Origin of the sequence: Paenibacillus sp. A3M_27_13, from assembly GCF_024213315.1 — a bacterium.
Lineage (GTDB): Bacteria > Bacillota > Bacilli > Paenibacillales > Paenibacillaceae > Paenibacillus > Paenibacillus polymyxa_B.
Window position 1 is genome coordinate 230,383 of sequence record NZ_JANAVE010000004.1, and the last position, 115,343, is coordinate 345,725.

The following is a 115,343-nucleotide window of genomic DNA, read 5'->3' on the forward strand; positions in this document are numbered from 1 at the left end:
CCGCCGAGCTGGAACATCTGATCCACCTCATCAATAACAATGGCTGTAATATTGTGCATTTTCAACTTTTTCGAAGCGATGAGTTCCCGTACACGTCCTGGTGTGCCCACGACAAGCTGTGGATGATCCTTGAGCTTTTCGATTTGACGTTTGATAGCCGCCCCACCAATCAGACCGAGTACACGGATTCCGCGATGCTCTCCGTAGCGCTGACCCTCACGTACAATTTGCATGGCCAGTTCCTGGCTTGGAGCTAGTATCAGCTTTTGTGTAGCCTTTTTCTGTGGATCAATCGCTTGCAACAGCGGCAACAAATAAGCCAGTGTCTTGCCTGTGCCAGTTTGTGAACGCGCCAAAACATGCTTTCCCTTCATTATTTCCGGTATAGCCTCTGCCTGAACTGGCGAAGGCTGTGTAATTTCATGCTCAGTCAGTTTGTCCAACAGATCTTGTTCAACGCCGAGCGATTCAAAATTCAATGTCATGAAAAGGTCCAACCCCTATACGTAAATTCGTTACTCTCCATTATATGCGAAAATAGCCCTGTTACCAAATCACAAAAATAAAAGATGTCCCTCACCATAGCTAATGGCTTACGGGACATCTTTTATTTCTTATTCATCACGCCATGACCCAGCCTATCGGTTAGTCTGGGAGCTAACTGATACAGCTTGAGAAAAGGAGATACCCACCGTGGCAGATTAACCTCCTCTTTGCCAAGCTCCATCGCTCTTACGATATGCCGTGCTACCTTATCAGGTTGTAGCATAAACCAGCTTACATTTCGAACATATCCTCCTGAAGGATCTGCCAGCTCAAAAAACGGTGTGTCGATCGGCCCCGGGTTAACCGTCGTTACAGTCACTCCACTCCCGCGCAGCTCTTGCCTGAGCGCATTGCTGAAACCAAGCAACGCATGCTTCGTCGCCGTGTAAGAGGACGATTTGGCTGTCCCGATTTTCCCGGCCATCGATGCTACATTGACAATCTGTCCATGGCCCCGCTCTGTCATTTGCGGCAGAAACGCCTTGATGCAGCGAACAACACCCATGTAGTTCACGTCCATCATTTGTTCAAACTCCGTCAGGTCGGTTTCATTAAAATACTCAAACTTTCCGTAGCCCGCATTGTTAAGCAATATATCGACCCGTCCGTACTGTTCCAATACTCGTGCAGCAACAGCCTCTACCTGCTCCTGGCGGGTGACGTCCAGTTGGATAAGCTCATGCCTACCGCTGATTCCCGCAGATACTTGCTTCAGTCGCTCCTGCGAGCGTGCTGTTAAAATAGGAATCGCGCCCTTTTCGCTTAACAACTGAGCGCAAAGGGCGCCAATTCCACTAGATGCACCTGTAATCACAACTATCTTGTCCTGTAGTATACTCACGGTCATCCCTCCACATTAAGGAAACTTGCTCCTTTAATATTAAGAGATCATCACCTGAATATCCAGCTCGCCGATTCCTTCCACCGTGAGCGGAATATAAAGGGCACGCTGAGGCACAAAAGTGGTCAAGTTTTCTGATTTCATGACCTGCGGAGGCGTAATATCCACGACAATTCCCTGATTGGACAAAATCGTACTGGCATTACCACTAATCATATTGCCCAATTCTGAAATTGCGCTTTTTCCCATCTCATCAATTTCAGTCAACACAAATCCGCCCATCATCGCTGATACCATACGTAGCGCCACCTGTTCATTCAGGCCGAACACAATATTTCCGCTAAGCTGTCCGGTCATCCCGATCATAATCCAGATGTGGTCGTCCACCAGCTCGACATTTTTCACACCAAGATTTCCGGGTGAAGGAGATACTTGGATCAATTGTTCAATGACCCGTCGCGCCGACTCCAAAAAAGGATTTATCACTTCTGCCTTCACGATCAAAGCGCCCCTTTACGATGGGCTTTTAGACATACAACAAAAGTCCCATTTAAATTAGAATTTTTTAATTAAATATTACTGTAAAACGCATCGATCCTCAACAAAATGCTCTCTCTATCACTTATCGACAGCTGCCCGGTAATTTTTTATAGCTAAACCACAAAAAATGTGAATAATGTCCTATATCTTTGCTTCTTACCGATTTTAGACTGATTATTTTTGAAGGATATCAGGACTTTAGTCTTTATTTCCCAATATACCACACTTTAAGGTGCTCTGCTTCGATTCATTGCCCTTCCTGCTCGAATAACCTATAATTTAATGAAATAAAGCATAACGACGGTTTTACATATGAACCTATGGATTGGCTAAAAATATTCATTCTATACAGCTGCGACAAGATTAAGAAAAGAGAGGAGGAACTTCATGAACATCAGTCAACTTGAAACACTTATCATGATTTCCAAAACAATGAGCTTCCGCAAAGCCGGAGAACTTCTCAATTTGACGCAGCCGGCGGTGTCCGCCCAAATTAAAAGTCTAGAGGATGAGTTCAAAACCATTCTGATTGACCGCAACCAGCCCGTCACCCTGACCGACCGGGGAGCTGTTTTTTTGGAACACGCCGAGCGCATATTGGAGGTTGTTGAGGAATTAAGACAAAAATTGTACGATCTAAACGAAACACCGCAGGGTCACATTGCGCTGGGTACCACAACATCCATCGCTATTCAAATTTTACCGCGCGTGCTTTCCTACTTTCAGGATCAGTTCCCTCTCATCAAAACCTCCATTCAATCCATGGCTTCCTCAATGATTTATCAGCAGGTGGAGAACGGACTTATTGATGTTGGCATCGGCTATCTGATCGAACGTAATCCCAATTTAAGCACTTCGGTTCTGTATTACGATTCCTTCGAGCTAGTCGTGTCTCCTACTCATCCGCTGGCCTCACAACCACATGCTACCATTGAAGCCCTTCGGGAAATTCCGCTTATTCTGCTCTCTCCCGATACGGTGGGACGAAAATTCGTGGACGATGTATTTAAAAAGCACCAAATCGTACCTCATGTCGTGATCGAGTTGTCCAGCAGTGAGGAAGTCAAACGGATGGTCGAAATTAATCTCGGTGCTGCCATTATTTCCAGACTGTCGGTCACTTCGGAACTGCGTGCAGGCACATTAAAAATGATCCATATTCCCGAGCTGGAAGTTAGTCATCCGGTAGGAGTGATTTATAAATCCGGCCGATATCTAAACTCAGCCATGCAGCAATTTTTAAGTGATCTGAAGGGGATGCCGGAGACGAATTTTACCAGTTCTGAATAACGTAATTCGCTATGAACAACATACGCAATATAAACTTGGTTACGAAAGGAAGACAGGCTATGAAATTTGATCTGCACACCCATCATTTCCGCTGCGGTCATGCAGACGGCAACATTCGGGATTATATTGAAGCAGGTATTCAATCTGGCTTACAAGCTATTGGCATTTCGGATCATTCCCCCTTTCTATGTAGCGAACAGGATCAGGCTTTTCCTAAAATTTATATGGCTAAGTCACAGCTTGCTGAATACGTAGAAGAGGTACAACAGCTCAAAAAGGAATACGAAGGCCGTATTGACGTGCTCCTCGGATTGGAAACAGATTATTTTCCTGATTTCGCTGAATTATATCGTTCCACTCTGGCTCCTTATCCATTTGATTACCTTATTGGGTCGATTCACAATGTCGAAGGGGACAGCATCTTTAACCGTAACCGTTGGAACAAATTAAGCGACGCTCGTAAAATTGAGGTCAAACAAGCCTACTATGCGCTCATTCAGGAATCTGCGCGAAGTGGCATGTTTCAGATTTTGGGTCATATTGACGCAATGAAGGGGAACTTCCCTGCTTTTTCAGACATTCCTGCCGATACAGCCATTGATGAAACCTTGCGGGTAATTGCGGAATCCAATGTGGCGATTGAAATTAACACTTCGGGTAAAACCAAGCTGAGTGGCGGATGGTACCCGTCTGCTTCTATTTTAGAAAGAGCGCACCATTTTGGTGTGGAGGTCACTTTTGGTTCGGATGCCCATAAGCCTTCGCGGGTAGGCGATGATTGGGAAGAAGTAAAGGCAATGCTGAAGGATATCGGCTTCCGGGAATGGGTCTATTTTAAAGAAAAACGTAAAATTCCTGTGGCGCTTTAAAATTTAAGGTGGGAATTGCCGCTCCGCAAATCATTTGATCTTACGAACGCTGCTGCAATGGGATTGTTGGGGATTGTAATTTATAAGGTGATAATCCCATTGCAAAGGCGAATGCTTAGCAAGATTATGACATCTATGTGTGAGGAGAATTACATATGCACTTGGAAGATCCTATGGACAAGATCAAAAAGCTAAAGCATGACATCACGCGGTTTATGCTAATCTATAAATTTGCGCTCGACGAAATGGAAACCAAGATTGAAATATTAAAGCAGGAATTTCAAGCATTGCACGATTACAGCCCTATTGAGCATACCAAATCACGCCTTAAATCTCCTGAGAGCATCATGAACAAAATGCTTCGTAAAAATAGCGAGTTATCCCTGGATGCTGTCAAAAATCATATTAAGGATATCGCCGGCTTACGTATTACTTGCTCTTTTATTTCTGACATTTATGATGTCAGTAACATGCTTCAGAGACAAAGTGACTTGAAGGTGCTGGAAATTAAGGATTACATCAAGAACCCCAAGCCGAACGGTTACCAGAGCCTGCATTTGCTGGTTCAAGTTCCTGTATTCATGTCGGATTGTGAAGAGCTAGTCTGCGTAGAGGTGCAAATTCGAACCATTGCGATGGATTTCTGGGCCAGCCTGGAGCATAAAATCTTTTATAAGTACAACCAGTCTGTGCCCGAAAGTCTGACACGTGAATTAAAGAACGCAGCAGATTCCGCTAATGCGCTAGATCTCCAAATGGAGCGTCTACATCGTGAGATCAAGGAAATTAAAGACGCTAGAGGTGAAGAGGACTCCATAGAGGAGCTTCGGAAGATTATGATTAATAATCAGCAAATTACGGTGCCAGCCAATTTCTTGAAGCTTCTAGGAGAGTAAGATTAGGCGGTGCTCCACCGCTATGCGAATGATTTGATCTTATGATCAACGGATTGCATGCTTGTTCAAAAATGAAAGAATAGAATCATTGATTAAGATCGGCTTCTCTCTAAGCATGTGCGGTCGATGACTACAACCCAGAGCAATTAGATAACGTGAGTCTTGGACCCATAAGCATAATTCCAGAAGCTGCTCTTCGGTGGCAAAATCATCATGTTCACCCGCGATAAATAATGCAGGGCACGTAATGCTGCTTAGCTCGTTACGTGCCAATTGCGGATATTGGCGCCAATCCTGTGCGCTCTGTCGCATAAACTCTTGCCAATTCCCCTGATGTGCCTCCTCATGCCGTTCCATCATTTGATGGATCATTTCATAACGTTCGTTTTTTGATGAGCCACTCCGGTTCAAATTCATCTGCCCCCACAGGACATGCGACTCCACTACAGCCTATGATCCTCCTCTTTTTACTTAATTGTTAGATGAACTATGTAAATAAACTAAGTATATGATAGATTACAAAATGGCTCCGCACTAAGAGCACTTCATCAAAGTATGTTAAGCTCTTTTCATTCGCTCTGTACCCTTTACAGTCATTATTTCGTCTACCTTAATATCTGAGGATTTTGCAAAAAAAACAATAAGCGACTGGAATCGAATTTTGCAAAATCCTGATCTATGAAAACCATTCCGAAGGAGTGATAAAGTATGAGAAAGGTACTTGTATTGGGAGGAACGCGCTTTTTTGGCAAGAGACTGGTGGAACGTCTGCTGGAGAGTTCCGAGAACTCCGTTACCATCCTCACACGAGGCCAAACAAGCGATTCGTTTGGTGACCGCGTTCAGCGGATCTGTGCAGACCGTACCGACCCGCAGGCACTCGCAGAGGCGGTAGGTGAGCAAGTGTGGGATGTTATTTATGATAATATTTGCTTTTCTCCAGATGAAGCCAGCGAAGCCTGCCGCATTTTTGATGCTAAAGCCAAGAGGTATATTGTGACCTCCAGCCTATCCGTCTATGATTCGAGCCCGGAAGTGCTGACAGAGAGCATCTTTGATCCTCAAACTTACCCGGTTCGCAAGGGCGGGAAAGACGATTTTACATATCAGGAGGCTAAACGGCAGGCAGAAGCAGTTTTTATGCAACAAGCTACATTCCCTGTAGTCGCTGTTCGTTTTCCGATTGTATTGGGAACAGATGATTATACGAAAAGGCTTCATTTTCATATCGAACATGTTCGTGAAGGAAGAGAAATCGGAGTACCTAATTCCGCAGCACAAATCTCATTTATTCGTTCCGATGAAGCCGCAGATTTTCTGCTTTGGCTCGGTCACACTTATTTAACAGGTCCTGTAAATGCTTGTTCCGACGGTACAGTGAGAATTGGAGAGATCATTTCGATCATTGAGCAGGCAACGGGAAAACAAGCTGTGGTGAAAGAAAAAACAGCAGACGAGCACATGTCTCCATTCGGTATTACACAATCGTGGTACATGGATACGTCCAAAGCCCAGTCAGAGGGGTACTCATTTCTCTCCCTAAATGAATGGCTTCCAGAGCTGATAACCAGCCTGAACCGTTCCTAAAATCATAAAAAAAGAGGACCCGAAGCTTCGGGTCCCAGCAATATATATAATTCAAAGGGGGTCATATCTATGTTGTACCCACTCTATGTTAAAGTAACTTTGCAGTTATGTTTCATCTTTGTAACAAAATGAAATGCAAATGAGTCCAGCCAAGGCAAGAACTCCACTCACTGCCACAGAAATAGAGAATGCTCTGATATAATCTGACAGATTAGCTTCTGAAAGCGGGTGATGGAGCAAGGAAGAGAACAAGATACCGATCAGAGCGACTCCCAACGAATTAGCCAAGTACATAAAGGTCGTAAACAAGCCTGAGCCCGTTCCTGCCTCTTCAGTCGATACAGCCCCAAGGACGACATGGGCCAGTGGCGTTGTGGCCATCCCAAGACCCAGACCATATACACCTAGTATCGTGATATTTCGAATATGACATAAATGGATTGCATCTAGATGTAACGATCCAATGAGCAGAAAGCTACAAATCCCCATGATTAGCATACCTGATTTCAACACCTTGCTCCCCCACTTCTTTACTAGCCTGGACGACCATAATGAGGTGAGGAAAAAGCCAACACCAAGCGGCAAAAAGACCATGCTTGTGGATCGAACACTGTATTTCAAACCGGATTGTACATAATAATTTAAAATAAAGAAGAACGAAAACATACTAAGATAGATGACAATTACCGTCAATATCCCTGCGCCGAATGAACTCTTTCTAAATATAGATAGACGAATAAAAGGCGAGCCTTCCCTCTTTTCTTTTCCCATTTGCGTAACTATAAAAGCAACCAAAACCAGAATGGACAACAGCAGACACCCCCATGTCCATAAAGCCCAGCCCTGCTTTTGCCCGGTTGTCAACGGATAGACAAGCAGCAATAAACCAAGAAGCAACAGAAAAGCCCCACTCCAATCCATATTCGGCACGGATCTGCCATAGGATTCCGTAATAATAGGACAAAAGAGTAACACTAACAGCCCAAAGGGGACATTAAAAAAGAAAATGATGCGCCAGCCCAGGCCGAAAAGGTTCCAGTCTACCAAAAATCCACCCAGAATTAAACCAAGTGTAAATCCAACCCCAATGATAGCTCCGTAAATTGCAAATACCAGTCCCTTCTCTTTGGGAAGAAAGCTGCTTTGCATGATAGATAGAACCTGGGGTTGAATCATGGCAGCTGATATCCCTTGAAGCACACGAATCATAATGATTAACGTAGGCTGCGATACGATCCCCCCTAACAGAGCCATCAATGTAAACCCCAACACCCCGATACATAACATGCGTCTTCTACCATACATATCTCCAAGTTTGCCGCCCAATATCAAGGCCACAGCCAATCCCAGAGAATATCCCGTAAATATGAGCTGTGCCTCTGAAAAACTGGCATGCAGGTCCGCCTGCATCATCGGAAGGGCAACCTGCATCATATAGTTGTTCAGTGAAATTAATAAAGTAGGAAGTAAAATCAGAGCTAATGCGTACCAGCGACGCGAATCTACCTGCTGTACTGCTTGAGGATTAGTCATGGCTATGGCAAAACGATCTTTCATTGTAGTTCCTCCAACCTATAATGGGCATCTTTAATCTTTTCATTTCTCATCTCAACTGATAACCATTATCATCTATAAAGCAAGGGGGTCTCTACCTGCAAAGGTATTTTCTATCCCTATAGAAGGAGCACCAATAAAAAATCCTCCAAACATGATGGACATGCTTGAAGGATTGTTTCATTAAAATTTATTCGTAAATGTATCTGGATTACGTATTTTTTTGATATATTCGCTAGGATTACAACCATAATACTTTCGAAAGGTTGTCGTAAAATTACTGGCGTTGCTGTACCCGATTGAAAATGCCGTCTCTCCAATGTTTAATTGTTCAACTTCCAAGTACCAGAGAGCTTTTTCCATTCTTTGCTTACGCACCATTTCAAAAATAGTCATTCCGAATAAATGGGGGAATCCTTTCTTTAGCTTGAATTCATTAAGCCCAACCTTTCGGGCCAACGCTTGAATCGACAGGGGGTGCTCAAAATGAAGAATGACGAATTCACGAGCCTTATGGAGCTTTGAAATATCTTCACGACTTATAAAATGGCTTGTCCCCCTTGTTACATGTCCATCCATCTCCCCAAATAATGCTATAAACTCCATTGCCTTACTTTCCATGTATAACCGTTTCATCGTCCCATTGTAGTTACAATGTATCATGTCATAAACACACCTGTGCATGGCGGGCGTATCCGCGTAGGCGTCAATATTTCCTTTGTAACGTTGTAACCATGTTTCTATGCTATGCTTTTCTGCAATATCTCCGGCGTAAGAAAATAGCTCTTGTGGAGAACACCTTATTTCCACCATTTGTTGTTGAACGCCTGCCTTCTTTTCCTCATAAACCAGTTCATCCTCTAAATATAAAACATTCCCGGTTAACCGATTGGTATGACTTTCTTTGCCGTTCCATTCACAGTATATTTCACCGTTTAAGCAATAGCTGAGTTCAAAGAGCGGACAAGCCTCCTGAATATGAAGCTTCATATTCTGTTCAAAGGTGAGATCCGTGACCACGATTTCCATACCTGGACGAATCCGTGTGCGAGTCATACTTCCCTTACCTATATGCGGGGGAATCGTGAGTTGTTGCTCCGATTTTTTATGATGAATATGACCATCCACAAGCTCAGTGAATTGGTCAAATAAATGATGAATGTCTGCACTCCATATATTCAAAGCCAATGCCAGCCCTTCTTTCCTGTTCGGTTCTAACTATAGGATAACAAAAAAAGAGGACCCGAATCATCGGGTCCCAGCAACATATATTATTCAAAAGGGGGTCATGTCTGTATTGTACCCGTCCTGTGTTAGAGTTGTTTTGCAGTTATATTTCATCTTTGTAACAAAATATTCCACTGCCATTTCTACGCATAATCCCCTTGGGTCATCGAAAATACCAATACACTCGGTACCTCCCCTGAGGGATCATAAGCACCAATGGTACGCAGCAGGCGCATCTTATTTTTAATAAGCACGCGCATGGAAGCCTGATTATCCTCTTGGCAACGACTTTCGATCCGCTTGAGCTTCAAAGATCCGAAACCAAAATTCAGCATTTCTCCTACCATTTCTGTAGCCAGCCCCTGTCCCCAAAAAGGACGATCCAGAATATAGCCCAATTGCGCCTCACCCGTTCTTTCATTCCATTGCTGAAAAGAGACGATACCGAGCAACGGTGAGGAGGTAAGCTCATTGGATTCACTAAGTAAATTGCTTTCTCCTGTATTTCTCTGATGCCATTCCACCGCAAAATGCAGGGAATCTAGTGAATCAGCAGATACTTTAATTTGCGCAACCAGACGCCGCATTCGTGTATAGACTGGCTTGCGAATTCGATTCACATATTGGATCACCAATGGATCGGATAGGATCCGTTCCAGCGCGGGATAATCCTCCGCTCTTAGCTGGCGCAATCGGACTCGACGGGTGTAAAGCTCCGGTAGCCCAAGACGAAGCATTTCTCTGGTCAGCACAATGTTCCCTCCTGCGGATGGATTGGCTTTTAGAAATGAATGTTTCCATACTTAATCCAGGTCCTGAATCCCCCGGTAAATTCCTGTGCGCAGCTCTCGAATATAATACGGCAAAGAAGGTACAGCAGCTTCCTCCGCTTGTTTTACCGCCAGTTCTATATCATAAGGTACACGTACAAAATGAATGGAGAAGGACGTAGGCTGCTCCTCTCCCATCTCCCCCTCTAAAATGCAGTAGGAAGCCTGCGTAACATCCAACGGATTCCCGACACTACCGACGTTAAAAAGTGTTTTTCCCTGAAAATGCTGGATAAAAGCATTGTGCACATCACCATATCCCACGACATCCGGAGCAAAAGCAACTTTTCCATTTTCTTCTGCTAACGGATCGAACATGGCAAGCCGTTTTTCCGGCTCATCCCATGGCTGCACACGGTGATATACACTTTGCGGCGAGGCATGCACCAGACGGATACGGCGTCCGCTCATTCTGAAATCATAATGAAACGGTAACTGTGCCAAATACTGCACTCGTTCTGCCCCCAAGCGTTCGGCTTGCCAGCTAAAATTGAGATCATCCGTAATACTAACCAGCTCATCCCAATTCCCCCGCACGACCACTTCACAACGTTGACGGACAGCATCCAGAACCTCGCACGGGCTAGGCCCTTTGCCGATCAGATCCCCCAAACAAAACACACGGCTAATGCCTCGGGAAGCAATATCCTCCAGCACCGCCTCACAGGCAGGCCAATTGCCATGAATATCTGAAATGACAGCAATACGATCCATCTGAACCTCACTCCTTTGTCCGAAACGACTACATCTCTACACTACATTCGAGCCCTCTTTATGTAGTTCCAACATATATGATGAAGATGAAAAAAAGATCATGGCCTATTGGCCGGATTTTAACGTAATGACACTAAGCTCCGGTCTGCACAGCACGCGAATCGGCAGATGTGTCATGCCAATGCCTCGGCTGACATACAGCGGCATTCTCTCCGTTCCCACATGAAATAATCCCTGGATGTACTTGCGTCCACCCGGAGGCGGCATCGGCGCTCCAATGACCGGCAAGCGTACCTGTCCTCCATGCGTATGCCCTGACAGTTGAAGATCAAAGGACATTTGCGCCGCCACATCTGCATAGTCCGGCTCATGCATCAGCAGGAGCTTGCACATCTCATCAGGTAGTCCGTGAATGGCACGCTGCGGATTGGGCTTGCCCATGATGTTATCCTCTAAACCGACCAAGGCTACACGCTGTCCCGCAAGCTCTACAATCGCATGCTCGTTTCTCAGCAACGTAAACCCGGTTTTCGGATACAATTCCTGTACTCCGGCTGGTAAGCCTCTATAATCATGATTGCCCAGAATAGCAAATTTGCCAAGTGTGGCGTGCATAGAAGCCATAACTGGAACAGCAGCCTTCATGGATACTGCATAGTCATCCACAATATCGCCTGTAAAACAGAGCAAATCTGGCTTCAGACCTGCTATACGGTCCGCAAGCTCGCGTAGATCCTGCTCATCCATGTGAAAACCCAAGTGCACATCACTAAAATGTACGACCCTGATTCCGTCAAAAGCAGACGGAAGACGAGGGAGAAACAAGTTGAAGCGTGTAATTTCCAAATGATTAGGCTCCCATAAGGAAGCATATCCTCCAGCCAGAAGCGCGGTTCCGGCTGTGGCTAAAGCCGCTTTTTTCAAAAAATGGCGGCGCGAAGGATTGGCTGGTTCATTTGAAATGGAACGCCGCGAAGAACCGGGAGGGATAGCGGACCCCTGATGCGGGCCATCCTGACTCTCGCGGCGGGTGTGCGGCGTCTTCTCCATATGCATTCCCCCCTGCAATCTATTCCTTGATCTCACTTTTTAGAAATTCTTACTGTCCAGAAGCTTTAGCGGTAGTTGGACAACCACTGCTCCGCATAGTCTACCAAATCACGTTGCCTCGCGAAAAAACATGAAGCCTCCCCAATGTTCACCCGCGTAAAGGCTGAGGGACAGTCCCGTTCAAAATCAAGTCCCAGCTTCTCAAAGTCATCTGAGGTAATATTAAAATCCTGAAAAGATACCCACGCTTTTGCTCCATCCACCATCATAGGAGCTTGATGCGTGATCACTTCTCGTCCATTATAGGCTGTTCGATATTCCGCCAAATGCAAGGACGTGTTGCTGTCATGTTCGCAGCCCAACAGCAGTACATAGGCATCTGCATCATACAGCTTTGCCAAGGGCGAATGCTCACCCAGCCCAAAATCAAGCTCATGCGCTTCCAGCAAGTCTGAAGCAGCAGGTCCACGTGCCGCCAGAGAAACATGCGGATGTCCGCTGCGCTTGGTTCCTGGCAGACCACGGAACGTTTCTACAATGACGCCCATCCCTCCGGTCAGCGTCCAGGCCGGATCATAAGCGGGCATTTCCTCGCGTACCAGTTCCCACCATGACTCATCCAGAGGCGGGTTCATCCAAGTCGAGGGATCAGTCATGTCATGAGACTGTGTCGGCATTACCAGCGTCCCTTCCGTGCCAACCGCTTCGGTTAGCGCGGCAAGAATGGCCGAGGCCCCGCCTGGAACAAAGCGTCCAAAGCTGCGCATCGACGAGTGAACAAGCAATGTCATGCCGCTCCGAACTCCCAGATCCTGTAATCCCTTCATTACATCCGACCTAGTGACAGGTCGATTCGTTATCGGTTGCACAGTCACCTGTCCAGCCTCCTTTTCACCAAAAACGATACACAATACCATAATTATACCATAACTGCTATCCCGCGCTCCTTCCTCCATGTTACCCTCCATCATTCCTGAGCGCAAAAAAACAGGCTTTCTCCAGTTTGAGAAAAAGCCTGTTTGGGCATAACCTATTCGCTGTCTAGTGCTATACAGTCAGCCAGCGCTTGAACATATGCTTGGTCGTTTCCTTGTTCATTTCGGCAATAGAAGTTGTCAACGGAATGCCTTTCGGGCAAGAGCGTACGCAGTTTTGCGAGTTCCCGCACCCTTCCAGCCCGTCGTCCGTCATCAACGCCTCTAGCCGCTCTTCCTGATTCATTTCCCCTGTCGGATGGCTGTTGAACAGGCGAACCTGAGATATCGCCGCAGGTCCGATGAACGTCGTCTTCTCGTTGACGTTCGGGCAAGCTTCCAGACAGACACCGCAGGTCATGCACTTGGACAGCTCATACGCCCACTGACGCTTTTTCTCTGCCATTCTAGGACCAGGGCCCAGATCGTAGGTACCGTCAATCGGAATCCACGCTTTGACCTTCTTGAGCGCATTAAACATCCGGCTGCGGTCGATGACCAAATCCCGAACTACCGGGAACGTGCTCATCGGCGCGATCGTAATCGGCTGCTCCAGCTTATCGACGAGCGCCGCACAGGCCTGACGCGGCTTGCCGTTAATCACCATGGAGCATGCTCCGCATACTTCCTCCAGGCAATTCGACTCCCAGCACACCGGAGCCGTCTCTTTACCGTGGCTGTCCACCGGGTTACGCTGAATTTCCATCAGCGCGCTAATCACATTCATCCCCGGACGATAAGCCAATTCGAATTCTTCCGTATAGGAACTGGTTTTAGGATCAGCTTGACGGGTCACAACGAACTTCACTGTTTTATTCGACTTCACTGCTTGCTCCGACATCTAAATACACTCCCTTCCGTTATTTGTTCTTGGAATAATCCCGAATACGCGGCTTGATCAGCGAAACATCCACCGCTTCATACGAGATTTGTGGTCCTTCCGGTGTCCAGTCCGCAATCGTCGTTTTCAGGAAATCCTCATCGTTGCGATCCGGGAAGTCTGGTTTGTAATGGGCCCCGCGGCTTTCGTTGCGCAACAGCGCACCTTTGGTCATCGCTTCGGCCAGCTCCATCATATTCCACAGTTGCCGTGTAAACGCCGCACCCGCATTGTTCCAGCGCGAAGCGTCATTGATGTTAATGTTAGAGTAACGCTCCTTCAGCTCCTTGATCTTGTGGATCGTAGCTTCCAGCTTGTCATTATAACGAACCACAGTCATGTTGTTCGTCATCCACTCGCCCAGCTCTTTATGAAGAACATAAGCATTTTCTTTTCCGTCCATATGCAAAATACGCTCATACTTCTCCGTCTGCTGATTAACTGCCGCATCAAATACGGAAGTAGCTATATCCTGTGCAGATTTTTTCAAGCCTTTGATATATTCCACAGCCTTAGGTCCAGCTACCATCCCGCCGTAAATGGCTGACAGCAACGAGTTCGCACCCAAACGGTTCGCACCATGATATTGGAATTCACACTCACCAGCCGCGAACAAGCCCGGTATATTCGTCATCTGATTGTAATCGACCCACATGCCGCCCATTGAATAATGAACAGCCGGGAATATTTTCATCGGGATTTTGCGCGGATCGTCACCGACGAATTTTTCATAGATTTCAATAATTCCGCCCAGCTTTACATCCAGCTCTTTCGGGTCCTTGTGGGACAGATCGAGGTAGACCATGTTCTCGCCATTAATACCCAGTCCATCATCAACGCATACACTGAATATTTCACGTGTTGCAATATCGCGAGGGACCAGATTTCCGTAAGCCGGATACTTTTCTTCGAGGAAATACCATGGCTTACCGTCCTTATACGTCCAAATACGACCGCCTTCTCCCCGTGCCGACTCGGACATGAGACGCAGCTTGTCATCCCCTGGTATAGCCGTCGGATGAATCTGGATAAACTCACCGTTCGCATAGCGTACGCCTTGCTGATACACCGCACCAGCAGCTGTGCCCGTATTAATGACGGAATTCGTGGTTTTACCGAAAATAATCCCGGGGCCACCAGACGCCAAAATAACTGCATCCGCTGCAAAAGTCTTCACTTCCATCGTACGCAAATCCTGCCCGCAAATCCCTCGACAGATGCCTTCATCATCCAGTACAGCCTGTAAAAACTCCCAATTTTCATACTTGGTCACCAAACCAGCAGATTCCCAGCGCCGTACCTGCTCATCGAGAGCGTACAGAAGCTGCTGTCCTGTCGTCGCACCAGCAAAGGCGGTCCGATGATGCTGGGTACCGCCGAAGCGGCGGAAGTCCAGCAGTCCTTCCGGTGTCCGGTTAAACATGACGCCCATGCGGTCCATGAGATGAATGATCCCTGGAGCCGCTTCGCACATCGCTTTTACCGGAGGCTGGTTGGCCAGAAAGTCCCCGCCATAGACCGAATCATCAAAGTGAATCCAGGGTGAGTCTCCCTCACCCTTTGTATTTACCGCACCATTGATGCCGCCTTGAGCACAAACGGAGTGGGACCTTTTGACCGGAACCAAAGAAAATAAATGAACGTGAACTCCCGCCTCTGCCGCCTTGATCGTAGCCATTAGACCTGCCAGACCGCCGCCCACGACAATAATGTTGGATGCTGCCATTTCTGCTCACTCCTTTTTTTCAGGATTTTAACCAAATCCCCTTTTACGTTTAAAAATAGAATCTCAACACGATGTATAATGGATATGACTCATTTACAGTAGCTGTTTAAAAGCGCTGCATTGCACCAAGGCAGTTGCCGTTTCCTGAAATTCCGCGCTGCGGAATGCAAGCAGGGAAGCGATGAAGCCGATAGACACCACCACGAACAGGGTCATACAGATATAAGAAGATACTTTTTGCGCACGTGGTCCCACAGTAATCCCCCAACTGACCATAAATGCCCACAGTCCGTTAGCAAAGTGAAAGGATGCCGAAACGACACTGATTAAATACAAAATGAAATAAACCGGGTTCGTCACGATGCCATGCATAACGCCGCCTAGCTCCTCATGAGTTACTTTACCCAGAGCTACCTGAAAGCGTGTGTCGTATACGTGCCAGATAATAAATACAAATGTAATGACGCCAGAAATACGCTGGAACAGAAAGCGCCAGTTACGTGAATAGCCGAACCTTTTGACATTCGGGTCAGCCTGATAAGCGATATACAAGCCATAAATCCCGTGGAACAGTAATGGCAAGTAGATGAATAACGTTTCTAGCACAATAACCAGCGGCAAACCATTCAGGAAGGCCACGCTGCGATTAAATCCTTCCTTGCCGCCCTCCACCGCTGTGAAGTTCGTCACCAAATGCTCAACAAAAAATAGAGCCAACGGAATGACGCCAAGAAGCGAATGCAGCTTTCTGGAATAAAATCCTCTCATCTAGGTCATGCTCCCTTCTCCCAATAATAGCGTTTTCAATAGTAATATAACATATAAAATGACAGTTCCCGACAGGAAATGTCCAACAAGGTGTCCCTTATTAGGAAAAACAAAAGTGTGAACATCTTGTGTCGCTTTCATGTTACTCCTTTTCGGCTTATAATGGAATTGCAATATACGTATTAATTATTATGTCTTTTTTGCATATAGAGAGGAAGTGGATGATTTGTTTGAGGATTTGAACGCTTTTGCCGTCATTGTCGAGCAGTCCAGCCTGAATAAAGCCTCCAAACTGCTGAATCTGTCCCAACCTGCCCTGTCTCGCAAAATTGCCAAGCTGGAGGAAGAGCTGGGTGTGAATCTCTTTGATCGTCGGGGCAAACGGCTCGAAATTACGTCCACTGGCCGATTTGTTTATACATTCGCACTAGAGCAACGGCAACGACAGCTTCGCTTTTTACAAAAGCTGTCCCAGCACAAAAATGAAGCCCAGAGTATGCTTACACTCGGTGCAAGCCTCACGACACTCCAAACGACGCTGCCTACCCTCGTCGAAGCTTTCATGAGCAAGCATCCTCAAACCGAGCTGAAGCTGCTCACCGGTAAAACCCATGAAATCGTCGCCTTTGTACGTGATAAAAAAGCAGACGCCGGTATTGTCGGGTCTGCCATTCATGAAGCCGGACTGCGTTGCATTCCGCTATTTGATGATCATTTGGAGCTTGTTGTTCCCATTGGACATGAATTAACCGTCAAGACAGGAACGGCCTCGATGAAAGATCTACAAGGATTGCCGATGATTATATTCTCCAAAGGAACCTGGTACCGCAGTCTGACGGATGACTTATTCCAGCGCAGCGGCATCATGCCGGATATCCGCATGGAAATCGACTCCTTCGAGGCAATTGTACGCCTGCTTCCAACCTGTAAGGCTTCCGCCTTGCTACCCAAATCCTATTTGCGCAGCGAACTATTACGGGATAATGGACTCACTGCATTATACTTGCCCGATTTGAAGGAGACACGCCGAACGACCTCCCTCATTTACTCGGAGACGACCGATCTCGGTCCGACAGCACGACGCTGGATTAGCGAGACACGTGCGTCGTTTGCAGGCTATCGTATGGTGTAGAGGGTTTAGCCCTCTTCATTGACATTAACAACCTCATCCTCAAAGCGACCGATATTGTCATTCGAGCCGATGATGACCATAATATCGTCTGCTTTTAGCCGATCCATAGCCGTCGGTGCGATCAGGATACCGTTCGCCGTATGAAGCGCCACGACACTACAACCAAAGCGAGTACGGGCATTTAGCTCTGCTAGCGTTTTGCCATTCAGACATGCAGGTACATTGAGTTCCACAATACTGTATTCTTTGGACAACTCCAAATAATCGAGCAAATTAGGCGTGACTAGCTGATGAGCCACCCGGATACCCATATCCCGTTCTGGATAAATGATCCGGTCCACACCGAGCTTCTCTAACGCACGCCCGTGCAGCACAGATATGGCTTTGGCTACGACTTTTTTCACACCCAGCTCCTTCAGCAAAATGGCGGTCAGGATGCTTACCTGAATGTCATCACCAATAGCAACAATGCCGCAATCGAAATTACGGATGCCCAGTGATCGCAATGAGTCTTCATCGGTAGCGTCCGCAACGACAGTATGTGTCAACATCTCACTCATACTGTCCACAACATCCTCATTCCGGTCAATGCCTAGCACCTCGCACCCCATATCCACCAATTGCAAAGCCAGGCTTGAGCCAAACCGTCCCAAGCCAATAACTACAAACTGCTGCGTTTTCATATCTACTCGAAAACTCCCTTATCTGAATCAATTTCATAAATGAGGATTTTGCAAAAATCCTGAAATAATTAAATCAACGAAATGTATACTACATATCATGAAATGATTCATCCTATAATCATTTTGCCTTCCGGATGACGATATAATTCTTTACCCTTTTTCGGCCCCAGTGCATAAGCTAGCGTGAGTGGCCCCAGTCTACCTGCAAACATCGTCAGGGTAATCACCAGCTTACCTATGACTGTCAAATCAGGTGTAAGCCCCATCGACAGCCCCACCGTACCAAACGCAGACACCGTCTCGAACAAGATCATCAGAAAATGATGATCTTCGGTTGCCGACAAAATCATGGTCACCCCGATCACGAACAGCAGCCCCAGCAGTGTAATGGTCAAAGCCTTGTAAATTCGTCCCTGCGCAAGTCGGTACCTGAACAGCACAATATCTTCACGCCCCCGTAGCATCGAAATCACGGCTCCAATGAGCAGCGCGAATGTTGTGGTCTTAATCCCGCCTCCAGTAGAGCCAGGAGAAGCCCCGATAAACATGAGTATGATGATAAAAAACTGCGTAGCCTGCCGCAAGCCTGCAATGTCCAGTGTATTGGCACCTGCGGTACGAGGGGTTACGGACTGGAATAAAGATCCCAGCAGTTTCCCCCCCCAATCAAGCGAGCCAAGAGTCTTTGGATTCGTAAACTCAAATACAAAAATCACGAGCGTGCCGACTACAATCATAGCGCCCGTCATGCTGAGTACCACCTTAGTATGCAAGGAAAGTCTCTTGCGCTTGCGATATTCTGCCAGGTCCGACATCACTACAAAACCAATTCCGCCTGAAATAATCAGGAACATAGCTGTAAAATTAACAATCGGATCATATACATAACCTGTCAGGCTGCGAAAGTGCCCGAATAAGTCAAAACCAGCATTGTTAAACATGGAGATGGCATGCCAAATCCCAAAATAAATCGCCCTGCCTACAGGCATATCAAACGACCAGCGAATCGCAAATATTGCAGCACATACGCCCTCAATGACCAGCGAGTACAGCAGCACCTTACGAATCAATCCGACAATTCCTTCGACAGAGGTCTGATTCATCGCTTCCTGTAAAATGAGGCGCTCCCGTAAGGAAATCCGACGTTTGAACACCAGCGCGATCAAGGTAGCCATAGTCATAAAGCCCAGGCCGCCGATCTGAATGAGCGCAGCGATAACAACTTGACCAAAGGTTGTAAAAAAGGTCCCCGTATCCTTTACGACAAGCCCTGTAACACAGGTCGCGGAAGCGGCAGTAAACAAAGCGTCTATAAACGCAAGTGGCTTTCCTGTTGTATTGGAGATCGGCAGCATTAACAATAAACTACCTATTAGAATGATAATGGCAAAACCCGCAACGAATATCTGCGGTGGAGAAAGCCGGAGCCAGCTTGCATTGGGATTCATCTATTCATCACTTCTCTCCTAATCCTTAAAACTATAAAAACAGTGATTTAATACGGTGTAAGCCCGCTACGCGTTCCATTTGATCTTCCGATCGTCGTTGCCCCTAATTTTTTTGATTTTTCCAAACCTTTAGTAACTATAATTAGCATTCCCTGAATACAGGAAGAATGCATGTCAAGCACTACTCTGCCCCCTGTGCTATTGGCGGGCAGCAGCGAAGGAAGCAGAATTGTTCTGAAGAAGCGAAGCGTTTGCCTTTATCTCCGGATTTTAACCATTAAAGGGGTTATACAATCAAAAAATCCGGGGATAACAGCAATCGGAAGAATAATCTGCACCCGCAGCGGTCTAACCAATCCAAACACTTTTATACGCACAAAAATAGACACCGGAAAACCGAGTGCCTGACTTGGTTCCTGCTCATAGCCTACGAGGTTAGCTGACGGATTCGGGCAGCACAGTATGCCCTATTTACACATCCAATCCAGCAGGATCGGCTGTAAAATTCACCCCAGTAACATGGTTCCCCCGTTTTCTCATAGAAATTCGGCTCAACTGTATATCATTACCTATGTATTTTATAGGCATTGCCTCAAGATTATAATCCTTCTATATCCAGATCACAAAACCGATTTCGCCGAAAAAACGTGAAATTGGCTTTATTTTGCGAATGGGCATCGTTTAATCGCAGCTTATCTTATTTTATTGGAACTTTAAAGTGCTTTCACTCTATTTTCATGAATATCGCTGGTCTGTTGGCGGGAACCTGTGCAGTATGATATCTTTAATGGATGTTCTTATTTACAGATTAAGGAGGAAACTCATGAATCCTATCGGGAAACCGGTCGTGCTCACGGCCAACTTCAAAAAATTAGGCTTGCTGGGCGGGATTGGCCTGATTTGCTTTTTTATCTTTCAATTGCTTATTCCCTCGCTTAGTAATCCGAGTCCAGAATCAGTAATGAACGCAAAGGTCATCAGCAAACAAGAAGCGGTCATACACGCATTGGACTTTGCCCGCTCCGAGTTGGGCTATACTGAATCACAGCCAGAGGAGCCTGTCGTGACCTATCAGGCCGAAACAGATTTGTACGGTTATTTATCTAGAGAAAAACTGCTTCAACAGTACGACCGTACATGGAAGAAAAATTACCCTTACGAAACCTTTCGGGTTGATCTGCCTGAATCCTCAGCGAAAAGCAAACTGCAAATTCATGTGGATTTATCCACTGGGAAGGTCGTTAGCTTTAAACGGATCACCTCCAGTACCAATTACACACAGGCTGATATTTCTACGGATGAAGAAGCACGTAACAGGCTTATACGTGTAGCTGAGGACGGCATGACGCTTGAAGCCAAGGAGCAGGCGGCCGCAGTATGGGTTAAGCGCTTTGGTTTTAAGCCGTCGGACTTGAAGCTCGCCACCACTGAAAAAGAAGGTGGATTAAAGTATACCGTAGACGATAAAAAAATCGGCGCCTCGGTACTTACATTGGCTTTTACTTTCGAAGACGGTGATGTTCGCTCCTTCTCTCAAAGCTTTTCGGCCCCGTCGTCCTATACCGATTATATCGAAAAGCAAACATTTTGGGCGAATTGGATGACCTATGCGGGTTATGCCCTATTTAGCTTTGTGCTGGGTGTTCTTGCCATTGTGTATGCGTCACTCACCCGACGACATACTTCATTTGTACGCGGCATTGTTCTGTCCGTTATATACTTTATTGCAAGTATAGCTGGGACAATGAACATGCTGCCTTTATTGCAAGCAGAAGCAGGCGGTAAGGGCATGCTTATATTTCTTATGGTGTTCCAGATTGGTGTTACCTTCTTCATGGCAGTAGCGCTCTACTTCTCCTTGGTCGGCGGTGACGGGCTTATGCGTCAGGTTGGACTGAATGCATGGCCGCGTGCGAAAGAGCCGGGCTACGGGCTGTATGTGCTTCGCAGTATGTATGTTGGCTACTTGTGGGCCTTTATTTTACTCGGGGTACAATCCATCTTATTCTTTATACTGGAGCGCACATTTAATACATTCTCCACAACAGATGCCACGCAATCCCCTTACAATATGGCTTATCCATGGTTACTGCCGATTATGGCCTGGATGGCAGGTATTGGAGAAGAGACTGTCTACCGTCTGTTTGGTATTCCGATGGTCAAAAAAATAGTGAAAAACACTTTTGTTGCTTGTCTGATCACCACGCTGATTTGGGCACTGGGACATACACTTTATCCAATCTATCCGGTGATTTCCAGACCTATTGAGCTGACTTTTCTTGGCTTGCTGTTCAGTTTTGTGTTCCTGCGTTACGGTTTTATTGCCGCCATGTTCAGCCACGTTATTTTTGACAGCATTCTAATGGGGCTTAGTGTAATGAGTCTGGGAGACACTGTGAATGTGAGCGCTGGTCTATTCTGGATCTTACTTCCAGCCATTGTGGGTTACATCATTTATTGGTTTAGTCCTAAAAAGCCAAATCGAATTATGTTTGAACCTATTAAAAAAGAGGAGCCGTATTCTACGACTCCTCCTCCCGAAGGGCAGCTATAATCTGACGCGCAAGCTTATCCCCAATAGAGAGAGGCCGGAATTCTTCAACGCTGGCCTCTCTTATTTTTTTGAGTGATCCAAAATGCTTGAGCAGTAACTTACGCCGTTTCTCGCCGATGCCTGGAATAGAGTCCAACCGAGAAGTCACCATAGATTTGCCGCGTTGCTCGCGGTGGAACGTGATGGCAAAACGGTGAACCTCGTCCTGAATCCGTTGCAGCAGATAAAATTCTTCGCTATTGCGTGCAAGTGTCACGGCCTCAGAGGACTCTCCCACTAATAGTTGGGAAGTTCTATGTTTGGCATCCTTCACCAGACCACACACAGGAATGAACAAACCCAGCTCATTTTGCAGTACATCGGTCGCCGCCTTAATTTGTCCACGTCCACCATCCACAACGATCAAGTCGGGACGTTCCAGATTTTCCTTAAGCACACGTTCATATCTACGCCGAATAACCTCACGCATCGTTTCATAATCATCGGGTCCCTGCACAGAACGGATCTTATATTTTCGATACTCCTTCTTGGCAGGCTTGCCATCAATAAACACGATCATGGCGGAGACTGGATCGGAACCCTGGATGTTGGAGTTATCAAACGCCTCCACCCGGTGCAAGCTATCCAGCCCAATGGCACGTCCGAGATTGCTTGCAGCTTTGGATGTCCGTTCCTCATCCCGCTCGATCAGCTTAAACTTCTCATCCAAAGCAACACGTGCATTTTCCGTCGCCATGCCTGTCATTTGCTTTTTCAGTCCACGCTGCGGTACAAGTACCTTAACATCCAACCATTCAGCCAGAGCGAGAGCCGCCGTAGCTGGGTCCTCCAGTCCACCGGATAGTTGGGTTTCTGTTTCCTTTATCTCTGCATCTTGGTCACCAACTTGACCTTGATTCGTTGCTGCTGCATAAGCTGCTCGTTCTTCAGCCACCAGCAATGAGTCAGCAGAATGCTCTGTCTCCGTTTGTATCGCTTTGTCATCTGTCTGTCCGGTAGCATCGGCTGTAGGTGCACTGTGAAGTGCAGTTTCTGCCGCAACCGGTTGATCGACATTGACCTGTTCCGCCTGCATCATCTTAGGAGAATCCGGCAGCAATATTTCCTGCGGCACTGCTGGGTTGTCACTATAATATTGCGTCACATAGGACATAAAATCACTGTAAGCCTCACCGTAGAAAGGAAAAGTCGACATATGGCGCTCGATCATTTTACCTTTGCGGACATATAGGATTTGTACACACATCCAGCCCTTATCTACTGAAAAACCGAATACATCTCGATCTTTCGCATCCGATGTGGTGATTTTCTGCTTTTCCATCATCGCGTCGATGCTGATAATCTGATCTCGCAGCTCCTTGGCCCGCTCAAAATACAATTCCTCTGCGGCCTCCTGCATTTTACGCTGAAGATCCTTTTTAATTTCCTCATGTCCCCCGCTCAAAAAGGAACCAATCTCCTGACCAATCTGCTCATACGTTTCCTTCTTCACCTCTTTCACACAAGGCCCCAAACATTGATGCATGTGATAATACAGGCACACTTCCTTGGGCATCACACCACACTTGCGTAACGGATACATACGATCCAGCAGCTTCTTCGTCTGATGTGCCGCGTAGGAATTGGGGTACGGTCCAAAATATTTTGCTTTATCTTTCAGAACGCGACGGGTCACCTCCAGCTTAGGGTGTGCCTCGTTCGTAATTTTCAAATACGGAAAGGTTTTATCATCCTTCAATAGCACGTTATAGCGCGGCTGGTACTTTTTAATGAGGTTGCACTCCAAAATGAGCGCCTCCATATTACTGCCTGTAACGATATATTCAAAATCACGGATATCGGAAACCAGTCGCTGCGTCTTGCCGTTATGGCTACCTGTAAAATAGGAACGGACCCGGTTTTTCAACACTTTGGCCTTGCCGACATAAATAATGGTGCCTTCGCTATTCTTCATCAGGTAACAGCCTGATGCATCCGGCAGTAACGCTAATTTGTGCCGTATGTTCTCCAGCGCCTTCTCCTGATTTTGCAAGTCCTCCGCATAAGGTTTCATTCGCCCGGTTCCTCCTTCCATTCTTAATGATTACTCAACTAACTACTTATAATATATAGGAATAATACACAAAAACGCCCCCGGTATTTACAACCGGAGGCATTGACCTTTCATGGCCGCTCCACCAAGCCCCCGCGGGAGCATGGGTCACATGCGATGATTATTGGTGTTTAGTAAGCATGCTTTTCAGCGCTTCTTTGGAGTTCAGACCTACCACTTTATCAACAGGCTGTCCGTCTTTGAAAACGATCAGGGTAGGAATACTCATCACGCCGAAACGGGAAGCAGACTCTGGATTTTCATCCACGTTCACCTTCGCGATTTTGACGCTGTCGCCAACTTCTGTGGACAGATCCTCCAGAATGGGAGCGATCATTTTGCAAGGACCGCACCATGGCGCCCAAAAATCAACCAAAACGGTTCCTGTGCCTTCGACTTCTGCGTTGAAGGATTGATCGGACACGTTAACAATTGCCATTGTATGTTCCTCCTTTATAGAAAAGTCAAGATTATTATAACCTGTAATGTCTGTTTCGACACCTTTTAATTATATCACAATAGTCTTTTAATTGTAAGATATCAAAATAGCAGACGGATAAACGCTTACCCCCGCTGATTTTTTCCCTTTACGGTAATGACATCTACAAAAGGACGAATCCGGTCCATCAAGCGTTGTCCTTTGTACATTTCCTCTCCGTCCTTGCTCGTAAAGCTGAGATGCTTCTCCAGCCCCTGCAACGAATAATTGGAAGTATAAAAAGTAGGTTTGCGGTTCATTCGGTAATTCAAAATGGAACCCATCACATGGTCCCGTACCCACGGGCTTAAATTTTCGGCACCAATATCGTCAAATACGAGCAGATCACAATTTTTGAGCATTTCGGTCGTTTCCTTCAGCTTCTGTCCATCCTGAATCATGGACTTTAAGTCCTCCACAAAATCAGGCATATACACGATCACACCGTTCAGACCCGACAGAGCCAGCTCGTGCAATAGATAGCCCATCAAAAAAGTTTTACCCGTACCAAACGTACCTTCCAGATACAGTCCTTTTTTGGATAGACCCTGACTTTTCGTTTCTTCAATGTAACGGAATAGCTGTGTGACGGCAGGCATACGTTGTGAATCTTTGCGCGCAATCTCAAGAGCGTTATATCCCTCCAGAAGTGCCCGTTCATCCACATAAAAGCTTTTAATTCTCTGACGCACCCGTTGTTCATGTTGGGAAGCAACCAACTTCGCACATGGGGTCCGAATGTCCACGATTTCGGCTGTTCCATTCGGATATTCCACGCCCAGCTTACAAAAGTGGCCCTGAAAATCGTTAGGACACCGTTCCAGCCCCGGACAATTGTCGCAATTTCGACGATTCCGGGCATACTGAAAGAGCATGCTCATGTTGAGTCGCAATTGTGTTTCGTCCACATCAGGATGCGCAGCACAAAACTCCTGCACGAGCGGATCATTTAGAACTTGATCGGCTACATTGCGAGTGCGCTGGCGAAACGAAGGGTTCTGCATCTGCTGTAGCAAATCGCCCAGTGATTCCAAGAACGCTCCTCCTTTCTAAAATGTGCAGAGTTATGGGGGGAGACGCTTCGCGGATGGATCATTCTTACGATCGCTGTTGCCACCAGATTTTTTCTATCGTAATAGAAATTTAAAGGTGAAAATCCGGTGGCAAAGGCGAACGCTATCGCTTCTCCAGAACGATTCCATCCGCTCCGCTACTGACCGGCATAAAGTCGACATCTATTTGAATTGGCTTCGCTTAATAGTTTTATAAAACCTAAAATCCACTAGACTTTTTTCTGTTTTCCGGATTGCATTCGTTCGGCCAGACGCATCAGTTCATCCAATTCTTCCTCAGATACAGACTCCTCGGAAGGGTGATCCTGAACGATTGGAATGGATGGCTTGGCTGGCCCGTTATTTTTGGCATATGCGCGGGATCGGCCGCCGGAAGGAGAAGCAGAGGACTGTTTTCCTTTTACCTTGGCTTGATCCCTTATATATTGAACGGCTTTTTCGTAAGTGTTTACCTGCTTAAGCAGCATGTTGGAAGCAACGGCCTCGACAAAGTTTCGGTTAATTCGCTGATCGCTCCCCGATACGAGCAGTGACATCAAATAATGGATCAGCACATTGATGACTTCACCGGGCAGCTTATAGCTGATATCAATTTTCTCAAATATATCCAGCAGGTTACCGGGAACCGTGCCGGGGAAAAAGGTTTGCAGCAAACGGCGATAAGGCTCGTTGCGCAACATCATATTATATTGGTGAATGTCACACTTGGCTGTGAATTGTGGTGGAACCTCCACATAAAATTCCATTTCCACAGCCTGTTCTGCAGGCGGCTCTTCAGGTGTGGAAGCTTCTCTTTGGCGCAAGGCGACCACTTTGGCGGCCTGTACCTGCTGTTCCTCCTGACGCTTCCGATCCTGTCTGGAGTGCTGACTAGCCCGAAGCTGAAGCTCGTCAAGCAACAAGTCGCCTGCTTCGGTAAAAATACCATCCTCATCCAGCAAGCGACTAATATCCTGTACAGAAAGGTCAAATTTGCGAACAACGTAATTGACCATGCCTAACTGCTCGTGTTCAAACCGGAGACGCTCCACGTGCTTGCGATTGGCAGATTCACGCGGAAAACGGAGAATAATATCTGCATAATTCAATGCTTCCTCCGATTCTGACGCTAGTGGTCCAGTCTGACGGCTAGTGGACACCTCGGACAGCGCCTGTTCCAGTTCGTAATCTATAACATGGGTATTCAATTCAAATAACTCGTAGAAAGGAATCGAAATATTTTCTTTATTATAGGAAGATTGCGACCATTCGCTAGATTCCCTACTCCACAACGATTCTCTCAGAGAAAGCACTGCAAACTTACCGATTTTGTCTCTCAACAAAAGGGTGAGATGCTGCGTTCTGAAAAATTCAGCAGGTGCGAGCGGCGGCTGCATCTCATATTCATACATATAGTCGTCCGTTTCGGGTGCATACAGCCTGGACGTCTGTAACAGACCGACGGCCTCCAGCTTGGAGGTCTGTTCAATCAAATACTTGCGTCCCTTCTCACTCGGCTCCAGTCCCAGTGTCAGAAAAAGGCGACGCTGCTGTTCCAACGGCGAATAACCGATTTGTCCGACTGGCACATGCTGGAACAACAGTCGATACAGACTGACCGCAAATGCGCCTACCATCGGCTGATAGACGCTTCCCAGCATCAATTCATCCAGTGCGCTCAAGCCAAATTCCCGATAAACGCAGTAGCGGTGGTTCTCAGTATAGTGCAGCAGGTTTTTCATCCGCATTCCAACATTCTTCCTTTCCTGACATAACGGTCTCCAAGATGTTTTTCTATTCTATCATACTTGCCTTCTCGTGGGACCAACAAAATAAGGGCAATTGTTCTCCTTTTTGGCAGCCGTATTCGTCTGACTTCTACTTTTTTCGAGAATACTAACTATTTTAAGACTTTGTGACCTGTATCATGGTAAAAATAAAATTCTTCACACTTCTTTCATTGGTGAAAAGCTTTACTTTGAGCTACAATATAATGGTTAAGCATCACGTATTGGATACAGGAATGATATAAGGAAGTACACATATTTCGGCTAAGCTGATTATCATTTACAGACGTAAAGGAGTGTAGATCGTGAGTCAACATCAACCTCAACAAACCCCAGCAACTCCCAACGAAGTAGCCTCCACACTGGAAGGCTGGTATGCGCTTCACGATTTCCGGTCCATCAACTGGACAGCATGGAAGACCGCAGACGATGAAGAGCGCGCCGGAGCACTGGACGAGCTTCAAGAGTTTATGAAGGAATGGAACGTTACCGAGGAAGCGGGTCTGGGCAGTTCAGCTGTCTATACTGTTGTCGGACAAAAGGCTGATTTTGTCATGATGCACCTGCGCGAAACGCTGGAAGACCTCAATAAACTGGAAAATGATTTTAACAAAACAACCTTCGCCAAATATACAACCAAAACCTATTCTTATGTGAGTGTGGTGGAACTAAGTAATTATTTGAGCAAAGATGAAGATCCAATGCAAAATCCACAAATCGTCGCACGCTTGAAGCCTGTATTAAACAAGGCCCGTTATATTTGTTTCTATCCAATGAACAAAAAACGTGACCTGGACGACAACTGGTATATGCTTTCGATGGACGAGCGTCGCACCTTGATGCGCAGCCACGGTTTAATTGGACGCAGCTATGCTGGCAAAGTAAAGCAAATTATTTCCGGTTCCGTCGGCTTTGACGATTGGGAATGGGGCGTAACACTGTTCTCCGATGACGCACTTCAGTTCAAGAAGCTAATCTACGAAATGCGTTTTGATGAAGTCAGTGCCCGTTACGGTGAATTCGGCTCCTTCTATGTCGGCAGTGTGTTAAATGAAGAGACATTTGAAGACATGTTGAAGCTGTAAACCATAAGCGTCGGAACTATGTCGCAACATACAATCAAGGATTCCGCGAACTCCCACTTTCGGGACGACGGAATCCTTTTTTATAAGACCTAAAGCTATAATAGAAGAGAAAAGGCCCCTCACGGGTGCCTGATTAAATCGTATTCTTTATGATTGCCAGGTCATAACCAAGGAATGATATCTCCGATTATTGCAGCACAGGCTCGCCCCCTACGGATGTATCCTCACTTTTCGCCAGCTTTCTTTTCTCCAAAGCGATCAGGATAAAGATAATAAGCAGCAAACCACTTAGTAAGATCAAAAATCCCCCCAATTCGGGAATAAAATATTTTAAGCTTCCACCTTTAAAGCCCATACCTCTTAAAAACTTGAAATGCCAGGTCAATGGGAGAATGTTACTTATATATTGCAGCGATGGAGGCAGCATAGCCACTGGCAATTGAGCGCCGCTCAGTAAAAACGAAGGCAGTATAATTAGCATGAGGCGTGGGGAAGCTTTTCCAGGATTGGCCGCATTCCACCCTAAAGCCATCGCAAACAAACCCAACGTAATCGTGTACAGGAGAAATGGAATACTGAGCTGCCATACATTCGCTTCAAAGCGTAGTCCGCCAATTTGCTTGAGCAAACCAATGGACAGGTAAAAGGACACACATCCTACTAACGCATACGGCAACACCCTAAGAATCAAGCTATACGAATGCTGAAGCTCCTCTTTTAATCTTCCTTGCTCCCGCAATCGCGGGACAATTGTCAGTACAGTAGCACCAATCAGTGAAATCATGACCGTATTAATGAACCCCATAACCGAGGTCATCAAAGTAGCATTGGTAGGATTATATAACAGGCGCTGCTGAAGCAGCATATTGGAAGTAAGCCCTGTAACCTGACTGTCACTCATTCCCATACCCTTTAATCCACCACCAGCCAGCATCGCATTTTCCGTCGCCATGATCTCTGTGACTGCCGAGCGTAGATTTCCAGTAGCCTGACCTACCGTATTATCTACATAAAAACCGATGTTGCTCTGAACTCCTTTAATCCTATTTTCCTCCAACCCAGCTGGAAGGTAAATCACCGCAAAAAACTTTTCATTATATAAAAGTAAATTCGGATCGGTTTCGTTCTCTTGCACATGGCGTACATCAATATACTGCGATGCATCTAATTTATTAATAAGCTGTCGGCTATAACTGCTATGATCTAAATCGACTACAGCTACAGAGGCATCGTTAAGCTGATTATTTTTAAAAACAAATCCAAAGGCAACAGCTACAACGATAGGAACGAGCAGCATAATAAAAACCATTTTGCCGCTGATCATCAGCTTCCATTCTTCTATAAACGCCTTCATTTCGTCACAACCTCTACCGTCATTCCAGGTAATAATTCAGATGTTCGCTGGACATCCACCCGTATTTGGAAGGAGCTGATATCCGACAGACCTTTGTCCCGACTCATTCTCATGTTGGTATACTGAGGGGCAGAAGTAATGTACCTCACCTTGCCTTGGACATCTTTATCTAAAGCTACAACGTGCGAAGTCACATTTCCCCCAGCTTTAAACTGTGATATGGAATCCTCGCCCACATAAATATCGTAGTATAGCTGATTGGTTTCAATAACGGCGCCCGTTGCCCCCGTAGAAACGATCTCTCCCATTTTAGGTACAATACGTGCCACCTTACCATCTGTAGATGCCTTCAGCACCATACGTCCGCGCTGCAATTCCAAAGTTTTGAGTTGAACACTCAATGCCTGCTTTTGTTGAGCCAGAAGATCCACATTGTATTCGCTATTCTTAACATCTTTTCGTGTTTGCGAGGTTTGAGTCAAGGCTTCCTTGGCTTTTTCTGTTTTGATACGAGCCTGCTGGCGTTCCTCAGCAGTCGCGCCAGCCTCCATTTTATCCAAAGCGGTTTGCTGCTGAGCGATCCCATTTTTAGCAATGTCCGATTGTTTGCTAGCCGCTGTAATCTGGTTATTGGCAATTTCAACCTGATCCTTAGCTGTATCTAACGCGATTTGGGCATTATCCAGTTGGTTTTTGGCGTTATCCAGTTCTGCTTTGGTTCCAGCTCCGGCATCATATAACGCTTTGATACGGTTGTAATTCACTTTAGCCAAGTCCAGAGCCTGTTGTCTGGATGATACTGTTTTTTGTGCGATTTCCGCATTTCTTTTGGCTGTCTCTACTCCTGTCAGAGCTGCGTCCAACGATTGCTGTGCTGCTTCAATAGCCAGCTTTTGTCTTACAATATCCTCCGCACGTGTGCCTTGGTTTAATAAGGACTCTCCCGCTTGCGCGGCTTGAATGTCCAATTGCCCCTGTTTTTCTGAATTCGAAATTTTCTCCGACTGATTTTGCAACCCGTCTTTAGCCTGTTTTATTTTCACATCAGCCTGTGCGATATCCGTTTTTAATTTCTCAATTTGCAAATCAAGGTCTACAGGATCGAGGGTCATGAGCACATCCCCTTTTTTCACCTGTTGTTCTTCCTTCACCTCAATCGTGTTTACTCTTCCCCCTACGCCCTGAAAAGCAACATTCACGGTATCTGCCGTAAGCAGTGTATTTTTTTGTTGGGCTGCCATACTCACAGCATCCTTGCCGCTCATTGCCATTAGCGTACCCCCGGTACCTAACGCGACAACAAGTAAAACGTACACGATGATCTTTTTGTTCATTACAATAAACTCTCCTTCATGATGATTTAGCCAATGATAGTTAAAAATAATAGTCAAAAACAAATAAGGAGCCTGATAGTACGACGTCTAACTATTTAAGCCGGGAAATTTGATTATTCCTGTTTTATCCGTTCAACACCTGAGGAAAGCTTCTGTAAGAGTGTTGCAAAAAGATCATGATCCTCCTGCGTAAATTCATTCATCAAATCCGAAAAAAGCTGAATGAACAGTGGAATTCTTTCCGTCATTAACTGTTTTCCTTCATCAGTCAAAGAAATCGCGGTCATACGTCGATCCGTTAGCGTACTTCTTCGGATGATCCCGTCCCGTTCCAGCTTGTCAATTACGCTGGTTACTGTTGAACGTGTAACTCCGGAATACTCAGCCAACTCGGACGGAGTTAATGAACGGTCATACAAATACAAAGGCATTAGAATTTTAAGATTTCCAATAGATACCCCATACTCAGACAGTCTGGAAGACACCCCATTGTACACCTCGTGAGCTGTCTGCACGAAAAGTACTAACGTATTCAACGATCGGGAATCCACATTTGGAAACTTTTCAGTCAATAAATTTATTTTCCTGGGATCAGCATTGATGTTAAAATCAGAATTCAATGTGAAGCTCCCCCTCTGTAATTAGTAATCATACTATACGTCGTCTAATAGTTATGAGTCAATATCTTTTTTTGTTCACCTAAATAAAAAAGGTCTCCAAGCTCCTTTAGAGGAGTCATGGAAACCTTTTGGCCTTAGAAAAACCGTCCTTTTTTCAGTACCAGTGGAATTCCGCCAATGATGAACAGATAGCGGAGATCCACAATTTTTTTCAATTGTGCGGCCACCCAACCTTTTATTTTGCGTTTGCCCACCACGGCGACGGCTTCCCCTTTTCCAAGAGAAGCAACCGTCCCTTTGTTGGAAAATATGAACTTGTGCAGCTCCTTTTTGCGAAGAGTAGCGGCCAGATTCTTGGCACAAAGAACCCCTTGCTGCATCGCAATTTGGGCAGTCGGTGGATAAGGGCGTCCTTCAGGATTAAACATCAGGGAGCTGTCCCCGATAATAAAAATATCATCGTGGCCCGGTGCACGCAGAAAATCGTCGATTTTCACCCTTCCGCGCATCACTTCGAATCCGGCTTTCTCGATTAATCCGTTCCCACGGATCCCTCCCGTCCAGACCACCGTGCACGCTTCGATTTTCTCCCCCTCACCAACGATTACACCATCCTGCAAGCATTCCTTAATCGGAATTCCAATGCGGAAGGTGACCCCTTTATGCTTAAGGACGTTCATCGCATACTCCACCAGCTCAGGATCGAACCCTGGCAGCGCCGTAGGAGCTGCCTCGACGTTAATGATTTGAATCCGGTTAAAATCGATGTCATAGGCTCTGGCCAGCTGTGGCAATCGATCCGCCAATTCTGCTACAAACTCAATGCCGCTAAAACCAGCGCCTCCTACGACGAAATTGAGGCGACCTGGTTTACCGTCATTTTTATACAGGGCCAGCTGGTATTCAATATGCTCACGAATCAGGCGAACCGAGTTAATACTGCGAATCGTCAGCGCGAACTTATCCATTCCCGGAATACCGAATGTTTCTGGCTCGCCGCCTAATCCAATGACCAAATAGTCATAGGAGAGTGATCCATCCTCCAGCACGATTTTTTTCTCCTTCGGTATGATTTCCTTAACCGTTCCTTTGACTAAATCCACCTTGAACTCATCGATTAGCTGGGCAATCGGAATCCTTGAATGCTCAATCGTATCCGTACCTGCCGCAGGCATATGAAGATGTGTCGTAATATAGTGGTAATCATGTCGATTGATCAGTGTGACATCCGCCTCATTGTGCTTGAGCTCCTTTTGCAATTGCTGAGCCGTCAATATACCGCCATATCCGGCGCCCACAATGACAATTTTGGGAATACTGCTCATGCTTCTACCCCTTCCGATATACATAATCATTAATTATTCAAAGCTGTTCTCTCAAAACGGTTAATTTATACTCACAGAAAAGTCTTCATCAAATATTAATCGCTTTAACTTTGCAAGCGGAACCCAGCAGTTTATAATGATAAACAGTGAATCATGCGTTCGGCGGCTATCTGAACCTCTATGCGGCTGATTCAATATCTACAAATCCCATACTATCCCTTTCGGAGGTGTTTTTAGAGTGACAGATCAATCTACAGGTGCGGAGATCCGCGATCTGATTATTATCGGAGGCGGTCCAGCCGGTATTTTCGCCGCTTTTTACGGAGGAATGCGTCAGGCATCCGTCACCTTAATTGAAAGTATGCCCCAACTGGGCGGCCAGCTTGCAGCCCTTTATCCTGAAAAATATATCTATGACGTCGCTGGCTTTCCTAAAGTGACTGCACAGGAACTGGTTAACAATTTGGTTCAACAAATGAACCACTTTAATCCAGAGGTGCAGCTAGAAGAGAAAGTCGTATCATTAGAGAAAAAGGAAGAACGCCACTTCATCGTAAAAACAGACAAAGGTGGCGAGTATCATGGTAAAGCGGTTATTATTACCGCTGGTGTGGGTGCTTTCGAGCCGCGCAGACTGGAGCTTCCAGGTGCCGAACGTTTTGAAAAAACGAACCTGCATTACTTTGTCAGCGACCTGAGCAAATTTGCAGGCCGAAAAGTGCTAATTAGCGGTGGTGGTGACTCTGCTGTAGACTGGGCACTTATGCTGGAACCGATTGCAGAACAGGTTACATTGATTCACCGCCGTGACAAATTCCGTGCGCATGAACACAGTGTCGAAAACCTCCTCGCTTCCAAAGTAAACGTTATTACACCAACGGAAATTACAGAATTGCATGGAGAAGACACAATTACGAAAGTCACTCTTGCTCATGTAAAAACCAAAGAAACACAGGAAATCGAAGTGGACGATGTGATCGTTAACTTTGGATTTGTATCCACACTTGGCCCGATTGCTGAATGGGGAATTGAAATCGAAAGTAACTCTATCGTGGTCGATTCTCGCCAGGAAACTAATATTCCCGGCATTTTCGCCGCTGGGGACATTACGACCTATCCAGGCAAGCTCAAGCTGATTGCGGTCGGCTTTGGTGAAGCTCCTACGGCAGTCAACAACGCCAAGGTCTATGTAGATCCAGATGCCAAGTTATCTCCTGGTCACAGCAGTAACATGAAATTGTAGTCTAGTTTAGACTATGACAAAAAAGGGTATTTTACTCCAAATTTGAATCTTTGGAGTGAAATACCCTTTTTTACGGTGTGCCTATTCGTTGCAGTGATTGTCCGTAAAGTCATCCGAACCCTGAATGACTTCACAGTCGCAGTACGAGAGCTTGTCCGGTCTAATGAAGGACTACGGCTGTATTCATCTCTAACTTTCTTTTGTGAATCTCAGCCAGCAACAGTGCAATGAAGTCACATTCAAGTTTAAGCTCGATTGCCATCTGATAGGAATCCAAAAGCATTTCATCCGTCAGCATAGCCATCCTCGACACAACCTTTCCTTTTATTTCAAAATCTATTCTATCAAAATACCAAAATCGGAACAAGCGTTCTGTTATCCACAGTCAATTGTGGAAATCCTGTGTATAAATTGTTGGTAAGTGTCGTTAACCCATATATGTGACAGGGGATAATGTGGACAATATTTATACACAGAATTTTGACGCTCGAACACAAAAAAAATATTTTTATTATTTATATAAATATATTATATTTAGCGTCTTGTTAATAGATTATATTGGAATTTTTTTAAAGAAATCAGAAATTTATTGAGGTCTTGTATTAACCTCTAAAATCCATACCCGTCCACTCTGATCAAGCCCGTAATCAAATCCCAGTTGTCCGATCCCAGGAAATCTTCTTTCCAGTACAGGAATACAGCGCTGTGTAAGTTGAATGATTTCTCGCCGCTTTTGAATAGCAAGCCGCCGGGGATATATCATCCGAAGCGCCTCTGTTCCCTTCAGCAAAGTTCCCCCTTTGCACAGATTTGTAATGACCAGTCCGGGACGAGCATGACGTGCAACCACCGCACGAAAATCCCATCTCTGCCCTTCCTTCACGACTTTGACTCGATAGTCGACAGGTCTACCTTGAATACTTGCCAGTTGGATGCCTTGTTGAATGAGATATGGACGTTGGATTCGGAGCTTATTGATTCCGAATACAAGTGCTCTAAAATGACTGAACCGATGTGTATGCTCCATACGCGTACAGGCGTATCCTCTACGCTCCTTTGCCACACGCATGACTCCGATTCCTCCGCCTCCTTTTACAGGTTTTATAAATACAAAAGCATGCCGCCGCAGCATCATGCGCAATTGATCTTCACTATATAGACAGGTTTCCGGTATATAAACGGCGGTATGTGGATGGTGCAGCAGCGCCTTCGTCTTTAGCCATTTGCTTGCAAGTTGTCTCATCTAACCCTCTCCTTTCGCCGTCAGGTATACTTATACATACTCAACAGGAAGGTTCTATTCTTGGATGATTGTCGGTGGCATGTGTCTATTTCGACAAGATCATGGCGAACGGTAGCATGCACCGAACATCACTGGTACAATGACAATAATCTACTACCATTTGCACGGAGCAGCGGAAATTACCGGCAAATCGTTTTTTTCAACAAGGAGGTCAACTCATGAATAGCAAAATTGGCATCATGGACATTGGCTCAAACTCCATACGTCTGGTGATCTATGAAATGACAGAGACAGGAGCCTATCGAATTGTGCAGGAATGCAAAGAAGCTGCCCGACTGAGCGAAAAGGTTGGGGCCAACGGCCGTATGGAACGAGAGGCGATTCGAAGCATCGCTCCATTGCTGCGCCAATTTATGGCGGTATGCCATATGCACGGGGTTGTCCGTATGCGTGCAGCAGCAACAGCAGCCATCCGCAATGCCACGAATTCGGACGAAATCGTCCAATGGATCGCGGAGGAGACAAATTTAACACTGGAAATACTGAGCGGAGAGCAAGAAGGCTATGCCGGTTTTCTGGGAGTAGTGAACACTATGAATGTGAGTGACGGAATCATTATTGACATCGGGGGTGGCAGTACCGAAATTACGTTGTTCCGCGATCGAGAACGACTGCATACTGTGTCATTTCCCTTTGGCGCCGTCAATATGAATTGGCGCTTTGGACGTGAGGTCAAGAATGGCGAATGGTCTCCTCAGCAGATTGAGGAAATGGAGAGCTTTGTCCGTTCTTCCCTGCAAAATCATGATTGGATCTTCTCCAATCCGGGTCTGCCATTCATCGGGCTAGGTGGAACCCTGCGTACTTTGGCTAAAATCAATCAGAAACGATTGGATTACTCACTTCCTGTGACGCACCATTACGAAATGACGATAGAAGATGTCAATTACTTCTATGGAAGTCTGCCCCATCTGCCCTATGAAAAACGCAAAAAAACAGCCGGCCTGTCCAAGGACAGAGCCGACATCATTGTACCGGGTCTTATTATATTGAAAACGATATTTGAAGCTGCTCAAGGCTCCGCGTATTTGGTCAGTGGAGCGGGTCTGCGAGACGGCCTATTTCATGAGCTGGTCAACGCTGAACAGCCCGTGGTAGCTAATCCGCTTATCACATCCATTCGCAATATCCTTTCGTTTGCTGTCCCGGTTAGCGAAGCGCATGTCAAGCGAGTTAACGAGTACGCCGTCCGGCTCTATGACACATTAGCTAGCGGAACCTCAGCTGCTATGGACAAACGCTTGTTACTGACCGCAGCAACTCTTTACAAAACGGGAGCTGCCTTGAATTACTATCATTTCCGCCAGAATTCCGTATTCTGGATCTTACATGCAGGCATTGGCGGTTTATCCCATAGGGAAACGGTACTAGCCGCGTTGATCGCGGATTACCATCCCAAGAACCGGACACCCCGTTTGCTACGCACACATGCGGATATTTTGGAGCCTTCCGACGAGGAACGTGTACATCGGCTCGGCTCGCTGCTCCAGCTCGCGATTGGCATGGATCGGAGTGAGTCCGGAATGATTAGCAGCATCAATCCCACTACAGGGGATGATGCACTGCATCTTCGTCTGGAAAGCAAGAGTGAACCCATATTAGAACAACGGGAGCTGGAATCAGTTGCCAAGGATTTCCAAAAGGCATGGAATCTTACATTGTCGTGGTCCATTCTACCTTCTTCCAATTTCTAACCTTCATCGCTTCAGATTGGCTCCTGATGGGAGCCTCTTTGTCGTTTCTGGACACAAATTGATAGCTGCCGTTAGGCATAAGCTGGCGTGCCTTCACATTATCTCTTAACGATAAATGCAGAATATCTGCCAGCATTTCTTTGATCCCGTCATCATAAATCGGGCACATCAGTTCAATTCGGCGGGTCAAATTTCGCGTCATCCAATCCGCACTGGACAGAAACAACTCGGAATTGCCTCCATTTTCAAAATAAAACAATCTGGAATGTTCCAGGAAGCGGTCTACAATACTGATGACACGTATGTTCTCGCTGAATCCTTCCACACCCGGACGCAAACAGCAGACCCCTCTAATGATAAGATCAATCTTCACACCTGCTTGGGAAGCCGCATATAGTTCATCGATCATCTCCTGATTGGATAAGGAGTTGATCTTGGCAATAATCCGGGCGGGCTTACCTGCCAATGCTTGCTCAGCTTCCCTACGGATGAGTTCAAACAGCTTGTTCTTCATTCCCGTTGGAGCCACCGTAAAAGCTTGCAAAGTCTTGAGCGCAGAGAATCCCGTAATTTCATTAAACAGTTCGGAGGCATCCTCGCCAAGTACCGGATCCGACGTAAACAATCCGATATCTGTATACACGCGCGCCGTGCTTTCATTATAATTGCCTGTGCCTACGTGCACATATCGTTTGAGTGCGTTGCGCTCATGGCGTATGACAAGAATGATTTTGGCGTGCGTCTTCAAGCCAACCAGCCCATACACTACGTGACAGCCTGCTTTTTCAAGCGTACGCGCCCAGGCAATATTACGTTCCTCGTCAAAACGGGCTTTCAGCTCCACCACCACCGTTACCTGCTTGCCCGATTCGGCCGCACGTGCCAATGCCGGAATCAGCTTCGATTCCCCGTTGACACGGTACAGGGTCATTTTGATTGCCATCACATCCGGGTCCTCTGATGCCTCAATGATAAAATCAGTTACCGCATCGAATGATTCATACGGATGGTACACGAGCACGTCCCGTTTGCGAAGCACGTTGAAAATATCCTCTTGCGGGGGCAGTTCTTCCGGATACAGTGGTTTGATTGCCGGAAATTTCAAATGCGAATACCCCTCCAAATGATCGGCAAAAGACGACAAAAACGTCAGATCCAACGGCCCGTCCATCTCAAACACATGATCGAACAGCTTGAATTCGCGTTGAAGCTCCATCAGGGCATAGGGATGAATCCCTTTTTCTACTTCCAGTCTTACCGGCGCCCCCCGTCGTCTTCGACGCAGCTCTTTTTCAATCTCTTCGAGCAAATCTTCGATCTCTTCTTCATTAATGGACAAATCGGAGTTACGCGTAACACGAAAGGCATGAACCGCCTCCGGAACATATCCGGTGAACAGCGTTTGAATGTGATGCTTGATTAGTTCCTCAATTAAAATAAATGATTTCTTCTTGCTGTTCGACCGCAAAGGCACCGTAACAACACGTGGAATATTCGAAGGCACCTGCACAATGGCAAAAAGTGGTTTATCCTCCTCCGTATCTCCGGGACGTCTCAAGACGACCGCTAAATATACGTATTTATTGTGAACGAGTGGAAAAGGACGGCTCTGATCGACCGCCATCGGCGTGAGCACCGGAAATATAATTTCATGAAAATATGCATCCAGCGACTTGCGCTGTGTCGTATTTAAGTCTTCATATTCGAACAGTAAAAGACCCTTTTTCGTCAAGAGGCGAGAAATATCACGATAGGTCCGGTATTGTTCCGATACCATTGAGACGGTACGCTTGATCAGGCGTTTGTACAAACCGGAGGGGGTATATCCCGTAAAATCCTTTTGCATAAAACCCGCCTTGATCTTCTCGCGCGTTTCTGCAACACGAACAGCCATAAACTCATCCAAATTGCTAGATACAATCGCCAAAAATTTGGCTCTCTCCAGCAACGGTGTATCTGCATCCTGAGCTTCCTGAAGCACACGGCGATTAAATTCAATCCAGCTTAAATCTCGGTTAAAGTAACGTTCTGACCCGGCTTTATCCTTATTCTGACTCTCTATCAACATATGGCCTCCATCAATTCATGCAGTATAGTTACCCTTTATTGTACTATTAGATGAAACGCACTAGCATCACAGCAGTGTAAACGCAATGTAAAATGTGTGTAAACACAAACTGGATGTTTGAAAAGGTCAATCGGATGCTTTACAAAAATAGCATTAAGCGGTACAGTGTTTACGTCTGTTTCATAGAGTAGATTGACGAACCGTTCCTTTTTCAGTTGTTTATGTTCATTATGATGTGTAGTAACCACTTAGAAGCCACGTTCAATTGCTGATTTTCAAATGGCATGATATAGGGAGGATTTACGTTATGGAACCCAAGAAAACGCCACGCGTACTGCAAAAAAACATCGAATTTTTCACCGCGGCGCTATCTCAACACCTCGTTTCGGTCTGGCAAGAGGACCCTACAGGTGTATACTGTGAGATTGGCTGTGGATATATCGAGTTATTCAGTAGCGAGATGATTCGGGTGCGCAATCAAGATGGAACCCCAAGCCATTATGACCGCAATATTACCATGTTTCAGTTAATCACGAAGGATCAGCCGATATAATTATTATATGCTATGCCTGCGCTGTTCTTCCAGATTAGAATTGTTTTATGTTACAATTACCGATTTTCATATCTGCTGAATCCTGCAGTTTTTCCAAAAAGCGCCTCAGAGCGCTTTTTTTGTCGACTTTTTTTGAACATCGTTTCGAAAAGCAGTATGATAAGGGAGCATATTACCTAAATTTAAAGGGGAATCAACCGATGGAGCATACAACATCAGATGGACGCATCCTGGTTATGACCGCGGTTGAAGGCGAACGGGAAGCTGTACTGCGGGGCCTGAAAGGCGATACCCGTTTTGTGGTCGAGCTGGCTGGCGTGGGCGCACCGTCCGCAGCGGCTTCAACCGCGCTAGCACTGGCGGCGGCTGGTGACTACCGACTGGTTATCAGCGCCGGAATTGGTGGCGGCTTCGTGGAGGTCGCTGAACTGGAAAGCGTCGTTGTTGCTGACGCGATCATTGCCGCCGACCTGGGTGCCGAGACGGCAGAGGGCTTCAGCAGCGTGGACGAGCTGGGTTTCGGCTCAAGCCGAATTGCCGTGAATGTTGCCACCGCGCAGCGATTCGTTCAGGCGTTGCGTGCCGTTGGACAGACAGCTGTCGCGGGGCCGATCCTGACCGTCTCCACGGCCACCGGTACGGCGGCAACAGCGGAACGACTGGCCAAGCGCGTTCCCGGAGCCGCTGCCGAAGCGATGGAAGGCTACGGCGTAGCCGTGGCGGCAAATAGGCTGGAACTGCCGACGATGGAAATCCGTACGATTTCCAATGCTGTCGGTCCACGTGACCGTGTAGCCTGGCGGATCAAAGAGGCTTTGCAAGCGTTGGAAGCCGCATTTTCTACATTAACGGAGGTTATATAGATGCAAATTGCTTTTTCACCTTGTCCTAACGACACTTTTGTCTTCCATGCCCTGGCGCATGGATTGATTCCGGGCGCACCCGCGCTGGACATTACATTTGCCGATATCGACATCACCAACAATCTGGCGATCACACCAGACGGACTCGATATCATGAAAATTTCGTATGCTGCACTCCCTTGGGTGCTAGATGAATATGCCCTGTTGCCTTGCGGGGGCGCACTGGGCCGGGGTTGTGGGCCGCTCGTGCTGACCAGGGAAGGTTCCACGATCGAAGGCCCGGAAGCCCTGTCTGGCAAGCGTGTAGCCGTTCCGAGTGAACGTTCCACTGCCTATCTGCTGTTCCGCCTGTGGGCAGCCAAGCATGTGCCTGGGGGTGTCGGCGAGATCGTCGTGATGCCGTTCGACCAAATCATGCCTGCTGTCCGTGACGGGGAGATAGATGCCGGACTGGTTATTCATGAAGCACGGTTCACGTATCCGTCCTACGGACTTAGTAAGCAAGTCGATCTGGGGAACTGGTGGGAAGAAGATACAGGGCTGCCGATCCCGCTCGGAGCTATCATTGCCCGCCGTACGCTGGATCTGGATGCGATCACAAACTGGATACGCGCCTCTGTCGAATATGCTTGGAAGCATCCTGAAGCTTCGCGTGAATATGTATTGTCTCATGCGCAGGAACTTTCACCCGATGTCGCCCAATCGCATATCGACCTTTACGTAAACGATTTTACCGCCAATCTGGGCGACAGCGGATATGCCGCCATCGAAGCTTTGCTTGGTCGCGCTGCGCAGGCAGGGCTGGTACCTTCGTTTGATTTAGCCCAACTGCGCCCTACTTCCACAACAACACGTTAAAAGGGACAGACATGCCATGCATGTTTTCATGCTGAATAGAGTAGTTTAAACATATAAAACCTCCCGAACGAGCACATGGCCTAGCCAGGCGCCCCATTCGGGAGGTTTTATCATTTCATATGGCGAATCCTCATTCGGACTCGCTTGATCCTTATTCTTAGTTCTGTTCCTGCTCCACAACCTCGGTCTTAAATACGTTATCCAGTTTGGTACCCAATCTTTTGACCAGCGGCACCTTGATATCCCGGCTCAGCTCCTTGAAAAAAGCGTCCATGTCACAATTAATCTTATCCAACACGACCTTCACGGTACCCTCTTCCAAGATCTGCTCATTCAGATCCTCCGGTACGGTAACCGAGATATCATACTTCTTGCTTAACGTTTTAATGTAGCGGGTAAAGATTTCGATAAGCTCCTCATTGTTGAACTTCTCAACTGCAACTTGCCCTTTGTTAGTAAATTTCAAATTCACTCTCACGTTAGCATTTCCCCTTTTCCTTTTGACCATTTATTTTGGATAAACGTTGAACCTTTCAGAGGCTCTTCAAAGAAAGGGCCTTACCGGTCGTTTTAGACTCTTGTCCTTTGATATACTAAGTATAACACATTAAGGCCGTTTTCATTTCCCAACTTGTCGTTTTATGATAAAAAATGATACAATTTGCGCATTTTCAGCATAAATTCTTTCTTTTCATGCCAATCATTAGAAATAGTTTATACACAAATACACAAAAAAACGCCTATCTCGCAAAAGAAAGACGTTTCCGTATAGATGCCTAAGTGGTATGCATTTACAGAGGTTTCGTACATTCCCAACCGTGTGAACGATACTCACGCACAGCGTCTCGTATATCCTCAATATCATCAGAATGCAGCAAAACGGCAGGTAGAATTACCCAATATTCATTCTCCGCTAGATCAATAAATACGTCCTCGACATCGTAATATTGCATATCGCCAAATGCCGTATCCCTAATTTTCTGTCCAACCAAAGGTGTAAACTGGGAATCAAATGTTTTCATCACCTTCGTATATTCCTTCACGCCCGTTGCCGAGATCTGCTGTGAAATAATGACGCTCAATGCTGTTACCTCCCTGACCTAATAATGCTCATTATACCCTTCTCTCAGACCTTCTACAAAACCTTGTGCAAAAAAAATCATAAAAATCAATAGGCCGATGCCAATAGCTACGGAGCTGATTACGATAATGAAGATCCCCTGCGTGTCTCTTTGTTCCATCTTTTTAGTCAAAATTCCGAAAACAAGACCTATGATCCCCAACAAGCCTCCAACGACAAAAAAACTAAATACGAACCCCAAACCTGCAAAAATCCAGCCAAATAGAGCGAGCACCCAGCCCTGCGGCTGTGGCTCACTCTGTTTCATCTGCCAGCGTTCCCTCGCTGTAGGTGTATATCTGTCCATTCCTTAGCTCCCCCGCTCATTGCATCTCTTAAGAAAAAAATTCGCTCGCCTTCTCCCGATGGACAGGCTTGATATGCATGTCCAACACTTTCAAAGCTGCCAGCACAATCCCCGCATCATCTGTAAAACCCAACATTGGAATAACATCTGATATAGCATCTAATGGAGAAATAAAATACGCTAAGGCTCCGAATGCTACCCCTTTGGCATACAGAGGCGTTTCAGGATCTATCGCACAATAGTACATAGCCACCGCATCCTTCACAAAGGGAACTTTTCCAGCCGTGGACTTTACCTTGTTGAAAAATCCCTTTTTCACCTGTTCTTCCTGTTTTGGATCATACTTGGCTTTGGTTACGTCAAAATCCTTCATAGGTTCCTCCTCTTGCTGACTGGTGAGTTTGAAAGTGCCACCTTCCCGCTTACCAAGCGGATAATTTTGAACCGTCATTTTCACTAACTCAACAGACTTATAGTCATATTTTACTATGACCTCCTTTGATATTCTAGTATATTTTTCCTATTCCTTGCTCCTATGTATTTGTACATGCTTTTGCTTACGATTCCAGAACAAACTAAACGACCTTTCCCATTAGAATTTCGAGAAAAGGCCGTTACTAAAACAATATGAATCTTTTACTGTTTACCGTTGCTATAAATCGTGCTTAACTTGGATGTTGCTCTGATGCCATTCGGACCTTCAATAATGGCACGTCCTTGTTCAGTATAGCTCGATCCTGCCCAGTCGTTTGACATATCCAAATATTCTAGACCTGATCCATTTCCTTTCCAAGACCATCCGAGATAACCTACACCTTTTTGTTGGGCATAACTCATAATGGTGGCCTCGTCAACATCACCATTTGTATGCTTGATTCCGAATTCTCCAATGATGAGAGCTAGATTTTTGTTTAATACATTGTCAATATTGCTTTTTACTGTTTCGGCATTTCCCCCAGCGTATTCGTACATATGAATGGAGAACATCGTATTTTTAAGCGGATCGGTATCAAACACTTGCGTTCCGTAGTCAAAAATCGACTTCGGATATTGCCCCCACCCAGCGGCGTCAACCATAATGGTATTTTTGATGCCAGCATTTCTTAGCTTTGGAATAACTGATTTATACCCCTGTGCCCAGCCGTTCCCATCCCAAGTACCAAACCATTCATTCGCGATGTTGAGAATGACTGTATTTTCTTTTCCAATCAGTGCACTTTTCATTTCAATCCAGTAATCTGCGATTTTATTCAACACAGCAGCATTATCATTTCCCGTACCATCATGTACTTCAAGGATAACAACCAATTTGTTTTGTTCTGATAAAGTGATCAGGTTTTGCAACGCTGACAAATCATCTTTCGTCCATTGTTGACCGTCAGACAGCACGATTCTAATCGTGTTCGCTCCGGTTTTGGCAATTGCAGGTATCGCAACCGACTCTTGACCTTTGTACCAAGTGTAAGCGTGATTAACTCCTCTCATGACAAAGGGATTTCCGTTGCCATCATAAAGCGTCGTACCTTTAACATAAAATCCTGTATTTTGAGAGGAGTCGGAACTTGTTGTTACTTTTAAGACATTACTTGGTTCCGAAATATTGCCTGCTGCATCTTTCGCTTTTACAGTGAAGTTGTAGGATGTGTTCGCAGTGAGACCCGTCACTGTATAACTTGTTGTGGTGCTCGTGCCTACCAGATCTGTTCCGTTATAAATAACGTAGCCAGTTACACCTACATTGTCTATTGAGGTCGTCCATGTAAGAGTGACAGATGTGCTCGTCTTGGATGAGCTTTGGAGGTTTGTTGGGGCGGTTGGTGGTGTCGTATCTGTTGTCGTATCAATCTGCGTGAATCTCCACCTTTGCTGAGCGCTACCGTTGTCGGCCCATTGTTGAACGTTTGCACCGTCATGGGTATAACCACCGACAACATCCAATGCTTTACCACTAGATTGCGAGATCAGCTTATAATATCCACCACCAACGTCAATGATTTTCCATTTTTGCTGAGCGTTCCCGTTGTCTGTCCATTGTTGAACGTTCGCTCCGTCATGGGTATTACCACCGGCTACATCCAATGCTTTGCCACTAGATTGCGAGATCAGCTTATAATATCCACCACCAACGTCAACCACTCTCCACTTCTGTTGCTCCTTTCCGTTATCGGTCCATTGTTGAACATTCGCTCCGTCATCCTTTGATCCCCCTTCAACTTCCAGGCTTTTTCCGCTATGCTGTGCAGTAATTTTGTAAACAGCATCTGAAATAATATCCGATTGGGCAGACGGTGTTGAATCAAGCGCTAGATTAGTAACTCCATCATTGTTAGCGCTTACAATAGTGGTCGGCAATATATAAACAAGCATTCCTAACGAGATCAAACACGACAATAATTTCTTCATTTTATACCCTCCAGGTAACCAGCGTTACAATTCACCGTTTGCTCGAAGTTTCCAACATTTCTATTTAACCGCATCTCAACATACACCTCTCCCTTAGCTTATATATTCAAATTTCCATCCCTTAGGCACGTACTATGATCTCTCCCTCCCGGCCATAATTCGGAAAAGAAAAAAGAACCAAAAGAGCTCTATCCTAATATTAGGTAAACGCTTTCAATTATTCCAAACTAATTATGTGATTGGGAAATGAATTCTTACTCATTCTAGTTTACGTTATACTAAATGTCAATTGTTAGCATAACAAAAATACGTAAAATACAATCATTATAAAAAAACAAACATCCTATAAACATAACAAATTAGTGATATTGAGTATCACGTTTCTTTTATCACCTCTTTTTTTGCTCTAAAATATTATATTCATTGAATTCTTTACATAAGAACGAAAACTAGAAAAAAAAACAAAAAACCTTTAACGTAATTTTGTTAGTTTAATGTTTTTTATAACAGTACATCTTGTTAGCTAATTTGGTACGACAAACCTCTTTGAAAATCATAGTCAAAAAAAGCACGCTATATTGGTGCTTCCAATATGCGTGCATGAAAGAAGTTATTGAAGTTCTTCTTGATCCATCGCCCCCCGTTAATCCTCAAATGTCTCACCGTTCTGATACTTGGTGGATAACTCTATTCTTTCTTTAATATTTACCAGATACACACTGCCTGCAATCAGCACCAGTCCCACAACAAACGTCAAAGTAAGTGATTCCTTGAGCATTACCATACTAAAGACCGTGGACAACACCGGTATCATAAACGTATAGGAGCCGACGGTTCCTGCATCTCCGTTATCGATCAGTTTAAAATAAATCATCCAGCCCATCGCAATCACGAATATCGAAATAAACAATAAAATCGCGATAAAGGAGGTAGTCCAGTGAATATCGCTCCATTTCTCGGTCGTAAATCCAATCCCATTGAGTATGATCCCCCCAAAAATGAGCTGCATCGTCACCGCCCAAATGGAGTCCAATTGATTGCTTTTTTTCTTCATATAAATCGTTCCAAGCGCCCAGCACAGTCCTGAAGCTAGTCCCAACACAATGCCCAGTACCGACAAATGCCCTGCCATCCCACCAGAGCTAATCACGATCACCCCGCCAAAACCCAGTACCAGTCCAATGACCTTCAGGGGAAACATACGCTCCCCCAACCACATCCAAGAGAATAATCCCAACAAGATCGGCTGAAGGAACACTAAAGTGGAAAATAACCCAGCAGGCAAATAACGTAGCCCTACCGTCTGCAAGCCATAGTAGCCTGCAATATTAAATATGGCCAGCACAAGATAAGTCCACGCATTCTGTCTAAAGCGCAAGGTTTCCCGGTGACGCATAGCGAACAATAGCAGAATCACACCACCCAGTAGGGTACGGATTCCTGAAAAAAATATCGGCGGTGTATCTGGCAAAGCCAGCTTGGTCAACGGCCAGTTGATCCCCCATACCATCACTAATATCAAGACAAGCCACAGTGTAGCTTTAGGTGTTAATTTTTTCATAGATGTCTTCTCTCCCTTAGATTTTCATCGCTCATTGCTACCGACTAAAATCTGAATAGCCGTTTGCAAAGTTTTGCTTTACTAGCGTATACTGTGATCACTAATAAATAAAATGAATGTTTTCAATAAGGGAGATAACTTTTCACTTATGACCATTACTCAAATTATGATCTTCGTTCGCGTAGCTGAAACGCTAAGCTTCACCCAAACTGCCCATGAGCTGCATATGACGCAGCCCGCGGTCAGCCATGCCATCGCCAGCATCGAAAACGAGCTGGATGTCCAGCTATTGCTGCGCGACCGAAAAAAAGGAGTGCTGCTGACCGATATCGGGCACAAGGTACTGCTGCAATTCCGCATGATGCTGCAAAGCATGGAAAAGGTACAGCAGCAGGTGGCTGCTGAAAAAGGTCTAGACGTGGGCACGATCACGATCGGTGCCTTTCCTTCTGCCTCAGCCTATTTTCTGCCCCCGATTATTCATCATATTCGTCAGCATTATCCGAACCTTGTTTTCGATCTACATGAAGGCTCCACGAATGAAGTCAAGGAGTGGGTGCATACCAGAGAAATCGAGGCGGGTATCATCCTGTTGCCAGACCCTCAGGTAGATGTAATCCCATTATGTCAGGATGACATGGTTATTCTCCTGCCAGACGGTCACCCTTTGCAATCGCACAATAAAATCGCCATTCGAGACTTGAATCAGCAGGATATGATCTTTTGTAAAGGTGGACATGAGGTCGCCATTATGGAAGGTTTTGAACGCGAGCAAAGTCAGTTGCAGGCACAGTTCATTACTCATAATATCAGCACCTTGGTCAGCATGGTTCGACAGGGACTAGGTATGGGTATTGTTTCTTCACTTGCCTTGTCCACGTTCCCTCATAATCTGACCGTCAAGGAGACTTCACCTCTGATCACACGCCAAATCGGTATCGCTGTACCATCCCTGCATAATGCTTCACTTGCTGTACAGTTATTTGTGCGAACCGCGCAGGAGCTATTTACGGATTCGAAGCAGTAGAAGCATTGGATCATGATCATAAGGAGGTCTATTCATATGCAGAGAAATCAAATCATTCGACCAAATAGCTAAATTTCTAACCCATTTCAGGTGGTTTTAGGGAAAGATGGAAACAATCCGTGGGGCCGAAACAATTGGTTGCCTATGCTGGACTACGACAAAGAGCAAATCAAAAATTAAAGGTCTATATCATATAAGAAAAGAAAAAGAAAGAAGGCAAGCCTTACAAGGTAGCTGGGATCGCCTGCGCCAACAAGCTTATACATCACATATAATGCATTAATTCCACTGGTATATTATTCTAGTGCAGCGGGTAACCTATACTGAACACCTGCAATTTTTAAACTAGGAGGGTTTTGCATGGAACATCTCGTTATTTTGATCAGAAGTTTCTCTGCATTCGTTATCCTCATGCTAATTGGTAGAATATTGGGGAAGCAAACCCTCTCCAATATGAACTTTCACGAATTCGTGACGGCGGTCATATTAGGGGCTATAGCAGCCAACTTTGCCTTTAACGAAAAAATAGAAGTTGTCCACCTATTAATAGCCCTGTCTGTTTTTACAATTACTTCTTATGTTTTATCCAAGTTTTTTTTGAAATTCAGAAACTTTAAGATGTGGACAGAGGGAGCACCCACCGTGCTCATAGAAGGAGGGTTCATTCTCGAAGATAACTTAAAAAAAAATAATATGACATTAGATTCTTTAAATCAACAGCTTCGCCAGAAAGAAATTTTTAATATAGAAGAAGTGGAGTACGCCCTCCTTGAGATTAACGGAAAACTATCTGTTCAAAAGAAAAAGGAACTGCAAGCCGTGACATTAAAAGACCTGCAGTTGAATGCAGGTAATGCCACACAGTTCCCAATTGAGCTTGTAATCGACGGACAGCTTTTACATGGCAATTTAAACTCCAATCATATTCCCGAATCATGGCTGCTGTCTCAACTGAAGGCACGCGACAAAAAGTTAGAGGACGTATTCTATGCCGTTAAAGGCAGCAACGGCCAACTCTATGTGGATGAATATAAGGATAAAATCCAGCATCCAATTGATGTGGAGTAGTATTGACTTTCGATCAATAGTTACCTGAGATTCAACGTAATCAGATAATTGTATTTGGCAGCGTGCTTAAGCTCATCCAATATGATACCGTACACCGTGTCCTTATAGATGCCAGCAGGCAATCCAAACCAGATGTTGCGGTATCGTTCCACCGCACCCAACTCCCCCATCAAGGCGCGCTGTAAACCTTCTGTATAAGATTGCACCCTCTCATATTGCTCACTACTGATGCCTGCAATTTCCTGTCCTGTCAAAGCCCGATACATCTCTCTGAACATTTTATTGTGGCCGCGCTCATCGTTACGGATGCTTTCAATAATAGCCACCTGCTCTTGTGAGGGAGCCAAATTGATCAATTCATCGTAGAACAACTCATCGTTACGCTCCCCTTGTACCGCTTCCTTTATCATTTGTACTGCTTTCGGAAATCCTGTGTTCCAGATAGGTACAAAATTGGCCCGCATATAGTATGAATTTCCCCAGTAAGAAGGTACTTGATACAAGTTTATCTCCTCCCGATGTTAGTTTTTAGAAAAATATATGCGCATCTGCCCATGTCGGTTCCTAACATTAGGAAAATATACTGATGATAGCTAACACCGGGGAAGAACTCACTAAAAAATCAATTACAATTTGTGTCCCAGTTGAAAGTGCTGCATCTATTACTATAAGCTACAGAGAAATAGACGAGGGACTCCTTGACAAACATTAGCTGGTTTTCTTGTCTTAATATGGTCTACTAAAAAAATAAATAGGAGTTTTCCATAAACGGAAAACTCTTTCGCACTTTAAACAATCTGCTTCTATACTTTCTTCAATGTCGGACCAATCCACCAGCCAAATCATCCCATCGCCAAGAAACCTCATGTCCATGGAGATGTAGCCCCCCAAACCACTCGTCGATCCCTTGAACTGCAATACGGTCCGCTGATCCATTCAGTACCTCTTTACCCAACTCTGTCAGGATTACCTTTCGGTTCAGAAAATCCGGAATTTGTCTGAAATCCAAGCTGGCCTCATCCCCGTCAATGATCAGCAAAGGATGTTCGCCTTGCGCCAAAGCACGAATAAATTTCCAGTATTCGAGATCACCCATCCCAAGCACATGCAGGACGTCAGTTACCTGACGAAACAATTCCAATGGCGTATTCACTCCATTATGAACGGCCTGAAGCGTGGTCTGTTCCACAACGCCAAGACCATTCTGCTCCGAGGGCAGCCGCTTGAGATGCGCTGTGAAAGCTTCATAGGCAAAAGGCAGGCCGGATGCTGCCAATTCTGCCTTCTTGTCTTCCAGCAGATTAGCCATTTGAACAGGATCAGGAGAAGCATACGCCTGCCAAAGCTCGCTTCCAAGCTCCATTTCTTGCCGCCCAATAGTCCGCCAGGTCCCGGATAATGTTTGAAGCTGTGCCGGAGTGAGCTGTCCCAGACCATGAAACCGTTCGATTCCCGGAAACTCCCCAATACAGAGCAGGCTCAGCTTCGTGCGGCCCAGTTTCTGTCTTTTGAACCAGTGGAGCAGATAGGCGAGCATGCTCTGATCAAACAGGTCATGCTCAAACCACAATACGACTTCATCATACTTGATAAATTCACGAAGTTTCTGCTCTTGTTCCTCACAGCTCGTAATATATTTGCTGGCCGGAATACCCATCGTTTCTTCCAGGACCTGGGCCCGCAGTACCCGTTCTTCAGCCCCCGCTGGATTTGTAAATATCGGTCCTGCCGGATATACCTCTCTCCATACAAGCACGTCACCTTGTACAACACCCTGCTTCAACATGTCACCTACAACATCACCGTTAACAATATGTAGCATGTTTTGCCCTCCCTCATACAAATGATTGAACACGGAAACGAGGTCGGCTACCGGGAGTGTACCTTTCAACTTTCGGCGGGCATCGTGCAGCCGCTTCTTAAGCGTCGGGACCGGAGTGCCCAGATAATCGGAAATTTCCTGCAGAGAGTAGCCGTAAAAATAAAACAATCGCAGAGGAACGCGCAGCTTGGCAGACAGTGCCTTCACCGATTGTTGCAGAACTTGGCTCTCCTCCCTACGCTCCGCAATTTCTGCTAAACCCAGTACTCCTCCGGAAACCTGCACAGCCTCATCCAGAGGAAGCATCGAATGATGCTTACGCCGCAGCATCCGCTGGCACTGTCTTACGACAATGGTCTTGAACCAGCCTGGAAAAGCGGACGGGTTCTGTAGCTTCTCCAGATTCTGATAAGCCTCTATGAACGCATCCTGCACGGCATCTTCCGCGAGATGAACATCCTTCAGCATGTCATAGGACACCGCATAGGCCATCCCGCGAAAATGCAGCATCAGCTGACCGAACGCTTCCGCATCCCCTAGCCGCGCCTTTTCAACCCACTCCCTCATACGTTCCTAGCCTCTTTTCTTTCGTGTTCTTAATCTTATGTGCCGGCTCAGTGGGGGAAGGTTACAAATCATGTTGATGGAAAAATGAAATGATTGATAAAGAGCGTCACTGAACACAGCAACCATATTAACAGATTCCTTCTCAATAGAAGCATAATGTAGTTACAGGCTGTTGGTTTTCAACAGAAATATATCATCCTTTATTTTTCACGAGGTTAAGCTCAATATGACTTCGACCATGTAGCCATAGCAGTTCATCCAGTAAAAACGCCAATCCATCCTTACTACGCAAACGCTCAATCATTTCTGTAACGACCTCCACAATCTCACGCTGTACATTGTTCGTTAGTTGGAGGCCCCCACTTTCCCCATCCACATATAGATGTGGATGATCCAGTTGATCTACCTTTCGTACATGCCGCAGACACAATATCCCATGTTCAAGATAAAAGAAATAGCTACGATCATACAGAACTCCCTCAAATAATTCATACATATGAGGGTCATCATCAGGTCCATATGTCATGGTAACTCTTTTTAAGCCAACTGGATTGCTCATATATACTTTCACTCCCTCAGAATTCAATTGTTAGTTCCTATACTTGAAATTTTAATAAAGTAAAACTCTAATTTAAACAATGTGAACTTTTTATTTGATAAGTCCTGGAGGTTTGTATGCAATACTGTAATTTATGTATAAGAAGTCGTACATTAAATACATTCGCATATATTCTCTCTCAAAAATCAATCGCAATATGGTATATATACCAAGTTAACTTCTATTTTGTTATTGAGGTACTTATACTATATGTTTGAATTCTTATAATCAAAATGGAGAGTGATACAATGGATTTTATAAAATCTATTTACACAAAACAAAACGTAAATAGCTCAGTACTCTTTTTTGCATTTTTAGTTCTATATAGTGTTTTTTCTGAGATTGAAATTAAACCCGTAGCTCTCTTGCTTTTTACAATTGTATTTGCCTTTTTTAATGCCCTGAGTAAATTTGTCCAATCCACACGTAGTGATAATGATCTTAAGTAAAGTTGTCCTTAAACACATTAAAAAGACCTCCAGGGCGAATATAGTACGTGACTATACCGTTCTGGAGGTCTTGATTTACATTTTCGAATTGTTAACGCCCCATCGTGTAGGTTTGCAGACAACCCATTTTCATTGTATCCCCGTTATCTATCTTAACAAGGCTCTTCGTTCGGTTTCCCAGCATCCGTAGCTGTACGGAAGCTTGAACCACAGCCGCATGTAGCTACGGCATTCGGGTTATGAATCGTGAAGCCGCCTGACATTCCAGACTCTTCAAAGTCGATTTCCAGACCGTCCAGGTAGCGGATGCTTTCCTTTTCCACTACAATCTTCATATCCTGTACGTTCATATATATATCCTGATCCGTCTCGTTGTCGTCAAAGCCCATTGCATACGAGAATCCAGTGCAACCACCCGGCGTAACACCCAGACGTAAAAACATATTCGGCGTTTCCTGCTGCTCCAGCATATCTTTCAAACGCTCAGCAGCGGAATCGGTGATGTTAATCATAGCTCCATCCTCCTCTTTTACTTCATGTTCTCCTTCAGTATACTCCACTATTAGCAGGTGCTCAAGTCATGGAATGTCCTTCCCTTACAGGCTTAAAGACCTGTTTTTCTATTCGTTTGTATTGAACACCGGTGGTGTGAGGTTTATAATAGGTGAAGAGTGTGTAAAAGAAACTGTCGGAAATTTGTCATTTCAAAGGCGATATTTTGAGACATTCATCATTGTAGCCTGGCATTGTAACATTTTTCACATATCGTATATCCGCGCTGCCGGATTCTTACCGACGGAACGGGACATCCTGTGCGCACCTAGCGCTTGTGCCGCTGATTTAGCGGACAGCCTCGCACAGAGCAACTTGAAGGAGGAATAGGCATGTCCACATTAGTTACACCTTTTACAGACCGCAGAATGGCGGAAATTGTAGAAAAGGTACAGAACGGTATTCGTTTAAACCTTGAAGACGGTATATATTTGTATGAAACTGACGATATCCTCACACTGGGTCAGTTGGCTAACGAAGCTAATTTACGCAAGAACGGAAAAAAGGTTTATTTTATCGAAAACATGAGCCTGTACTTCACCAATGTATGCGAAGCGCGCTGCGCGTTCTGCAATTTCCGCAAGGATCAGGGGGAGGACGGCTCTTATACGTTGTCCGGGCAGGAAATGATTGATTATGTAGAGCAACACATCCATCCGGGGGTAAGAGAATTTCATATCGTCGGTGGTCATAATAATCATGTGCCTTTCCAATACTATGTAGACTCATTGAAGGCGCTGAATGAAAAGTATCCCCACGTTACACTGAAAGCTTACACTGCAGCGGAAATTGACTTTTTCACACGCATAAGCGGCTTGAGTATTAAAGAAGTGCTTCAGGAGCTGCAAAAGGCTGGACTTCAATCCCTGACTGGTGGTGGCGCGGAAATCTTGTCCGACGAATATCGGAAGAAGATGCGTGTTACGAAAGCCAACGTGGACCGCTATCTCGAAGTACATCGCACGGCCCACAATCTCGGCATGAAAACTCATACGACTATGCTGTACGGTTCGGTCGAATCGTATCAGGATCGTATTGAACATATGCTGCAAATTCGCGAATTGCAGGACGAAACGAACGGATTTATGGTATTTATTCCACTGTCCATGCAGCCGAAAAGCAAAAACGCCAACATCATGCGTCGTAACTCCGCTTACGAGGATCTCAAAACCATTGCGATCAGCCGCCTGATGCTGGACAATATCGACCATGTCAAAGCTTACTTCATTAATATTGGCCCGCAATTGACGCAGGTCGCTCTCACCTTTGGCGCATCAGACGTCCATGGCACGATTGTGCGTGAGCAGATCAGCCATGCCGCAGGTGCGTTAACCCCTACCGGATTGACCCGTAAAGAGCTAATCTGGCTGGTCAAAGGTGCAGGACGCATACCTGTAGAACGGGACACCTTCTATAACGAAATCGAAGTTTTCGAATAAATGTAATATCGGATTCAGATTTCCCGCGAGCATTTCATCCCCATTACTCACACCATGCAGCATCATGCTGCCTCGGAATACGCTGGTCTGCCTGACAAAGGCAGGCCCGATTCTCGGGTTTTATAACAACAAAAACTTGTGTTTGATCGATAAGACACCAGACCATTTGCCGGGGACACGGTAGCGAAAGGAAGGCGGATTTTGATGAAAAATTTCGTTATTCTGGGGGGCGGCTATGGCGGCCTTACCATTGCCAAAGAATTGCTGGATAAACACATTCCCGACGATGTTCAAGTTATTTTAGTGGATCGAATGCCCTTTCAGGGGTTGAAAACAGAGTACTATTCCCTAGCGGCAGGTACGGTTTCTGATTTTGATTTGCGGGTGCATTTTCCAGATGAACAACGTCTTATTCGCAAATATGGAGAGGTCACCTCGATGGATCTGGAGAATAAGATTGTCCATTTTCAAGACGGTGAACCCTTGCCCTATGACCAGCTTGTCATTGCGTTGGGTTGTACCGACCGCTTTCACAATACACCAGGGGCTGAGGAACACAGCTGTACGATCCAGTCATTTAACCATACTCGCCAAACCTATCTGCGCTTGAACGAAATCAAGCCATATGGACATGTTCATATTGTAGGCGGCGGTCTTAGCGGTGTTGAGATTGCTGCGGAGTTACGTGAAAGCCGCACGGATTTGAATATTACCATTATGGATCGGGGCGAGCGGGTGCTGTCGGCATTCCCGCAACGTTTGTCTGCCTATGTACATGCTTGGTTCAAGGAGCATCAGGTAAATGCGCTGAATCATGTTGCGGTTTCCCGTATTGAGCCGGGGGCTATTTATAACCGTGACGAGCAAATTGTAACGGATGCAGTGGTATGGACGGCTGGGATTCAGCCGGTAAAAATCGTGCAGGATTTAGCCGTCCCTAAAGACCCTCAGGGTCGTATCGTGCTCAACGAGTATTATCAAATACCAGATCATCCTGAGGTGTATGTGGTCGGAGACTGTGCGAGCCTTCCCTACTCTCCAAGCGCTCAGGCGGCAGAAGTGCAAGGGGAGCAAATCGCACACATTGTACGCGACCTGTGGAAAGGTCAAACGCCTCATCCGCATCCTTTAAAGCTGCGCGGTACATTAGGCGCACTTGGCAAGAAGGCCGGGTTCGGCTATGGCTTTATGGGCAGTACCTCATTGCGCGGACGAGTACCACGCCTGCTTAAAAGCGGCGTGCTCTGGAAGTCCAAACGCCATTTTGGCTAACCGCATGCTCAACAAACAAAGAAGACCCGCTCCCAGAGCAGGTCTTCTTTGTTTGTTGAGTGTATGATGATGTATATTTCCTATACAAAAGGAAGCTGGTTAAACGGACCATTCTATTTCAATCCAAATCTAGGTTATCCCATGCTTCAGCTTCCTTAATTTTGTTCATAATCACTTCGTACAGAAGCTCTGCTGAATCTGCGGATACAATCTCACCGTTGACCATCGCATAGGGTTCGGCGTTGCACTGACCACAATTGCTTAGGCATCCGTATTCAATCACATCATAATCTGGATTCTGCTCCAGCTTGGACATGATTTCATCGGTACCCCAATGCATATTACTGGTGCAAAACTCAATAATAGGCCTTAACATTTTTTCACCTGCTTTGGATGACGGGCATTTTAATTTGGCCCGCTTTGTAATATAATAATAAAGGTATAGGAAAGGAGTTGAATTCTAATGAGCGAAACACAAAGCGTTCAAATGTATGACGAAGTAGCAGATGTACTGGATAAGCTCCGTCCGTTCCTGCAACGCGATGGTGGCGACGTTGAGCTGGTTGACGTTGAAGACGGCATCGTTAAGCTGAAGCTGGTAGGCGCTTGCGGCAGTTGCCCAAGTTCCACAATCACGCTGAAAGCAGGGATTGAACGCGCTCTTCTCGAAGAAGTCGACGGCGTCCAAGAAGTGGTACAAGTATTCTAATGCTTGATGCATAATGATCATGAGAGTCTTGACTTCGGTAACGAAGCTCAAGACTCTTTTTTGTATTACAGCGTCTGAAGGATCACTTAAGCTTATATGGTTGGCCGAATGGGATCTAAACCTCCCGATACATCCATAATATTGCCTGTTATAAAATCCGAATGCTCCTCACATAAATAGGCGATCACTCGTGCAATGTCCTCTCCGCTCCCCGGACGTCCACGCGGTGTCTCTTTATCCTGCATGCCGATGACATCGGCGATTGACATTTCCTTATTTGCTCCTCGGATGTCCCCTGGACAGATCATATTGACCGTAATGCCATAAGGAGCTTCCTCCACAGCCAGTGACTTCGTAAAAGACACCAGCCCCACCTTGGCGGCTGCGTAGACGGCACGATGCGGCCAAGCCCTTGCTTCTCCAGCATGACCAAAGCCAAAATGAATAATACGTCCCCAATGCTGGCTACGCATGTGGGGCAATACCAAATGATCCAGCAACATGGTACCGACCAGATTTCCTTGTATCATGGCATGAATCTCAGCCACACTGTAATCCGCAAACAGACGGCGTTCCCGGATGAACGGTCCGGCATTGTTCACCATAATATCGACTCCGCCCAGCCGATCCTGTACTTCACCAATCAGCCTCGTGATATCTTCCTGAACAGAGATATCCCCTTGTAAAGACAGGCAGCGTACTCCCTTAGACTCAATCACCCGCTTAAGCGCTTCGGCTTCTGCTTGGCTATGCACATAATTTAGCGCAATATTACAGCCTTCATCCGCCAGACGCAAAGCGGTCGTTTTACCTAAACCTTTGGCACTGCCGGTTATGAATGCGACTTTATCTCTCAACAATTTTCCTCCTGTTCACAGAGAACGGTCACCCCCAAGTATAAAATATTTAAGCTTCCCCTACAACTCCATCCAAAAAGAAACCCCAGTCCTCTTGTTCAAGAGAATCTGGGGTTTGCGTGCAATGCGTTCTCGTTCCCTGCTTAAAATGCTGGAATAATCGCGCCTTGGTATTTATCTTCGATGAATTTTTTAGTTTCTGGAGATTGCAAAGCTTTGATTAGCTTCTGAATCGCTTCGGAATCTTTATTATCAGGACGTGCTACCAGAACGTTAGCATAAGGAGAATCTTTATCTTCCAGTGCCAGTGCATCCTTCGTTGGATTCAGCTTCGCTTCCAGAGCGTAGTTCGTGTTGATCAACGCAATATCCACTTCAGGCAACTGACGTGGCAGCATAGCCGCCTCAAGCTCCTTGAATTTCAGGTTTTTCTTATTTTCAGTAATATCTTTTACCGTAGCTTCAATGTTGCTTGCGTCTTTCAGCTTGATCAGACCTTGTTTCTCCAACAAGAGCAATGCGCGGCCTCCGTTTGTCGCATCGTTCGGAATGGCTACAGTTGCGCCATCAGGGATTTCATCAAGCTTTTTATATTTTTGGGAGTAGATACCGAATGGCTCCAAATGAACTGCGCCCACAGAAACCAGATCCATTTTGCGCTCTTTGTTCATCACATCCAAGTAAGGTACATGTTGAAAGAAGTTAGCATCCAGTTGCTTGTCAAACAATTGTACGTTCGGCTGTACATAGTCGTTAAACTGAACGACTTGGAGACGAATTCCTTCTTTTTCCAATTGAGGTTTGATCGCTTCCAAAATTTCCGCATGCGGCACAGGAGAAGCTCCAACTTTCAGCTCCACTTCACGTGGTGATCCGCCTGTATTTTGGTTCGCATTGTTTGTATCCGATGTTGTGCTCTTTGTACCGCAAGCCGCCAGCACCGCAATTAATGTCAAGCTTAGTACAGCCAATACCCATTTCTTCATGTTATTACCCCTCCAATAATTTGTAATATTCAGGATCAGACGTCCTGATCAATAAGGATATCTATATGTTTTCCCTATTTTCGAGTATAATGCCGCACGAGGCGATCTCCCGCCATTTGCAGCAATTGTACCAATACGACCATCAGCACGACCGCAACGATCATGACAGCCGTTTCATAACGATAATAGCCGTAGTTGATAGCCAGTGTACCCAGTCCACCGCCCCCGATCATCCCGGACATTGCCGTGTAGGATACGAGTGTAACGACGGTAATGGTTAATGCAGCGAGCAGACCCGGAAGTGCCTCACGTAACAGCACACGCCGGATAATTTGTCCTGTCGAGGCACCCATCGCTTGTGCGGCTTCAATGACACCCTTGTCCACTTCACGCAGAGACGTTTCGACAAGACGTGCGAAGAATGGGGCAGCCCCGATAACCAACGGCGGAATGGTTCCAAGCACCCCGGTCGAGGTACCTACCAGCGATCGTGTAAAAGGAATAAGTGCAACGATCAAAATGATAAATGGTACGGAACGTAAAATGTTAACGATGAATGATAATACAATGTATATCACCTTCATCAGAGTTAACGAGGAGCGACTCGCCAGAAACAATAATATGCCAAGCGGCAAACCAATAATGAGGGTGAACAATGCGGATGCTCCGAGCATCTGAAGGGTTTCCAGAGTAGAATTCCCTAGCTCATCCCAACTCACTTGTGAAAAATCAAGTTCGCTCATTGTCCGATCACCTCCACATCAAGTCCTTGCCCAGACACTTCGCGCAGCGTATGCTCTATATCTTCATGGTTTCCTTCAAAACGAACGATCAGCTGTCCATAGGGTACATTTTTAATCGTAGATATGGTTCCCTGCAAGATCGCAAAATCAACACCAGTGCTTCGGGCCGTACGCGATAGAATCGCATCATATGTTTTACTGCCCAAGAAGGAGATACGTACCACCCGCGCCGACTCGCCGCCACCTGCTGCCGCAATCGCTGCTTGCAACTCCTCGGGATGTTCTGACTCCCGTTGGATAAAGTCCTTGGTTACCTGGTGCTGTGGCTTCAAAAATACTTCCGCAACTGGGCCTTGCTCCACGATGTCGCCCTGATGAATGACGCCAACTCGATCACAAATACTTTGAATGACATGCATTTCATGTGTAATCAGCACGATGGTTAAATTAAAGCGCTGATTAATATCCAACAGCAATTTCAGGATAGACCCCGTCGTCTGCGGATCAAGCGCAGAAGTCGCTTCGTCACACAGCAATACATGAGGATCACTAGCCAGCGCCCGTGCAATTCCTACCCGCTGTTTCTGTCCACCTGAGAGCTGTGACGGATACTTTCCACTGTGTTCTTCCAGACCCACCAGTTCCAGCAGCTCACGAACTTTCATGTCCAGCTTTTCCCTGGGAGTGTTTACCAACCGCAAAGGAAATGCAATATTGTCATACACCGTTGCCGAAGATAACAAATTAAAATGCTGAAAAATCATTCCGATTTTTCGACGTTGCTTCTGTAACTGGGATTGACTCACAGTAGCGAGGTTTACCCCGTCTACCCATACTTCACCTGAAGTAGGGCGTTCCAATAAATTAATACAGCGGATCAATGTACTTTTCCCCGCCCCGGAGTGACCAATCACTCCGAATATTTCTCCACGCTTTATAGAAAGATTCAACCCAGATAGCGCATTAACGCGTCGGTTGCCTTTGCCATAATGCTTGGTTAACTGCTTAAGCTCTATCAACGTGCTGCGACCCCCTTCACTTCTTCCTTACCCTTTAACCAGTTGTCATCTCTCAGAATTGTATAAAATCGCTATTTATTTATACAAAAAAGAGCCCCTTTCACAGAAAGAAAAGGGCCCCACCTTGCGAACCTTTTCTCATCTGCCAAAATCGCTATAACTCTAGCGGTTTTGTAGGAATTAGCACCATCATGTTCCCTCCCAGTGTATTACACCGGGAAAGAACGGGTTGCCGGGCTTCATCGGGCCAGTCCCTCCACCTCTCTGGATAAGAAAAATATGTTAAACTCCAGCTTTAGCTGTCCGTTAAGTTTATATAAAAAAAACATAATTCAAGCATTCTTCTGAAACTAGGTTTCAGTATAGATAGTTTACATTGCTTTGTCAAAGGATATTTTCTATCATATTTTTGGGCGTACTGCCCGGTTCTCCCATTGTTTCGCAGTATGAGTAAAGGCGTTTGACAGCGACCGACATACCATTTCCAAGCCCTGCTGCAAATCTTCCAAATGGTGATCAAGGTCCTCCAGTTGGATTTTTCCATACAAAGCTCGGTGTCGTTGCCAGAGATCATCCTGCATTTCCGTATTCATATAGTGTATCTCCGTATTCCGACGCTTACGCAGCCGATTGATGGCATCGTTGTAAGTATCCTTGATATCAATTAAATTATCGGTCAATACAGGATGCATTTTGAGATACTTGAGCTGCCGCAACACGGTAAAATACGAATAATGCGCCTTATACTGACCTGTTTTTAAATCATACAGATCATTCAGCCAGTTGCCCAGCTTATCTAAAATAGAGAATACCCGAACAAACCCATCTTTATAAAAGAAAACATATAATGCATAATCGGATTTTTCATTCTCACTCATATCTTCAGCATATCCGGCTTTCACTTTCATACGGAAAAAGGCGGAAGCATGATGGCTCTGCTCCAGTTCATCCAGAGATGACATTAGGCCGCGTGTTAAAATATCCGCCTTCCGAAAATCGTGGGTCGGATCTCCACCAGCCTGAATTTGCCGCTCCAGCAGGTTCAACATAGCTGACATGCTATTCATGGCATCTAGCAGGATGCCTTTGTTCACACGTGGTGGCTCACCCAGTAGCTTGCGTATCATGCTTACGCCTCCTTATAAATGTAGAATCCGGCTGTAGGTTTAATTAGGGCGTCAAGCGAAATAACTCGTCCATCGTTGATCTACAAGCTTCACAATATCCTCACGCGGTAACACCTCATCCGGATACCCTGGCTTCATACGCGCATCCACTACAATCGGCAGCTTATAGTTCAGATGATGCAAACGCACTTCGCTGTCCGCGTACATATCCGTAGCCGGGTTAAAGCGTGTGAATACCGTCCACAGGAACGAGGCTTGAGAGCGAACGACTTCTTTGGCATCGTCCACAATGAAAACGAGTGGCCACTCTTGCTCACCCGCTGCTAATCGCTCCAAAACACGTGCCGCCAGCTCAGGCTCCTGCTCAAAGGACGCACCCGATACGACGAGGCAACCTCCGCAATAGGGCTCAATTTCACGAATTCCCGGCAGATCGCCTCCCTCATAAGCACGAGGCAATTCACGTACAGGCTCACCTATCCCCATCAGGATGGCCTTACTGCCATGATTCAGCTTGCGGCCTGTGTAATCGAGTGTATCGTGTGACGTGTGATTGAATATAAATAAATCCCTTGCTGGATTAAATCGCTCCAGAATGGTTTCCAGCAGTAGGTTAAAGTCAGATAAATCAATTACTCGATCCGTCAGCATCAGGAACTTGGTCAACGATAATTGACCTTGACCCAAAATGGTAAAACCGGATACAAGCGCTTCACGGGAGTAGCTTTCACGTACGACTGCCGCTGCCAGCGCATGTACGCCCGTTTCCGCATACGCCCACAGGGACTTGACGGAAGGCATCACAAGCGGATAGGCAGGCGACAGCAGACGTTGCAAAAACTCACCGAGATAGTAGTCTTCTTGCCGAGGCTTACCTACAATGGTTGCCGGATAAATGGCATCCTTGCGGTGATGCATATGTTTGACATGAAATACAGGGAAATCATGCTGTAATGAGTAATAGCCAAAATGATCACCAAACGGGCCTTCCGGACGGCGTTCATGAGGCGGTACATAACCGCTGATTGCAAATTCTGCTTCTGCTGGAATCCGGTGACCCCCGAGCGGGTCTTCTGTCATGGGCAGCTTGCCTCCCATAATAAGCGAAGCCAGCAACAGCTCAGGCAAGTTTTCCGGTGCTGGCGCAATGGCAGACGCAATCAGGGCAGGCGGGCCACCGATGATAATCGTCGTAGGCAATGGCTCATTACGCAGTTCCGCTTCATGATAATGAAAACCGCCGCCTTTATGAATTTGCCAGTGAATGCCCGTCGTCTGATCATCATAAATCTGAATGCGGTACATCCCCAAATTATGATCCTTGGGCTGACCTGGCTTCTCAGTATACACGAGTGGAAGCGTAATAAACGGCCCTCCATCCTCATGCCAACTGGTCACTTTAGGCAGTGGTGCCAGCGGAGCCTCTGTACGGCGAACTCCCAATACAGGGGCCTCGCTATGAGATACTGTTTTTAGCCCTACTTTTAGCATGTCCTTAATCAGGCCACGTTCATTCCACAATGCTTTGGGTGTAGGTGGAAACAATGTTTTGGTCGCTCCTACAATCGCATCCATCAGTTGCTCTGGGCGCGGACCAAAAGCCATGTCCACACGGCGATTTGTGCCAAACAGATTACTGGCTACAGGAAACGGGGTTCCTTTTACATTCGTGAACAGAAGTGCCGGCCCTTCTTCCTCAATGACTCTTCGATGAATCTCAGCCAGCTCCAGGTAAGGATCGACAGGTGCCTCTATAATTTTAAGATGATTTTCTTTACGCAGCGCTTCAATAAATTGGCGCAAATTCTGGTAGATCAACTGGACGACTCCTCCTAAGCAAATCAAGCCCTCGAGAAACTCGCGGGCCTGGTTTGTTTCTTATATGCTATTATACGTGTTAAAACGCCTCTTGGGCAAAAATCCGCTTCACTACGATTCATGAAATGCTTAGGTACGTTGTGCTTGGGTCGAAACAAACTTGCGGTCCGGTGACAATTGCCATACACGGTAGCTCAGATAAGCCAAAATCGAGAACAACGATGCAATCACCAGCATATGTCCCAGCACGATAAACATGTAGATTTCAGGTTTGTTGACGTACAACAAGATAATTCCAATCACCACTTGAAGCAAGATTAACAAGACCGATACGACACCCAATATACGGATATCCCGGTGATTCGGGTGATAACGGTATGAGTAGTGACCCACAGCCAAGATAATGACGAACAGCAGACCAGCTGAAATCTGATGAAGCAGCAGTGGAGATATGAAGCCCCCAATATTTACAACCTTCTGGATGACCGAGTGACTAAGCAACGCCCCTGAATAGACAGCAATATAGGTATAGATCGTCGATAACCATATAAAGTTACGAAAGCCCCGACTGACAGGCCCAGGAATCAGACGCGGGGTGTGGCGTGAATCTGCATGCTCCTGCCAGGCCCCCAACGTCATCATAGTTGCACTGGCAAAGGCGATAAGCGCAAAGCCAAAATGCAGTCCCATGACTGCAGCCGATTGGGAGAAGACGACAGCCAACGCCCCCATTGCACCTTGTATGATGACAAACATGAGCGTGAGCAGCGAGAATAGCTGCAAATCCTTCCGATGCTTCATAAACAGCAAAAAGCCAACAAATGAGGCGATAGAAAGAATCCCGGCCATGGCACTGACGGAGCGATGAGAGAACTCAATAAGGGATGCGATCGTATGTGCCGGAACCAGCTTACCATTGCACAGCGGGAATTCCCGGCCACAGCCGAGACCAGAATCCGTTCGCGTCACGACACCTCCACCGAAGGTAGCCAAAAACATGACAATACATGTTACGAGTGCCAGCCATTTTAATATTCTGATTTTGTTATTCAAAGAATTCACCCGTATCCTTCCAAATATAATATTTATTCACTTTATATGTTGTGAAATGATCACTTAAAGTAATTATAACTGATATATCGTTCCTTGACATACGAGCTTTGTTGACAAAATGTGAACGTGTCCGTGAGAAAGCCGCCCCCTGAGAAGGAAGCGGCTTTCTGAATGTCTTGATGTTATTTTGCCAAGCTCGCGTGGACTTCAACAGCCCGATCCAAAAATTGCTCAATCTCTTCGCGGGATTTGCGCAGTCTGTTCACCAGACGTACCAGTTCTCGCCCTTCACTGTAAGCGATAAAGCTAGGAATCCCCAATACATTTTGCTCTTGACTGACGCTTTCGGCCTGTTCTACATCAATCTCAATTAATGTAAGCTTATCTGCATATTGTTGTTCCACATCAGGCATGAACGGATCGATGAAATGACAATCCTTACACCAGTCCGCCTTAAACACAGCCACCGTAACGCCCGGAGTGGATATTGCCTTATTAAAGTCTTCATGAGAGACGATTTTTTGCATGGATGATTCCTCCTTAAATTCTTTTTGTGCTGAAAAGATTGCACTTTCTATTGTAACGCCAAGTGAAGCTTTTGCACACTACCCCATTCTACTCACATGCCGATTGGAAGCCCTCTCATTGAGGCATACTAAAGATATACTTAAGAATCCACATAAGCGTCGACATCCTAACAGCATACCCAACATACTTGGCAGGATACGGGGATGCTTGCAGTTGGAAAGGAGGTTAATTTAGTCATGTCTCTTACCGAATGGCTCCATACAGCATCTCGACAGCTTCAAGGAGGGCTAAAGTTACTGGGTTCCGTTCCCCGTGTTGCAGAGGAAGCTTGGGAGGGCAAACGGGCGGCTTGGACCGAATCCCGCAAATTACGCTCCCCCTTGCGTGAACTAGCGTGGGATTATCATACGGCACAGGCCGCTATGAATGAAGCTGAAGCGATAATGCTGGTGAACGGACCCGCTACGCGTCCCTCTTCTCTGAATATGCCCTTATGCGAAACAGACTGTGAGCTACTGGAGAGGATCAAGAACGATACAGCACAGGAGAATCGCAGCAACGTCACCCGCACTGCCGCTTACCTTGAATGCTATCGTGGCTACCCGGAGTTACACTGGGCATTACTGGCCCACCTGGTTTCTCGTAATGGCGGCTATAATATGACCGATCTGAAAGGGGGACTGATTGGCAACCTGTTCGGTGAACAGGAAAAGGAATGGCTGTATCGGCTACTGGAGCGCTGTAACGCCCTTATTTTTCAAGACGCTTATCCGCAGTTGCAACTTTACATGCACAGCCGTCATTTAGGTCGAAGTTGCTTTCATTTGTTGCCTTATTTTCACGTTTCGCCATTCATGAAGCCCTTTTGGGAACGTTTCTGGGCTTGGCGGGATAGCTCTCTGTTGACTGTGGCGCTCATCATTAATGAACAAAACTATATTGAAGGACGTGTGGTAAAAGATCCGTATTTCCAAAAATTTGTGACACACAAGCCGGGCTTTTATTTGCATGACTGGCTCCAGCTAAATCAGGTTATATTTCCACTTGGACTGAACGGTGGACTTGCTGGACTAGTAATGGAGCGTTTCGGCCATTTGGACGAGCGGATCGGCTTTGGCAAAAGTCTCTATGCTATGCTCTTTGGCCATCAGCAGGTGCTGGACCAGGTATCCGCATTCGCTAACAGTGTGCCGCATACAGGTTCACGCAGCGACTATTGGCCCGGATTGTTCACACCGAATGAACAAAAAGCGCTGCACTCTCTAGATGAAAGTGCAACGCTTTTAGCACATGAATGGCTACCGCCAGGACAACGTCTGTACAGTCCGGAGCTGAACGCCGTCTGGTCCGATACAGCTTATGATCCAATCCCCCGGTATGACTGGTTTCAGGACGGCTCCACACTTGGACATCTCAGCGAACCAAGGCGACCGCTGTTATTTGCCATGCGCCATGAGCATCGTCATGGCATTCAAAAAACAGCAATGGCCCACGTTGCCCATAACAGCTTGCAACCTTTCCACTGAAAGACTGGGGGGCTCTTTTAGCCTCGTTGTCCTGTGGACTCACGCTGTAGACGCATTAACGGACGCAGTACCTTTTGCAACATACGCGGATAGTTGCCCAGCTCGTCCCTGCGCAATACGCGCAGTACAACCAGCAACAACAAGTAGCATACCAGTACAGCTGCCCCGGCAATGCAGCACGCGATCAAGAAGGCCACACGCGCAGGCATCAGATGCACCAGCAGAATACAGGCTTCATTTACACCGTATCCGATAGCTCCCGAGACGACGACTGCGGTTAAGAACCCTGCCCAGCGACGGCCCATGATGGAAAAGGAGACAATCCCTTTAAGCACACGCAAATTTAGCAATGTGATCACGAGGAAACATAATCCGGTTGCAGCAATGATCCCATAAATTCCAAGCCAACCAGCCAGCAGCCAGCTCGCTGCAAACTTGACGACGATACCGACCATGACATTAACCATTGAAATACGCGGCTTGCCCATACCGATCAGTATCGAATTAGAAGTCATCATCGTAATCTGGAATATCGTTCCGAGTGTCAGAACAGCAATGATACCACTGCCTCCAAGCGAGCTAAACAGTAAACCATTAATAGAATAGGCGGTTACACATAAAGCCAGCACAATCGGCATTCCAGTCAAAATAGAGATACGCAAAGCCAACGTCATCTGATTTTGTAAATGCTGCTCATCCTTACGGGCAAATGCCGCTGAAATGATCGGAATGAGCGATTGGCTGAGCGCAATGGCCAAAATCGGCGGAATTCCCGCCACACTCTGTGCCCGAGAGCCTAGATAACCCAACTGAGTAGTCGCCTGATCCAATCCCACTTGACCAGACAATAGTCTCACCACAATCGACGTATCAATAAAGTTGACCGCCGGAACCGTCAGAGACGACAATACAATGGGAATGGAAAGCTTGAAAATATCTTTGTAAATGCGCATCATCGGTAGCGCGGAGCTTTCCTCTTGGAATTGATCTTGACGATCCTGTCGATCCTGGCGACGCAATTTCACCGTGTAGTACAACATAACCGCTAGAGCGCCAAGACTTCCCATGACACCTCCAAAGGAAGCCCCAGCCGCAACCTCGCGATCTCCATAACCTAGCTTCAAAATAATAAAAGCGAGTACAATAGCGGTCGCTACCCGTGCAACCTGCTCCACAATTTGTGAAATACCGCCTGCGGTCATATTACCGCGCCCTTGGAAGTATCCACGCATCATGGCAATGGCAGGGAACAGCAGTAATGCTGGTGCCAAAGCCTGAATGGCCAAAGCGGATTGCGGAACCCCTGCTACATGCTCGGCAAAGTAAGGCGCTCCAAAATACAGCAGCGCTGTAATGATAATGCCTGCCGCGGCCGCGAATATCAAAGCCGCACGATACACACGTCGCGCTTCCGAAGGCCGATCCAGTGCATAACGTTCTGAAACCATTTTGCTCAACGTGCTTGGAATGCCGGCCGTAGCGACCGTGAGCAGCATCAAATAAGCGTTGTTCGCAATGGTAAACGAGGCGTTCCCGACGGAACCGAGCAGATGCTCCAATGGAACACGCTGTACCAGACCAAGTACTCTGGCCACCAAGGCGGCAGCGGCTAAAATAAGCGTACCTTTAAGGAATGTTTCTTTATTGGACAAAATGCGTTCCCTTCTTTCTTGCTGTTCACACGCATGCAAAAGCCCCGCACAAACAGTCATGGCCTGAGCCATCACCGGTGCGGAGCCGCATGTCGATTCTGTCTCTGCAAATCATAATAAACCAAAACGAATCTCGGGTCATAACACCCAAATTAAGAATACAATAATCATGGCAAGCTGCAAAATCACTTTCATCACGGTGCTGGTAAAAAGGCCTAATACAGAGCCAAAGCCCACTTTTATAGCTCGATCCAGTGGGGCTTTGCTTATCAGCTCACCTAGCACAGCACCAATAAATGGTCCCAAAATCAGGCCAAATGCCGGAATAACGAAGGGGCCGATAATAATCCCGATGGTACTCAGTATCGCCGACAGACGCGAGCCGCCAAATCGCTTGACACCCCACGCATTCACAGCATAATCCGCAACAAAAAGGGCAACGACGATTAGTGTTTGTATAATCCAAAACAATGCATTGTATGGAGCAAACGAGAAAAACCAGCCGTATACAAAAAATACAAAATAGATGGCGAGCGCCCCCGGCAATACGGGATATACCGCCCCGGCCATGCCCACAATGAACAGCACAATAACAACAATCCAGCCTACAACGTCCATGGGCCTCCTCCTTCTCGTCCATTCATCCGGCCTGCTGCATTATTCATTTTATTACACAAGCACATAATCACGGATCACTTCTACAATGCCGTCGTCATTATTCGAAGCCACGACCAAATCAGCGGCTTCTTTAACCGTATCCTGAGCATTCCCCATTGCTACGCCCAGTCCAACCGCTTGAATCACAGCCAGGTCATTCAGACTGTCGCCAACGGCAACCACCTGCTCCAGAGTAATGCCAAGCAGATCGCACACTTCAGCGATTCCACTGGCTTTGGATATACCAGCTGGGTTAATTTCCAGATTTGTCATCGAAGAATTGGAAATTTCAAGTCCACCCATATCCTGAAGCTTAAGTAAAATTTGGTGGCGAATTTCGTCATTTTCCGTATTATAACCGAATTTGAGCCACTCCTGTGTGTCCAATGTATCCGGCCAACGATCCCTATTATATAATTCCTCCGTTGAGTAAGCCCAGAACCAAGAGCCTGTTTCTACAGCAATTTGGTGCATCTTACGAACGAGCTCCTTATCAAGTAAATAACGGCGCCACAACTCGTGGGGTGATTTCCACACCTCACTGCCGTTTACGGTTACCATTGGCGTTTCCAGGCCGAGTTGCTGACCGTAAGGCAGAGCATGCATCGCTGCACGTCCGGTGGACAAGCATACATGAATCCCTTCCTGAATCGCCTTGTTAATCCAGTTAATCGTTTCCAAGGAAATTTCATGATTATCATTCAGTAAAGTTCCATCCATGTCGAGCGCAAGCAGTTTGTATTTATATTGGTTTTCTCCCATAGTCTCTCTTCCTCCTGTATGTCCCTTATGTCCAACGACATTTTACCATGAAAAAGAGAAGCCCACAAAAGTATTCAAGTCCTCACTTTGCTGCCAGAGGCTTTTTAGGAGTACCATCTAGCCCATATACTTCGTCATACGCATCAAATATTTTACGCGCAACCGGTCCTGCGCTCGTCGCACCAAAGCCCCCTTCAGGAATGATGACCGCTACTGCCAGCTTCGGATTTTGACGCGGAGCAAAAGCGATGAACACCCCGTTATCTTTAACCGTACGTCCCACCAGCTGCTGGGAAGTCCCCGTTTTGCGGGCATAATCATAAGGAAATCCATTAAAGGCTTTAACATCCGTGGCCATACCTCGAATCACTGTATTCCAGTACGTATCTGAAAAAGCGACCTCATTCAGCACCTTCGGCTTAAATTCACGTACAAGATTCCCCTGATCATCTACAATTTTGCTGACCAAATGAGGTTGCATACGCTTGCCCTTTGTTGCCAACACAGTCGTATACTGGGCCAGCTGCATCGCCGTATACTTTCCCTGCTGACCAAAGGATGCCTGCACCAATCGTGTCAGCGCACTTTCATGCTTGCTCGTATACTCAAGTCTACCTGCCCACTCGCCCGGCAGATCTACTTCTGTCGGAACGCCTAATCCAAATTCCTTCATATACTTGTCCCATACGTCAATTCCCTGATGTACCCCTGCATTACTTCCGTATTTGCCATACAGCGGCTTGCCGATCATATCCACCATAAACGTATTCGACGAGACCTCAATTGCCCTGCTAGGTGTCAAAGAACCATACACATGTCCGCTAGAATTCCCAACCCGGCTGGAGCGATTTTTGCCGTAGTACGCACTTCCCGTATCCAGATAAGTTTGTCCGGGAGAAAACAGGTTTTCCTTCAACCCGATCAGCACGGATAGCGGTTTAATGGTTGAACCCAGAAGCACCGAGGATTCTGGATGTGGACCCGCTTTTCCGCTAGGCACGGATTTAATGGTTCCATTTCCCATTTTATGCTGAATTTCGTCATATACCGAAGGCGAGGTACTTCCACTTTTCCATACATTAGAGTCATAATCCGGCATACTGGCCATTGCCACGATATTTCCGGTCTCTACCTCCATCGCTACAGCGAAGCCAGTGGTAGCGTCTTGATGAAGCTTCCCCGATACGGCATGAGTATGAAGCCAGCGAAGCTGATCCATAATGGCCTGTTCGGTTTTCTGCTGAATTTCCTTGTTAATGGTGGAATATAAATGATGTCCTTTTTCAGGAGGAGTAATGGATTCAATGCCCTCCGGCATGCTGCGCGGATTGACCTCTACCGTTTTATATCCGTTTTTTCCTCTCAGCTCATCCTGGTACTGAAGCTCCAAGCCATCATATCCGACCGTTTCACTTTCCGAATACACCTGTGTCGGTCTTAGAACCTCCGAATTAGCTTCATAGAGCTCTTTATATTTGGGCCGGTTCGTTCGAGCTCCTTTGAACTTGTACATATATCCAATCGTTTGTACCGCCACCCGATCCGGGTCATAATGGCGTATACTTTCTTCTACAACCTCTACACCAGGGAACTCTGTCCGATGCTCCAGAAAATAAGCGATTTCCTCCCGACTCAGGTCGGATTTGACCAAACGTGGGGTAAATCCCCTATATTGATTATAGTCCGGGTCCAGTCGCTTTTTTATTTCCTCTGCATTAAGCTGCTCTCCTTCGTTACGACCCAGTTCGTTTAATTTGGCAGCAAGCTTGGCAGCAAAAGCATTGAGCTCAGGGAGCAGCTTTTCCCCCGGCTTGCGATCTTTCTCCGTACGCTTGCTATAATCCTTAGATAAAGTTACATACAGGGACTGTACTGGAGTCGAATATGCCAGCTTAACCGTACCTGTAGAATCATAAATCGTGCCGCGACTCGGGGCTAACGGGACATTTTTCGTATTTACGGATTGCTGCTGGCCCTTCAGCTCCTCCGATTGTACAAACTGCAATACAGCTAGTCTGGTAATGATCAGGGCAAACAGCACAAAAGCACTTAAAAACAGTAGGTTGGTTCGTAAAACCGTCCGTTTTTTTCGTGACTCTTCATTCTCTTCAACATTTTTCTTTTTAAATGAAAACTTTTTATCCAAACTTCCTCTGTCCATATTAGCTGGTCATTACTCCTTCCGATTAGGGTTTCATATTCCTGATCCTACCATATCTAAAACAATAAACGATGAATTCTAAGATGACAATTTTGTAAGAAAACGTAGAAAAAACATAAAAAAGCTTCCCTCAGCCCAAAGGCTAAGGAAAGCTTTCATGAAATGACATCGTATAAAATCGTATAAAATGATTATGGCTGTTTGATTGCGTTAGAATCGGTTGCTGTTTCAACCTTTTTCTTAGGTACCCCGTCCAAACCATATACTTCATCGTAAGCATCAAAGATTTTGCGTGCCACAGGTCCGGCGCTCCACGCCCCGAAGCCTCCTTCAGGAATGACAACGGCTACGGCCAGCTTGGGATTCTGACGTGGGGCAAAGGCAATAAATACCCCGTTATCTTTTAGTTCTCTGCCCACACTTTGCTGCGATGTCCCCGTTTTGCGAGCATAGTCGTAAGGGAAACCTTTAAATGCGCTGACATCTGTTGACATCCCGCGTATAACTTCATTCCAATAAGCATCCGGAAATTTCACTTCATTTAGTACCTTCGGCTTAAACGTTTGAACTACATTGCCGTTGGTATCTTTAATTTGACTGACCAAATGCGGCTCCATACGTTTACCCTTGGTAGCTAGTACCGTTGTATATTGTGCCAACTGAAGTGTCGTATATTTACCTTGCTGGCCAAAAGAAGCATATGCCAGTTTAGATAGTGAGGACTCTTTCGAATTATGAGCATACTCACTGCGTCCAGACCATTCACTTGGCAAATCTACACCGGTAGACACCCCTAGCCCAAATTCCTTCATGTAGCGGTCCCATACATTCACACCTTGATCTTCCTTGGCATTATTAATGTATTTGTTGTACAATCTTTTGCCCACCATATCGACCATGAACGCATTGGAGGAATGTCGAATGGCAGAAGCCGGGTCCAACCCGCCATACACATGACCCGAAGAGTTTCGAACTCGTGACGAATTGTTACGTCCAAAATAAGCCGCTCCTGTATCCTGGTAGTAGGATGAGGTACTGAATAGATTTTCCTCCAGACCTATCAACACAGAAAGGGGTTTAATGGTGGAGCCAAGTAGGACAACCGACTCAGGATGTTGACCCGATTGGCCCGATCCGAAGGAACGGATAGTGCCATTCAGGTAAACGTTTTGTATTTTTTTGTAATTATCACTGGATATATTTCCAGTCTGCCAGTAATTCGCATCATAATCTGGCATACTGGCCATCGCTACCACATTTCCTGTGTCCACTTCCATAGCCACAGCGAAGCCTGTTTTGGCATAAGGATGAGTCTTGCCAGACACAGCGTGTGAATGGAGCCATCTCAATTGATCCGTAATAGCTTCTTCCGTTTTGACCTGAATCTCTTTATTAATCGTGGAATAAATGTTGTTCCCCTTTTGCGGAGGAGTAACAGAATCTACACCTTCTGGCATATTGCGCGGATCAATCGGAACCGTTTTATAGCCATTTTTCCCTCGTAACTGTTCCTGATATTGAAATTCCAATCCATCAAAGCCAACAGACTCGTTATCCATATAGATGAGGCCCGGATCATTTTCAGCTGACATGGATTTTTGAATATCCCTATATTTATCCAGATTTTCACGCGCACTTTTATAACTTTTAATATAACCAACCGTTTGAACAGCTACCGTATCAGGATCGTAATGACGTACCGTTTCCTCTACGACATCTATCCCGGGGAACTCACTCTTATGCTGCATAAAATAGGCGACTTCATCTTTGTTAAGATTCGTTTTAATCAGACGTGGCGTAAAACCGCTTAATCTCTGATAGTTCCGATCCATAGCGTCCATAATTTGTTCTGCCGTCATTTGCGGCTCATCTTTATTACCATATCGGGCAAACCGATTTGCCAGCTTTTGTGTCATCTTTTCCAGCTCAGGCAACAGCTTTTTATCTGGATTACGCTTTTCTTCCACGCTGTCACTATAATTCTTGGAGAGCGTGATATACAGCGATTGTACAGGTGTAGAATACGCCAGTCTATTCTGCCCGGTCGAATCATAAATCGTTCCGCGAATCGGCGTAAGTGGTACATTTTTGGTAACATTACTGGCCTCCTGCTGCTTAAGCTGAGGTCCATCTACAAATTGAAGTATCGCCAGTCTTACAATAATGACCGTAAATATAATGAACGAGCTGAAAAAGAACAGATTGATCCGAAAGCTGAATCTTTTTCGATCAGACGTCTCGTTGTCTTTTCCCTGCTCGTTGTCTATCTTTCTCATGTGCCCTTTTCCACTCCTTATTAAATCACTTTATCCTTGATATGTGTTTGGGCAAAACCAGGCGGATTAAACCAGTCCCCACTTTGCGCCCAGGTCGGGTCTAACGGTACCCACTGATCCTGCGCGCTCAAATACACTTCATTCCATGCATGGGAACCATATCCTCCCTGTCCGTTATATCCAAGCCCTGTCACCACCTTGACCTGTAGTCCCTGCGACCGAGCCATCATCGCATACAGGCGGGCATAATCAATGCAGACTCCTTTACGTGTATCAAACGTATCTCTGGGGGTCTGTTCATGCCAGTCACCACGCTGCTCATAGGCTTCTACCTTACCGAAATCATAGCTAATACGGGTACCTACCCATTCATACAACGCTCTGGCCTTTTGCTCATCACCGCTCATCCCCTGTGTAATCTTGGCCGCAGCCTGACCGATATCGTTCGGAATTTCCCGGTCAATCATTTCGTATTTACGCTGCAGGATACCGTTTAATTCCTTGGTAACGGCCTGCGTAAATACGGGCAATTTATCCTTAATCAGAGTCCCGGACAACGGCTCAATGACCGATTGCGCTCCTTGCTTATAAATCGGTGAAGCTTGTACGTAGCTGCTAAACCCGCTGTCTGGATACAGACTTACGCCGATGAATAGCAGGGCTATAACCATGATAGCGCGTGCTCCACCAATAAGAGTGCCTATTCCAGCCCCTGCCACCCTGCTGAAAAAGCCTGATTTTTTTTCATGCTCATGGAAAGAAGAATCTGACTTGCCACCTACCATCAACACATAAATTGCACGTAGTACAAATTGGGCGATAGCATAACTGAGCATGAACAATACGGCGAACCGCAGCAGCGGAAAACCTTCTAACCCCGCCACCAACGTATAATAAAATTGTTCAATCCCGCTTAGTTCTCGCTGAGGCAAATGTTCCATGTAAGCCGCCAGCCATTGTTGTACTTTCGGTGAAAGCCACATGGCTAACCCGAGCGAGCACAAAATACCCGCCACAGTCAGTATGCCATCCACAATAAGACTGAACAGCGCCCCTACAGATCTGGAAGCTCCTCGTCTCCAGCCCTGAATCAACGACAGCAGTACAATGACAATCAAAAACACCGTCACGCCATTCCAATGAAGAATAGGCTCCAGCCAGGATGGTTTCATTGTGTTCCTCCTGTCTCTACGGCGACTGTGGCGACTGTGTTACAGCCGAGCCTTTCGCACCTTCGATATATTTCTTGACGGTATCGCCCATACTCCACTCGCCCAGCGACATCCCCTGAAACCATACCTTGACCTTGTCCCCATCAAATGGACCTTTCACTTCCAGGTTGGAGCTGGTTACCGAAAACGTACCATCCGCGTTAGATGTGTATTTGGCATCCCGTCCCTCCTTGATCATCATGTTCAAAGCCTCGCTCTGAACCTTGTTAATCGCATCATCCTTTGCCTGAGTAACGACCTTGCCGACCTGTTCAAAGGAAATGCCACTGTAGATAAGCAAGCCTGCAATTACGACAATGACAATCAGCCATTTTATGAGAGTTCTTACAACCTTCAATATGACTAACAATAGGACAAGCCCAATTAATATATACAGCCAGTTATCCTGAACAATATGCCAATTATGTTCCAAAAACTCTGTCCAGACGCCCTTATCCATTTCGCTACACTCCCGTTTTCAACTACATCATTCAAATCACAAAATTGTCTCTGTAATTATACATGATTACGTGATGCCCTGTCAGCTTAGCTCTTTTACACACCTTGTTATTCAATTCTTGTCCATACAAAGTGGTCTATGTTCGTCCACTCCAGCGTACAACTTAGGAAGGGCCGATACGTAGTGCAACATGAAAGTTTACATTAGGGAAGGGGGTCATCCCATGAAAACAGCCCTCTGGCTGTATCTTTTTTTATTCATTGCCTTTTTCGATCTGCATGCACAATATCCTATTTTGACACCATTCGCTATCTCCCTGGGTGCAGCACCTACTTTTATTGGCTGGATGATGGGGATTTACTCTCTAACTCACCTGCCTGGTAATTTGATGGCCGGCCCCAAGGTCGACAAACACGGCAGCCGCCGATATATTATGTTCAGCCTAACAGCCGCAGGCATTATTCTTATCATTCAATCGTACATCCACACACCGTGGGAATTACTTTTTCTTCGGGCGATTAGCGGTTTTGTGTTGGCCTTTTTATCTCCAGCCTGTCTGGCCATGTTGGCACAGCTATCCGATCATCCAGTTACGCAAGGCAAATATATGTCAGGACATGGTGTCGTTCACACATTGGCCTCTGTCCTGTCTCCAGCCGCCGGCGCATTTATCGTAGCCAGTTTTGGCTTTAGTGAGACGTTTAGTTCCCTTGGCATCATTCTCGTAGTCACGGGACTTATGGCTTATTTCACCTTGCCCAAAAGAGCACCCGCTCCACAGGCCCAATTATCAGATGGTCATGCGACACCCGCTCCACTATCCGGGGCACAGAAGACGCGTTTACCATTCAATTGGCGTTACCTGCTCCTGCCTTTTGTTTTGGCGTGTGCACAAGGCATTTTATTTTACGAAATTCCATTACGGAATAACGGTTCTGCGTCCATGATGTCCACCGGATTGCTCTTTTCCATCATCAGTTTGGGAGCACTTTGTACGCTCAGCCTGCTGTTTCTGAACAAATATTCACCCATGGCGCGACTACTTTGTGGCATTATTTTGATGTCTCTAAGTTTCTACGCACTCGCCACCACGCCCGAAGCGGCGATTGGTATCATACTTTTTATTTTGGGAACAGCCAAAGGCATCATTTTCCCAGCATTAGCCTCTCTTTTCATACGAATTGGAGGTGCGCGACTGGGCAAAACCTTTGCACTACAGTCTATTGCAACATCTATCGGCTCCTTTGCCGGACCTGTACTGGCAGGTCAGCTACCCGATCACATTTCTCCTTTTTTTATCGCATTTCTGATTCTGATGGCTGGCCTGCTATTCGTTCCCGTTAAGCGCTTATCTTCGACGCCGCCACTGTCTGCCTCAGGACCTTATCATTCCTAGCTAGGCTGAGGCAGTGGTCTGCTAATATGCTACCTTTAAAGCCCAAAATGCCGTTCTAGAGGGCGTATGCACAGTACACCATCCCCCTATCCACATAGAATATTTTGACTGAACATTCACTAACAAAGGGAGGTGCAGCCTGTGAGCCACTGTCATCCTTGCCCTATTGGAACTTCAACTGGCACCATTCTTGTTCTTTATATTTTGCTCGTCATCATTCTCCGTACTTGCTGGATTTAATGTCCGAATTGCCCTAACATGTTGCCCCTTGTGCCCATGCCTGCCACTTCTGGCAGGCTGTTTTGTTATTTTTTGCATGAGAACCCTATTTGGAGCTACACTATACACATATTCTTCATTTCCCGGGGAATTTCGAGCATATGTATCAGACAAGGGGTGAGCTTAAATGGCGATAACCGTGATCGTCGAAGGGAAAAATGACCGCAGCAAACTTCGCCGATTACTTGACCCGGAGGTCCACATTTTATGCACCTTCGGCACACTAAACTCTATAAAACTGGAATCCCTCCACAAGCGGGCCAAGCACGACGAAATATATTTATTTATGGACAATGACAGCTCAGGGAAAAAAATAAGGGGTGTACTTGCAGACTCTTTTCCGGATGCCTACCATATGTATACCCGCAAAGGATACGCCGGCGTAGAAGGCACTCCAGACGAATATGTGATCGCTCAATTGGAAAAAGCAGGGTTGGAAGAATACATTATATACCCGCCACCTGTTCTTTAGTCTTTAAAATAACAAAAAGCTGTCCTCAGGCCGCTTTCAATGCCTGTTGGACAGCTATATGGTGCACTATAAAATGCCTCTAAAATGACATTAGAACTTATGAACCGTATCGACGATCATCAGCAAGAAACTGAGTGTCAGATGGTTAATGGAAAAGAAAAATACTTTCTTCGCCCAGGAATCCGTTTCTTCTTCCTTAATCGTAAAACCTTTAAAGGCATAGAATGCCCACAGCACGGACAGTAACACGGACACGATCATAAAAATCATACCGGCATATCCATAAGCATACATAAGGATGGGTACCGGAATCAGCAATACAATATAAGGAATCATCTGAATCTTCGTCCGATGGATACCTTTTACGACTGGCAACAACGGAAATCCTGCTGCGCGATATTCCTCAACTCTGCGAATAGCAAGTGCCCAAAAGTGAGGAGGCTGCCATAAGAACAGGAGAGCGAATAAGAGCCACGCGCCCATATCAATACGACCCGAAGCGGCCACATAACCAATCACCGGAGGCATTGCACCAGAAATACCGCCGATGGATGTACTCCATGTAGATGAACGTTTTAACCAAAGTGTATAAATACCGACGTAGATGAACATACCAAGTAATCCCAGTAATCCTGCCGTTACACCAGAGAAGGAGAATAGAACAGCTAACCCAACAACGCCCAAAATAATAGCGTATGACAACACCGTTGTAGGGGTCAGACGCCCTGTTGGCAGTGAGCGATTACGTGTACGCTCCATTTTCAAATCCAGCTCACGGTCAAAATAGTTGTTAAAAACACAAGAAGACGCCATAACCAGCATTGTACCTAATAGTGTAAGAATTAGCTTTATATAGTCAACATCCCATTGCGACGCTAACCAAAAACCACCAAAGGCTGCAACCAGATTGGTACGAAGGATGCCTGGCTTGGTAACTGTAATAAAATCTTTCCAAGTGCCCGCTTTACCGGGTGGTTTAGATTTTACAGAATAGGTAGCCGCATCCGAAGAAGTCTTATAACTTATATTATCCATTGTGAGTAACTCCCCCTTAGAGATGTATGAATTCGGGAGTAAGTTGAACTCCGATATAAATTTTATCATATACCTACCCCAAAAAGTTTGACAGAAAACGCACAAAACGTTCACAATTCCGATGGCAAATCGCCCCTGCTGATCGTTTACAGTAAATTTGGGTAGTAATAAGTACAGGAAACAATACAAAAGGAGCGACAGATATGGATACAGCCACACACTTTGTCATGGGAATCGGATTGGCCGGGCTGGCCTACACTGATCCTGTCGTCGCCGGAGATCCAAAGTTGGCCGCAGTCATACTGCTCGCTACAGTCGTAGGGTCACAAGCTCCGGATTTTGACACTTTGCTTCGGTTGAAAAACAATGCAGCCTACATTCGCAATCACCGTGGACTGTCGCATTCAATTCCCTTCTGGTTGATATGGATCTTGTCCATAACAGGACTGATTTGCCTGATCTTCAGAGATGTGCCCCCAGGTCATGTAGCATTATGGGTAACGATTGCCGTCTGCCTGCATGTATTCACAGATTTATTTAATACGTACGGAACACAGGCATTCCGGCCATTTACAAACAAGTGGATATCTTGGAATATCATCCATATTTTCGATCCCTTTATTTTTGGCACCCATGTTGCTGCGATTATGCTGTGGATCACCGGATTGACTCCACCCGCTCCCTTATTTATTACGCTGTACGTTATTATTGGCCTATATTACATTTGGCGAACCTGGAGTCATTTTATAACCAGAAAAGCGGTACGTAATATGGACAATGAGCGTCAGGAGGGCGACATCTATTATATCATTCCCACCGTATCATGGAATCGGTGGCATGTGGTAAAAGCTCATCAGAATGGAAGTTATGACATTGGCGGATTAAATGGCAAACACTTATTTTGGACGAAACATGCAATTCCATCCACACATCCTGCCGTAGAAGCCTCCAAATCCTATCGCGATGTGCAGGCATTTCGCTATTTTTCCTCCTTTGCCGTTGCCGAGGTGGAGGAACTGGAATGGGGCTACATTGTGCGATGGGGAGACGTCAGGTATCGACACCGGAGACAATATCCATTTGTGGCTGTGGTCGCGATGGATAAGCAGTTCGGACTGATCAACAGCTATATTGGATGGCTCAGTGACGAAAAGATGCAAAAACGCCTTTCCCTGCATACGAATTAAAACCTGCTTACAAGCTAACAACAAGCCGTATGAACAACAGACAGCAAGTTCCCCTTAATCTGGGAGCTTGCTTTTTTTGGTCATTCCCGCAAAAAATCAGATCTCATGAAAGCGCCCTCTTGACGAAGCGGACTTGCGTGATTCACAATGGTCATAAGCCATGCGTAAAAAAATCCGGAGCATGATCGCTCCGGATTTTCTTCATCACAGTTGCTCATAATACAGCTTCCAAGATGGAGTGTTTATGTGTATTACTGCAAACGGCTGCTGCCCGACAAGGATTGTTCTGCTTGTTGGACCAGCTTTTTCGTGATATATCCCCCAAGCGAACCTGTTTCGCGGGAAACAACATTACCGAAGTAACCGTCCTGAGGGATGGTGATGCCAAGTTCTTGAGCTGCCTCATATTTTAATTGTTGTAAAGCGGCGTTGGCCTGCGGTACTTGCAGGTTGTTTGAACGACGTCTGCTCATATTTGAATCTCCTTTCAGTTCTTTGTGAGTGAGGTTCATTGCAAGCTTGCAAGATTATTATGGCTCGCTTACAACTACTTATTCCTGAAATTCAACATTCGAACACTGGAGGTTTTTACCAATGAGTAAAGGTTTATCCCTATGGTTCGCCGTTTCATCCATTGTCCTGCTGACCGCAGCCGCTATATCCATCAGTTATTCCGCATGGCTTGCCATTCTACTGGGGCTATTATCTGTCGGCAATATCGGCTGGGGTTTCGTGGTCAAAGCCCGACAACGCCGCTCCTAAGCCAATCCTATAGGGCCTAATCTATTTTGCCAGCAATATGCTTTAGCGTAGACGTGGCAGAAAGCCCATGCGCTCTTTGACCGCAGACAACGTGACTTCAGCCGCTTCTTGTGCGCGCTCTGCGGATTGGGCCAAAATACGTCCAATCTCACCGGATTCCCGGATGTCACGATAGCGCTGCTGAATCGGTTCAAGCATAGCTACAACGGTCTCTGCCAGTTCTTTTTTAAATGTTCCGTACATTTGACCTTCATAGCGATCCTGCACTTCTTGGAGCGACAAACCGGAACACTGACTGTAGATGCCCATCAGATTACTAATTTCTGGTTTATTGGCCGGATCATATCTAACCTCACTACCAGAATCGGTCGTAGCGCGGCTAATTTTCTTGCGTATGACTTTCGGTTCGTCCAGCAGGGCAATAAAGCTGCCTGCATTCGGATTGCTCTTACTCATTTTTTTAGATACATCATCCAGGGACATAATTCTCGCCCCTACTTCAGGGATATACGGTTCGGGAACAGTAAAATAATCTCCGTAACGGTGATTAAAGCGACCCGCCAAATCGCGTGTCAGCTCCAGATGCTGTTTCTGATCGTCGCCTACCGGAACGAGATCCGCGTTGTAGAGCAAAATGTCAGCTGCCATCAACGATGGATATACGAACAGCCCTGCTCCTACGGAGTCCTTGCCTGCCGCTTTGTCCTTAAACTGAGTCATACGTTCCAGCTCGCCCATATTCGTCAGTGTTGTCATCAACCATCCCAGCTCAGCGTGCTGAGGAACATGGGATTGTAAAAAGACATTGGATTTCTCCGGATTAATACCTGCTGCGATAAATAATGCCGCTACCGCCTCCGACTGCTCACGTAATTGGGCCGGTTCCTGCGGTACGGTAATTGCATGAAGGTCTACGACCATAAAGTAACATTGATGATCCTCTTGCAATTTGACAAAGTTTTTCATTGCACCAATGTAATTGCCCAAAGTAAGTTGTCCACTAGGCTGAATACCTGAAAGTACAGTTTTCATATTCTTCCTCCTCCGTTTATTTCAAAATTAGAACGCAAAAAGGCCCCGCATCCTCAAGGGACGCGAGACCGTGGTACCACCCTTATTCATTGCCGTCAGCCTATTACTTGTCGGAGCTACGCTCCGTGGCTGCCTGCAATCTTAAAGCTCCGTTAACGGGGAGCAATCGGCCGTCATACTGAGGACAGTAGAATCCTGTTCTGTGCGGCACTCCAAGGTCCATTCAGCAGTGCAGGCTCACCGATTCCCATCTACCACCGGCTTTCTGAAGAGCTTATGCGAAAGCTTACTTGTCCTCATCATCGTGTTATCCATGTCATTACTTTCTAAACTACATTAATGATAATTCCGCATAATGTTATTGTCAAATGACGATTGTGCCCTACGATCAAAAATCTGTTATCATAATGACACGAAGCTTCAACCGATTATAGTGGACAAAGGAGCATGGATATGAAACAAGTGACCAAAGAACACTGGAACGGTTACGACACGTATGTTTTACATAGTGGTGAACTCGAAGTTACGATGATCCCTCGCCTCGGGAATAATATTATCTCAGTGCGTGATCTGAAGCTCGACCGGGATATCGTACGTCGGCCTGGTGAGGAAGAATTGGCTTTCTATTTACAAAAGCCTTATCATTTTGGCTTGCCCATTTTGATTCCTCCAGGCCGAATTCGCAAGGGACAATTTGAGTTTGACGGTGTTCCTTATCAGTTCGACCGAAATACTGCCAATGACAATCATATACACGGTCTGCATCGTAATCAATCCTGGCGCTGCAGTGATATTGAAGAGGATGAAGAAGGTTGCAGTGTTACTACCGAGCTTTTAACAGAAAGTGATCCGCACTGGATGGAACAATTCCCCATTCCTTTACGTCTGGAGATGACGTATCGCTTACAGGGTGCTGTATTAAGTCAAACGCTGCGCGTAACGAATTTGGGTGAAAAAGCAGCTCCATTTGGCTTGGGATATCACACTTGGTTTATGGTGGACGGAGAACCTGAGCGCTGGCGCCTAAAGCTGCCTGTGAACGGCGTCTATGAGCAGGATGCTGAACAGCTACCTACAGGTATCATTACTTCGTTGGACGACTTGGAACAGCTCTCTTCGGGACTTTCTCTGAAAGGAACAAATCTAGATACGCTGCTGCGGGCAACGGAAGGCCCTGCTGAAGCTCTTTTGACCCGTGACGACGGTTATCAAATCCGCTACACAGCAGATGAGCAATACTATAAGTATTGGGTTTTATATACCAAAGGTGAATGCGACCAGTATCTTTGCATTGAGCCTTATACATGGCTGCCTGATGCGCCCAATTCACCTGATCCTGTCGGGGAAGCCGGGCTGATCCGTCTGGAGCCTCAGCAATCCATCGACCTCAAAACTCAGATTCATATCATATATCCGTAATTTTCCTCTAGTCACTTTTCTTCCTTCGGCGCATATTTTCATAACTCTGTCGCATACTAACCTCATCACAGCCGAAGGAGGTGACTACACATGAATGAAGCTAATCAAGGCAGAAGCCGTCGCAGTAACAACCTAGTTGTTCCTCAAGCCAACAACGCATTGCAACAATTGAAATATGAAGCTGCACAAGAGCTGGGCATCACCATTCCGGCAGATGGTTACTACGGTGACATGCCATCCCGTGAAGCTGGTTCTCTGGGAGGCTATATCACTAAACGCTTGGTACAGCTGGCCGAACAGCAATTATCAGGTCGTTCAGGTCAATAAGCGTCATTATTCCGCGTGAGCATTCCGTTCATCGTAATTTACCAAAATGCGTTATAACGGGCATATAACAAAGGCGGTCTTCCCTAGGAAGGCCGCCTTTTCTTTACTCTTTTTTATCAGGATTTTGCAAAATTCGATTCCAGTCGCTCCGAAGTGCAAGATATAGACGAACTAACCATTTCGATCTATATCTTGTTCATTGGAAGTCGCTTATGGGATTTTTGCAAAATTCTCATATAAATGTTTATTCCGAATTAGCCGCTCGGTATGTAGGCTTGTTGTAGCGGATCATGAGATTCGCCATGTTGTAGTTGGACTCCAGTGTTGCATCTACCAAAATCGTTCCTTGTCTGATGGCAAAATCGAAAGCAATCTCACCATGAGTCCAGCTACGCTTATGATTTAGCGTTTCTAGGGCCATACGCCGAAAATCCTCCCGATGCTTTACTGATAACCCCGGTTCTACTGCTGCAAATGTGCCACCTTTACCTGCAAGCGGATTATGACGAATCCCAAATTTCCCAACTACATTGTTACGTATTTGTACAAATACGATACCTGACGACAAACCCGCCAGTTCATTATCCAGTTCTTTTAAAACGATATCCATCTGCCTTGCCAACGACAATTGACCTACTTCATCCATTACAAAAACCCTCCTATATACCTTATCCAAAAATATTTAATAGGTCTTACGGCTCAATTATATGCGAAGATTTTTAACCTTACAATCAAAACCAACATAATTGGGTATTTATAACTATTTTCTAAGTATATCCATCATTTTAAATTTCGCCAACAGGTAATGTTAATTACACTTCGACATTTTGCGACTTTGTTCATCATCTTCTGCAAAAATTACAAAAAAGGCCTCCCTCGTGGGAGACCTCTAAAGTGTAAATCCGTTATTTTGTCATTTGTAAAAATTGCTCAATATCCTGAACAGTAACTTGCGCAGCATTACGCCAGAAGTCAGCCTGTGTTAAATCGGTACCTAAGTGCTTGGAAGCCAATTCTTCGACTGTCATGCGACCTGTATCACGCAGCAAGGCATCATATTGGTCGGCGAAGCCGTCAGGATTTTCCTTCGCAAAAGCGTAAATTCCTGCACTGAACATATACCCGAATGTGTACGGGAAGTTGTAGAATGGAGTATTCGTAATATAGAAATGCAGCTTGGATGCCCAAAAATGAGGATGAGCCTCATCCAGGACACCACTAAACGCTTCACGCTGCGCTTGTTCCATCAACTCGCTTAATTGTTGTGCTCCTACGACTCCTTTTTTCCGCAGCTCGTAAAAACGGGTTTCAAACAGGAAACGGGCATGAATGTTCATAAAGAAGGCTACACCACGCTGAATTTTATCCTCCAGCAAAGCCACCTTTTCCTGACCCTCGGCAGCTTCCAGCAACGCATCTGATACAATTAGTTCTGCCAGCGTCGATGCCGTCTCAGCTACGTTCATGGCATAATTTTGATTCAATGGGTGCAATTCATTCATCACATGCTGATGATAACCGTGTCCGAGCTCATGGGCCAGTGTCGAAACATTGGATGGTGATCCGGCATAGGTCATAAAAATACGGGTCTCTTTGCTCAGACGCAGAGATGTACAGAAACCACCCGGACGTTTGCCTGGACGATCTTCTGCTTCGATCCAGCTTTTCTCAAAAGCCATTTGGGCAAAGTCAGCCATTCTCGAGCTAAATTTACCAAATTGCTCAACAATCGTTACAGCAGCATCGTCGTAAGGGATTTTAGTGGTTGACGTCCCCAGCGGAGCTTCAACGTCATGCCAGGACAACTTCTCTAAGCCCAGCAGTTTTGCTTTCCGCTCCAAGTATTTGACTACAATAGGCTTTGTTTCATTAATAACCTGCCACATCGTATCCAGCGTTTGTGCAGACATACGGCTGATTTCCAGCGGTTCCTTAAGCACATCTGTCCAGCCTCGTTTTTCATATAGCTTCAGACGGAAGCCTGCCAAATGATTCAATGTATCCGCGCAATAGTCCTCTACCTGAGTCCATGCCTCTTCCCAACGTGCAAATACGTCTTTACGTACGCTGCGATCTGCTTCATCCAGCTTATTAGCTGCCTGACCTACAGACAGGTTTACGATCTCGCCATTTTCTGGCACAGGGATCGTCATATTTTTGACAATGGTATCATAAAAGTCGCCCCAGCCATGGTAGCCATCCACTGCCAGATCCAATGCAAGGCTTTCCAGCTCAGGAGCCATTTTTTCACGTGCTTCGTTCCGATATTCGGTCAGGACAAAAGAAATCGGCTGGATAGCTTCGCGCTCCATCCATTTCTGCCAAATGTCTTCACTGGTTTGTGCCAGCAAGTTCTGGAAAGATACTAAAGCACTTTTTCCTTGGGCATATAGCGTATTGACACGCGCCCCCAGTTGAACAGCCAGCTTGTCGTGCTGGTTTTGAGCAGTTAGACAAGAGACAAAGGAACCCGCCTGCGACGCACCATTAAACAGCTCCTGTATGCTATTCAGTACACTATCCAGACGCTCGGTATCCAATACCGTTTGTGGTACTTTGGCTGCTTTAAGCTGAGCTTGCAGTTGTTGGACCTTGCTTTCCATTTCTTCCAAAAATGCAAGAAATGAGGCAGAGGAAGATCCTCCGCTAAAAATAGATTCCAGATCCCATGTTTGCTTTAACGGTGTTTTCATAATAGTTCCACCTTTCTTTTTTGGCGAATTCTTGTGGTTTCATATACAATAAAGCTACATCGTGATAGTAAATCACTACAATTGGGAGGAAAACAGGATGAGACCCTTACAAATTTCGCCGGAAACGGCTGTGAAATTATCCGAAAAGCTCGGCATTCCGCTGGAACACCTTATGCATACACCCCAGCACATTTTGATGCAAAAGCTAGCCGAACTGGCTAAAGAAGAAACCGCTGACCCGAACGGCGGAGAATCGGACAAATCATGATCCCTTTTCATAAAACCTGGCCTTATGACATCGTCATGGGAGACGTTTATGTACAGTCTTGTCCGTTTTGCGACCATGATAATGTTTTGCTGCCCCTGAAGCCAAAAGAACTTAAGCTCATACACGAAGGTATGAAAAAGCTGCTTGTGTTTCCATGCTGCCATAACAAGGTTACTTTAGTGGATTGTGATGACGATTATTTGCTGTCAGATACCACATTGCGTCATCATTAATTCATGAGGCAGTTGTAAGATAAGATAACCCGTTTTACAAACAAGGTGTGAACCATGAGCCTAAATCGGCCATAGTGCACACCTTTATTTCTTCAGGAGGAGCTTGCGTCTTGCATTTCCTCTGGCAGTTGGTAATTTTTAGCCAGCATTTGTTCTCGCAGTACAGACCACTGTTCACGGGAAGCCCGGATCATGGCTGCATCCATAATCTTTTTGTCATTAATGACACGCGAAAACCAGCGTACCGCTTCGTTAAAGTTGCCTGTACGTCGATGCAATTCACCAATCAGATAAAGCAGTTTGGCATTATTCGCCCCGACACCCTCCAGCTCATAGACCCGAACATAAGAATCCAGGCTAAATTTGAGAAAGCGAAGCTCCTGCTCCTCATTTCCCTGGTATCTGTACATCCAAGCGATATGCTGTAATAGACTAGCTACTACGCGTTCCTTTTCTCCGATGACCTGGGCACATAGTAAACCCAGTTTATACGTTTCTAATGCCTCTTCCCAGCTACGATGCCCGCCATATTCGCGAGACTGCCAGCGATTACCGATTTTATCCTTGAATATCTTGGTTTGCTGTTCGCTTAACTGAACGGTAGAGTGCTCTGTCGAGGTAAATCCACAATGAGGACAGACCCTTACGACATAAAAATCCGGATTTTCATTCTTATAATAAGCACAAAAATCTGAATCCGTACGAATGGCCTTCTTTAGGCTTGGTCTGACACGGGATGTCTGAAATTCTTCTTCGCAATGTGGGCAAATGATTTTGATCTGATATAACGGTTCAAGTTCCAATGTTTTTACAACCCTCTCCAAAATTCGGCAATCCCCGAAAGCTTACGGGGTATTTACAAAATGATGCGCAGGACCAGACAAACGGTTAAGTATGATTGAACGAAGCGGCTCCTCAATGCCCGTATCCGTTAACGCACCTGCCATACAAGACAACCATGCCTCTGCTCGCTCCTCCGTTACGGGAAACTTCATATGTCTGGCACGTAACATCGGATGACCATATGCATCAGAAAAAAGGGACGGTCCTCCAAAAAACTGGCTCAGGAACATATACTGCTTTTCCTTAACCGGTTCCATGTCTTTAGGAAACAGGGGACTTAACAACGGATCTTTATAAACTCTCGGGTAGAAGGCCTCAATAATAGCACGAACACCTTCCGCACCCCCAAGGTTGTCATAAATGCTCAGGCTAGGGTTCACTTTTCCTCCAACTTTCTGTGCTATGGTAATAAATATACACCCGTATTATAACAAAAAACAAAAAATGACGCTAAAAATAAGCGTCATTTTATCAATTTAACATATGAAGAGGGTGTGCTTCGTTGCACACAGCTTCGTCATTCTATAAATACCACTAATAACTCCGCCAATCCTCTTCACCGGGATGGACGAGAGAGGCACGAATAACATACACAAAAGCACATACGAACAGACCAGCAACGATACTCATCCTGATCACTCCATCCTTAAGGTTATGGATCGTTGTTTTCCTATTTTAACATACTATTTACAAAAATACAGCATTAGATGTAACCGTATTCTTTGATTTTTTTGTACTCTTTGTCCATCCCCGACATAGGTATATTAGTACAACTCCAAAGGAGGGGCCTCTATGTCGCTATACCGTCGTTACTCGCTTCCTCTGCTCATCCTTACACTGCTATTCCTGTTTATGCTTATGGCTGTATACCCGCAATCTTCTCTGAATGCCGGGCTTCGGGGGCTTGCCATCTGGTGGGACGTGCTGTTTCCGTCTTTATTCCCGTTTTTCGTTATTTCCGAGCTTCTCCTCGGTTTTGGAATTGTTCATTTCATAGGTGCGCTGTTGGATCCGCTGATGCAGCCTCTATTCCGTGTACCTGGCTGTGGGGGTTTTGTCGCTGCGGTCAGCTGTGCATCCGGTTACCCGATTGGAGCTAAACTAACAGCCAAGCTGTGGGAGCAAAAATGGATCACACGCATTGAAGGAGAGCGTTTGGTCGCGTTTACCACTTCCTCTGATCCGATATTTTTGATCGGTGCGGTTTCCGTTGGCTTCTTCCATCAACCAGAAATTGCACTCGTACTAGGCGCGGCCCATTATGGTGGCGTGCTCATCATCGGGCTGCTTATGCGCTTCCACGGTTCCCGTTCAGGGGAAACAGGTACTCGCAGCGACCGCCAACCTACTCAAAAAGCCTGGTCGAAGTCCAAGAATACAAAAGCAGCAGATCGCAATAGGCAGCCTGGACCCCTACGCCAAGCATTATATGCCATGCATACAGCTCGTTTGGAAGATGGTCGCCCATTGGGTGAGTTACTTCGTCAGGCGATTACTTCCTCCCTACGCCTTATTATTGTCGTAGGAGGGCTAGTTGTATTCTTCTGCGTCATTTTAGAAGCTTTGACGAACTCCGGTTTAATGAGCGGGCTTCATCTGCTTACAGCAAGCCTATTGACTGCATGTGGTCTTCCTCCTACGTTAACGGAGTCCATTGTGGGTGGTATTTTCGAAGTCACTTTAGGAGCGCAAGCCGCAGGTAAAGCCACGGCAGCGGCGTTACCATTCAAGGTAGCCGCAGCCGCTTTTGTTCTCTCCTGGGGCGGGCTGTCGGTTCATGCGCAGGTTGCAAGTATTTTAAATATGACGGATCTTCGTTATTTGCCATTTTTGTTGGCCCGGGCTGCGCACGGCATCATCTCAGCACTGCTAGCTCTCGTGTTATGGCGGCCTCTTATGGGACAGGGAAGCTCTCCAGTCTTTTCTCCGATATACGACATCGCGTGGTCTCCTGGCTTCTCGTCCGTCATGTTGTTGCAAAGTCTGCTGTTTCTTGCCTTTATACTGGCTGGAATGCTTAGTCTCTCATGGTTGAGTGTGGGTACAAGTCGCTTATATGTACGTTTGAGAAGAACACACAGGCAATGAACGATTGTGTTCTTGCTCATAATTGATTATGATCGATATATACCCATGACAAAGGAGCTTTTCATCTTGAGATATTATGTTCTGGATCGCGGGGATCAGCACTCCATGGACTTGAGTCAGCAATTTCACCGTCTTGCCCAAGAAAAGAATTTCAAGCTGGATGCCGAATCGCCGGAAATCGTCGTGTCTATTGGAGGCGATGGTACGATGCTTCATGCGTTTCATACCTTCATCGACCGCATTCCGGATATTGCCTTTGTTGGTGTACATACCGGTCATCTAGGCTTTTACGCTGATTGGCGTGCGGACGAGCTGGAGGAGCTAATCCACCTGATGAGCCAAAGCGGATCTGAAGGACCGCTTAACCCGAGAATCGTTAAGTATCCACTGATTGAGTTGGAAATTCACAAGAAGTCAGGCAATGCTTCTTTTATTGCCTTGAATGAATTTACATTAAAAGGGGTGGATGGCACTGTCGTTGCCCAAGTAGATATTAACGATATCACCTTTGAAATGTTTCGCGGTGATGGTATATGTGTTTCTACCCCCTCAGGAACGACCGCCTATAATAAAGCACTTGGCGGAGCTATGGTTCATCCCACCATTGAAGCATTGCAATTGACTGAGATCGCTTCCATTAATAACCGCGTGTATCGGACACTGGGATCGCCATTGCTACTGCCAAAACACCATCATTGTGATATTTTTTCACGGAAAGATCAGCGTCTCTTATTGACAGTAGATCACCTCAACTTTCCTGTAGATGACTTAATTTCTGTTCGATGTCAGGTCGCAAGTCAGAAGATCAGCTTCGCTCGTTACCGTCCTTTCCCATTTTGGGATCGAGTACGCAACGCTTTTCTTAATTAGAACCTATAAAAGAGCCGAATCTGGCTCTTTTTTTAATTGAGTAGGTGATGCTAACCCCAATGAGTTTTTGTAAATTTGCTACCGTTATACCGTCCACACTGGTCATACCCCTTAGAAAAGAGTAACGGCAGAATAGATAAGTAACAGACACATGATTGTATTAATGATTTTATCGTATTTTGTAAATATCTTTTTAAAAGCTGAACCAAATATCGCCCACAGTAATAATGCCGCGCAACCTATGAGGATGGTTAAACATATTAAAAAGAGCATAGATCCTTTTGAATTCTGATATGGAAGTATGAAGCTGGACGTCGCTGTTAAAAAATATAAGATACTTTTTATATTGATAATTTGAAAAAACAAACCTGAAGAAAAGGAAAACTGGCGATACGTATCCTGATCATTACTTTTCTTAGGCAAAGCAATTTTCCATGCCAGATACAATAAATATGCCGCACCAACAACTTTAAAGTAAGGTTCTACTATAGGTAACCACTCATATAGTCGTGCAGTTAACAAGGATGTCACGACACCAAGAATAATAAATCCGGAAATAATTCCAATGAAGAAATGGATCGATCCTTTGAATCCAAATCTTCTTGCTTCATTCATCACCAACATATTACTGGGTCCCGGAGTAAAAGATGTAATAATGACATAGGAAAGGAATGCTGCAAAAATCATTTAGTTAATCTCTCCTCAGAATAAAAGATAGTTGAATAAGTTCCGTTATTCATTGTAATATAGGCCTATCTATCGGTAAAATTGAAATACATGAATTAATTCATTGATTTTTATGATGTCAATAGCAATAGGGATAACTATTCGATTAAAGTGGGTGAGTTATGGAAATACGTCATTTTGTCACATTCAAAAAAGTCATTGAATGGGGAAGTTTCACACAGGCAGCAGAATTTTTAGGTTACACTCAATCTACAGTGACTTCTCATATTCAGGCACTAGAAAAACATATTGGTGCCCCCCTGTTTGATCGAATGGGTCGAAAGGTAAAGTTGACGGATGTTGGGAAAAGGTTGCTGGGGTATACAGAAGAAATTTTAAGTACTTATAGCAAGATTGAAAACATTGCAAACGATGAGAAGGCTGTGCGAGGAGAGTTGAAAATAGCGGCTCCTGAGTCTTTAACGGTCTATCGCTTAGAACCTATACTAAGTGAATATAGGAAAAAATATCCTCACGTGAGTATTAAACTTAGTAATGCTACCTGTGGAGATAATCAAAAAGCGCTACTAAATGGGAGTGCGGATGTCTCGTTTGTCATGTTGCCGGAATTACGTGATTCTAATTTAACTGTCCATTTATTAAATAAAGAACCTATTGTCGTTGTAGGAAGCCCTGACTCTACGATGAATGTTTTAAATAAAAAGCTTACTGAGGCCTTGATTTCCAATGGGAAAGATTGTATTTACCGTACAATGTTTGAAAAATACTTAGAAGAGCGTGAAATTACTTCTTCTCAAATTATGGAGCTATGGAGTATTGAAGCGATCAAACAATGTGTAATGAGTGGGCTAGGTATTACTTGTTTACCTTTCATGACAGTTATAGAGGAACTTCATCAAGAAAAGTTAAAGATCATTCCCTGTGAGGGTGGCTTTCAAGAAATTTTCTCTCAAGTGGCTTATCACAAAAATAAGTGGATTTCTCCAGCCTTATCGGAATTCATTGCTATTACTTTAAAACATGCAAAAAGTTGGTCATAAGCCCTTGGCGACTTCGGAGGTACTTACACAACAAAACGGCCCCTGAAAATTCAGGAACCGTTTTGTTGTGGAGCTGTAAATGTTTTATTCTTTTTACTACCCTCAGCTCTTTCGGCTTTAGCAGCTGGCTGGGTCTGACGCTGGCCCTCAGGTTCACGAGAGACACGAACTTGCCGTCCCTCCCGATTTTCCTTTGATTGACGCTCATAGCGTGGTCCACGCGATTCCTTTTTATCGAAACTCCCTTGCTGATTGCGCTGTCTACGTGGTTCCCGGGCTTGCTGCCCTTCACCCGGATTGCGTCCATCCTTTGCTTCACGTGGTTCTCTTGGCTGGCGCGAATCGCGTGCTTCACGTGGCTCACGCTGCCGATTTCCTTCACGTCCTTCTCTGGATGGACGACTTTCGCGAGCTTCACGCGGCTGTCGCTCACGTACTTCCTGGGCATCCTTCGATTCCCGACGTTGCAACTCGCGTGGTTCCCGGGATTCTCGAGGCTGCTCCACTCGCGATTCCTCCGTAGCTGTGGAATCCTGCTGTGATTGCGGCCACTCCTGTTCTCCAGCTGTATGTTGCAATACTTCTTGCTGCTCTTCGGGTTCTAGCGTTCCTGCTTGTTCCCTTTGAGCATCTACCAACTGCTGAATATCTGGAGCAATGATTTCATCATTGACCCCGTTTTTATTAACCACTTCACGACTTTTTTGCAACACAAAATAGGCACAGCCAAAATTGCAGTATTCATTAATGTAATCGTCCAGTATCACTATAGATGTATCCTTATTTGCTTTGGGATGACCGTCTCGATAAAAGCCCTTCAGACGTAGCTGATTGTAACCCCAATCACCAATAATGTAATCATAGCGATCCAGCACTTCACTATACCGATCACGAAACGCTTCGGGATTCCACCCGTTCTTGTGATCCTGCAACAATTCATAGTTTTTACCACCGATTTGAAACAAGCTATTCTGACCGCCTTTCCCGGATCAAGCCTGCGAAAGGGCGCCTTCTTCCTTATGCTGAGCGGCTGACTTCACCTGCTCATGCGCTTGGTAGGAGCTGCGGACCAACGGTCCGGATTCGACGTGGCTGAATCCCCGCTGTAATCCCTCTTCCTTTAACTTCGCAAAATCTTCCGGTGGATAATATTTTTGCACATATAAATGTTTCTCGGACGGCTGCAAATATTGACCAATTGTCATAATGTCACAATCGACTTTGCGCAGATCATCCATGGTTTGTAAGATCTCGTCCCACTCTTCCCCGACACCTAGCATGATGCTTGATTTCGTTGGAATAGCCGGATTTAATTGCTTCGCACGTTGAAGCAGCTCCAGAGAGCGACGGTATTTCGCTTTAGCCCGAACTTTGTCGGACATTCGCTCCACCGTTTCAATATTATGATTCAGAATATCTGGCTTGGCATCCATGACGATTCGTAGCGATTCAATATCGCCCATAAAATCGGGAATCAATACTTCTACACTGCAAAAAGGTAACCGGCGGCGAATCGCACGAACCGTTTCTGCAAATATAGTAGCACCCCCATCTTTCAAATCGTCGCGAGCCACACTGGTTACGACACAGTGCTTCAAATTCATGTTTTCAGCCGCTTCAGCGACGCGTTCAGGCTCCTGCAAGTCCAGTTCCGTAGGCATTCCCGTATTTACTGCGCAAAAACGACACGCACGCGTACAAGTATCACCCAAAATCATAAATGTAGCTGTCCTATTGGCCCAGCATTCATATATATTAGGGCATCGTGCCTCCTCACATACGGTATGTAATGTCTTGGAACGCATCATGCTCTTGATTTCCTGATAGTTATCGCCTGTCGTAAGTTTAATACGAATCCAGTCGGGCTTAGCTTCCTTCACTTTTCTAGACAATGGCATAGACCTTCTTTCTGATAAGCTTAAGCTGTCATTGCCATACATTATAACATGAAAGCCATGGAAAAACCTCCATTCATTGTTCCCTTTTTGATATGACATTGATGCCGGAAAAAGTAAACTCTTTACATGGATAAAAGCGGCGGATATGGCTCAATCTAAACAAAAGCACCCTATTCACGCTATTGAATACGGGGCCTAGAATTTACCGGGCGATTAAGCCCTTCTATAGGAGGTCGGTTCACGTGCCTTACCCTACGCGGACAGCCCGAGCTGTTCGTTTGTTATCGCTGCTGTTATGCGCTACTACACTGACAACGGCCTGTCCGCTTCCTGCCCATGCCTTTGCCAATCACTTACAGTCCTCGTCCGCCAGAAGCAGCCTGACCGCAAATGTAGATGCTTCACATGCTCAGTCTTCGTCGTATACGTCCAGGCTGGCTCTATATCATTCCATCGAAGCCCTGACTGGAGTTCCTTGGTACAGGCTGGCCGCCATCGACCAGTATGAACGCACACTTACAGTGGCCCATCCCAGGGATCGCAAGCATGCGGAACGGATCATAGGTATTTTCATCACGGGACCAGTCTGGTCCGGCCTGATGAACCCTGATTCGGAGGATCAAAATCCGCGTTCCATTGAACTATTTTCCGGGCTGGGACAAGACGGTTCGGGTGATGGAATCGCTGACCGTAATAATGACAAGGATCTGCTATTCAGCATCGCATCTTATCTCGGAAAGTATGGAAACAACGAGGATGAATTTGGTATTGCCGTTTGGGAATATTACCATAACAGCCGCGCAGTTCAAAGAGTTCAGCAGTTTGCCAAGCTGTATCGGACGTATGGCAAACTGGATCTGGTCAGTCAAGCCTTCCCTCTTCCTTTAGGCAGCATTTATAGCTACCGCAGCACATGGGGAAGCCGTCGCAGCTGGGGCGGTTACCGTATACATGAAGGAACTGATCTGTTTGCTGGCTATGGAGTTCCAGTTCGCAGTACCTGCTACGGTGTAGTTGAAATGAAGGGCTGGAATCCCTTCGGCGGATGGCGAATCGGAATCCGAGATCTCAACAACCGCTATCACTACTATGCGCATCTTTCCGGCTTTGACAAAACCGTCCACAACGGAGACATCGTTACACCCGGCCAGACGGTTGGCTGGGTCGGAAGCTCGGGCTATGGAAAACCCGGTACCCAAGGCAAGTTTCCACCGCATCTGCACTATGGTATATATCGGGACAATGGCTGGGCAGATTGGTCCTTTGACCCGTATCCGTTATTAAGACAGTGGGAGCAGACCGAACGCAAAGCGCTCAAAACAGGAAAAACAAAAGGGACCTCCTCATAGGGTCCCTTTTGTTTTTCCTGAGCGTCTCACGTCAGTCCCCCTCTGCTCTATGGCGTTGGGGACTGACTGGAGGTGTTTTGGTCTTCCTGTACCTCTGGAACACTTACTGTGCTGGGATCTACAGCGCCGCTACTCTCTATGGAATGGGGAGGCAACGCCAACTGCGGAGCGGCTGCACCATTTTTACCCACTGGTTTCCCCTGATTGTCATAGTAGTACATCGGAACGTTGCCTACCACTAATAAATAAGAAACCGGAATTTCCGTCTCCACAATCTGAGGTTGCATCTCAAACGGTATAACCACGGACACTTCCGTCGTAATCCGAATGTACACTTCCACCAAGATCATGTTTATGCCCGCATCCTGTTGACGGGTATTTAAATCCACCTTGATTGCTCCATGCGGCTCCACCTTTAGGGGGACCGTTGGTCCATAAGCTGCCAACAGTGGACTGCCCAATGCCTGACCAATCGGAACACTCTCATCAAAATGGCTCATGCTGTCCATCGTTGCCTTGACTGCTTTGAGCGTGTCTGACGTAATTCTCATATGCTCTGCATAATTCAGAACAAAGCCGGAGGTTCTTCCTTGTGCATCCGTTCTCCATTCGATCAAATTATCAGCCGTCTTCCCCTGCTCTACCTGTGCTGTAATTGCTGAATTAATAGCCTCCGTCGCCATTTGTTTGACCCGTACTTTTGCCAGGTGCATCATAGGCGGCTTCAAATGCTGCTCCACATAAGCAGCCACCTGTATGATTCCCACCAGCAGCGCCAGTACCACAATCAAAAATACTCTACGTCTGCCGCGTCGCCTTCTATTGGGTGCGCTGTGCCATTGCGGTCTTCTCATCATCCGATCCCCCCGCAGCGTTGAACTTACCCTACAAGGATATGCAAGGGAGGGACGAAAAAGAAGCCGCCCGTCCGGCAGCTTCTCTAGATGGAATACATATACAATTGCAAATTTCAGGTGCACTTATTATTTGAAAATGTGGTCAATCTTTTCGATATCAGCCTGACTCAATTGGACATTTAGCGTCTTCAGATTCGCCAGCACCTGCTCCGGCCCCTTCGCCCCTGGAATGAGGGCATCAATCGAATCGCGGGTCAAATACCATGCGAGTACAACATGAGCAACCTCTGCATTCAACGCATTGGCAATCTCTCGTACCTGCTCCACTTTGTCCAAGTTACGAGCAAATGCATCTCCCTGAAACAGTGGATTTTTTGCTCTGATGTCTGTGAAGGTCATGTCTTTCGTATACTTACCACCCAGCAATCCTGAGGCTAGCGGGAAATAAGGCACAAACGAAATGCCATTTTCCTTGGTATAAGGCAGCAGATCCTTCTCAGCTTCCCGTTGAAACAAATTATATTGGGATTGGAGCACATCTACATAACCGTCGCTATTCGCATCCTTAAGTTGTTCAATGGAAAAGTTAGATACGCCAATAGCCTTGATTTTGCCTTCGTCCTTAAGCTTCTTCAATTCTCCGACTGCTTCTGCCTTCGGCGTAGCTTCATCGGGGAAATGGATATAAAACAGATCGATATAATCGGTCTGCAATCTTTTCAGACTGGATTCGACGGATTCACGTAAAAAAGCAGGCGAGTTGTCAAAAACAACCTCTCCGTTCACAAATTTGTGTGCCCCCTTGGTCGCAATGACCGCTTCCTCACGTTTGCCCCGCTCCTTCAGCACCTCACCGATCAATCGCTCTGAGTGCTCAGGTCCATAAATAAAAGCCGTATCCAGAAAATTGATGCCGTTGTCCAAAGCTGTGCGAACAACATCTTTACCCGTTTCATCATTCAAACCGGAAAAGAGATTATGTCCTCCCACCTTATTTGCACCCAAACCGATTGGTTTTACATATAGATCTGTTTTGCCAATACGCACTTGCTCTGCCAATTCACGTCATCTCCTTTTCGAAAGTTACTTCCATTTTATTATTAGACTCCAAAAAAAGCAAAGTGCGTACCTGGCAGTTGTCCTCATCCTTTAATCCCCGTCAAGGCAATCCCTTCCATAAAATACTTCTGTCCTATGGCAAAAAGAATAATAGCAGGCAAGACTACAATTAAAGATGCGGCCATCAAAACGCCCCATTGAGCCGAATATATTCCCTGAAATTGCTGCAGCCCAATCGCCAACGTAAATTTGCTCTCATCATTAAGGTAAACCAGCGGCCCCATAAAATCATTCCATGTATTCAAAAACGTAAACAATCCAATGACCAAAATCGCTGACCTCGACAAAGGCAAAATAATACGGGTGAAAATCGTAAAATGATTGCCTCCATCCACAAATACAGCTTCATCCAGTTCTCGCGGTAGAGTCATGTAGAATTGTCTTAGCAAAAAAATATTAAAAACGCCTCCACCAAAAAAAGAAGGTAATACCAATGGAACATACGAATTAACCATGCCTAATGCCTGCCAACCAATAAATGATGGAATCAGCGTGACTGCAAACGGCAGCATCATGCTGCTTAATAACAAGGCAAATACCTTATCTCTTCCCTTCCATCTCATTCGCGCAAAGCTGTAGGCAGAAATGGTACTCGACAGAAGTACACCCGCCAAAGTACCCGCTACGACGATAAATGTATTCACAAAATAGCGCCCAAAGGATAACTCTTCAAACGGCTGTAAAAAATTCTCGAATACAAAAGGCTCTGGAATCCATTTCGGCGGGATCAAAAAAATCTGACTTAAATCCATCATGGAGCTTCGCACCAGCCAGTAAAAAGGAAACATACAAAACAGTGAGCCTACTATGAGAATTGTGTAGAGCAAAACCCTGCTCCAACTCCAACCGCGTTTTTTCATGTTCATGCCCTCCCGCCTTCGTAATACACCCATTTTCGGGCCGTCTTGAACAGAAAGGCAGTGAATACCAAAACGACAATAAAGAGCACCCAAGCAATAGCACAGGCATAACCCATATTCGAAAAAGTAAATGCCTCGCGGAACAAATAAAAGGTATAAAACAAGCTGGAGTTATTGGGTCCACCCTGAGTCATGACGTAAGGTTGAACAAACACTTGAAACCCACCAATGAAGCCCATAATCGTATTAAAAAAAATAGTGGGCGATGTCAATGGAATTGTAATATACATAAGCTTATGAAGAGCGTTTCCACCGTCAATTTCAATGGCTTCATAATAATGTCTAGGTATATCTTGCAAGCCTGCCAGAAAAATAATCATGGTTCCTCCAACGGTCCACAAACTCATTAAAACCAGAGTAGGAACTACCGACCCTTCGCTATAGATCCACTGACTTTCAGGCAAATGCAGCGCACGCAGCACCACATTTAGCAAGCCAAGATCCGGATCAAACAGCCACATCCAGATCATAGACGATGCTATGAGTGGCACAATGGTAGGGAGATAGAAAACAGTCCTGAAAAAAGCCAGACCTTTTACCTTTTGATTAAGTAATATCGCCAAAAAGAAAGCTACAATAATTTGCAGGGGCACACTCAGGAACACATAATAAAACGTAACCCCGAGTGATTTATAAAAAAATTGATCCGTACCGTCAAATAAGTGGACGTAATTATCCAGACCGATAAAATGGGCCTGTGAAGCCACCTTGTAATCGGTAAGACTGAACCAGAGACTAGCGATCATCGGTCCCAGAACAAAAATGACAAAGCCGAGAATAGCAGGGGCGGCAAAAAGCCACCCCAACCAATTTTCCTTCTTACGAATAGAAGATAATGATTGCATTCTATCCCTCTCTTTCTGTCAAAACACTCACCCTATTCTTTTGGATACGTCCCCTTAAATTCCGCGTTGGCCTTTGCGGAAACCTCCCTAAATGCTTGCTCCACCGTTTTCTTGCCCAGCCATACCTGATCCAGCGCCGGGTTAATGATGGCATTGATTTTTTCCGAGTTTTTCAGATAATAGTCGTAAGAATTAACACCGTTATGCAGCGTTTGGTTCATGACAGCATCACGGTAACCATCGGCATGACCTGGTTTGACATCGGCCCATTTGCTAATCAAGTCTGGTTCGGTATACCACTTTTTCATGACAGGCATCCACAATCCGCTGGAATGCATGTCAAGTCCGCTTTCAGCATCCAGCAAGAATTTATAAAACATCCATGCTTCTTTAGGATGTTTGGTTTTGGCAGAAATCACTTCCGGTTCGCCAAACAAGATCGTTTTGCTGCTTTTCAGCTTGGGTAATACGCCTACACCAAAATTCACCTTCGATTCTCCAAGATCCAATTGAACCCACTGTCCATCCAGATCCATCGCTACACGCTTACTTTGCAGTGCTACGGCCGGGGAAGGTATATTTTTGGACTGAGTCGGCGACGGTGCCACATGATAAACGTTGATCAGATCAGCCATTTTCTGAACAGCTTCAATCACATCAGGGCTCTCAAGATTAAGCGAGTCCCCTTTGTCTGAAATGACACTTGCGTTATTGGAAGGCACAAGCAAATGCCACATCCATGTATCAAACCGAACTCCATACTGTTTAATGTTACTTGCATCGAAATTGGGACTGAGCGCATTATTTCCCGCTTTATCAATGGTGAGCTTTTGTGCTGTCTCTAAAAACTGCTCCCATGTCCAAGCCTCCTCAGCCTTTACTGGCGGCAAAGCAACACCAGCCTCATCAAACAAATCTTTATTGTAATAAAGCGCGAAAGCTTCCTCAGTTACCTTGATCCCAGCCACTTTGTCCTTATCCCAATAGATGACTGAATTAGGAATAAGACTTTCCTTCGTTAGCTCCTTATCCTCCTTCAAAAATTCATTTAAATTATATAGTTTGCCTTGTTCAGCCCATTGCAGAGCCTGTGCTTTATAAATGGGAAATACATCGGGTGCCTGATTGGCGGCAAACATCGTCGTTAATTTGGTTACGTAATCCCCGGGGATATGCATATAGTTAATTTTGATCCACGGATATTTCTCTGTAAATTTTTTAGCGATTTCCTGCTGAACCTTCTTTTCATTGGTGCTCCCCCAACTGGCATAGGTCAGTGTCACTTGCTCGTGACCCTGCAAATCAACTGGTTTGCTGCTGCTCTCATTTGAACTACAGGCTGACATAAGCCCAACGATCAAGCACATGCAGACGATCCATAATTTTCGTTTTAACATGAGTAACGCCCCCAAACCGTTTATTTTTTTATCTTTTCGTTTGTTGCTTCGTCACTAAACTCATTTTAGCAAACGCTTACATTTTTAAAAGTCGTACTCTCATTGGATTGGTGTCATTTGATTAGATCTATGAATTTCTCCGATGCGAACCAGGACGAATGTCCCTTTACCTGCTGGCGAGTGGAGCGTAACGCCATAATCCATTCCATATAATAGCCGTACTCTTCTGTCTACATTTTTAATGCCCGTTGATCTGATTTCTCCAGCTTGAATTCGGCGTATATGTTCTTCTTGAATTCCTAATCCATTATCCTCCACTTTAAAACACACCAATTGCTTCTCGATCCAGGCTGTGATCTTAATCAGACCCCCTGATTCCATTTCGGCGAAGCCGTGAATAATTGAATTCTCTACAAAAGGCTGCAAGAAAAGTTTGGGAACTTCCATCTGAAGCAAAATGGGATCAATATCATATTCCACCGTGAACTTGTCCTCAAAGCGATTCTGCATAATAAAAATGTATTTTTCCAGCCAATTCAGATCGGTTTCCAAACTCCATGTATCGTTTTTATTTCGAGTAGTAATTTGCAGCATTTCCGCCAGACTAATGATCAATTGGCCCAGTTCCTGCTGTTTATGTTCTAAGGCGATCCAATACATGGTCGTTAAGGTGTTATACAAAAAATGGGGATTCAGCTGTAAATTAAGTGCCATTAACTCCGACTCTTTGGCTCGTAGACGTGACTTGTAATTTTCCTCGATTAAATCTTTAATTTTTTCATTCATTTGATTAAACCGAATCACCAGGTCTCCCAATTCATCGTAGCCACGCACAGGAATTCGAATATCAAAATGCCCTTTCTCCATTACTTTCATCGCCTGTTTCATATCTGTGATGGGCTTACTGATGTAAACAGACAGTAAATAAGCAAGAATAACAGCAACAAGCATCATAAAGCCTAAAAAAAACACCGTGTAGGTGCGAATCGTTGATAGATGTCCCAATACATCTTCCATGGGAATGGCTATATAAGATACCCAGCCCGTCGTCTTCATCGCTTCGTAAACCAGTAATATGCTTTGACCTTTAACGTTTACCATTTTCATCCCTTGTTCCGAAGTAATGGCATCCTTAAGCCAATCCGCCACGGGCTCCCCCACTTGTTGCTGTCTATCCGAACTCATGACCATCCCGTTTTTATCATGAATCATGCCATAGGATAGATGTGCAAATCCGCTGCGGGCTGCATAATCTTCAAAACCCCCTTTTAACAAGTCAGGACGAAAATTCAATATAAGTATAGGTTTTTCCTTGCCCTCCGGAAGCGTATGAAAGGTTCCTGCATCATCTAATGCAGTCAAATGGAGCTGCTTTACCACAGCAAATAAAGAACTAAACTCATAGGAGCCTCGTTTTAAATCCTGCTGATGGAATGTATCGGCATACGAATAAGCGGGAATCCATTGGGTAGCCCCTTCTGCTTCCACCGCCGTTGTTGCCAACGGAGAAGAATAGAACGGCTGAACGGGAATATACATCCGATCAGTGCTTCCATATGCATAATTTTGCGTCATAATTTGGGAAGCATACACTTCCTCCATATTGCCAAAGTATCTGTACAAAGTTTTTGTAATGCTGCGATCAGCTCGTAACAGCGATGAAGAATCCGTAGTATCCACGTTCATAATGGTCTGAAGAAGATCATGGTCGATCGGAATCATATCTACGGTTTTTTGAATAGCTGTCAGCTTGTTATCCAGCAGCTGGTTATTACTACGCAGAACGCTTGTAACGCTATCTGTTACATTTGTAGTAATATTCCGTGCGCTCGTTTCAAAGTAAACGAAACCTAGGATCAAAACGATAAAACCAGACAACAAAAAATAGGACAGCATCAATTTCGTACGAAAGCTACTGTCCAAAAATTTTTGATACATATATTTAACTTGGCGCATCGTATCTTCCTTTCACCTAACAATCATTTGAATTTCCTACGAAATTCTTCCGGCGTGTGCATTACGTTTTTTTTGAACACTTTAAAAAAGTATTTGATATCTTTATAACCAACCTGTCTACTAATTTCTGCGACCTTGGCGTCTGTATGCAGCAGTAAGTGCTGAGCCTTTTGCATTCTGAGCTTCACCATATATTCCGTGAACGAGAGCCCAAAATAATTTTTGAACAGAATGCTAAAATAGGACGCATTATAGTGGAAGCGCCGGGCCACGATCTCCAGACTTAGGTCTTCATGTAGATGTGCATCTAGAAATTCCTTGCACTTGTTCATAATGGGTTCGCCTTTGGAGCCGCTATGAAGCTCAAGAATCAGCTCTTTTAACCATGTTGCAACACGATCCTCAAGATTCCGAAGACAGGTGGCCCCTTCGACAGCTTTGTTCAAACGTTCCGAGAAACGTGAGTAGACTTCCTCACTCCACCCTATATTTAACCGTTGTAAACTAACCAACAGAAGGTGTACCAATTTAGCTTTAAGCGCTTCAGGTGCAGGATACCCTTGTGTCATTTGTCCAATAAAATTTTTCACCTGACCCAATAGCTGATCGGGCTCTCCATTAGAGATAGCGCTTTCAATAAATTTAAAAAAGGCCCTTTGTTCGTGTGCGCTCATTTCCTGTACTGGCCGCTCATCATCTGAAACGACAAGGTTCAAATATCTGATGTGAGGTGTATAAAAACGCATGGAGATCAGGCCAACGGCCTTTTCGTGAGATTGGCTTATTTGCATTTCATCAAAATTAAAAGGGTGACCCCAAGCAAACCAGATTGAAATCGCTTGCTGTTGCTCCAACTTTTTCAGCCCAGCTTGAAGGGCGCTTTTGGCCTCCTTGCCTTCAGCCCTATCCTTCCAATTCACTACTGCAACCACATGGTCTTTACGGGATTCGAGTGGAAACACGACAGAAGACGCCCAAGGTCGCAATATTTCAACAACCGTATTACGGAGCTGAGAATCCCACATATGTATATCCTCCGGGTGGGCCGCCGATGCTCCCAACGCGAGAACTTCTCCTACCCCACGCCATCCAAAGTGACTCTTTAATAGGATTTTCTCATTAGGCTGTAATTTGTCTGTCACGCATTTGCTAAACAAATGCTCCACAAATGCAGGCATACTCTGCTCGATCTGATTCAACGCTGTTTGATTCCCAATCAGTGCTTCCTGCTCCTCTACAATGATCTTCTCCATATGTTGAATCACTTCAATGAGCTGCTGCGATTGCACCGGTTTCACCAAATAATCATTCGCCCCGTACCTCACCGCCTGCTGTGCATAGCTAAATTCCTGGTAGACTGTCACTAAAATAACTTTGGTCTCATGCTGACCAGATGTTCTCAATTGTTGAAGATATTCAATTCCATTCATGATCGGCATTTGAATATCTGTAAAAACGATTTGGATCGGTTTGGATAACGAAATGGTCAGAGCATCTTTCCCGTTCTTGGCTTCCCATACCTCGTATTCGGGACGTAGATCCCTGACCATGGCAGCCAAACCTCGACGCTGTCTAGTTTCATCATCCACAACAAGTACTCCCAGCGGGATCGAATTCACTGACTCCCCTCCTGTTCGTTTTCATACACGCATTTTTTTTCAGTATAACACTTACAGGTGGGAGCCGATCCTATTTTCTTTTTCGCTTCATACCGCGGATAGTCGTTTTCGTTGCCTGATCCACCCGATATGATTCCGTGATTTTTTGCAGTGCTTTGTTGAAGGTAAAATCATCTAATGTATTATGACTTAAATACGCCATGGTTACCTCAGGTAGCTTGATATAACAGATCGATATCGCCCATGCTACCGCCATTTGTACATAATAATCCTCGCGATGGGTCTGATCCAGTAAAGTAAACACCCGCTTCATATACTGTTCCTCAATATAAAAATTAAGAAGCATAACCACACCAAACCGAATTTCATATTCTTTCTTGGAGAATAGATAGGGCTGAATAAACTCCCATACCCGTTCTTTATGATGTTTCGTGATTTTCAATCCGGCACAGAAGCTGTCACATACGGACCAATTATCAATTTTAGGAACAAACTTGGCGGTATAACTCAAAACTTCCTCTATATCTGTTTTTACTGAACCAATCACCATACCTTGCAGCATTACTTCTTCGAAGTGTTCACTTTCAGCGGTCTCCAGGTAGAGACGCCAATCTCCTTTGGCAATATCTTGAGCTAGCTTACGCAGCACTGGCAGACGTACACCCAGCACATTATTAATCGTCGGAAGCAATGCAGCCGTAAATTTCTGAAAATCTGCATCCACGTATGACAGTATCTGTTCTCTGATTGTTTTCTCCATCGTTTCCACTCCCTGATTCTTAACGAAATGAAATACTCCACAAATAAATAGAGGCCACCGAACCATAAGGCGAATAAACTCGGCGGTACTCCTCAAATTGCTGCTTGGTCAATGTATCTAGATGGTACAACTTCATCATTCCCCGTCGAATAGCCATATCGCCCCAACTGACGACATCTGGACGCTCCATACAATTAATCAGCATCATTTCAGCCGTCCAAGGTCCTATCCCTTGCAGCGAGGACAATTTCTGGATCACCTGTGCATCGGAAAGCTCATATAATTCCTGTAAATCCAACAGGCCCTGCTCGATCGTTTGGGCTATATTTAGAATACATGTGGCCTTTTTCATGGTGATGCCACAGCTTTGAATTTCTAAAGCCGTCTGAACGGCTATATTTTGTGGAGTAATCACCCCTAACTTCTCCTGCATCCTTGCCCATATGGTTTGAACCGCCTTGGCCGATATAAGCTGTCCCACAATCGCATGAACGAGCGCCGCGAACAGGTCGGGAATGATGATCCGTTCTACCTTGCCCATTTGCGTCATCGCTGCACCAAGTACGGTGTCTACGTTTTTTAGATAATTGATTTCCTTTTCCCCATAGTCAAAGTTTTTGGTCATTACGGTTTGCATTCGTTCTCCCGCTGCCCCCTTATATGGTTCACTCTTGATTCAATGGCATAGACTGCTGTTGCATCAAGGTTCGAATCCTTCTTTGCTCACGTAGAGTTGTTCTTTCGGGAAAACATGGAGAAAACGTTCATAAACCGTCTTATAGGCAGCAGGATGATACCATTCTTCCAGCCCCAATGACTCGTACAGCGCGCCTATTTTTAAGCTACGCGTTCGTCTCCCCCCACTGCCGTCTCCCATAAAATAATCATCAATACAGACACGGTTGACCAGAGGCACGAGCTTGTCTGCAAAATGTTCACTGCTTGGAAGCATCGGAGCAATCGTAGCTTGCGTCGGTACACCTGCCTCCTTTAAGAGATGCAGCGTTTGGAGGCGAGCCTGGATGGGAGGAGCTTCCGGGGTAAAATGTTTGCGTATATCTTCTCGATCCGTTTCTACAGTCATACTCACACGAACACGATCCCCCAATCGGAGCAGTAAATCGGTATCCCGCCGTACCAGTGGACTGCGCGTCTGTAAAAAGAGAAAATCCGGTGTATCCTCCACCATCACCTCCAGCAGAGACCGGGTCACCTCTTCCTTGTACTCGGCAGGCTGATAAGGATCTGTGCTTGATGACATAAAAATCGTGACTTTACCTTTCGATTTGGCTCTGCGAAGCTCCTTGCGAAGAATATCTGCCGCCTGATTTTTAATATCAACCCATGTCCCCCAAGCTTCCTTCCGAAATGTGGAGACTGGCAATTGGCGTACATAGCAATACGAGCAACCAAAGGTACAACCTGTATACGGGTTCAACGAGTGTGTATACCCTGACAAGAAACCTGTCCCTTTATTCAAAAGAGTCTTGGGGGATTTGTAATACTCATTTTTCATACTGAACCGATGCCACACTTTCCTTTTCGAGCTGCAAAAGCTTCACCTTCATGTCCAAACCACCCCGATATCCGGTCATAGCTCCATTTTTACCAATGACCCGATGACAAGGGACCGTGACCAAAATTGGATTAGCACCGATGGCAGCCCCCACCGCACGAACAGAGGCTGGCTTTTGAATAGCGTTGGCAATATCTGAATAGGATACTGTTTCCCCATACGGAATATCACACAACGCATTCCAAACCGCCATCTGGAACGCAGTCCCATGAAAATCAAAGGGCAATGTAAATTGGGTGCGCTCCCCTTGGAGATATTCAATCAGCTCCTTGGCATAGGGCTGTAAAGCAGCATCCTCTTCAACTAAAGGACTGCCGGGAAATCGTCTTCCCGCCCATGAAAACAATTCCTCTACAGGTTGATTGGGCGAACCTACGTAACATAGTCCTTCCGATGTAGCTGCAATATATAAATTCCAATTCTCATGTGTCAACAATGACCAATAGATCGTTTTATTTATTTGCTGTGCCATGCTGTGTACCTCCATTTTGTGTCGCTTTCGATTTGAGTTGGCGATATTGCAATGGGGTGTAGCCTGTATTCTTTTTAAATAACGTAATAAAGTAAGGTGTATTGGACAGACCTACGTTCTCCCCCACTTCCGCAACAGATATATCTGAGCAAATGAGTAGCTTCTTCGCTTGTTCCAACCTGGTCTGCTGTATATATTCCATTGGAGTTATATGCATGATCCGCTTGAAGGTACGATGTAAATGATACGGACTTCCATGGCTTATTTCAGCCAAGATGTGCAATGTTAAGTCCTTCATATAGTTAGAATTCACGTATTCTGTAACCAGTGCGATCCATTCATGATCAGGCAATCGTTGTCCTGTCGGTTTACATCTTTTGCATGGACGAAAATGCTGGGCCAATGCCTGCCCTGCTGTTTTAAAAATACGGATGTTCTCTCTTTTGGGAGGTCGGGATTTGCAGGAGGGGCGACAAAATATTCCCGTTGTCTTCACAGCGTACAAAAATACCCCGTCATATGACTTGTCGTTTTCTACAATAGCTCTCCACTTGTCGTCAGTTATGGATAAATCGGATGTGCTCATTCAAATCACCTCTCTTGTGCAATGTGGCCTCCCCACATATCTATGGCAGAATTTTTCTAAATCCGTCTGTCTAAATTATAGACTAAATAGTGAGCATATGTACCCCTCTTGGAATGTAAAGGCAAGATAACGAAAAAAAGATGACTCCCCGCGGAGCCACCTTTGATCTTACTTATCTATCTTATTTAGGCTTGCAGCTTGCTCGGTTTGGCGGTAATCGTCAACTCATCTGAAGGAGGCTGATATTCCTTTGACCAATACTCGGCATTTGAAATACCTGCCTTCTCCGGGTCAAACACCGGGTCCAGCCCTTGCCTCCGCTGCTGTTCGTAATCCTTAAGCACAAGAAGAGCAGGCTTGGCCAACAGAATCATAGCAATCAGGTTCACCCAAAGCATAATGCCGACACCCATATCCCCCAGTGTCCACGCCAGAGCCGATTCCTTGACGACCGTTCCATAGAACGTCGAACCCAGGATAACAAGCTTTAGAACGAACATGGGCCATTTGGCTTTACGGTCGGCAACCAGGTAGGCCATATTCGTTTCTGCGATGTAATAATAGGCGATAATGGTCGTAAATGCGAAAAAGAACAAGGTAATGGACAGCAGACTCGACCCAAAACCCGGAAATACCGATTCAATAGCAGCTTGTGTATATTGGGTTCCCTCTTCAACACCCGGGAGATGCTGCACAATAAAATCGCCACCAGGTCCCTTCACGTTGTACATACCTGTGAATAAGACCATAAAAGCCGTAGACGTACAGACTAAAAAGGTATCCACATACACGGAAAATGCCTGAACTAGCCCCTGTTTTGCGGGATGAGACACTTCCGCGGCTGCTGCCGGATGCGCACCTGAACCTTGCCCGGCTTCGTTGGAGTAAATGCCCCGTTTTACGCCCCAGGCAATCGCCGTCCCTGCCATACCGCCGAACACAGAATCCACGCCAAAGGCACTGCGAAAAATCAGCGAAAATACATCGGGGAGCGCAGTAATATTCGTCATCATAATATAAAAAGAGACAAGGATGTAGCCAAGTGCCATAAACGGAATGACAACCTGAGCCACATTGGCAATCCTTTTTACACCTCCAAAAATGATAAGCGCCAGCAACACGACTACTACTATCCCGGAAACCTTCATATCCATGCCAAACGAGCTATGAAAAGCTACGGCAATAGAGTTCGATTGAGTTCCCGGCATCAGTAAACACATCGCGACCAACGCAGCAACCGCAAAAATGACGGCAAACCATTTAAAGCCTGTCCCTTTTTCAATATAAAAGGCCGGGCCGCCTCGGTACTGTCCATCGCGCTTTACCTTATATACCTGAGCCAGTGTGGATTCAACAAACGCAGTAGCCGATCCGATAAAAGCCATGACCCACATCCAAAATATCGCCCCGGGTCCACCCATACCGACTGCCAATGCAATCCCAGCAATATTTCCCGTCCCAACACGCCCCGATAGCGCCATCGTAAAGGCCTGAAAAGAGGATACACCTGCCTCTGAACTTTTCCCTTTAAATACTAGACGGATCATCTCTTTGAAATGCCTGATTTGTAGGAATCGAGTCATGATCGAAAATAATAGTCCCACACCCAAACAGACATATACCACAGGATTGCTCCAAATGACGCCGTTTACTGCCTCTGCCCACTGCTCTAACATTCCTTGTATTTCCCCCTGATCAATCAATTGATTTTCTAGTCTATGTTTTCAGAAAATTTGCATAATTACAAAAAATTATAGATTAGTTTTTACCCCCATACAAGTTAATTTAATTGACATATTGTCAATTACACGTGAGCTTACCGGCTACATAAAATGACGACAAAAAAGCTCTGATGATCCGGGAATGTGGACCATCAGAGCTTTATTCTTAAGACATCAGGCGATGCCCTCTTTCTCATTTGAAGCACTAGACAATTTCAACAGTGGGGACTGCTCCGTTACCTCTCCTTGAGCGATTGGGAGGATCTCAACATATTGGGAAGAGTTTGTAATGATAACTGGCGTAATCGTAGGATAACCCTCTGCCCTGATTTGCTCAACATCAAACTCAAGCAGTAGATCCCCAGCTTTTACCTCGTCGCCTTCTTTGATATGGGAAGTAAAATATTTACCGTCCAGCTTGACTGTATCTACTCCAACATGAATCAAAACCTCTGCGCCATGGGGTGAAACAATCGCAAGCGCATGTTTTTTCTTGAACGCCACAGTGATGGTTCCATCGAAAGGGGCCACGACTCTGCCCGTTGTCGGTTGGATGGCGATACCTTTGCCCATAGCCTCTGAAGCAAATGCAGCATCTGGAACTTCTGTTAGAGCTACCACAGTTCCTTCAATCGGGCTAAGTACCTCTTCATTGGAAACATCGGTTGGTGAGGTTGATTCATTAGCCGAATTGTCGGTGGTTTCTTCCGCTTCGACCGGGTCCTCAAATCCTAAAATATAGGTCAAAATTGCCGACACCAGAAATGAAACCGTAATCCCTAAGATCAATCCCGGGAATCCTTGTCCACCGGGGCCGTAAAAGATTGGTAAGGTCAGCAACCCAGGTGCGCCGGAGGCAAATGCTTGCGTTCCCGCTTGACCGATAATGGCACCACCGGCGGCGCCGCCGATAATACCTGCAATAAACGGACGTTTCAGTGGCAACGTAACCCCATAAACTGCTGGCTCCGTGATGCCGAATAAAGCGGTAAGTGTGGCGGAACCCGCCAGCGTTTTCAGCTTTTTATTTTTCGTTTTCAGCATAACACCAAACGCAGCGCCGGTTTGAGCAAAGACGGAAGCCGAAGCAGCGGGCTTAATGCCATCCCGGCCGTTGACAGCAATGTTATTAATAAATACAGGTATAAGCCCCCAGTGAACACCAAAAATAACGAGCAGCTGCCAGCAAGCACCAAGGATTGCTCCAGCCAGCAACGGACTAAAGCTGAACGCAGCAACGAGTGCGGTAGCGATTGCGTTGCCCACATACACCCCGACTGGACCAAAGACCATCAGGGTCAGAGGAAGCATAATTACAAGTAGAATCAAAGGTGTAATAAAGTTTTTAACGCTCTCGTGGATCACTCGATTGCACCATTTTTCCAGCTTACTCATGACGATGACGGCTAAAATGATCGGAATAACGGTAGATGAATAACTCATCATAACAATAGGAATACCGAAAAAGTCCGTAGGTGTACCTTCCGTTTTTAGCGTGACAATGGTCGGGTAAAGCAACCCTCCGGCAATGGTCAGGGCAACGAAGATATTACCACCGAATTTCCGTGCCGTTGTAACCGCTAACAAGAGAGGAAGAAAATAAAACAAACTGTCGGCCGCAGCATACAAAATCATATAGGTAGTGTCTTTCGGTAGCAACCAGCCGAGGTTGCTCGCAATCAGCAGCAGACCTTTCAGAATACCGGACCCCGCCATAACTCCGAGCAACGGTGCAAAAATGCTGGAAATTACGTCGATTACGGCGCCAAATCCTTTGTTGCCTTTAGCAGAATGATCTTCTTTTCCAGTTTCATTCAAAATATTGGATACTTTGCCGATTGCATTATATACCTCTGGTACTTTGTTGCCGACTACAACCTGGAACTGACCACCGCTTTGCTTTACCGTGATAATTCCATCGGTTTTTTCCAGCTTTCCCTTGTCTGCTTTTGCCTCATCTTTTAGCACAAAACGCAGGCGAGTGGCGCAGTGAACGAGCGATATTACATTTTTTTCGCCACCTACCAGGTGTACAATTTCCTTAGCCAGTTTTTCATTACTCATGATGGACACCTCCATGTTCTAAGGGGCTTTTTACATATTTAGGCACACAAAAAACCTAAGCCTTGAAAAATGGTGGGCACTTTAGTCCCGCAATTTTTCATGACTTAGGTTTTGCCTGCATAACCAGTAACAATCCCAGTTAAAACTTATTAAATTCCTGTTACTCTCATAATATAACCAATCTACCATATTTGTCAACAAAAACTTTTAATCGTCTATTCTTGGTCTTTTTTCGTTGAAAACGTTCGACTTATCTGTTCACCACCCGTTCAATATGCACGGTCAGATACAATTTTTCTTCGTTCGTCAATTCGTGGTTGTATTCTTTTTGCACAAAAGCTCCGATTTTCTCTGTACAAGCAGCCGCTTCCTTATGCTTTTCCTTAATCATGTCATACAAATGATCATAGTTATTTTCGTAGTGATTTCCCTTAAATACGCGCTGAGCGAAAAATTTCAGATGCGTAATAAAGCGGAAATAGCTCAGAGAGTCCTCGTCAAAATCGACCTTAAAGTGATATTTTGCAATATTGATAATTTGCTGGATAAACTTCGTGATACTCATGGTCGTAATGACTTCCTCGTTCATTTCAGCATTCACGATGTGAATCGCAATATAAGCTGCTTCGTCCACAGGCAGTTCAATACCGAGCCTTTGTTTGATTTGCTCCAACGTTTTCAGACCAATTACGAATTCTTCTTTATATAGCTGCTTGACTTCCCACAATAACGCGTTTTTGATTTCCAATCCTTCCCGGTATCTTTCAACAGCGAAATTAATATGATCGGTCAGCGAAACATAAATATTTTCGTTCAGCTTTCTGTTCAGATTATGCTTGGCATCATTAATGACTTCCTCCACAATCACGATCAAATCAAGCGGTACCTCACGCAACAACATTTTAAAGTTATCGGACGTCTGCTTGTTTTTCAGGGCAAATACCTTCTGAATTCTGGTTTCGTCTACTTTGTCTCCAGGCTTTTTCTTAAAAGCAATCCCCCGACCCATTACCACGAGTTCGGTACCGTCCGTCTGGTAGACGCTGATTACATTGTTGTTGATGACCTTTGCTATGTTCATCTCGATCCCCCGTTCCATATGCCAGCAAGAGCCACACTTGCTCCATCCTCTTTATTGTAAACAGAAAAAAAACCGAAGCACGCCAAATAAACAAGACTGTAACATCTTCTTATTTGTGGCTTAGGTTTTGCCTGCTACGCAGTAACAATCCTAAAAATGATGGAATTGCGTCAAGTATAGCCCGAAGAGGAACGATTGTCAACGCTTTCAATGAAGAAACGAAGATCGGAAATCCCCGTGGGCCCGGGACGTCCGATCCTATTTTCTTGTGGTACGATTATTCGCCCAGATTTTCGCCGTCGGAATGAATTACGTTTTTGTACCAGTGGAAGCTTTTCTTTTTAATACGTTTCAACGAACCGCTTCCTTCGTTGTCGCGGTCCACATAAATATAACCGTAGCGTTTTTTCATCTCTCCTGAGGAAGCACTGACAATGTCAATAGGTCCCCAACTTGTGTAACCGATAATTTCAACTCCGTCTTGAAGAGCCTCACCCATTTCGGCAATATGCCGCTTGAGATAGTCGATCCGGTAATCGTCGTTAACTTCTCCTTCAGGCGAAACCACATCATTGGCACCAAAACCGTTTTCCACTACGAACAGGGGCTTTTGGTAACGGTCATGCAATTGGTTGGCTGTGATGCGGAATCCTTTTGGATCGATCGTCCAGCCCCATTCGGACTTGTCCAGATATGGATTGGCCACGGAGCCAAATACATTACCACTGGTCATGTTCTTGACGATTTCCGGGTCTGTGCTGGTCGTCCGGCTCGAATAGTAGCTGAATCCGATATAGTCAACGGTATGATCTTTCAGAATGGCTGCGTCGCCTGATTCCATCTCAATGTTTAATCCATGATCCTTGAAGAAGCGCTTCGCATAACCAGGATATTCGCCGCGTGACTGTACATCAATGAAGAAGTAGGACTCGCGGTCTTTTTCCATGCCCTGATACACATCTTCGGGATTACACGTATACGGATAGAAGCTACCGGCAGCAAGCATACAACCAATCTTGGCATCCGGGATAATCTCGTGACACGCTTTTACAGCCAGCGCGCTTGCCACAAGCTGATGATGTGCAGCCTGATACTGAATCTGTTTAACGTTTTCACCTTCTTGAAAAACAAGACCGGCGCCGAGAAACGGCAAATGGAGAAGCATGTTAATCTCGTTGAATGTCATCCAGTATTTCACTTTATCCTTGTAGCGGGTGAATACTGTTTTAGCATAGGTTTCAAACAGGCCTACCAGCTTCCGGCTCCGCCAGCTTCCATATTTCTCGACTAGATCCACTGGCACGTCAAAATGAGCGAGGGTAACGACTGGCTGAATGCCATGTTTATGCAACTCGTCGAACAAGTCATCGTAGAATTGCAAACCTGCTTCATTTGGAGTAGCGTCTTCTCCTGTTGGAAAAATACGAGCCCAGGCAATGGAAATACGTAGCGCCTTAAATCCCATTTCTGCAAATAGCGCGATATCCTCGCGATAGTGGTGATAGAAATCAATGGCTTCGTGGGAAGGATAGAATTCGCTTTCAAGTGGAGTCAGCGAGGGAACATTCCCTTTCATTATGCTTCTTCTCTTCTCTCCGGTAGGCAACAGATCCACCAGACTCAATCCTTTACCGTCTTCCAAATAAGCGCCCTCGGCCTGATTGGCAGCAAGAGCACCGCCCCATAAAAAGTCTTTAGGAAAAATATAACTGGACATAAACGTTCTCCTTCCAAATGTGTGATAAAGGGGTTCCTAGAGGGTGGTGATGGATATAAAAAAACCCAAACCAGCCTGTATACACTTGCAGTGTAAACAAGCCAATTCAGGTTATGCCCTATCGGTAACATCCCATGAAAAGGTTATACGTATTTGATTGAAACTCTAACAAAGATTTGGGAACCTGTCAAATTCATTTGATATAATAACACGCAATTAACAAACCAACAGCATTACGTCAATCGCCTATTGGGTAATGAATAGAACCATGAAAGAAACCCCAGATAAACGACTTTACGAAAGATACCTGGCTGTTCGTCTTTGTCTGGAAGGGCACATGTTTTCGGAAATTCGCTAATTTAAGATATTTTGTTGCAAGAAATTTAGAAAATCCCTTTGCATAGAGCCAAGAGGAATAATTTTTTTGATTATCTTGAACCTCCAATGCTGTCCTTTAATGTTAAATGACCAGATTGCAGAAGACAGATATATAGAATGATATTTTTGTTCTTGTAAATCAGCTACTTCAAATTCAACTTTTTCTACTACTTTAGATGAAAATAGATTGAGGAAAAGGATGATAATCCTATCATTATTTAGGAGTAATATAGCTCGACTTGTACAAGCTGAAAGACTCTGAGGAGTTGAATAGCAGATAAGCATGTTAGGTTCTCTATGCGATTCAGTTAGCTTATTAATAGTTTTTTTGTTAATGAATATCATAATCAAATACCTTTCTATTTGTTACTATATAAACCGCAATTAAGATCATAACCTAACCAGTAGCCGACCACTTGTTTCTAGCGGTTGTTCATTGATTCGTTTCATAAACCGGCCGGCATGAACTTAATCTTATAAAACCTCTAAAAAAACACGTTATTCGCCACATTGGATTTAAGCCATAGCCCCCTCGACTGGATCAGGTTGGGACTATAGGGCGGAAGAAAGGCCAGGTGCAGGCGTGGATGTTCCTAGTCTCAATTGACAATATAAATAGTCCCATTTGATGTTATAAACCACACCAGCAGCCCCGTGTTCATTCTCTTAGTTTCGTTGTCTCATCGCCTCAAATAATAGCACCGTAGAAGCCATCGCTGCGTTCAGTGATTCCGCTTGCCCCTGCATCGGAATGAATACCGACTCATCCACCATGCGCGCGGTAGCAGCAGAAATACCTTGGCCTTCGTTTCCGATCACAAGCCAAGTGGAAACACGCAAATCTATGGT

At 45.6% G+C, this 115,343-nt stretch carries 109 protein-coding genes, 1 pseudogene and 2 riboswitches (2 of these 112 only partly in view); of the genes and pseudogenes, 31 read left to right on the forward strand and 79 right to left on the reverse strand.

Annotation, left to right across the window (positions count from 1 at the left end):
- The 3 genes from NLX82_RS17320 to NLX82_RS17330 all read right to left on the reverse strand — a co-directional run.
- Positions 1 to 485, reverse strand: partial view of a DEAD/DEAH box helicase gene (locus NLX82_RS17320; protein WP_028541461.1) — the beginning only. Its footprint begins 907 nt before the window's first position; the window shows 485 of its 1,392 coding nt (coding positions 1-485); the start codon lies at positions 483 to 485; the stop codon falls past the left edge of the window.
- A 122-nt stretch (positions 486 to 607) separates the two neighbouring features.
- Complete coding sequence (locus tag NLX82_RS17325) at positions 608 to 1,387, reverse strand: SDR family NAD(P)-dependent oxidoreductase (RefSeq protein ID WP_254348686.1); 780 nt, start codon at positions 1,385 to 1,387, stop codon at positions 608 to 610.
- Between the two features lie 39 nt (positions 1,388 to 1,426).
- Complete coding sequence (locus tag NLX82_RS17330) at positions 1,427 to 1,885, reverse strand: chemotaxis protein CheX (RefSeq protein ID WP_023990131.1); 459 nt, start codon at positions 1,883 to 1,885, stop codon at positions 1,427 to 1,429.
- 429 nt (positions 1,886 to 2,314) lie between these two features.
- On the opposite strand from NLX82_RS17330, the gene NLX82_RS17335 reads away from it, so the two are divergent.
- From NLX82_RS17335 to NLX82_RS17345, 3 genes are all read left to right on the forward strand, one after another.
- Positions 2,315 to 3,217, forward strand: a complete 903-nt coding sequence (locus NLX82_RS17335) for a LysR family transcriptional regulator (RefSeq protein WP_023990132.1) — start codon at positions 2,315 to 2,317, stop codon at positions 3,215 to 3,217.
- Positions 3,218 to 3,276: 59 nt separating this feature from the next.
- Positions 3,277 to 4,086: a histidinol-phosphatase gene (locus tag NLX82_RS17340; RefSeq protein ID WP_028541459.1), complete on the forward strand. Its 810-nt coding sequence runs from the start codon at positions 3,277 to 3,279 to the stop codon at positions 4,084 to 4,086.
- A 155-nt stretch (positions 4,087 to 4,241) separates the two neighbouring features.
- On the forward strand, positions 4,242 to 4,982 hold the full coding sequence (locus NLX82_RS17345; RefSeq protein WP_023990134.1) for a GTP pyrophosphokinase: 741 nt from the start codon (positions 4,242 to 4,244) through the stop codon (positions 4,980 to 4,982).
- Positions 4,983 to 5,027: 45 nt separating this feature from the next.
- On the opposite strand, the gene NLX82_RS17350 is transcribed toward NLX82_RS17345, so the two are convergent.
- Positions 5,028 to 5,426 (reverse strand): alpha/beta fold hydrolase, encoded by a 399-nt coding sequence (locus NLX82_RS17350; protein ID WP_235322323.1) that lies wholly within the window; start codon positions 5,424 to 5,426, stop codon positions 5,028 to 5,030.
- A 264-nt stretch (positions 5,427 to 5,690) separates the two neighbouring features.
- Between NLX82_RS17350 and NLX82_RS17355 the strand changes: the two genes are divergently transcribed.
- Entirely contained in the window at positions 5,691 to 6,569 is an 879-nt protein-coding gene (locus NLX82_RS17355) for an NAD-dependent epimerase/dehydratase family protein (RefSeq protein ID WP_254348687.1), read from the forward strand.
- A 105-nt stretch (positions 6,570 to 6,674) separates the two neighbouring features.
- Here NLX82_RS17355 and NLX82_RS17360 read toward each other — a convergent pair whose 3' ends face one another.
- The 9 genes from NLX82_RS17360 to NLX82_RS17400 all read right to left on the reverse strand — a co-directional run bounded on the left by NLX82_RS17360 (position 6,675) and on the right by NLX82_RS17400 (position 16,292).
- Entirely contained in the window at positions 6,675 to 8,126 is a 1,452-nt protein-coding gene (locus NLX82_RS17360; RefSeq protein WP_254348688.1) for an MFS transporter, read from the reverse strand.
- A 180-nt stretch (positions 8,127 to 8,306) separates the two neighbouring features.
- The gene (locus NLX82_RS17365) at positions 8,307 to 9,311 is read right to left on the reverse strand and encodes a helix-turn-helix transcriptional regulator (protein WP_053326041.1); all 1,005 of its coding nucleotides are present in this window, start codon (positions 9,309 to 9,311) and stop codon (positions 8,307 to 8,309) included.
- Positions 9,312 to 9,493: 182 nt separating this feature from the next.
- Positions 9,494 to 10,102, reverse strand: coding sequence for a GNAT family N-acetyltransferase (locus NLX82_RS17370; RefSeq protein ID WP_053326042.1), 609 nt, complete (start codon positions 10,100 to 10,102; stop codon positions 9,494 to 9,496).
- A gap of 51 nt (positions 10,103 to 10,153) precedes the next feature.
- Positions 10,154 to 10,894 (reverse strand): metallophosphoesterase family protein, encoded by a 741-nt coding sequence (locus tag NLX82_RS17375; RefSeq protein ID WP_025724028.1) that lies wholly within the window; start codon positions 10,892 to 10,894, stop codon positions 10,154 to 10,156.
- 105 nt (positions 10,895 to 10,999) lie between these two features.
- Complete coding sequence (locus NLX82_RS17380; RefSeq protein ID WP_076295555.1) at positions 11,000 to 11,944, reverse strand: metallophosphoesterase; 945 nt, start codon at positions 11,942 to 11,944, stop codon at positions 11,000 to 11,002.
- Between the two features lie 65 nt (positions 11,945 to 12,009).
- Positions 12,010 to 12,819 carry an AAC(3) family N-acetyltransferase gene (locus NLX82_RS17385; protein WP_076295621.1) on the reverse strand — a complete coding sequence of 270 codons (810 nt, stop codon included), beginning with the start codon at positions 12,817 to 12,819 and terminating at the stop codon, positions 12,010 to 12,012.
- A 172-nt stretch (positions 12,820 to 12,991) separates the two neighbouring features.
- Complete coding sequence (gene sdhB, locus NLX82_RS17390; RefSeq protein ID WP_053326044.1) at positions 12,992 to 13,759, reverse strand: succinate dehydrogenase iron-sulfur subunit; 768 nt, start codon at positions 13,757 to 13,759, stop codon at positions 12,992 to 12,994.
- A 19-nt stretch (positions 13,760 to 13,778) separates the two neighbouring features.
- Positions 13,779 to 15,524: a succinate dehydrogenase flavoprotein subunit gene (gene sdhA / locus NLX82_RS17395; protein ID WP_013311796.1), complete on the reverse strand. Its 1,746-nt coding sequence runs from the start codon at positions 15,522 to 15,524 to the stop codon at positions 13,779 to 13,781.
- Between the two features lie 93 nt (positions 15,525 to 15,617).
- A complete protein-coding gene (locus NLX82_RS17400; RefSeq protein ID WP_023990144.1) occupies positions 15,618 to 16,292 on the reverse strand; it encodes a succinate dehydrogenase cytochrome b558 subunit in 675 nt (224 codons plus the stop codon).
- A gap of 226 nt (positions 16,293 to 16,518) precedes the next feature.
- Between NLX82_RS17400 and NLX82_RS17405 the strand changes: the two genes are divergently transcribed.
- Complete coding sequence (locus NLX82_RS17405; RefSeq protein ID WP_028541456.1) at positions 16,519 to 17,424, forward strand: LysR family transcriptional regulator; 906 nt, start codon at positions 16,519 to 16,521, stop codon at positions 17,422 to 17,424.
- A 5-nt stretch (positions 17,425 to 17,429) separates the two neighbouring features.
- Here the strand turns inward: NLX82_RS17405 and NLX82_RS17410 are convergent, their stop codons facing one another.
- Positions 17,430 to 18,107: a potassium channel family protein gene (locus NLX82_RS17410; RefSeq protein ID WP_023990146.1), complete on the reverse strand. Its 678-nt coding sequence runs from the start codon at positions 18,105 to 18,107 to the stop codon at positions 17,430 to 17,432.
- A gap of 107 nt (positions 18,108 to 18,214) precedes the next feature.
- Complete coding sequence (locus NLX82_RS17415; protein ID WP_013311800.1) at positions 18,215 to 19,555, reverse strand: TrkH family potassium uptake protein; 1,341 nt, start codon at positions 19,553 to 19,555, stop codon at positions 18,215 to 18,217.
- Positions 19,556 to 19,964: 409 nt separating this feature from the next.
- Positions 19,965 to 20,117: riboswitch (cyclic di-AMP (ydaO/yuaA leader) on the reverse strand.
- Between the two features lie 261 nt (positions 20,118 to 20,378).
- On the opposite strand from NLX82_RS17415, the gene NLX82_RS17420 reads away from it, so the two are divergent.
- Positions 20,379 to 22,109 carry a CPBP family intramembrane glutamic endopeptidase gene (locus NLX82_RS17420; RefSeq protein ID WP_023990148.1) on the forward strand — a complete coding sequence of 577 codons (1,731 nt, stop codon included), beginning with the start codon at positions 20,379 to 20,381 and terminating at the stop codon, positions 22,107 to 22,109.
- On the opposite strand, the gene uvrC is transcribed toward NLX82_RS17420, so the two are convergent.
- The 4 genes from uvrC to NLX82_RS17440 form a co-directional block, all read right to left on the reverse strand.
- Positions 22,078 to 24,162 carry an excinuclease ABC subunit UvrC gene (gene uvrC, locus NLX82_RS17425; protein WP_075154713.1) on the reverse strand — a complete coding sequence of 695 codons (2,085 nt, stop codon included), beginning with the start codon at positions 24,160 to 24,162 and terminating at the stop codon, positions 22,078 to 22,080. The genes NLX82_RS17420 and uvrC overlap by 32 nt on opposite strands.
- 160 nt (positions 24,163 to 24,322) lie before the next feature.
- Positions 24,323 to 24,640 (reverse strand): thioredoxin, encoded by a 318-nt coding sequence (gene trxA / locus NLX82_RS17430; protein ID WP_010347861.1) that lies wholly within the window; start codon positions 24,638 to 24,640, stop codon positions 24,323 to 24,325.
- Between the two features lie 125 nt (positions 24,641 to 24,765).
- Complete coding sequence (gene dnaI, locus NLX82_RS17435) at positions 24,766 to 25,713, reverse strand: primosomal protein DnaI (protein WP_254348689.1); 948 nt, start codon at positions 25,711 to 25,713, stop codon at positions 24,766 to 24,768.
- 248 nt (positions 25,714 to 25,961) lie between these two features.
- Complete coding sequence (locus NLX82_RS17440; RefSeq protein ID WP_069080307.1) at positions 25,962 to 27,479, reverse strand: replication initiation and membrane attachment family protein; 1,518 nt, start codon at positions 27,477 to 27,479, stop codon at positions 25,962 to 25,964.
- A gap of 344 nt (positions 27,480 to 27,823) precedes the next feature.
- Between NLX82_RS17440 and hemQ the strand changes: the two genes are divergently transcribed.
- Positions 27,824 to 28,603 carry a hydrogen peroxide-dependent heme synthase gene (gene hemQ / locus NLX82_RS17445; protein WP_023990152.1) on the forward strand — a complete coding sequence of 260 codons (780 nt, stop codon included), beginning with the start codon at positions 27,824 to 27,826 and terminating at the stop codon, positions 28,601 to 28,603.
- Positions 28,604 to 28,790: 187 nt separating this feature from the next.
- Here the strand turns inward: hemQ and NLX82_RS17450 are convergent, their stop codons facing one another.
- From NLX82_RS17450 to NLX82_RS17465, 4 genes are all read right to left on the reverse strand, one after another.
- On the reverse strand, positions 28,791 to 29,957 hold the full coding sequence (locus NLX82_RS17450) for an ABC transporter permease (protein WP_068941833.1): 1,167 nt from the start codon (positions 29,955 to 29,957) through the stop codon (positions 28,791 to 28,793).
- Complete coding sequence (locus NLX82_RS17455; RefSeq protein WP_069080306.1) at positions 29,954 to 31,291, reverse strand: HlyD family secretion protein; 1,338 nt, start codon at positions 31,289 to 31,291, stop codon at positions 29,954 to 29,956. The genes NLX82_RS17450 and NLX82_RS17455 overlap by 4 nt, the downstream gene beginning before the upstream one ends.
- A 113-nt stretch (positions 31,292 to 31,404) precedes the next feature.
- Positions 31,405 to 31,911 (reverse strand): MarR family winged helix-turn-helix transcriptional regulator, encoded by a 507-nt coding sequence (locus NLX82_RS17460; RefSeq protein ID WP_069080305.1) that lies wholly within the window; start codon positions 31,909 to 31,911, stop codon positions 31,405 to 31,407.
- Between the two features lie 134 nt (positions 31,912 to 32,045).
- Positions 32,046 to 33,236 carry an NAD(P)/FAD-dependent oxidoreductase gene (locus tag NLX82_RS17465; protein WP_023990156.1) on the reverse strand — a complete coding sequence of 397 codons (1,191 nt, stop codon included), beginning with the start codon at positions 33,234 to 33,236 and terminating at the stop codon, positions 32,046 to 32,048.
- Between the two features lie 238 nt (positions 33,237 to 33,474).
- Between NLX82_RS17465 and NLX82_RS17470 the strand changes: the two genes are divergently transcribed.
- Positions 33,475 to 34,479, forward strand: a complete 1,005-nt coding sequence (locus NLX82_RS17470) for an NAD(P)/FAD-dependent oxidoreductase (RefSeq protein WP_068941838.1) — start codon at positions 33,475 to 33,477, stop codon at positions 34,477 to 34,479.
- Positions 34,480 to 34,639: 160 nt separating this feature from the next.
- Here the strand turns inward: NLX82_RS17470 and sda are convergent, their stop codons facing one another.
- Both sda and NLX82_RS17480 read right to left on the reverse strand, forming a co-directional pair.
- The gene (gene sda / locus NLX82_RS17475) at positions 34,640 to 34,783 is read right to left on the reverse strand and encodes a sporulation histidine kinase inhibitor Sda (protein WP_023990158.1); all 144 of its coding nucleotides are present in this window, start codon (positions 34,781 to 34,783) and stop codon (positions 34,640 to 34,642) included.
- Positions 34,784 to 35,065: 282 nt separating this feature from the next.
- On the reverse strand, positions 35,066 to 35,722 hold the full coding sequence (locus tag NLX82_RS17480; RefSeq protein ID WP_023990160.1) for a YheC/YheD family protein: 657 nt from the start codon (positions 35,720 to 35,722) through the stop codon (positions 35,066 to 35,068).
- 218 nt (positions 35,723 to 35,940) lie between these two features.
- On the opposite strand from NLX82_RS17480, the gene NLX82_RS17485 reads away from it, so the two are divergent.
- The gene (locus tag NLX82_RS17485; protein WP_069080304.1) at positions 35,941 to 37,476 is read left to right on the forward strand and encodes a Ppx/GppA phosphatase family protein; all 1,536 of its coding nucleotides are present in this window, start codon (positions 35,941 to 35,943) and stop codon (positions 37,474 to 37,476) included.
- Here the strand turns inward: NLX82_RS17485 and ppk1 are convergent.
- On the reverse strand, positions 37,436 to 39,544 hold the full coding sequence (gene ppk1 / locus NLX82_RS17490) for a polyphosphate kinase 1 (protein ID WP_028541444.1): 2,109 nt from the start codon (positions 39,542 to 39,544) through the stop codon (positions 37,436 to 37,438). The genes NLX82_RS17485 and ppk1 overlap by 41 nt on opposite strands.
- A 307-nt stretch (positions 39,545 to 39,851) precedes the next feature.
- Here ppk1 and NLX82_RS17495 point away from each other — a divergent pair, with 307 nt between their 5' ends.
- From NLX82_RS17495 to NLX82_RS17505, 3 genes are all read left to right on the forward strand, one after another.
- The gene (locus NLX82_RS17495; RefSeq protein WP_007431922.1) at positions 39,852 to 40,097 is read left to right on the forward strand and encodes a hypothetical protein; all 246 of its coding nucleotides are present in this window, start codon (positions 39,852 to 39,854) and stop codon (positions 40,095 to 40,097) included.
- Between the two features lie 200 nt (positions 40,098 to 40,297).
- Positions 40,298 to 40,960 (forward strand): futalosine hydrolase, encoded by a 663-nt coding sequence (locus tag NLX82_RS17500; protein ID WP_069080303.1) that lies wholly within the window; start codon positions 40,298 to 40,300, stop codon positions 40,958 to 40,960.
- Positions 40,961 to 41,818: a 1,4-dihydroxy-6-naphtoate synthase gene (locus tag NLX82_RS17505; RefSeq protein WP_069080302.1), complete on the forward strand. Its 858-nt coding sequence runs from the start codon at positions 40,961 to 40,963 to the stop codon at positions 41,816 to 41,818. It begins immediately after the preceding gene.
- 157 nt (positions 41,819 to 41,975) lie between these two features.
- Here the strand turns inward: NLX82_RS17505 and NLX82_RS17510 are convergent, their stop codons facing one another.
- From NLX82_RS17510 to NLX82_RS17535, 6 genes are all read right to left on the reverse strand, one after another.
- A complete protein-coding gene (locus NLX82_RS17510; RefSeq protein WP_023990165.1) occupies positions 41,976 to 42,296 on the reverse strand; it encodes a hypothetical protein in 321 nt (106 codons plus the stop codon).
- A 313-nt stretch (positions 42,297 to 42,609) separates the two neighbouring features.
- Positions 42,610 to 42,900 carry a hypothetical protein gene (locus NLX82_RS17515; protein ID WP_013311821.1) on the reverse strand — a complete coding sequence of 97 codons (291 nt, stop codon included), beginning with the start codon at positions 42,898 to 42,900 and terminating at the stop codon, positions 42,610 to 42,612.
- Positions 42,901 to 42,918: 18 nt separating this feature from the next.
- Positions 42,919 to 43,245 (reverse strand): hypothetical protein, encoded by a 327-nt coding sequence (locus tag NLX82_RS17520; RefSeq protein ID WP_023990166.1) that lies wholly within the window; start codon positions 43,243 to 43,245, stop codon positions 42,919 to 42,921.
- A 28-nt stretch (positions 43,246 to 43,273) separates the two neighbouring features.
- Positions 43,274 to 43,618, reverse strand: coding sequence for a YkvA family protein (locus tag NLX82_RS17525; RefSeq protein WP_048481562.1), 345 nt, complete (start codon positions 43,616 to 43,618; stop codon positions 43,274 to 43,276).
- A gap of 263 nt (positions 43,619 to 43,881) precedes the next feature.
- Entirely contained in the window at positions 43,882 to 45,648 is a 1,767-nt protein-coding gene (locus tag NLX82_RS17530; RefSeq protein WP_254348690.1) for a cellulase family glycosylhydrolase, read from the reverse strand.
- Positions 45,649 to 46,291: 643 nt separating this feature from the next.
- Positions 46,292 to 47,209 (reverse strand): DMT family transporter, encoded by a 918-nt coding sequence (locus NLX82_RS17535; RefSeq protein WP_028541440.1) that lies wholly within the window; start codon positions 47,207 to 47,209, stop codon positions 46,292 to 46,294.
- A gap of 148 nt (positions 47,210 to 47,357) precedes the next feature.
- Between NLX82_RS17535 and NLX82_RS17540 the strand changes: the two genes are divergently transcribed.
- The 3 genes and pseudogenes from NLX82_RS17540 (at position 47,358) to NLX82_RS17550 (ending at position 49,304) form a co-directional block, all read left to right on the forward strand.
- Positions 47,358 to 48,236 (forward strand): LysR family transcriptional regulator, encoded by an 879-nt coding sequence (locus NLX82_RS17540; protein ID WP_254348691.1) that lies wholly within the window; start codon positions 47,358 to 47,360, stop codon positions 48,234 to 48,236.
- 149 nt (positions 48,237 to 48,385) lie between these two features.
- A pseudogene (locus NLX82_RS17545) lies at positions 48,386 to 48,511 on the forward strand (IS110 family RNA-guided transposase); the annotation flags it as partial.
- 85 nt (positions 48,512 to 48,596) lie between these two features.
- Positions 48,597 to 49,304, forward strand: coding sequence for a DUF421 domain-containing protein (locus NLX82_RS17550; protein ID WP_254348692.1), 708 nt, complete (start codon positions 48,597 to 48,599; stop codon positions 49,302 to 49,304).
- A gap of 20 nt (positions 49,305 to 49,324) precedes the next feature.
- On the opposite strand, the gene NLX82_RS17555 is transcribed toward NLX82_RS17550, so the two are convergent.
- The 4 genes from NLX82_RS17555 to NLX82_RS17570 all read right to left on the reverse strand — a co-directional run bounded on the left by NLX82_RS17555 (position 49,325) and on the right by NLX82_RS17570 (position 53,252).
- Complete coding sequence (locus NLX82_RS17555) at positions 49,325 to 49,768, reverse strand: ferritin-like domain-containing protein (protein ID WP_049828413.1); 444 nt, start codon at positions 49,766 to 49,768, stop codon at positions 49,325 to 49,327.
- A gap of 350 nt (positions 49,769 to 50,118) precedes the next feature.
- Positions 50,119 to 51,693 carry a sigma-70 family RNA polymerase sigma factor gene (locus NLX82_RS17560; RefSeq protein WP_254348693.1) on the reverse strand — a complete coding sequence of 525 codons (1,575 nt, stop codon included), beginning with the start codon at positions 51,691 to 51,693 and terminating at the stop codon, positions 50,119 to 50,121.
- Positions 51,694 to 51,886: 193 nt separating this feature from the next.
- The gene (locus tag NLX82_RS17565) at positions 51,887 to 52,252 is read right to left on the reverse strand and encodes a hypothetical protein (protein WP_254348694.1); all 366 of its coding nucleotides are present in this window, start codon (positions 52,250 to 52,252) and stop codon (positions 51,887 to 51,889) included.
- A gap of 640 nt (positions 52,253 to 52,892) precedes the next feature.
- A complete protein-coding gene (locus NLX82_RS17570; protein ID WP_013311832.1) occupies positions 52,893 to 53,252 on the reverse strand; it encodes a HesB/IscA family protein in 360 nt (119 codons plus the stop codon).
- 372 nt (positions 53,253 to 53,624) lie between these two features.
- On the opposite strand from NLX82_RS17570, the gene mqnE reads away from it, so the two are divergent.
- Positions 53,625 to 54,731, forward strand: coding sequence for an aminofutalosine synthase MqnE (gene mqnE / locus NLX82_RS17575; protein WP_254348695.1), 1,107 nt, complete (start codon positions 53,625 to 53,627; stop codon positions 54,729 to 54,731).
- 204 nt (positions 54,732 to 54,935) lie between these two features.
- Positions 54,936 to 56,003 (forward strand): NAD(P)/FAD-dependent oxidoreductase, encoded by a 1,068-nt coding sequence (locus NLX82_RS17580; RefSeq protein ID WP_069080299.1) that lies wholly within the window; start codon positions 54,936 to 54,938, stop codon positions 56,001 to 56,003.
- Positions 56,004 to 56,121: 118 nt separating this feature from the next.
- On the opposite strand, the gene NLX82_RS17585 is transcribed toward NLX82_RS17580, so the two are convergent.
- A complete protein-coding gene (locus NLX82_RS17585; RefSeq protein ID WP_023990179.1) occupies positions 56,122 to 56,379 on the reverse strand; it encodes a YuzB family protein in 258 nt (85 codons plus the stop codon).
- Positions 56,380 to 56,466: 87 nt separating this feature from the next.
- On the opposite strand from NLX82_RS17585, the gene NLX82_RS17590 reads away from it, so the two are divergent.
- Positions 56,467 to 56,712 carry a NifU family protein gene (locus NLX82_RS17590; protein ID WP_013311836.1) on the forward strand — a complete coding sequence of 82 codons (246 nt, stop codon included), beginning with the start codon at positions 56,467 to 56,469 and terminating at the stop codon, positions 56,710 to 56,712.
- A gap of 92 nt (positions 56,713 to 56,804) precedes the next feature.
- Here the strand turns inward: NLX82_RS17590 and NLX82_RS17595 are convergent, their stop codons facing one another.
- The 8 genes from NLX82_RS17595 to NLX82_RS17630 all read right to left on the reverse strand — a co-directional run bounded on the left by NLX82_RS17595 (position 56,805) and on the right by NLX82_RS17630 (position 64,842).
- The gene (locus NLX82_RS17595) at positions 56,805 to 57,569 is read right to left on the reverse strand and encodes an SDR family oxidoreductase (RefSeq protein ID WP_023990180.1); all 765 of its coding nucleotides are present in this window, start codon (positions 57,567 to 57,569) and stop codon (positions 56,805 to 56,807) included.
- A 143-nt stretch (positions 57,570 to 57,712) separates the two neighbouring features.
- On the reverse strand, positions 57,713 to 58,555 hold the full coding sequence (locus NLX82_RS17600; protein ID WP_220025986.1) for a MetQ/NlpA family ABC transporter substrate-binding protein: 843 nt from the start codon (positions 58,553 to 58,555) through the stop codon (positions 57,713 to 57,715).
- A 74-nt stretch (positions 58,556 to 58,629) separates the two neighbouring features.
- The gene (locus NLX82_RS17605) at positions 58,630 to 59,298 is read right to left on the reverse strand and encodes a methionine ABC transporter permease (RefSeq protein WP_023990182.1); all 669 of its coding nucleotides are present in this window, start codon (positions 59,296 to 59,298) and stop codon (positions 58,630 to 58,632) included.
- Positions 59,295 to 60,317, reverse strand: a complete 1,023-nt coding sequence (locus tag NLX82_RS17610) for a methionine ABC transporter ATP-binding protein (protein ID WP_254348696.1) — start codon at positions 60,315 to 60,317, stop codon at positions 59,295 to 59,297. The genes NLX82_RS17605 and NLX82_RS17610 overlap by 4 nt, the downstream gene beginning before the upstream one ends.
- A gap of 135 nt (positions 60,318 to 60,452) precedes the next feature.
- Positions 60,453 to 60,592, reverse strand: a riboswitch (SAM riboswitch).
- A 126-nt stretch (positions 60,593 to 60,718) separates the two neighbouring features.
- Positions 60,719 to 61,444 carry a Cthe_2314 family HEPN domain-containing protein gene (locus NLX82_RS17615; protein ID WP_071558294.1) on the reverse strand — a complete coding sequence of 242 codons (726 nt, stop codon included), beginning with the start codon at positions 61,442 to 61,444 and terminating at the stop codon, positions 60,719 to 60,721.
- A gap of 51 nt (positions 61,445 to 61,495) precedes the next feature.
- A complete protein-coding gene (locus tag NLX82_RS17620; protein ID WP_025723591.1) occupies positions 61,496 to 63,262 on the reverse strand; it encodes a UbiD family decarboxylase in 1,767 nt (588 codons plus the stop codon).
- A gap of 129 nt (positions 63,263 to 63,391) precedes the next feature.
- Positions 63,392 to 64,324, reverse strand: a complete 933-nt coding sequence (locus tag NLX82_RS17625) for a COX15/CtaA family protein (protein ID WP_068941894.1) — start codon at positions 64,322 to 64,324, stop codon at positions 63,392 to 63,394.
- 173 nt (positions 64,325 to 64,497) lie between these two features.
- Positions 64,498 to 64,842, reverse strand: a complete 345-nt coding sequence (locus tag NLX82_RS17630; RefSeq protein WP_028541427.1) for a thioredoxin family protein — start codon at positions 64,840 to 64,842, stop codon at positions 64,498 to 64,500.
- A 237-nt stretch (positions 64,843 to 65,079) separates the two neighbouring features.
- Here NLX82_RS17630 and NLX82_RS17635 point away from each other — a divergent pair, with 237 nt between their 5' ends.
- Complete coding sequence (locus NLX82_RS17635) at positions 65,080 to 66,369, forward strand: DUF2515 family protein (protein WP_071558293.1); 1,290 nt, start codon at positions 65,080 to 65,082, stop codon at positions 66,367 to 66,369.
- Positions 66,370 to 66,386: 17 nt separating this feature from the next.
- On the opposite strand, the gene NLX82_RS17640 is transcribed toward NLX82_RS17635, so the two are convergent.
- The 7 genes from NLX82_RS17640 to NLX82_RS17670 all read right to left on the reverse strand — a co-directional run bounded on the left by NLX82_RS17640 (position 66,387) and on the right by NLX82_RS17670 (position 75,548).
- Complete coding sequence (locus NLX82_RS17640; protein WP_023990189.1) at positions 66,387 to 68,021, reverse strand: putative polysaccharide biosynthesis protein; 1,635 nt, start codon at positions 68,019 to 68,021, stop codon at positions 66,387 to 66,389.
- A 138-nt stretch (positions 68,022 to 68,159) separates the two neighbouring features.
- Positions 68,160 to 68,639 carry a DUF456 domain-containing protein gene (locus NLX82_RS17645; protein ID WP_254348697.1) on the reverse strand — a complete coding sequence of 160 codons (480 nt, stop codon included), beginning with the start codon at positions 68,637 to 68,639 and terminating at the stop codon, positions 68,160 to 68,162.
- Between the two features lie 51 nt (positions 68,640 to 68,690).
- Positions 68,691 to 69,440: a Cof-type HAD-IIB family hydrolase gene (locus NLX82_RS17650; protein ID WP_023990191.1), complete on the reverse strand. Its 750-nt coding sequence runs from the start codon at positions 69,438 to 69,440 to the stop codon at positions 68,691 to 68,693.
- An 82-nt stretch (positions 69,441 to 69,522) separates the two neighbouring features.
- Positions 69,523 to 71,601 (reverse strand): peptidoglycan D,D-transpeptidase FtsI family protein, encoded by a 2,079-nt coding sequence (locus tag NLX82_RS17655; protein WP_254348698.1) that lies wholly within the window; start codon positions 71,599 to 71,601, stop codon positions 69,523 to 69,525.
- A gap of 191 nt (positions 71,602 to 71,792) precedes the next feature.
- A complete protein-coding gene (locus NLX82_RS17660; protein WP_254348699.1) occupies positions 71,793 to 73,877 on the reverse strand; it encodes a peptidoglycan D,D-transpeptidase FtsI family protein in 2,085 nt (694 codons plus the stop codon).
- Positions 73,878 to 73,897: 20 nt separating this feature from the next.
- Positions 73,898 to 75,049: a transglutaminase domain-containing protein gene (locus tag NLX82_RS17665; protein WP_028541422.1), complete on the reverse strand. Its 1,152-nt coding sequence runs from the start codon at positions 75,047 to 75,049 to the stop codon at positions 73,898 to 73,900.
- 16 nt (positions 75,050 to 75,065) lie between these two features.
- The gene (locus tag NLX82_RS17670) at positions 75,066 to 75,548 is read right to left on the reverse strand and encodes a hypothetical protein (RefSeq protein ID WP_023990195.1); all 483 of its coding nucleotides are present in this window, start codon (positions 75,546 to 75,548) and stop codon (positions 75,066 to 75,068) included.
- A 223-nt stretch (positions 75,549 to 75,771) separates the two neighbouring features.
- Here NLX82_RS17670 and NLX82_RS17675 point away from each other — a divergent pair, with 223 nt between their 5' ends.
- Entirely contained in the window at positions 75,772 to 76,944 is a 1,173-nt protein-coding gene (locus tag NLX82_RS17675) for an MFS transporter (protein ID WP_254348700.1), read from the forward strand.
- Positions 76,945 to 77,350: 406 nt separating this feature from the next.
- Positions 77,351 to 77,695, forward strand: coding sequence for a toprim domain-containing protein (locus tag NLX82_RS17680; protein WP_029518206.1), 345 nt, complete (start codon positions 77,351 to 77,353; stop codon positions 77,693 to 77,695).
- A 90-nt stretch (positions 77,696 to 77,785) separates the two neighbouring features.
- Here NLX82_RS17680 and cyoE read toward each other — a convergent pair whose 3' ends face one another.
- Positions 77,786 to 78,730: a heme o synthase gene (gene cyoE, locus NLX82_RS17685; protein WP_254348701.1), complete on the reverse strand. Its 945-nt coding sequence runs from the start codon at positions 78,728 to 78,730 to the stop codon at positions 77,786 to 77,788.
- A 203-nt stretch (positions 78,731 to 78,933) separates the two neighbouring features.
- Here cyoE and NLX82_RS17690 point away from each other — a divergent pair, with 203 nt between their 5' ends.
- Positions 78,934 to 79,917 (forward strand): metal-dependent hydrolase, encoded by a 984-nt coding sequence (locus NLX82_RS17690; RefSeq protein ID WP_023990200.1) that lies wholly within the window; start codon positions 78,934 to 78,936, stop codon positions 79,915 to 79,917.
- A gap of 251 nt (positions 79,918 to 80,168) precedes the next feature.
- Here NLX82_RS17690 and NLX82_RS17695 read toward each other — a convergent pair whose 3' ends face one another.
- On the reverse strand, positions 80,169 to 80,390 hold the full coding sequence (locus NLX82_RS17695; protein ID WP_013311857.1) for an alpha/beta-type small acid-soluble spore protein: 222 nt from the start codon (positions 80,388 to 80,390) through the stop codon (positions 80,169 to 80,171).
- A 121-nt stretch (positions 80,391 to 80,511) separates the two neighbouring features.
- Here NLX82_RS17695 and NLX82_RS17700 point away from each other — a divergent pair, with 121 nt between their 5' ends.
- Complete coding sequence (locus NLX82_RS17700) at positions 80,512 to 80,679, forward strand: hypothetical protein (protein WP_007431986.1); 168 nt, start codon at positions 80,512 to 80,514, stop codon at positions 80,677 to 80,679.
- 42 nt (positions 80,680 to 80,721) lie between these two features.
- Here NLX82_RS17700 and trpS read toward each other — a convergent pair whose 3' ends face one another.
- On the reverse strand, positions 80,722 to 81,711 hold the full coding sequence (trpS, locus tag NLX82_RS17705) for a tryptophan--tRNA ligase (RefSeq protein WP_023990202.1): 990 nt from the start codon (positions 81,709 to 81,711) through the stop codon (positions 80,722 to 80,724).
- Positions 81,712 to 82,164: 453 nt separating this feature from the next.
- On the opposite strand from trpS, the gene NLX82_RS17710 reads away from it, so the two are divergent.
- On the forward strand, positions 82,165 to 83,130 hold the full coding sequence (locus NLX82_RS17710) for an aldose 1-epimerase (protein ID WP_023990203.1): 966 nt from the start codon (positions 82,165 to 82,167) through the stop codon (positions 83,128 to 83,130).
- Between the two features lie 90 nt (positions 83,131 to 83,220).
- Positions 83,221 to 83,457, forward strand: a complete 237-nt coding sequence (locus NLX82_RS17715) for an alpha/beta-type small acid-soluble spore protein (protein WP_013311861.1) — start codon at positions 83,221 to 83,223, stop codon at positions 83,455 to 83,457.
- A gap of 244 nt (positions 83,458 to 83,701) precedes the next feature.
- On the opposite strand, the gene NLX82_RS17720 is transcribed toward NLX82_RS17715, so the two are convergent.
- Positions 83,702 to 84,103, reverse strand: a complete 402-nt coding sequence (locus NLX82_RS17720) for a hypothetical protein (protein ID WP_023990204.1) — start codon at positions 84,101 to 84,103, stop codon at positions 83,702 to 83,704.
- A 259-nt stretch (positions 84,104 to 84,362) separates the two neighbouring features.
- Complete coding sequence (locus tag NLX82_RS17725) at positions 84,363 to 86,150, reverse strand: M3 family oligoendopeptidase (protein WP_028541419.1); 1,788 nt, start codon at positions 86,148 to 86,150, stop codon at positions 84,363 to 84,365.
- Between the two features lie 97 nt (positions 86,151 to 86,247).
- Between NLX82_RS17725 and NLX82_RS17730 the strand changes: the two genes are divergently transcribed.
- Both NLX82_RS17730 and NLX82_RS17735 read left to right on the forward strand, forming a co-directional pair.
- Positions 86,248 to 86,418, forward strand: coding sequence for a YycC family protein (locus NLX82_RS17730; RefSeq protein WP_014277894.1), 171 nt, complete (start codon positions 86,248 to 86,250; stop codon positions 86,416 to 86,418).
- Positions 86,415 to 86,651 (forward strand): hypothetical protein, encoded by a 237-nt coding sequence (locus NLX82_RS17735; RefSeq protein WP_023990206.1) that lies wholly within the window; start codon positions 86,415 to 86,417, stop codon positions 86,649 to 86,651. The genes NLX82_RS17730 and NLX82_RS17735 overlap by 4 nt, the downstream gene beginning before the upstream one ends.
- 92 nt (positions 86,652 to 86,743) lie before the next feature.
- On the opposite strand, the gene NLX82_RS17740 is transcribed toward NLX82_RS17735, so the two are convergent.
- Together NLX82_RS17740 and NLX82_RS17745 are read right to left on the reverse strand one after the other, a co-directional pair.
- Positions 86,744 to 87,454, reverse strand: coding sequence for a DUF2225 domain-containing protein (locus NLX82_RS17740; protein ID WP_023990207.1), 711 nt, complete (start codon positions 87,452 to 87,454; stop codon positions 86,744 to 86,746).
- Positions 87,455 to 87,496: 42 nt separating this feature from the next.
- Positions 87,497 to 87,874, reverse strand: coding sequence for a globin domain-containing protein (locus NLX82_RS17745; protein ID WP_023990208.1), 378 nt, complete (start codon positions 87,872 to 87,874; stop codon positions 87,497 to 87,499).
- 412 nt (positions 87,875 to 88,286) lie between these two features.
- Between NLX82_RS17745 and ylbJ the strand changes: the two genes are divergently transcribed.
- Positions 88,287 to 89,582: a sporulation integral membrane protein YlbJ gene (ylbJ, locus tag NLX82_RS17750; protein ID WP_023990209.1), complete on the forward strand. Its 1,296-nt coding sequence runs from the start codon at positions 88,287 to 88,289 to the stop codon at positions 89,580 to 89,582.
- 66 nt (positions 89,583 to 89,648) lie between these two features.
- Positions 89,649 to 90,452, forward strand: a complete 804-nt coding sequence (locus tag NLX82_RS17755; RefSeq protein ID WP_013372943.1) for an NAD kinase — start codon at positions 89,649 to 89,651, stop codon at positions 90,450 to 90,452.
- 111 nt (positions 90,453 to 90,563) lie between these two features.
- On the opposite strand, the gene NLX82_RS17760 is transcribed toward NLX82_RS17755, so the two are convergent.
- Positions 90,564 to 91,139 (reverse strand): LysE family transporter, encoded by a 576-nt coding sequence (locus tag NLX82_RS17760; protein WP_053326067.1) that lies wholly within the window; start codon positions 91,137 to 91,139, stop codon positions 90,564 to 90,566.
- A gap of 161 nt (positions 91,140 to 91,300) precedes the next feature.
- Here NLX82_RS17760 and NLX82_RS17765 point away from each other — a divergent pair, with 161 nt between their 5' ends.
- Positions 91,301 to 92,179, forward strand: a complete 879-nt coding sequence (locus NLX82_RS17765) for a LysR family transcriptional regulator (RefSeq protein WP_254348702.1) — start codon at positions 91,301 to 91,303, stop codon at positions 92,177 to 92,179.
- A gap of 50 nt (positions 92,180 to 92,229) precedes the next feature.
- On the opposite strand, the gene NLX82_RS17770 is transcribed toward NLX82_RS17765, so the two are convergent.
- Positions 92,230 to 93,144 carry a YutD family protein gene (locus NLX82_RS17770; protein ID WP_028541418.1) on the reverse strand — a complete coding sequence of 305 codons (915 nt, stop codon included), beginning with the start codon at positions 93,142 to 93,144 and terminating at the stop codon, positions 92,230 to 92,232.
- Between the two features lie 24 nt (positions 93,145 to 93,168).
- Positions 93,169 to 94,071 (reverse strand): lipoyl synthase, encoded by a 903-nt coding sequence (lipA, locus tag NLX82_RS17775; RefSeq protein WP_023990211.1) that lies wholly within the window; start codon positions 94,069 to 94,071, stop codon positions 93,169 to 93,171.
- A gap of 248 nt (positions 94,072 to 94,319) precedes the next feature.
- Between lipA and NLX82_RS17780 the strand changes: the two genes are divergently transcribed.
- A complete protein-coding gene (locus NLX82_RS17780; protein WP_023990212.1) occupies positions 94,320 to 95,426 on the forward strand; it encodes a M23 family metallopeptidase in 1,107 nt (368 codons plus the stop codon).
- Between the two features lie 47 nt (positions 95,427 to 95,473).
- Here NLX82_RS17780 and yunB read toward each other — a convergent pair whose 3' ends face one another.
- The 17 genes from yunB to NLX82_RS17865 form a co-directional block, all read right to left on the reverse strand.
- Positions 95,474 to 96,283 (reverse strand): sporulation protein YunB, encoded by an 810-nt coding sequence (gene yunB, locus NLX82_RS17785; RefSeq protein ID WP_023990213.1) that lies wholly within the window; start codon positions 96,281 to 96,283, stop codon positions 95,474 to 95,476.
- Between the two features lie 126 nt (positions 96,284 to 96,409).
- The gene (locus NLX82_RS17790; protein ID WP_254348703.1) at positions 96,410 to 97,342 is read right to left on the reverse strand and encodes an aldo/keto reductase; all 933 of its coding nucleotides are present in this window, start codon (positions 97,340 to 97,342) and stop codon (positions 96,410 to 96,412) included.
- Positions 97,343 to 97,425: 83 nt separating this feature from the next.
- The gene (locus NLX82_RS17795) at positions 97,426 to 98,262 is read right to left on the reverse strand and encodes a carbohydrate ABC transporter permease (protein ID WP_025723614.1); all 837 of its coding nucleotides are present in this window, start codon (positions 98,260 to 98,262) and stop codon (positions 97,426 to 97,428) included.
- 2 nt (positions 98,263 to 98,264) lie between these two features.
- Positions 98,265 to 99,167: a carbohydrate ABC transporter permease gene (locus tag NLX82_RS17800; protein WP_254348704.1), complete on the reverse strand. Its 903-nt coding sequence runs from the start codon at positions 99,165 to 99,167 to the stop codon at positions 98,265 to 98,267.
- A 32-nt stretch (positions 99,168 to 99,199) separates the two neighbouring features.
- Positions 99,200 to 100,564, reverse strand: coding sequence for an ABC transporter substrate-binding protein (locus NLX82_RS17805; RefSeq protein ID WP_254348705.1), 1,365 nt, complete (start codon positions 100,562 to 100,564; stop codon positions 99,200 to 99,202).
- 99 nt (positions 100,565 to 100,663) lie between these two features.
- Entirely contained in the window at positions 100,664 to 102,520 is a 1,857-nt protein-coding gene (locus tag NLX82_RS17810; RefSeq protein WP_254348706.1) for a histidine kinase, read from the reverse strand.
- Between the two features lie 23 nt (positions 102,521 to 102,543).
- Positions 102,544 to 104,139 carry a response regulator transcription factor gene (locus NLX82_RS17815; protein ID WP_254348707.1) on the reverse strand — a complete coding sequence of 532 codons (1,596 nt, stop codon included), beginning with the start codon at positions 104,137 to 104,139 and terminating at the stop codon, positions 102,544 to 102,546.
- A gap of 70 nt (positions 104,140 to 104,209) precedes the next feature.
- A complete protein-coding gene (locus NLX82_RS17820) occupies positions 104,210 to 104,899 on the reverse strand; it encodes a DNA alkylation repair protein (RefSeq protein ID WP_068941916.1) in 690 nt (229 codons plus the stop codon).
- Between the two features lie 19 nt (positions 104,900 to 104,918).
- Positions 104,919 to 105,536 (reverse strand): DNA-3-methyladenine glycosylase family protein, encoded by a 618-nt coding sequence (locus NLX82_RS17825; protein WP_028541409.1) that lies wholly within the window; start codon positions 105,534 to 105,536, stop codon positions 104,919 to 104,921.
- A gap of 63 nt (positions 105,537 to 105,599) precedes the next feature.
- Entirely contained in the window at positions 105,600 to 106,415 is an 816-nt protein-coding gene (locus NLX82_RS17830) for an SPL family radical SAM protein (protein WP_068941918.1), read from the reverse strand.
- Positions 106,405 to 106,947, reverse strand: a complete 543-nt coding sequence (locus NLX82_RS17835; RefSeq protein WP_254348708.1) for a methylated-DNA--[protein]-cysteine S-methyltransferase — start codon at positions 106,945 to 106,947, stop codon at positions 106,405 to 106,407. Before NLX82_RS17835 ends, NLX82_RS17830 begins: the two co-directional genes overlap by 11 nt.
- Complete coding sequence (locus NLX82_RS17840; protein WP_254348709.1) at positions 106,928 to 107,533, reverse strand: bifunctional transcriptional activator/DNA repair enzyme AdaA; 606 nt, start codon at positions 107,531 to 107,533, stop codon at positions 106,928 to 106,930. The genes NLX82_RS17835 and NLX82_RS17840 overlap by 20 nt, the downstream gene beginning before the upstream one ends.
- 185 nt (positions 107,534 to 107,718) lie before the next feature.
- The gene (locus tag NLX82_RS17845; protein WP_071558274.1) at positions 107,719 to 109,209 is read right to left on the reverse strand and encodes an alanine/glycine:cation symporter family protein; all 1,491 of its coding nucleotides are present in this window, start codon (positions 109,207 to 109,209) and stop codon (positions 107,719 to 107,721) included.
- Positions 109,210 to 109,428: 219 nt separating this feature from the next.
- Positions 109,429 to 111,318, reverse strand: coding sequence for a beta-glucoside-specific PTS transporter subunit IIABC (locus NLX82_RS17850; RefSeq protein ID WP_254348710.1), 1,890 nt, complete (start codon positions 111,316 to 111,318; stop codon positions 109,429 to 109,431).
- A 250-nt stretch (positions 111,319 to 111,568) separates the two neighbouring features.
- Complete coding sequence (gene licT, locus NLX82_RS17855; RefSeq protein ID WP_069080789.1) at positions 111,569 to 112,399, reverse strand: BglG family transcription antiterminator LicT; 831 nt, start codon at positions 112,397 to 112,399, stop codon at positions 111,569 to 111,571.
- A gap of 277 nt (positions 112,400 to 112,676) precedes the next feature.
- Positions 112,677 to 114,116, reverse strand: a complete 1,440-nt coding sequence (locus tag NLX82_RS17860) for a 6-phospho-beta-glucosidase (RefSeq protein WP_069080787.1) — start codon at positions 114,114 to 114,116, stop codon at positions 112,677 to 112,679.
- A 1,044-nt stretch (positions 114,117 to 115,160) separates the two neighbouring features.
- On the reverse strand, positions 115,161 to 115,343 hold the 3' portion of the coding sequence (locus NLX82_RS17865) for a TrmH family RNA methyltransferase (protein WP_023990230.1). 606 nt of this gene lie beyond the right edge of the window; 183 of the gene's 789 nt are visible here — the last part of the coding sequence; its start codon lies off the right edge, out of view; the stop codon is at positions 115,161 to 115,163.

Excerpts from the sequence above, each read along its gene's own strand:
- NLX82_RS17655 (WP_254348698.1), bottom strand. The coding sequence starts at position 71,601 with ATGGACAGAGGAAGTTTGGATAAAAAGTTTTCATTTAAAAAGAAAAAT.
- NLX82_RS17605 (WP_023990182.1), bottom strand. The coding sequence starts at position 59,298 with ATGAGCGAACTTGATTTTTCACAAGTGAGTTGGGATGAGCTAGGGAAT.
- NLX82_RS17710 (WP_023990203.1), top strand. The coding sequence starts at position 82,165 with ATGAAACAAGTGACCAAAGAACACTGGAACGGTTACGACACGTATGTT.
- yunB (WP_023990213.1), bottom strand. The coding sequence starts at position 96,283 with ATGATGAGAAGACCGCAATGGCACAGCGCACCCAATAGAAGGCGACGC.
- NLX82_RS17520 (WP_023990166.1), bottom strand. The coding sequence starts at position 43,245 with ATGGACAGATATACACCTACAGCGAGGGAACGCTGGCAGATGAAACAG.
- ppk1 (WP_028541444.1), bottom strand. The coding sequence starts at position 39,544 with ATGTTGATAGAGAGTCAGAATAAGGATAAAGCCGGGTCAGAACGTTAC.
- NLX82_RS17500 (WP_069080303.1), top strand. The coding sequence starts at position 40,298 with ATGGAGCATACAACATCAGATGGACGCATCCTGGTTATGACCGCGGTT.
- NLX82_RS17450 (WP_068941833.1), bottom strand. The coding sequence starts at position 29,957 with ATGAAGGCGTTTATAGAAGAATGGAAGCTGATGATCAGCGGCAAAATG.
- NLX82_RS17635 (WP_071558293.1), top strand. The coding sequence starts at position 65,080 with ATGTCTCTTACCGAATGGCTCCATACAGCATCTCGACAGCTTCAAGGA.
- NLX82_RS17630 (WP_028541427.1), bottom strand. The coding sequence starts at position 64,842 with ATGCAAAAAATCGTCTCTCATGAAGACTTTAATAAGGCAATATCCACT.
- NLX82_RS17560 (WP_254348693.1), bottom strand. The coding sequence starts at position 51,693 with ATGAGGGAGTGGGTTGAAAAGGCGCGGCTAGGGGATGCGGAAGCGTTC.
- NLX82_RS17505 (WP_069080302.1), top strand. The coding sequence starts at position 40,961 with ATGCAAATTGCTTTTTCACCTTGTCCTAACGACACTTTTGTCTTCCAT.
- NLX82_RS17540 (WP_254348691.1), top strand. The coding sequence starts at position 47,358 with ATGACCATTACTCAAATTATGATCTTCGTTCGCGTAGCTGAAACGCTA.
- NLX82_RS17795 (WP_025723614.1), bottom strand. The coding sequence starts at position 98,262 with ATGAAAAAACGCGGTTGGAGTTGGAGCAGGGTTTTGCTCTACACAATT.
- NLX82_RS17480 (WP_023990160.1), bottom strand. The coding sequence starts at position 35,722 with ATGAGACAACTTGCAAGCAAATGGCTAAAGACGAAGGCGCTGCTGCAC.
- NLX82_RS17345 (WP_023990134.1), top strand. The coding sequence starts at position 4,242 with ATGCACTTGGAAGATCCTATGGACAAGATCAAAAAGCTAAAGCATGAC.
- NLX82_RS17410 (WP_023990146.1), bottom strand. The coding sequence starts at position 18,107 with ATGAAAACGCAGCAGTTTGTAGTTATTGGCTTGGGACGGTTTGGCTCA.
- NLX82_RS17455 (WP_069080306.1), bottom strand. The coding sequence starts at position 31,291 with ATGAACAAAAAGATCATCGTGTACGTTTTACTTGTTGTCGCGTTAGGT.
- NLX82_RS17400 (WP_023990144.1), bottom strand. The coding sequence starts at position 16,292 with ATGAGAGGATTTTATTCCAGAAAGCTGCATTCGCTTCTTGGCGTCATT.
- NLX82_RS17650 (WP_023990191.1), bottom strand. The coding sequence starts at position 69,440 with ATGGGAGAAAACCAATATAAATACAAACTGCTTGCGCTCGACATGGAT.
- NLX82_RS17715 (WP_013311861.1), top strand. The coding sequence starts at position 83,221 with ATGAATGAAGCTAATCAAGGCAGAAGCCGTCGCAGTAACAACCTAGTT.
- licT (WP_069080789.1), bottom strand. The coding sequence starts at position 112,399 with ATGAACATAGCAAAGGTCATCAACAACAATGTAATCAGCGTCTACCAG.
- sda (WP_023990158.1), bottom strand. The coding sequence starts at position 34,783 with ATGGCTATGCTGACGGATGAAATGCTTTTGGATTCCTATCAGATGGCA.
- NLX82_RS17720 (WP_023990204.1), bottom strand. The coding sequence starts at position 84,103 with ATGGATGAAGTAGGTCAATTGTCGTTGGCAAGGCAGATGGATATCGTT.
- NLX82_RS17340 (WP_028541459.1), top strand. The coding sequence starts at position 3,277 with ATGAAATTTGATCTGCACACCCATCATTTCCGCTGCGGTCATGCAGAC.
- NLX82_RS17645 (WP_254348697.1), bottom strand. The coding sequence starts at position 68,639 with ATGGACGTTGTAGGCTGGATTGTTGTTATTGTGCTGTTCATTGTGGGC.
- NLX82_RS17670 (WP_023990195.1), bottom strand. The coding sequence starts at position 75,548 with ATGGATAAGGGCGTCTGGACAGAGTTTTTGGAACATAATTGGCATATT.
- NLX82_RS17805 (WP_254348705.1), bottom strand. The coding sequence starts at position 100,564 with ATGTTAAAACGAAAATTATGGATCGTCTGCATGTGCTTGATCGTTGGG.
- NLX82_RS17800 (WP_254348704.1), bottom strand. The coding sequence starts at position 99,167 with ATGCAATCATTATCTTCTATTCGTAAGAAGGAAAATTGGTTGGGGTGG.
- NLX82_RS17810 (WP_254348706.1), bottom strand. The coding sequence starts at position 102,520 with ATGCGCCAAGTTAAATATATGTATCAAAAATTTTTGGACAGTAGCTTT.
- NLX82_RS17660 (WP_254348699.1), bottom strand. The coding sequence starts at position 73,877 with ATGAGAAAGATAGACAACGAGCAGGGAAAAGACAACGAGACGTCTGAT.
- sdhB (WP_053326044.1), bottom strand. The coding sequence starts at position 13,759 with ATGTCGGAGCAAGCAGTGAAGTCGAATAAAACAGTGAAGTTCGTTGTG.
- NLX82_RS17665 (WP_028541422.1), bottom strand. The coding sequence starts at position 75,049 with ATGAAACCATCCTGGCTGGAGCCTATTCTTCATTGGAATGGCGTGACG.
- NLX82_RS17680 (WP_029518206.1), top strand. The coding sequence starts at position 77,351 with ATGGCGATAACCGTGATCGTCGAAGGGAAAAATGACCGCAGCAAACTT.
- NLX82_RS17690 (WP_023990200.1), top strand. The coding sequence starts at position 78,934 with ATGGATACAGCCACACACTTTGTCATGGGAATCGGATTGGCCGGGCTG.
- NLX82_RS17765 (WP_254348702.1), top strand. The coding sequence starts at position 91,301 with ATGGAAATACGTCATTTTGTCACATTCAAAAAAGTCATTGAATGGGGA.
- NLX82_RS17530 (WP_254348690.1), bottom strand. The coding sequence starts at position 45,648 with ATGAAGAAATTATTGTCGTGTTTGATCTCGTTAGGAATGCTTGTTTAT.
- NLX82_RS17375 (WP_025724028.1), bottom strand. The coding sequence starts at position 10,894 with ATGGATCGTATTGCTGTCATTTCAGATATTCATGGCAATTGGCCTGCC.
- NLX82_RS17585 (WP_023990179.1), bottom strand. The coding sequence starts at position 56,379 with ATGTTAAGGCCTATTATTGAGTTTTGCACCAGTAATATGCATTGGGGT.
- NLX82_RS17355 (WP_254348687.1), top strand. The coding sequence starts at position 5,691 with ATGAGAAAGGTACTTGTATTGGGAGGAACGCGCTTTTTTGGCAAGAGA.
- NLX82_RS17835 (WP_254348708.1), bottom strand. The coding sequence starts at position 106,947 with ATGGCACAGCAAATAAATAAAACGATCTATTGGTCATTGTTGACACAT.
- cyoE (WP_254348701.1), bottom strand. The coding sequence starts at position 78,730 with ATGGATAATATAAGTTATAAGACTTCTTCGGATGCGGCTACCTATTCT.
- NLX82_RS17440 (WP_069080307.1), bottom strand. The coding sequence starts at position 27,479 with ATGCGGATGAAAAACCTGCTGCACTATACTGAGAACCACCGCTACTGC.
- NLX82_RS17555 (WP_049828413.1), bottom strand. The coding sequence starts at position 49,768 with ATGCGGGCCAATTTTGTACCTATCTGGAACACAGGATTTCCGAAAGCA.
- NLX82_RS17485 (WP_069080304.1), top strand. The coding sequence starts at position 35,941 with ATGAATAGCAAAATTGGCATCATGGACATTGGCTCAAACTCCATACGT.
- NLX82_RS17725 (WP_028541419.1), bottom strand. The coding sequence starts at position 86,150 with ATGAAAACACCGTTAAAGCAAACATGGGATCTGGAATCTATTTTTAGC.
- ylbJ (WP_023990209.1), top strand. The coding sequence starts at position 88,287 with ATGTCGCTATACCGTCGTTACTCGCTTCCTCTGCTCATCCTTACACTG.
- NLX82_RS17600 (WP_220025986.1), bottom strand. The coding sequence starts at position 58,555 with ATGAAGAAATGGGTATTGGCTGTACTAAGCTTGACATTAATTGCGGTG.
- NLX82_RS17335 (WP_023990132.1), top strand. The coding sequence starts at position 2,315 with ATGAACATCAGTCAACTTGAAACACTTATCATGATTTCCAAAACAATG.
- trxA (WP_010347861.1), bottom strand. The coding sequence starts at position 24,640 with ATGGCAATTGTTAACGTGTCCGATCAATCCTTCAACGCAGAAGTCGAA.
- NLX82_RS17580 (WP_069080299.1), top strand. The coding sequence starts at position 54,936 with ATGAAAAATTTCGTTATTCTGGGGGGCGGCTATGGCGGCCTTACCATT.
- NLX82_RS17615 (WP_071558294.1), bottom strand. The coding sequence starts at position 61,444 with ATGATACGCAAGCTACTGGGTGAGCCACCACGTGTGAACAAAGGCATC.
- NLX82_RS17380 (WP_076295555.1), bottom strand. The coding sequence starts at position 11,944 with ATGGAGAAGACGCCGCACACCCGCCGCGAGAGTCAGGATGGCCCGCAT.
- mqnE (WP_254348695.1), top strand. The coding sequence starts at position 53,625 with ATGTCCACATTAGTTACACCTTTTACAGACCGCAGAATGGCGGAAATT.
- NLX82_RS17695 (WP_013311857.1), bottom strand. The coding sequence starts at position 80,390 with ATGAGCAGACGTCGTTCAAACAACCTGCAAGTACCGCAGGCCAACGCC.
- NLX82_RS17735 (WP_023990206.1), top strand. The coding sequence starts at position 86,415 with ATGATCCCTTTTCATAAAACCTGGCCTTATGACATCGTCATGGGAGAC.
- NLX82_RS17525 (WP_048481562.1), bottom strand. The coding sequence starts at position 43,618 with ATGAAGGATTTTGACGTAACCAAAGCCAAGTATGATCCAAAACAGGAA.
- NLX82_RS17820 (WP_068941916.1), bottom strand. The coding sequence starts at position 104,899 with ATGGAGAAAACAATCAGAGAACAGATACTGTCATACGTGGATGCAGAT.
- NLX82_RS17565 (WP_254348694.1), bottom strand. The coding sequence starts at position 52,252 with ATGAGCAATCCAGTTGGCTTAAAAAGAGTTACCATGACATATGGACCT.
- NLX82_RS17550 (WP_254348692.1), top strand. The coding sequence starts at position 48,597 with ATGGAACATCTCGTTATTTTGATCAGAAGTTTCTCTGCATTCGTTATC.
- NLX82_RS17590 (WP_013311836.1), top strand. The coding sequence starts at position 56,467 with ATGAGCGAAACACAAAGCGTTCAAATGTATGACGAAGTAGCAGATGTA.
- NLX82_RS17415 (WP_013311800.1), bottom strand. The coding sequence starts at position 19,555 with ATGAATCCCAATGCAAGCTGGCTCCGGCTTTCTCCACCGCAGATATTC.
- NLX82_RS17730 (WP_014277894.1), top strand. The coding sequence starts at position 86,248 with ATGAGACCCTTACAAATTTCGCCGGAAACGGCTGTGAAATTATCCGAA.
- trpS (WP_023990202.1), bottom strand. The coding sequence starts at position 81,711 with ATGAAAACTGTACTTTCAGGTATTCAGCCTAGTGGACAACTTACTTTG.
- NLX82_RS17465 (WP_023990156.1), bottom strand. The coding sequence starts at position 33,236 with ATGAGCAGTATTCCCAAAATTGTCATTGTGGGCGCCGGATATGGCGGT.
- NLX82_RS17850 (WP_254348710.1), bottom strand. The coding sequence starts at position 111,318 with ATGAGTAATGAAAAACTGGCTAAGGAAATTGTACACCTGGTAGGTGGC.
- sdhA (WP_013311796.1), bottom strand. The coding sequence starts at position 15,524 with ATGGCAGCATCCAACATTATTGTCGTGGGCGGCGGTCTGGCAGGTCTA.
- NLX82_RS17360 (WP_254348688.1), bottom strand. The coding sequence starts at position 8,126 with ATGAAAGATCGTTTTGCCATAGCCATGACTAATCCTCAAGCAGTACAG.
- NLX82_RS17535 (WP_028541440.1), bottom strand. The coding sequence starts at position 47,209 with ATGAAAAAATTAACACCTAAAGCTACACTGTGGCTTGTCTTGATATTA.
- NLX82_RS17675 (WP_254348700.1), top strand. The coding sequence starts at position 75,772 with ATGAAAACAGCCCTCTGGCTGTATCTTTTTTTATTCATTGCCTTTTTC.
- NLX82_RS17700 (WP_007431986.1), top strand. The coding sequence starts at position 80,512 with ATGAGTAAAGGTTTATCCCTATGGTTCGCCGTTTCATCCATTGTCCTG.
- NLX82_RS17760 (WP_053326067.1), bottom strand. The coding sequence starts at position 91,139 with ATGATTTTTGCAGCATTCCTTTCCTATGTCATTATTACATCTTTTACT.
- NLX82_RS17570 (WP_013311832.1), bottom strand. The coding sequence starts at position 53,252 with ATGATTAACATCACCGATTCCGCTGCTGAGCGTTTGAAAGATATGCTG.
- uvrC (WP_075154713.1), bottom strand. The coding sequence starts at position 24,162 with ATGAAACCTTATGCGGAGGACTTGCAAAATCAGGAGAAGGCGCTGGAG.
- NLX82_RS17495 (WP_007431922.1), top strand. The coding sequence starts at position 39,852 with ATGGAACCCAAGAAAACGCCACGCGTACTGCAAAAAAACATCGAATTT.
- NLX82_RS17840 (WP_254348709.1), bottom strand. The coding sequence starts at position 107,533 with ATGAGCACATCCGATTTATCCATAACTGACGACAAGTGGAGAGCTATT.
- NLX82_RS17860 (WP_069080787.1), bottom strand. The coding sequence starts at position 114,116 with ATGTCCAGTTATATTTTTCCTAAAGACTTTTTATGGGGCGGTGCTCTT.
- NLX82_RS17825 (WP_028541409.1), bottom strand. The coding sequence starts at position 105,536 with ATGCAAACCGTAATGACCAAAAACTTTGACTATGGGGAAAAGGAAATC.
- NLX82_RS17830 (WP_068941918.1), bottom strand. The coding sequence starts at position 106,415 with ATGAAAAATGAGTATTACAAATCCCCCAAGACTCTTTTGAATAAAGGG.
- NLX82_RS17420 (WP_023990148.1), top strand. The coding sequence starts at position 20,379 with ATGAATCCTATCGGGAAACCGGTCGTGCTCACGGCCAACTTCAAAAAA.
- NLX82_RS17845 (WP_071558274.1), bottom strand. The coding sequence starts at position 109,209 with ATGTTAGAGCAGTGGGCAGAGGCAGTAAACGGCGTCATTTGGAGCAAT.